Source organism: Leptolyngbya sp. 7M (genome assembly GCF_018128485.1).
Map to the genome: position 1 here is coordinate 1,208,157 of NZ_CP070897.1, position 115,343 is coordinate 1,323,499.

At 48.8% G+C, this 115,343-nt stretch carries 92 protein-coding genes, 1 tRNA gene and 2 pseudogenes (1 of these 95 only partly in view); 55 read left to right on the forward strand and 40 right to left on the reverse strand.

What is annotated here, in order from left to right; genetic code table 11:
• The first annotated feature begins 105 nt into the window (after positions 1 to 105).
• The 7 genes from JVX88_RS05765 to JVX88_RS05795 all read left to right on the forward strand — a co-directional run bounded on the left by JVX88_RS05765 (position 106) and on the right by JVX88_RS05795 (position 11,075).
• Positions 106 to 804, forward strand: coding sequence for a hypothetical protein (locus JVX88_RS05765; RefSeq protein ID WP_211626380.1), 699 nt, complete (start codon positions 106 to 108; stop codon positions 802 to 804).
• A 121-nt stretch (positions 805 to 925) separates the two neighbouring features.
• A complete protein-coding gene (gene glgP / locus JVX88_RS05770) occupies positions 926 to 3,490 on the forward strand; it encodes an alpha-glucan family phosphorylase (RefSeq protein ID WP_211626381.1) in 2,565 nt (854 codons plus the stop codon).
• A gap of 271 nt (positions 3,491 to 3,761) precedes the next feature.
• On the forward strand, positions 3,762 to 4,559 hold the full coding sequence (locus JVX88_RS05775) for a sulfotransferase domain-containing protein (protein WP_211626382.1): 798 nt from the start codon (positions 3,762 to 3,764) through the stop codon (positions 4,557 to 4,559).
• A gap of 132 nt (positions 4,560 to 4,691) precedes the next feature.
• Complete coding sequence (locus JVX88_RS05780) at positions 4,692 to 7,838, forward strand: tetratricopeptide repeat protein (protein ID WP_211626383.1); 3,147 nt, start codon at positions 4,692 to 4,694, stop codon at positions 7,836 to 7,838.
• A gap of 288 nt (positions 7,839 to 8,126) precedes the next feature.
• Complete coding sequence (locus tag JVX88_RS05785) at positions 8,127 to 9,158, forward strand: glycosyltransferase family 10 domain-containing protein (RefSeq protein WP_211626384.1); 1,032 nt, start codon at positions 8,127 to 8,129, stop codon at positions 9,156 to 9,158.
• 68 nt (positions 9,159 to 9,226) lie between these two features.
• Positions 9,227 to 10,066 carry a WcbI family polysaccharide biosynthesis putative acetyltransferase gene (locus tag JVX88_RS05790; protein ID WP_211626385.1) on the forward strand — a complete coding sequence of 280 codons (840 nt, stop codon included), beginning with the start codon at positions 9,227 to 9,229 and terminating at the stop codon, positions 10,064 to 10,066.
• Positions 10,067 to 10,124: 58 nt separating this feature from the next.
• Positions 10,125 to 11,075 carry a sulfotransferase family protein gene (locus JVX88_RS05795; protein WP_211626386.1) on the forward strand — a complete coding sequence of 317 codons (951 nt, stop codon included), beginning with the start codon at positions 10,125 to 10,127 and terminating at the stop codon, positions 11,073 to 11,075.
• A gap of 499 nt (positions 11,076 to 11,574) precedes the next feature.
• On the opposite strand, the gene JVX88_RS05800 is transcribed toward JVX88_RS05795, so the two are convergent.
• From JVX88_RS05800 to JVX88_RS40460, 9 genes are all read right to left on the reverse strand, one after another.
• On the reverse strand, positions 11,575 to 12,516 hold the full coding sequence (locus tag JVX88_RS05800; RefSeq protein ID WP_211626387.1) for a hypothetical protein: 942 nt from the start codon (positions 12,514 to 12,516) through the stop codon (positions 11,575 to 11,577).
• A gap of 13 nt (positions 12,517 to 12,529) precedes the next feature.
• Positions 12,530 to 13,225: a hypothetical protein gene (locus JVX88_RS05805; RefSeq protein ID WP_211626388.1), complete on the reverse strand. Its 696-nt coding sequence runs from the start codon at positions 13,223 to 13,225 to the stop codon at positions 12,530 to 12,532.
• A gap of 44 nt (positions 13,226 to 13,269) precedes the next feature.
• The gene (locus tag JVX88_RS05810; RefSeq protein ID WP_225931481.1) at positions 13,270 to 13,920 is read right to left on the reverse strand and encodes an RNA polymerase sigma factor; all 651 of its coding nucleotides are present in this window, start codon (positions 13,918 to 13,920) and stop codon (positions 13,270 to 13,272) included.
• Positions 13,921 to 14,095: 175 nt separating this feature from the next.
• Positions 14,096 to 15,196, reverse strand: coding sequence for a VWA domain-containing protein (locus JVX88_RS05815; protein WP_211626390.1), 1,101 nt, complete (start codon positions 15,194 to 15,196; stop codon positions 14,096 to 14,098).
• 39 nt (positions 15,197 to 15,235) lie between these two features.
• Positions 15,236 to 16,315, reverse strand: a complete 1,080-nt coding sequence (locus JVX88_RS05820; protein ID WP_211626391.1) for an SDR family oxidoreductase — start codon at positions 16,313 to 16,315, stop codon at positions 15,236 to 15,238.
• 9 nt (positions 16,316 to 16,324) lie between these two features.
• The gene (locus tag JVX88_RS05825; RefSeq protein ID WP_211626392.1) at positions 16,325 to 17,332 is read right to left on the reverse strand and encodes an NAD(P)H-quinone oxidoreductase; all 1,008 of its coding nucleotides are present in this window, start codon (positions 17,330 to 17,332) and stop codon (positions 16,325 to 16,327) included.
• Positions 17,333 to 17,371: 39 nt separating this feature from the next.
• Positions 17,372 to 19,123, reverse strand: a complete 1,752-nt coding sequence (locus tag JVX88_RS05830; protein WP_211626393.1) for a TolC family protein — start codon at positions 19,121 to 19,123, stop codon at positions 17,372 to 17,374.
• A 33-nt stretch (positions 19,124 to 19,156) separates the two neighbouring features.
• Positions 19,157 to 20,449, reverse strand: coding sequence for an efflux RND transporter permease subunit (locus tag JVX88_RS40455; protein WP_263975569.1), 1,293 nt, complete (start codon positions 20,447 to 20,449; stop codon positions 19,157 to 19,159).
• Positions 20,446 to 21,363, reverse strand: a complete 918-nt coding sequence (locus JVX88_RS40460; RefSeq protein ID WP_211626395.1) for an efflux RND transporter permease subunit — start codon at positions 21,361 to 21,363, stop codon at positions 20,446 to 20,448. Before JVX88_RS40460 ends, JVX88_RS40455 begins: the two co-directional genes overlap by 4 nt.
• On the opposite strand from JVX88_RS40460, the gene JVX88_RS05845 reads away from it, so the two are divergent.
• From JVX88_RS05845 to JVX88_RS05865, 5 genes are all read left to right on the forward strand, one after another.
• Positions 21,266 to 22,024: an HAD family hydrolase gene (locus tag JVX88_RS05845; protein ID WP_315875323.1), complete on the forward strand. Its 759-nt coding sequence runs from the start codon at positions 21,266 to 21,268 to the stop codon at positions 22,022 to 22,024. The two genes, JVX88_RS40460 and JVX88_RS05845, sit on opposite strands and share 98 nt — an antisense overlap.
• On the forward strand, positions 22,025 to 22,519 hold the full coding sequence (locus JVX88_RS05850; RefSeq protein WP_211626397.1) for a peptidylprolyl isomerase: 495 nt from the start codon (positions 22,025 to 22,027) through the stop codon (positions 22,517 to 22,519).
• Positions 22,519 to 22,968, forward strand: coding sequence for a D-aminoacyl-tRNA deacylase (gene dtd / locus JVX88_RS05855; RefSeq protein WP_211626398.1), 450 nt, complete (start codon positions 22,519 to 22,521; stop codon positions 22,966 to 22,968). Before JVX88_RS05850 ends, dtd begins: the two co-directional genes overlap by 1 nt.
• 8 nt (positions 22,969 to 22,976) lie before the next feature.
• On the forward strand, positions 22,977 to 23,612 hold the full coding sequence (locus JVX88_RS05860; protein ID WP_211626399.1) for a peptidylprolyl isomerase: 636 nt from the start codon (positions 22,977 to 22,979) through the stop codon (positions 23,610 to 23,612).
• A gap of 25 nt (positions 23,613 to 23,637) precedes the next feature.
• Positions 23,638 to 23,713 (forward strand) — tRNA-Arg (locus JVX88_RS05865).
• A gap of 53 nt (positions 23,714 to 23,766) precedes the next feature.
• On the opposite strand, the gene JVX88_RS05870 is transcribed toward JVX88_RS05865, so the two are convergent.
• Together JVX88_RS05870 and JVX88_RS05875 are read right to left on the reverse strand one after the other, a co-directional pair.
• The gene (locus JVX88_RS05870) at positions 23,767 to 26,232 is read right to left on the reverse strand and encodes a C25 family cysteine peptidase (protein ID WP_211626400.1); all 2,466 of its coding nucleotides are present in this window, start codon (positions 26,230 to 26,232) and stop codon (positions 23,767 to 23,769) included.
• 371 nt (positions 26,233 to 26,603) lie between these two features.
• Positions 26,604 to 29,498, reverse strand: a complete 2,895-nt coding sequence (locus JVX88_RS05875; RefSeq protein ID WP_211626401.1) for an aconitate hydratase — start codon at positions 29,496 to 29,498, stop codon at positions 26,604 to 26,606.
• 226 nt (positions 29,499 to 29,724) lie between these two features.
• Between JVX88_RS05875 and JVX88_RS05880 the strand changes: the two genes are divergently transcribed.
• From JVX88_RS05880 to JVX88_RS05945, 14 genes are all read left to right on the forward strand, one after another.
• On the forward strand, positions 29,725 to 30,096 hold the full coding sequence (locus JVX88_RS05880) for a hypothetical protein (RefSeq protein ID WP_211626402.1): 372 nt from the start codon (positions 29,725 to 29,727) through the stop codon (positions 30,094 to 30,096).
• Between the two features lie 56 nt (positions 30,097 to 30,152).
• The gene (locus JVX88_RS05885) at positions 30,153 to 30,626 is read left to right on the forward strand and encodes a hypothetical protein (protein WP_211626403.1); all 474 of its coding nucleotides are present in this window, start codon (positions 30,153 to 30,155) and stop codon (positions 30,624 to 30,626) included.
• Positions 30,627 to 30,798: 172 nt separating this feature from the next.
• Positions 30,799 to 31,161, forward strand: coding sequence for a hypothetical protein (locus JVX88_RS05890; protein WP_211626404.1), 363 nt, complete (start codon positions 30,799 to 30,801; stop codon positions 31,159 to 31,161).
• Between the two features lie 928 nt (positions 31,162 to 32,089).
• A complete protein-coding gene (locus tag JVX88_RS05895; RefSeq protein WP_211626405.1) occupies positions 32,090 to 33,565 on the forward strand; it encodes an oligosaccharide flippase family protein in 1,476 nt (491 codons plus the stop codon).
• Between the two features lie 33 nt (positions 33,566 to 33,598).
• Entirely contained in the window at positions 33,599 to 34,354 is a 756-nt protein-coding gene (locus JVX88_RS05900) for a TylF/MycF/NovP-related O-methyltransferase (protein ID WP_211626406.1), read from the forward strand.
• An 8-nt stretch (positions 34,355 to 34,362) separates the two neighbouring features.
• Positions 34,363 to 35,115, forward strand: a complete 753-nt coding sequence (locus JVX88_RS05905) for a methyltransferase domain-containing protein (RefSeq protein ID WP_211626407.1) — start codon at positions 34,363 to 34,365, stop codon at positions 35,113 to 35,115.
• Positions 35,115 to 36,311, forward strand: coding sequence for a glycosyltransferase family 4 protein (locus JVX88_RS05910; RefSeq protein ID WP_225931485.1), 1,197 nt, complete (start codon positions 35,115 to 35,117; stop codon positions 36,309 to 36,311). The genes JVX88_RS05905 and JVX88_RS05910 overlap by 1 nt, the downstream gene beginning before the upstream one ends.
• A complete protein-coding gene (locus JVX88_RS05915; RefSeq protein WP_211626409.1) occupies positions 36,308 to 37,288 on the forward strand; it encodes a glycosyltransferase family 2 protein in 981 nt (326 codons plus the stop codon). Before JVX88_RS05910 ends, JVX88_RS05915 begins: the two co-directional genes overlap by 4 nt.
• 18 nt (positions 37,289 to 37,306) lie before the next feature.
• Positions 37,307 to 38,428 carry a glycosyltransferase gene (locus JVX88_RS05920; RefSeq protein WP_211626410.1) on the forward strand — a complete coding sequence of 374 codons (1,122 nt, stop codon included), beginning with the start codon at positions 37,307 to 37,309 and terminating at the stop codon, positions 38,426 to 38,428.
• A complete protein-coding gene (locus JVX88_RS05925; RefSeq protein ID WP_211626411.1) occupies positions 38,425 to 39,300 on the forward strand; it encodes a class I SAM-dependent methyltransferase in 876 nt (291 codons plus the stop codon). Before JVX88_RS05920 ends, JVX88_RS05925 begins: the two co-directional genes overlap by 4 nt.
• A 286-nt stretch (positions 39,301 to 39,586) precedes the next feature.
• On the forward strand, positions 39,587 to 40,189 hold the full coding sequence (locus JVX88_RS05930; RefSeq protein WP_211626412.1) for an FkbM family methyltransferase: 603 nt from the start codon (positions 39,587 to 39,589) through the stop codon (positions 40,187 to 40,189).
• Entirely contained in the window at positions 40,155 to 40,736 is a 582-nt protein-coding gene (locus JVX88_RS05935) for a glycosyltransferase family 2 protein (protein ID WP_211626413.1), read from the forward strand. Before JVX88_RS05930 ends, JVX88_RS05935 begins: the two co-directional genes overlap by 35 nt.
• A 23-nt stretch (positions 40,737 to 40,759) precedes the next feature.
• Positions 40,760 to 41,083: a hypothetical protein gene (locus JVX88_RS05940; RefSeq protein ID WP_211626414.1), complete on the forward strand. Its 324-nt coding sequence runs from the start codon at positions 40,760 to 40,762 to the stop codon at positions 41,081 to 41,083.
• Positions 41,084 to 41,301: 218 nt separating this feature from the next.
• On the forward strand, positions 41,302 to 45,084 hold the full coding sequence (locus JVX88_RS05945) for a TonB-dependent receptor (protein ID WP_211626415.1): 3,783 nt from the start codon (positions 41,302 to 41,304) through the stop codon (positions 45,082 to 45,084).
• Positions 45,085 to 45,230: 146 nt separating this feature from the next.
• On the opposite strand, the gene JVX88_RS05950 is transcribed toward JVX88_RS05945, so the two are convergent.
• Entirely contained in the window at positions 45,231 to 45,806 is a 576-nt protein-coding gene (locus tag JVX88_RS05950; RefSeq protein ID WP_211626416.1) for a Spy/CpxP family protein refolding chaperone, read from the reverse strand.
• A gap of 208 nt (positions 45,807 to 46,014) precedes the next feature.
• On the opposite strand from JVX88_RS05950, the gene dxs reads away from it, so the two are divergent.
• From dxs to JVX88_RS05975, 6 genes are all read left to right on the forward strand, one after another.
• Positions 46,015 to 47,940 (forward strand): 1-deoxy-D-xylulose-5-phosphate synthase, encoded by a 1,926-nt coding sequence (dxs, locus tag JVX88_RS05955; RefSeq protein ID WP_211626417.1) that lies wholly within the window; start codon positions 46,015 to 46,017, stop codon positions 47,938 to 47,940.
• 10 nt (positions 47,941 to 47,950) lie between these two features.
• Positions 47,951 to 48,742 carry a DsbA family protein gene (locus JVX88_RS05960; protein ID WP_211626418.1) on the forward strand — a complete coding sequence of 264 codons (792 nt, stop codon included), beginning with the start codon at positions 47,951 to 47,953 and terminating at the stop codon, positions 48,740 to 48,742.
• Positions 48,743 to 48,744: 2 nt separating this feature from the next.
• On the forward strand, positions 48,745 to 49,224 hold the full coding sequence (locus JVX88_RS05965) for a vitamin K epoxide reductase family protein (RefSeq protein WP_211626419.1): 480 nt from the start codon (positions 48,745 to 48,747) through the stop codon (positions 49,222 to 49,224).
• A gap of 170 nt (positions 49,225 to 49,394) precedes the next feature.
• Entirely contained in the window at positions 49,395 to 49,976 is a 582-nt protein-coding gene (locus tag JVX88_RS05970; RefSeq protein WP_211626420.1) for an RNA polymerase sigma factor, read from the forward strand.
• Positions 49,973 to 50,326, forward strand: a complete 354-nt coding sequence (locus JVX88_RS38095) for a hypothetical protein (RefSeq protein ID WP_225931347.1) — start codon at positions 49,973 to 49,975, stop codon at positions 50,324 to 50,326. Before JVX88_RS05970 ends, JVX88_RS38095 begins: the two co-directional genes overlap by 4 nt.
• Positions 50,257 to 51,033, forward strand: coding sequence for a 4-alpha-glucanotransferase (locus tag JVX88_RS05975; protein ID WP_225931348.1), 777 nt, complete (start codon positions 50,257 to 50,259; stop codon positions 51,031 to 51,033). The genes JVX88_RS38095 and JVX88_RS05975 overlap by 70 nt, the downstream gene beginning before the upstream one ends.
• A 5-nt stretch (positions 51,034 to 51,038) precedes the next feature.
• Here the strand turns inward: JVX88_RS05975 and JVX88_RS05980 are convergent, their stop codons facing one another.
• A complete protein-coding gene (locus tag JVX88_RS05980; RefSeq protein ID WP_211626421.1) occupies positions 51,039 to 54,032 on the reverse strand; it encodes a S8 family serine peptidase in 2,994 nt (997 codons plus the stop codon).
• Positions 54,033 to 54,627: 595 nt separating this feature from the next.
• On the opposite strand from JVX88_RS05980, the gene JVX88_RS05985 reads away from it, so the two are divergent.
• Both JVX88_RS05985 and JVX88_RS05990 read left to right on the forward strand, forming a co-directional pair.
• Positions 54,628 to 55,281 carry a hypothetical protein gene (locus JVX88_RS05985; RefSeq protein ID WP_211626422.1) on the forward strand — a complete coding sequence of 218 codons (654 nt, stop codon included), beginning with the start codon at positions 54,628 to 54,630 and terminating at the stop codon, positions 55,279 to 55,281.
• A gap of 48 nt (positions 55,282 to 55,329) precedes the next feature.
• Positions 55,330 to 58,608 carry a tetratricopeptide repeat protein gene (locus JVX88_RS05990; protein WP_211626423.1) on the forward strand — a complete coding sequence of 1,093 codons (3,279 nt, stop codon included), beginning with the start codon at positions 55,330 to 55,332 and terminating at the stop codon, positions 58,606 to 58,608.
• A gap of 645 nt (positions 58,609 to 59,253) precedes the next feature.
• On the opposite strand, the gene JVX88_RS05995 is transcribed toward JVX88_RS05990, so the two are convergent.
• On the reverse strand, positions 59,254 to 59,670 hold the full coding sequence (locus tag JVX88_RS05995; protein WP_211626424.1) for a hypothetical protein: 417 nt from the start codon (positions 59,668 to 59,670) through the stop codon (positions 59,254 to 59,256).
• A gap of 51 nt (positions 59,671 to 59,721) precedes the next feature.
• On the opposite strand from JVX88_RS05995, the gene hflX reads away from it, so the two are divergent.
• Both hflX and JVX88_RS06005 read left to right on the forward strand, forming a co-directional pair.
• Positions 59,722 to 60,897 carry a GTPase HflX gene (gene hflX, locus JVX88_RS06000; protein WP_211626425.1) on the forward strand — a complete coding sequence of 392 codons (1,176 nt, stop codon included), beginning with the start codon at positions 59,722 to 59,724 and terminating at the stop codon, positions 60,895 to 60,897.
• On the forward strand, positions 60,894 to 63,338 hold the full coding sequence (locus JVX88_RS06005) for an HD family phosphohydrolase (protein ID WP_211626426.1): 2,445 nt from the start codon (positions 60,894 to 60,896) through the stop codon (positions 63,336 to 63,338). Before hflX ends, JVX88_RS06005 begins: the two co-directional genes overlap by 4 nt.
• Positions 63,339 to 63,361: 23 nt before the next feature.
• Here JVX88_RS06005 and JVX88_RS06010 read toward each other — a convergent pair whose 3' ends face one another.
• The 3 genes from JVX88_RS06010 to JVX88_RS06020 all read right to left on the reverse strand — a co-directional run bounded on the left by JVX88_RS06010 (position 63,362) and on the right by JVX88_RS06020 (position 67,481).
• Entirely contained in the window at positions 63,362 to 63,649 is a 288-nt protein-coding gene (locus JVX88_RS06010) for an HU family DNA-binding protein (RefSeq protein WP_211626427.1), read from the reverse strand.
• 51 nt (positions 63,650 to 63,700) lie between these two features.
• The gene (locus tag JVX88_RS06015; protein WP_211626428.1) at positions 63,701 to 65,938 is read right to left on the reverse strand and encodes a 30S ribosomal protein S1; all 2,238 of its coding nucleotides are present in this window, start codon (positions 65,936 to 65,938) and stop codon (positions 63,701 to 63,703) included.
• A gap of 388 nt (positions 65,939 to 66,326) precedes the next feature.
• Positions 66,327 to 67,481 carry a type IV pilus twitching motility protein PilT gene (locus tag JVX88_RS06020; RefSeq protein ID WP_211626429.1) on the reverse strand — a complete coding sequence of 385 codons (1,155 nt, stop codon included), beginning with the start codon at positions 67,479 to 67,481 and terminating at the stop codon, positions 66,327 to 66,329.
• Positions 67,482 to 67,705: 224 nt separating this feature from the next.
• On the opposite strand from JVX88_RS06020, the gene JVX88_RS06025 reads away from it, so the two are divergent.
• From JVX88_RS06025 to JVX88_RS06040, 5 genes and pseudogenes are all read left to right on the forward strand, one after another.
• Entirely contained in the window at positions 67,706 to 68,737 is a 1,032-nt protein-coding gene (locus JVX88_RS06025) for a hypothetical protein (RefSeq protein ID WP_211626430.1), read from the forward strand.
• 81 nt (positions 68,738 to 68,818) lie between these two features.
• Positions 68,819 to 69,166: pseudogene (locus JVX88_RS43890) on the forward strand (serine hydrolase); the annotation flags it as partial.
• Between the two features lie 71 nt (positions 69,167 to 69,237).
• A pseudogene (thiC, locus tag JVX88_RS06030) lies at positions 69,238 to 70,086 on the forward strand (phosphomethylpyrimidine synthase); the annotation flags it as partial.
• A 123-nt stretch (positions 70,087 to 70,209) separates the two neighbouring features.
• Complete coding sequence (locus JVX88_RS06035; RefSeq protein ID WP_211626431.1) at positions 70,210 to 70,593, forward strand: helix-turn-helix domain-containing protein; 384 nt, start codon at positions 70,210 to 70,212, stop codon at positions 70,591 to 70,593.
• Positions 70,594 to 70,659: 66 nt separating this feature from the next.
• A complete protein-coding gene (locus JVX88_RS06040) occupies positions 70,660 to 71,055 on the forward strand; it encodes a VOC family protein (RefSeq protein WP_211626432.1) in 396 nt (131 codons plus the stop codon).
• A 266-nt stretch (positions 71,056 to 71,321) separates the two neighbouring features.
• Here JVX88_RS06040 and JVX88_RS06045 read toward each other — a convergent pair whose 3' ends face one another.
• Together JVX88_RS06045 and JVX88_RS06050 are read right to left on the reverse strand one after the other, a co-directional pair.
• The gene (locus JVX88_RS06045; RefSeq protein WP_211626433.1) at positions 71,322 to 73,715 is read right to left on the reverse strand and encodes a serine hydrolase; all 2,394 of its coding nucleotides are present in this window, start codon (positions 73,713 to 73,715) and stop codon (positions 71,322 to 71,324) included.
• 78 nt (positions 73,716 to 73,793) lie between these two features.
• Positions 73,794 to 75,347 carry an O-antigen ligase family protein gene (locus JVX88_RS06050; protein WP_211626434.1) on the reverse strand — a complete coding sequence of 518 codons (1,554 nt, stop codon included), beginning with the start codon at positions 75,345 to 75,347 and terminating at the stop codon, positions 73,794 to 73,796.
• A gap of 61 nt (positions 75,348 to 75,408) precedes the next feature.
• Between JVX88_RS06050 and JVX88_RS06055 the strand changes: the two genes are divergently transcribed.
• Complete coding sequence (locus JVX88_RS06055; protein ID WP_211626435.1) at positions 75,409 to 76,086, forward strand: alpha/beta hydrolase; 678 nt, start codon at positions 75,409 to 75,411, stop codon at positions 76,084 to 76,086.
• Here the strand turns inward: JVX88_RS06055 and JVX88_RS06060 are convergent.
• The 5 genes from JVX88_RS06060 to JVX88_RS06080 form a co-directional block, all read right to left on the reverse strand.
• Positions 76,083 to 76,928 carry a YbbR-like domain-containing protein gene (locus JVX88_RS06060; RefSeq protein WP_211626436.1) on the reverse strand — a complete coding sequence of 282 codons (846 nt, stop codon included), beginning with the start codon at positions 76,926 to 76,928 and terminating at the stop codon, positions 76,083 to 76,085. The two genes, JVX88_RS06055 and JVX88_RS06060, sit on opposite strands and share 4 nt — an antisense overlap.
• A gap of 105 nt (positions 76,929 to 77,033) precedes the next feature.
• Positions 77,034 to 77,867, reverse strand: coding sequence for a diadenylate cyclase CdaA (gene cdaA / locus JVX88_RS06065; RefSeq protein WP_211626437.1), 834 nt, complete (start codon positions 77,865 to 77,867; stop codon positions 77,034 to 77,036).
• Between the two features lie 95 nt (positions 77,868 to 77,962).
• Positions 77,963 to 80,275: an FtsW/RodA/SpoVE family cell cycle protein gene (locus JVX88_RS06070; RefSeq protein WP_211626438.1), complete on the reverse strand. Its 2,313-nt coding sequence runs from the start codon at positions 80,273 to 80,275 to the stop codon at positions 77,963 to 77,965.
• Entirely contained in the window at positions 80,272 to 82,182 is a 1,911-nt protein-coding gene (locus tag JVX88_RS06075; protein ID WP_211626439.1) for a penicillin-binding transpeptidase domain-containing protein, read from the reverse strand. The genes JVX88_RS06070 and JVX88_RS06075 overlap by 4 nt, the downstream gene beginning before the upstream one ends.
• Entirely contained in the window at positions 82,179 to 83,087 is a 909-nt protein-coding gene (locus tag JVX88_RS06080) for an FHA domain-containing protein (RefSeq protein WP_211626440.1), read from the reverse strand. The genes JVX88_RS06075 and JVX88_RS06080 overlap by 4 nt, the downstream gene beginning before the upstream one ends.
• Positions 83,088 to 83,429: 342 nt before the next feature.
• On the opposite strand from JVX88_RS06080, the gene JVX88_RS06085 reads away from it, so the two are divergent.
• Both JVX88_RS06085 and JVX88_RS06090 read left to right on the forward strand, forming a co-directional pair.
• Positions 83,430 to 84,563 (forward strand): D-alanine--D-alanine ligase family protein, encoded by a 1,134-nt coding sequence (locus JVX88_RS06085; protein WP_211626441.1) that lies wholly within the window; start codon positions 83,430 to 83,432, stop codon positions 84,561 to 84,563.
• A 23-nt stretch (positions 84,564 to 84,586) separates the two neighbouring features.
• Positions 84,587 to 84,796, forward strand: a complete 210-nt coding sequence (locus JVX88_RS06090; protein ID WP_211626442.1) for a dodecin family protein — start codon at positions 84,587 to 84,589, stop codon at positions 84,794 to 84,796.
• Positions 84,797 to 84,798: 2 nt separating this feature from the next.
• On the opposite strand, the gene JVX88_RS06095 is transcribed toward JVX88_RS06090, so the two are convergent.
• The 7 genes from JVX88_RS06095 to JVX88_RS06125 all read right to left on the reverse strand — a co-directional run bounded on the left by JVX88_RS06095 (position 84,799) and on the right by JVX88_RS06125 (position 90,270).
• Positions 84,799 to 85,725 carry a VWA domain-containing protein gene (locus tag JVX88_RS06095; RefSeq protein ID WP_211626443.1) on the reverse strand — a complete coding sequence of 309 codons (927 nt, stop codon included), beginning with the start codon at positions 85,723 to 85,725 and terminating at the stop codon, positions 84,799 to 84,801.
• Complete coding sequence (locus JVX88_RS06100; RefSeq protein WP_211626444.1) at positions 85,722 to 86,276, reverse strand: hypothetical protein; 555 nt, start codon at positions 86,274 to 86,276, stop codon at positions 85,722 to 85,724. The genes JVX88_RS06095 and JVX88_RS06100 overlap by 4 nt, the downstream gene beginning before the upstream one ends.
• A gap of 4 nt (positions 86,277 to 86,280) precedes the next feature.
• Positions 86,281 to 86,904: a hypothetical protein gene (locus tag JVX88_RS06105; RefSeq protein ID WP_211626445.1), complete on the reverse strand. Its 624-nt coding sequence runs from the start codon at positions 86,902 to 86,904 to the stop codon at positions 86,281 to 86,283.
• 93 nt (positions 86,905 to 86,997) lie between these two features.
• Entirely contained in the window at positions 86,998 to 87,771 is a 774-nt protein-coding gene (locus JVX88_RS06110) for a glycosyltransferase family 2 protein (protein WP_211626446.1), read from the reverse strand.
• A gap of 92 nt (positions 87,772 to 87,863) precedes the next feature.
• Complete coding sequence (locus JVX88_RS06115) at positions 87,864 to 88,121, reverse strand: TolC family protein (protein WP_211626447.1); 258 nt, start codon at positions 88,119 to 88,121, stop codon at positions 87,864 to 87,866.
• Positions 88,122 to 88,421: 300 nt separating this feature from the next.
• Positions 88,422 to 89,207 carry a WecB/TagA/CpsF family glycosyltransferase gene (locus JVX88_RS06120; protein WP_211626448.1) on the reverse strand — a complete coding sequence of 262 codons (786 nt, stop codon included), beginning with the start codon at positions 89,205 to 89,207 and terminating at the stop codon, positions 88,422 to 88,424.
• The gene (locus JVX88_RS06125; protein WP_211626449.1) at positions 89,200 to 90,270 is read right to left on the reverse strand and encodes a glycosyltransferase family 4 protein; all 1,071 of its coding nucleotides are present in this window, start codon (positions 90,268 to 90,270) and stop codon (positions 89,200 to 89,202) included. The genes JVX88_RS06120 and JVX88_RS06125 overlap by 8 nt, the downstream gene beginning before the upstream one ends.
• An 84-nt stretch (positions 90,271 to 90,354) precedes the next feature.
• On the opposite strand from JVX88_RS06125, the gene JVX88_RS06130 reads away from it, so the two are divergent.
• From JVX88_RS06130 to JVX88_RS06170, 9 genes are all read left to right on the forward strand, one after another.
• Positions 90,355 to 91,884 (forward strand): sugar transferase, encoded by a 1,530-nt coding sequence (locus JVX88_RS06130; protein ID WP_211626450.1) that lies wholly within the window; start codon positions 90,355 to 90,357, stop codon positions 91,882 to 91,884.
• Positions 91,881 to 92,732 (forward strand): peptide chain release factor N(5)-glutamine methyltransferase, encoded by an 852-nt coding sequence (prmC, locus tag JVX88_RS06135; RefSeq protein ID WP_211626451.1) that lies wholly within the window; start codon positions 91,881 to 91,883, stop codon positions 92,730 to 92,732. Before JVX88_RS06130 ends, prmC begins: the two co-directional genes overlap by 4 nt.
• Before the next feature lie 211 nt (positions 92,733 to 92,943).
• The gene (locus JVX88_RS06140) at positions 92,944 to 93,135 is read left to right on the forward strand and encodes a hypothetical protein (protein WP_211626452.1); all 192 of its coding nucleotides are present in this window, start codon (positions 92,944 to 92,946) and stop codon (positions 93,133 to 93,135) included.
• A gap of 138 nt (positions 93,136 to 93,273) precedes the next feature.
• Entirely contained in the window at positions 93,274 to 93,846 is a 573-nt protein-coding gene (locus tag JVX88_RS06145; RefSeq protein ID WP_225931349.1) for a NifU family protein, read from the forward strand.
• A gap of 204 nt (positions 93,847 to 94,050) precedes the next feature.
• Positions 94,051 to 95,769 (forward strand): hypothetical protein, encoded by a 1,719-nt coding sequence (locus JVX88_RS06150; protein WP_211626453.1) that lies wholly within the window; start codon positions 94,051 to 94,053, stop codon positions 95,767 to 95,769.
• Positions 95,770 to 96,096: 327 nt separating this feature from the next.
• Entirely contained in the window at positions 96,097 to 97,551 is a 1,455-nt protein-coding gene (locus JVX88_RS06155) for a DUF6600 domain-containing protein (RefSeq protein WP_211626454.1), read from the forward strand.
• Between the two features lie 829 nt (positions 97,552 to 98,380).
• A complete protein-coding gene (locus JVX88_RS06160) occupies positions 98,381 to 100,630 on the forward strand; it encodes a VIT and vWA domain-containing protein (protein WP_211626455.1) in 2,250 nt (749 codons plus the stop codon).
• Positions 100,631 to 100,745: 115 nt separating this feature from the next.
• Positions 100,746 to 101,726 (forward strand): YCF48-related protein, encoded by a 981-nt coding sequence (locus JVX88_RS06165; RefSeq protein WP_211626456.1) that lies wholly within the window; start codon positions 100,746 to 100,748, stop codon positions 101,724 to 101,726.
• Positions 101,727 to 101,851: 125 nt separating this feature from the next.
• A complete protein-coding gene (locus JVX88_RS06170; protein ID WP_211626457.1) occupies positions 101,852 to 105,637 on the forward strand; it encodes a carboxypeptidase regulatory-like domain-containing protein in 3,786 nt (1,261 codons plus the stop codon).
• 164 nt (positions 105,638 to 105,801) lie between these two features.
• On the opposite strand, the gene JVX88_RS41755 is transcribed toward JVX88_RS06170, so the two are convergent.
• Complete coding sequence (locus JVX88_RS41755; protein WP_211626458.1) at positions 105,802 to 106,590, reverse strand: S41 family peptidase; 789 nt, start codon at positions 106,588 to 106,590, stop codon at positions 105,802 to 105,804.
• Between the two features lie 4 nt (positions 106,591 to 106,594).
• Positions 106,595 to 107,164: a hypothetical protein gene (locus JVX88_RS06180; RefSeq protein ID WP_211626459.1), complete on the reverse strand. Its 570-nt coding sequence runs from the start codon at positions 107,162 to 107,164 to the stop codon at positions 106,595 to 106,597.
• A 279-nt stretch (positions 107,165 to 107,443) separates the two neighbouring features.
• Between JVX88_RS06180 and JVX88_RS06185 the strand changes: the two genes are divergently transcribed.
• Positions 107,444 to 109,621 carry a transglycosylase SLT domain-containing protein gene (locus JVX88_RS06185; RefSeq protein ID WP_211626460.1) on the forward strand — a complete coding sequence of 726 codons (2,178 nt, stop codon included), beginning with the start codon at positions 107,444 to 107,446 and terminating at the stop codon, positions 109,619 to 109,621.
• A 6-nt stretch (positions 109,622 to 109,627) separates the two neighbouring features.
• Here JVX88_RS06185 and xerC read toward each other — a convergent pair whose 3' ends face one another.
• The 3 genes from xerC to JVX88_RS06200 are packed head-to-tail and all read right to left on the reverse strand — an operon-like array spanning position 109,628 to position 112,045.
• Positions 109,628 to 110,545 carry a tyrosine recombinase XerC gene (xerC, locus tag JVX88_RS06190; RefSeq protein WP_211626461.1) on the reverse strand — a complete coding sequence of 306 codons (918 nt, stop codon included), beginning with the start codon at positions 110,543 to 110,545 and terminating at the stop codon, positions 109,628 to 109,630.
• A complete protein-coding gene (locus JVX88_RS06195) occupies positions 110,542 to 111,612 on the reverse strand; it encodes a VWA domain-containing protein (RefSeq protein WP_211626462.1) in 1,071 nt (356 codons plus the stop codon). Before JVX88_RS06195 ends, xerC begins: the two co-directional genes overlap by 4 nt.
• Position 111,613: 1 nt before the next feature.
• Complete coding sequence (locus tag JVX88_RS06200) at positions 111,614 to 112,045, reverse strand: hypothetical protein (protein WP_211626463.1); 432 nt, start codon at positions 112,043 to 112,045, stop codon at positions 111,614 to 111,616.
• Between the two features lie 230 nt (positions 112,046 to 112,275).
• On the opposite strand from JVX88_RS06200, the gene JVX88_RS06205 reads away from it, so the two are divergent.
• On the forward strand, positions 112,276 to 112,893 hold the full coding sequence (locus JVX88_RS06205) for a peptidylprolyl isomerase (RefSeq protein WP_211626464.1): 618 nt from the start codon (positions 112,276 to 112,278) through the stop codon (positions 112,891 to 112,893).
• A 26-nt stretch (positions 112,894 to 112,919) separates the two neighbouring features.
• Here JVX88_RS06205 and JVX88_RS06210 read toward each other — a convergent pair whose 3' ends face one another.
• From JVX88_RS06210 to JVX88_RS06225, 4 genes are all read right to left on the reverse strand, one after another.
• On the reverse strand, positions 112,920 to 113,237 hold the full coding sequence (locus JVX88_RS06210) for a tetratricopeptide repeat protein (protein ID WP_211626465.1): 318 nt from the start codon (positions 113,235 to 113,237) through the stop codon (positions 112,920 to 112,922).
• 3 nt (positions 113,238 to 113,240) lie between these two features.
• Positions 113,241 to 114,260, reverse strand: coding sequence for a radical SAM protein (locus tag JVX88_RS06215; RefSeq protein WP_211626466.1), 1,020 nt, complete (start codon positions 114,258 to 114,260; stop codon positions 113,241 to 113,243).
• 158 nt (positions 114,261 to 114,418) lie between these two features.
• Complete coding sequence (locus tag JVX88_RS06220; protein WP_211626467.1) at positions 114,419 to 114,961, reverse strand: GNAT family N-acetyltransferase; 543 nt, start codon at positions 114,959 to 114,961, stop codon at positions 114,419 to 114,421.
• A protein-coding gene (locus JVX88_RS06225) for an acyl-CoA dehydrogenase family protein (protein WP_211626468.1) crosses the window boundary here: on the reverse strand, positions 114,962 to 115,343 show its 3' end. It continues 422 nt past the right edge of the window; 382 of the gene's 804 nt are visible here — the last part of the coding sequence; the start codon falls outside the window, past its right edge — the gene reads right to left on this strand; it ends in the stop codon at positions 114,962 to 114,964. It abuts the gene before it with no gap.

A 115,343-nucleotide genomic window follows, 5' to 3' on the forward strand; every position in this document is an offset into this window, starting at 1 on the left:
CTTGCAGCCAAAGCCTGAACTCTAAACCAATTTCAACGCAGTCTCAAGAAAGCTGAAACTTTTTTCCTCTAAGTTAACGTTACTACATCGTAAGTAAAGTTTAAGATGTTCGACCTTTTCAAGTTGGAAAACTTCCTGGACAGTGTGCATTCATCGGTCGTTACCAGGCGATGGGCGCAGCTTTTTACTGCATTTGTCAGGGTTCTTTTGGGTGTTTCCTTTATTCCGCCGAGCATTCCAAAAATAATGCACAGGCCGTTCACACTTATTCCCGACACCCATCCTGTCGGAGCGTACTTCAGCGCACTTTACAACACGGGGTATTACTACGATTTCCTCGGATGGACACAATTGACCGCAGCGATCTTTTTGATCATACCGCGCACTGCTCATGTCGGAACTCTTTTATTCTTTCCGATCATAGTGAATATAGCGGTCTTAACAAATTCTGTTGGCTTCAAAGGCACCTGGCTCGTAACGCTGCTAATGGCACTCGCGGCTCTTTATCTGGTCTGCTGGGAATATGACCGGCTGAAGCCATTCTTTTTTAGTAACCGAGATCTCCGAACTGTTCCTCTACCGTATCAATTCATCACGATACCGCTCTTTTTCGCGGCGGGCGGCTTCGCCTTAAATCTTGTTTTTCGGATGCTATTGATCGGGAACCTGAAAGATTATCTGTGGGCAGGAGGTATTCTGTCAGCAATAGGTTTCGGATTCGGCATCATCGTTGCTTTTCATTTTCACTACATGGCAGTTGGCAAAGTTAACTCTAATACCAACAAAACCACCAATAGCGAGTAGCTCTATTCGAATCAGAAGTTGCCTCTACCATCTGTCACGCGGTTTATGGTTTGAAACTCTTCGGCGGTTGCTTTATAGTTCTGAAATACTTTGCTCTCGAACCTCAATTCCGCAATAAATAATGCAGCAAGCAGCAGCCGAACGAATGGACCTGACTTTTCGCTCTTTTTCCCCTTTTTCCCGACAGCTTCCGTCGCCGATACAAGACCTGGACCGGATCTCGATGAATTTCTATTGGTGCTGGCAACCTGAGGGAGCCGCTCTTTTCCGGGACATCGATCCGGAGCTCTGGGAACGATGCGAACAACATCCGCGACGTCTTTTGGCAGAGACTGGCGAGCTAAGGCTTTGGCAGATCGCTGCAGATCCCGGCTATCTCTCACGTCTTAAGGAGTTCGCTGCCGGATTTGACGAATACATAAATTCTGCCCCGAAGGACGATCATACGATTACCGCCACCGCTGAGCGGCCGGTGGCATATCTTTGTGCTGAATATGGCGTCCATAATTCGCTGCCCAACTATTCGGGCGGACTTGGGATCCTTGCCGGCGATCATCTGAAATCGGCTAGCGATATGAGACTTCCGCTTGTTGCCGTCGGCCTCCTTTATCGATACGGCTATTTTCGGCAAGATATTGCACACGATGGCTGGCAGGAAGAGCACTATTCCAACATCTTCGATCAAGGCCTGGCAATCACGCCTGTTGTAGATGAGAGCGGCCAACCGGTCCGTGTAATGGTTCATATCCGGGGTCGTGAGGTTCAGATCCAGGCCTGGCTTGCCCAGGTAGGGCGCATAAACCTGTATCTCCTGGATACGAATCTTCCTGAGAATTCTGAAGTTGATCGAATGATCACGGGGCATCTTTACGGAGGAGATTCCGAAACACGTATTGTGCAGGAAAAGGTCTTAGGGATCGGCGGAGTCAGGTTTCTACGCAAATTGGGCGTAAAACCTTCGGTCTTTCATCTGAACGAGGGACATGCGGCATTTTCCACGTTGGAACTGGCTCAAGAATATCTTGCCGAATATCCTGATTCCAACTTTGCCCAAGCTCAAAAGGCGGTTCGGGAGCAATGCGTATTCACGACACAGGCCTTGGCTGGTCATGAGGTGATTCCAATTGCAGGGACGCTGGACTGGTCCCTCACACCAGTGAATTGCACGGCTGAGGCTGTGTTTCAACTAGTGGCTGCGGCGCATCCCGATCTGGTGGTGGTAGGTAATCTGCACAACATGGAACAGCCGCTGGATGTGTTGGAACTGTTGGCCAGCCATTTCTATACGGTTTTCATCATGCATGACCAGTGGTTGCTGACTGGACGCTGTGGCTATGTGGGAACCTGCGAAAAATACATGGTGACCTGTGATGCTGCCTGCCCGACCAGTAACGAATATCCTCGCCTAGCGCCGGACAAAATCAAGGATGCTTTTGAACGCAAACATACTTTAGTGCGTAACTGCGATCGGCTTTTGGTGTTGGGTGATAGTCATTGGACTACCAATTGGGCTAGGTATGCGTTTTTCAATTACCAACCTCGACAAGCTGTAGTTGAGCTAGATCATAAGTTTCAAACCATTCACTATGGGCTTGATCTGAAAACTTTCTATCCGCGGGATCGCCAAGAGTGTCGTCGGCAATTGGGTTTACCGGAAGACAAGTTCATTATTTTAACGGGTAGTCAGTCGATTGAAGATGAGCGCAAAGGGTTCAGATTCTTAGTGGAAGCGCTTAAGATTGCTGCACTCGATAATGTAATGGTGGTCAGCTTTGGTTATGGGGCTTCGATTGTGGAAGGTGTAGAAGTTCACAGTGCTGGCTATGTTAGCCATCCCCTGTTGTTAGCTTGCTATTACAGTGCGGCGGATCTGTTTGTTGGCCCTTCCCAGGAGGAGGCGTTTGGCCAAACCTTTATTGAGGCGGCGGCTTGCGGTACGCCTGCAGTGGGCTATGCATTAGGCGGTATCAAAGAGGCGATTACAGACGGAATCACGGGTCGAGTGGTTATCAAACGGACGCCTGAAGCGCTAGCAGCGGTGATTGCAGAACTTTATACTGATGAGAGACAACGCCAACTCCTGAGTACTTTAGCACCCATTTATATTGCCAATACTTTTTCGTTCCAGTCGAGCTATCACAGCTTTATGGTGGCGCTGGATCAGAGCGGTTGGCTGAATCTACTCCAGCTCAATCCGGCAAGTAAGTTTGCGGCCCATCTGCCAGATCTGACCCAACCGACAGTTGTGATGGGTGAGAATGGGCAGACTCTGCATAGTGTAATTTCGGGTTCAGGTGTTACGGGTCACGCGCTGACAGGGTTTAGTGGTATGGAACCGCCTTATCCTCAGCTTGAGCTAGAAAGTCCTAGTCAGTGGTTGCTGTGGCCTGAAGGGGAATTTGTAGTGATCTCTTCTAAGTCTCAACAGGGGAGTCTTGTGATCAATTGCCGCAATATTTCTCCGGATCAGCATCTGGAAATTTGGAGAAATGGACAGATATGTCTGCAGGAGCAAGTTCCTTGTTCTGATATCAAGCGAAGAAATGTGTTGTCGTTGACAGTCTTGCTTGAACAAGGAGTGAATAGGTTTACGTTGAAGGTAAGCGATTATCAAATAGATGAAAGTCAACGAAAGTTAGGTCTGTTGATTGAAAAGATTGAGTTTGAAGTTTGCTCGAATTCGTAGTTTTTGTAATATTGTCATGTGTTTATTAGTGTAATTGTGAGTCATGTCACTGCTACATTTATAAGATCTAATGTCTAATTGTATTTAAGGGATTGGTGTAGACGAATGTTTATTCTTAGATCAGCGAAATTTACATGTAAACGAATAAGCAAATAAATGAGCAAAGCTCATGAAATAAATATGATTGGATAGCTTGCTTCTGTTCGGTTAATGTTCAGTTAATGTTCAGTTAAGGTTTCAAAAATCAATGTTCTGTAGATAGGTTGAGATAATGCAAAGGGTGATTTATACACAGGATCAACAGGAGATTAAGCTGGAAATGGCTTCTCCAGCTAATGTGGCTAGCTTTTTTGTCTTTGCTATTCCCAAATCTGGCAGTGTGTTGCAAGACAATGTGATGGAGGATATCTGCCAGTATCTTGAAATTCCCGCTATTAGCATTGCTAAAACTGCTTTTAAGGAAGGAATTGAGGAAGGTAGGTTTAGTGAGGATATCTGCGAACTGTTTGTTGAACAAGGATACTGCTACTACGGATTTCGCTATTTTCCACCCTATCTGAATAATTTTGACATCAAGGGTTTTAAGAAAATTCTGCTAGTTCGGGATCCGAGGGATATTCTGGTGTCTCATTATTTCTCAATGAAGAAGAGCCATCCTTTGCCTCAGGGTGCAATGGGCGATCAGCTAGCGCAGTTGCGACAAAAGTTATCGGAAGTAGATATCGATAGCTATGTATTAGAGAATGCTGAGCGATTCGCTGATATCTTCAGGGCTTATGCTCGAATTGAGGATGAGAATCTTAAGCTTTTCCGTTATGAGGATATTATTTTCGCCAAACACCAGTGGATTAGCGAGATTTTGACTTTTCTGGATTTAGAAATTGAAGATTTCGACATCGCAGAAATTGCAAAACGGCATGATATTTTCCCGGATCAGGAGAACTTTGACTCGCATATACGTAAAGTGACTCCTGGTGATTACAAAGAGAAATTAAAGCCAGCGACGATAAAGATTTTGAACGAATTGCTGGAAGATGTGCTGATTAAGTATCGATACGAGTTGACTTAATCAAGAACAATTAATAAAAGACTCAACTCACTTTTAATAAGAGTAATTCAATCAGGTTTTAACAAATAATTCTCAGCTCTAGAGTTTGTCGAAATTTAGAAATCCTGCTCACGTCTTGCTAAATCCTGAACTATGAATTACTTAGCTGAAGCTTACGCTGCGTATAGCCAAGGAAATTTGGACGAGGCATATCTTCTGTCTCAACAAGCTACTACAGCAGAACCTGGCAGTGCAGAAGCCTATGCCCTATGGGCAAAGGTTTGTCAAGCGCGATTGAACTACGAGGAAGCACTCAAGCACTATCAAAAAGCTGCTGAGTTAGAGCCTGAGAAAGCGATATACCGCTACCAAATGGCGAATGTTTTTATGCTGCAAGGCAATTATAAACAGGCTGAAGCCTTCTATCGTCAAGTGCTTGATAGTGAGATTGATGACCCTTGGTTGTTCTGCAATTTAGGAAAAGCGCTCCTGTATCAAGACAGTATTAAGGAAGCGGCTGATTTCTTGCAGAGGGCTGTTGATTTAGCTCCCCAATTAGCAGAAGCGCATAGTTGTCTTGGACGAGTTTTGTCCAGACAAAAACGCTTTGAAGCAGCAGATCTGCACTATCAGAAAGCTATTGAGCTAGAGCCTAATCAGTTTATCTACTACCATGACTGCGGAGATAATTTCCTGCTGCAAGGCAACTATCAGGCGGCAGTGGCTGCTTATCACAAAGCGATTGAACTCAACTCATCGTATGTATGGTCTTACAGGAATTTGGCTAAAGCCTTACTACAGTTGGAAGAATGGAACAATGCGGCTACTGCACTTGAGGAAGCCATTTGCCTAGGTTCTAATTCTGCTGAAACCTATATTGAGTTGGGCTATGCTTTCTCAAAACAACAGAAATTTGACAGTGCAATTGCAACTTATCAAGCGGCAGTTGAAAAGCATCCTAACGATACTGTCTTGTATTGTGAGCTAGGAGCAGCGCAGGAGAAAGCTGGTGATAATACAGGATGTATCTTGAGCTTACGTCAAGCGATTGAGTTGGATCCTCAGCAGCCAATGTGGGTCTATGAAACATTGCTGAAGTTGGTCCACCAGCAGGGGAATTTGGATGAAGCAATTGCGATCGGTCAGCAAGGGGTTAAACTGTATCCACAAGCATCTCTAGAGCAACATTTGAATTGCTTACAGCAAGAAATCCAGGCAAAAACCACGTCACAATCGAAAAATCAGGAATTGGCCATTAATGGAGATGGCAAGCATCCATCTCAGCCTAAACCTACCTCAGTAACTTTGTCCAATGATGCACCTTGCACCAAGATATTTATAGTCACTCCTACCTGTAATGTCGTTGATACAATTGACCGAACGATTGCCAGTGTAGTTTTACAGGCTGGAGATTTCTCGATCCGTTACCATGTTCAGGATGGTGGCTCCACCGACGGGACGATTGAAGTACTGGAACGTTGGGCTGAGCGAATCAGAACAGGCGCTATTCCTCTCTTGTGTAAACAAATAGAGTTTACCTATGCAAGTGCTGAAGATGAAGGTATATACGATGCCTTATTTAAGGGTTTTAGTAGCCTAAGTATGCAACCTAACGATTGGATGACATGGATCAATGTGGATGACATACTTATACCCGGTGCTTGCGCTTTTATAGCAGAGCTTGATAAACAGCTTGATAAAAAAACGGTTCGTTGGGTAACTGGTACTACATTCGTTGCCAGTAGCAATGTACCAGTTGCAACTATCGAAATACCAGTAAATCAAGAGGTGATCAAGCACGGGCTATGTGATGGACGGCACTGGGATTCTATTCAACAGGAAGGCACGTTTTTCAGGAATAGTTTGTGGCGTTCGGTAGACACTGATCAAGGATTTAGAAGATATAAATTTGCAGGAGATTGGAATTTATGGCGTCTATTTGCAGAAAAAAAAGCAAATATTTTCCAGGTTGACTTTTCACTAGCGCAAAGCTCGAAAGCTATAAGCGAAAAGTCGCAGAATAAAATAGATAAATACTATCTAGAGATCGATAAAACTGTTCCAGAAGAGTTACGTTTTCAAAATCTACAGGCAATAGATCTGTATTCTTTAAAGCGGTGCTTAATTAAGAGTAGTATCGATGGGAAGATCTCGCTTAAGAAGGAGCCTTTTGATATCTATAACAAGGCTTCCTTGAGTAAGAAGTCACAATTTGACTTTGCTATCAAAAGTCAACATAGCAAGTTGTTGGATGCTAAATTAGCCGCAAAGCGCGTCACTTGTAATAAAACGGTGATAGGTTTTGACAGCGATTGGCAGTTTCCTGCAATTACTGAGAAGCAAGCATTTCTGAAAGCTTGCGAGATGCTGTCGGAGACTCAAGGTGCAGTCTATTTCGCATTCCCTTGGGCAACGCTAATTGACCAATTGAACACTGGAGTTATTAAAGGAAATGAACTTAAAGCGATACTGGATAGCTTCCAGGCAGAGCTTAAGAATTATCAATATGTGATCACGGTTTGTCAACATATCCTAATGCTGAAATACCAACATCTGTTTATTGATTCGGGTATAACTCACATTTACTGGAGCCATGCCGTCAAGGGGCAGACCACATTGCCCCAAAATGAGTGTGTTCAGATATTGCCTTTTCCCCTGTTTCCAGTACAGGTATCAGAAGCAGAAGTTAAGCAGGTAAATCAAAGAAAATATCTATACTCTTTCATTGGTGCAAGAGCTAATCAGTGGTACCTAACTAATGCACGAGATTTGATTATAGATAACCTCAGCAAAGATCATAGAGGCTTGGTTGTTGGCCGAGATAATTGGCACTTTCAAAAAGTTGTCTATGATCATCAAATTTTTCAGAAGCAAAAGTCTAAGCAGGAGTTGGTCAATACTCAAGCTACAGAAGAATTCAAGACTGTATTATCTGAAAGCCTGTTTAGTCTTTGCCCTTCAGGTACTGGGCCGAACTCGATCAGGTTATGGGAATCGATTGGGTATGGAGCTATTCCAGTGGTTCTAGCTGATACCTATCAACCTCCAGCCAACAAGTCTTTATGGGAAGAAGCAACGGTTGCATGCGGAGAAAATCTTGAAGAGATATTAGCTCTTCCAAATCGCCTAGCAGAAATGGCCAAGGATGAACAACTTATTCAAAGAAAGCAGGCCGCGCTGAAACAATTATGGATGTTGTATGGACCTGACTGTTTTATCCACGATATTGTGAATCTGTTTTTGGAGCTGCAACAAAAACAGGTAACAGAAGCAAGAAAGGTGGAGCAGTTAGCTGTATAAGAGCCTGCTTTAAAGTTGCTGATTTTGCCCTTACTCCACTAACCTCTCTTTCTGATGTTAGTAGAGTTATATTTCGAGGGAAATTGGTTATTTACTAGCCCGAGTGGCTGTGCCAATGTATATGCAAGCGGACGGAAGCCCCAAAGTATACCCTTGTGAACACGAAGGCGAGCGAAAAGCAAGGAGAAGTATAGTTTTGAGCGTCTCAGAATGCAGGATATTCAATAATTTCTGGATGGTTTTTAAGGTAGCGCACATTGTGTATTCTAAAGGAGATTTTTAGGTTAAATGGCTAAATTGACGTTGTATTTATTCGGTAAGCACTCTAAGAGAACCCCCTTTGCCTATCAAAGTTACCGCTCTATTTTCGAAAAAAAGTTTGATTATTCTACTGATCCTTTCAAGGCCGATGTGATTCTTACTGGCTTTATCAAAGACTTTAATGATGATAAAGAACTTATTCACCAAATTAAGTCTAAGAACCCATCAAGTAAACTAGTGGTGATTTCTGAAGAACCAGTTTGGGACACAATTTGGACACCAAATTTTACCCGTAGAATAGTTGAAATCACCTGTTTTGACAAAAGTTATACTGTTCACCAAATTAACCATTATAATAGTAATGTTTTTGAATTTTCTAGCTATCCTTACTATCTCACAACCCATAACCGTTTCTTTACGCGCTACTGTTCTATTTTCAAGACTGCAAGCAAATACTCTGAACAGGATATTTTAACTGTTTGGAACTCTGCACCGTACAAAATATCTTTTATTGCAGAAAAGAGACTGAGTGACAATTATGCCAAAAGCTATCCGGAGCAAAATACGTGGGGATTGAGTAAATTCCGTACAGACTTGGCGCTTAATTTTACTGGACAAAACAATTTGGTCGAAGGAAAAGGTTGGCATTCTAAGCAACCTCGGCAGGATCTACCAGATTGGCATCTTGATAAGCTTGTAAAGCTCAATAAAGCCAGCACATTTATTTCTGCTATTGAAAATACTTATTACAAGACGTATGTTACTGAGAAATTATTTGATGCTTATGCCTGTTTAGGAATTCCTGTGTATGTAGGTGGTGTGGAGCATGGAATCAGAAAGATTATTAAGCATAAATCCTGGATTGATCTATATGGCCTCAATCCTAAAGAAGCATTTGATAAGATCGATAGCTTTGTGCCAAATTCTGAGTTTGTGCAAGCATATATTCAAGAGTTGCAAAGTTTGGCTACACATTTTTCGGACTCATTTGCGTATATCTCAGAGAGAGAGCAATTTTCAGAGCGATTCAGTCAATTACTACACTGCCTTGAGGGCTAACAATTTGTGAATCTTTCAGCTTAGTCAGAGTTTTTCTCTGGATTCATGAAGTTACTAGGAGATGCCAAATGCGAAATATCCTGATTTTTGCAAACTGTCATGGTGCGATTTATAAAAACGCTTTAGTAAAAGCAGGAGTTGATCATCAATTTAATATTGAACATATTTTATCTTATGAGAATATAGAAAATTATAATGAGCTAAAAGGAAAGTTCTCTCAATGTGATGCGTTGATCATACAACCCATCCAATCCTACGAAGAATTTAAGCTTGAAAACCTTAAGACAATTCTTAAACCTGATTGTTGTATTATCAGAGTTCCCTTTGTTCGATTTAATGGCTTTTGGCCTCCAAATGATGTTCGTGAACTTGAGCGAATTAACAGTGCTGCTGTTATGTTTTTCCCAAAAATTTATGAAGAAAGGCAGGTTGCCCCTTATCTTCGTGGAGCCGATCTGGATGAAGATGTTATCCGATCCACATTCAATGATGCCATGTATCGTTTCTCAGAACTTGAGAAGTTAGGTGATGTTAAATTCATAGACTTTTTTAAGGAAAGATACAGAGATATACCATTTTTTAGGGACCCGTATCATCCCACTACGCCTTTTTATGAGTACCTGGCTTTACAAATAACTGAGATGATAAAAGAGTACTTTTTCTTATCGAAGGCAGCCTGTCAAAGTACCTCGAATTTAGCATGGAGTAAGGAATTTGGACATTTTAAGCCCATAACCGATCGCTTTGCTCAAGTTCTAGGGCTGAGGTACGATCTGAATTCCTATTTTGTATATTCAAGACATGATTTTTTAACTGGGGTACTAAGATATGAAAATCAAGGCATGAATACGATTGATAATTTAAGTGAGCTGAAGAATTACTTTGATACGGTGTATAAAGTGAAATAGATATGTTTAATATTCTAAGGTTAATAACAATCAGGGCAACGGAGGCAAAGTAGTAACTGTGAGTATAGGACTGGAAGGCCAAAACCTAATTTTCCTAATATCTCAGCCTCGAGCTGGTTCTACGTTGACCCAGAAGATTTTAGGAAGCCATCCCCAAATCCACACAATATCAGAACCTTGGATAATGCTACCACTTCTGTATCCCTTATGTTATGACGATCTTCAAGCCGAATACAATACCAAGCTGGCTAGAATTGGCTGGGATAACTTTTTTCAACAACTACCAAACAGTAAAGCTGCATATTATGAACATCTAGGTTTCATGTATGCTGATCTTTATAGTCAAGTATTAAAACCTACTGGAAAGAAGTATTTTTTAGACAAAACCCCACGGTATTATTACATTATTTCAGAAATTTACAAAGTCTTTCCACAAGCTCAGTTTATTATTTTGCTTAGGAATCCCTTGGCAGTTCTTTGTTCAATTATTGCTACTTGGGTTAAAAGTGATTGGTTGCATTTAGACCAATTAAAAAATGACATTGTTAAAGCACCTGGTTTATTGTTAGAAGGAATCAGAGAATTGGGCGATGATTGTCTGGTTCTGCATTATGAAAAGTTAATTGCCAAACCAGAGATTGAATTTAAAAGAGTTTGTCAAGCAATGAAACTGAAATTTGCTCCGAAAATGATTGAGTATGGTGCTACTAATTCAACAGTCTGGCGATTCGGAGACCAAAAATTGGTTTATCAGAAGTCTCGGCCAGATCCACAAAATTCAGATAAGTGGATTTCATTGCTCAAGGATCCTCAAACTTGGCAAATTGCTAATGACTATTTGGAATTTCTGGGGCATGAAACCTTGTTTCAGATGGGATACTCTTACCAAGAATTGCGAAAGACACTTGATACCCATCGCCCTCAGGAGCTTGATTCTGCTGATGTGATTCGCGTGGAATGGTTGCAGAGAAAATCTAACCAGAACATAGAGGTTGCTTCGATGAATTAATGCATGTTCATAATTTACAGTAGTTTATTTACAGCCTTTTTCAGGCTAGTGAAGTATGAAAAACGGGGTGCAGGGGCAGTGCCCCTGCGTGGGGGCGAAGCCCCCACACCTCCCATACCTCACATGAGTGAAAAACGCTGTATCGTTACTAAGGTTAATAAGACTACATTTTTCGATCGATTTCCGATACGCTAGCAATAATGTCGGTTAGTCGCTGAACGAGTCGTTTAACCACGAAATTTAATGGCACAGCGAGTTTGAGGATTTGGTGGGAGTGGAACTATGGAAACATTAGACACAGCATTGACCTATTTGATCGACATAGTGATGGCGTTGGGCGGCGGCTATATTGGCACCTCGTTAGTGCTTTATTTGGCCGATCGCTGGAATGAGCTAGAACCCAGACCCAAACTCCAGGAATCCCAAAAGGTGAATATTCCCCTGACGCTCAAGGCGACCAATGCTGTGCCGTTAGAACTAGAGCAGGAATTAGCCGTGGCTATGCCGGTAGAACCGTTGGTAGCTCCAGCGCCTGAGCGTCAAGAAATCCGGACTGTTGTATCTGACCAACCCGATTTACGGCTCCCTTTTCAGGTGCGATCTTGTATCCGCTCGGAAGCGAGAACAATGATGGATCAGGTTCGGCCCGGATAAGATCTTTTATCGTATATGTTTGCTCGCCGAAGCGAGGGTCGTAATGCTTTGAATATAGTGTGAGCTGCAGCTCAGGCGAATACCATCGTTCAAAAACTATCTCTATCGGCCGTTCATTTCCTATCGCACCGGTGGGAATGGTCGTAATAGTTCTGACACCTTCGGCCTCCACACCTTCGAATATCTGTTTACCAAGCTGTTCGGTCTTTGATTCGAACGGAGTGCGAGCAGTAAAAAAGCCTGGAGCCTGAGCGGCCCCAGCGATTTCCCTCGAGGCAGCCGCTAATTCTGCGGCTCTTCTTGCGGGTTGAATGCTCACTTGGCTTTCTTGTACTTTGACTGGGGACTCTTTTTGGCCGGGTTCAGCCGATTTGCCTTGGTTTGTGGTGATCGTTCGTGTCACGAGCCGATCGGCAATGTTTAGCTCAACAGCGGTGGCAACCTTTTGGCCTTCGTCAAGTATAAGCCTTCGTCCTGCGACGGGATCAAGTATGGTGATGCCCGGCCCTGTCGAGAAATAGGCACCGTAAAGGCCGCCAATACTGTCCGTAGTCTCTCGCCGAAAACGCCCCTCGCTGTTACGGAACATTTTCGTGGTCGATGTACGCACTATCCGGTTTCCGTCTGGGAGTACCTGAACACTTTCACTGACAGCGATAGCCGAGAACGGGGCATTCTTCACTATTCTGTCGGTCGATGCCCCCAGTTCCGCGATTACGCGTGCCTGCTGGGAATATCCGACAGTCACAAATAGCGCGAAGAGCGCTGATCCAAATACTACTTTCATCTGAGCTTGACCTCTATCTGACCAATCTAATACCTCTTGCCACTCCGTCAGGGCCGATCAGTAGATCGGCCTTCACCATTTCCGAAGCATTTTCTAGCGAATGCCGCAGGCCCATCGCAAAAAGCGTGGTTGCAGGTACATCAACACGCACGACCCGCCCACCGCGAGCCGTTTCATATGGATCACCGGCAAATGTAATGGGATAAAACTCCTCGACCGCAGATTCGCGCATATCAAGCGTTTGCGGACGAACGGCCTGACGTCTCGGTGCTGCCTGGGTCTTTACCAAGGTACGTGCCGGCCGAATGGATCTTTCGGGTTCGCTGTCCGCTGGCAGTAAATCATACATAATTACTGACCCAGGAGGATTATTGGACAGCGAACCCACCGGCTTTTCAGCCGGCATCGACGGCCGATCTTCGCTCACTTCAGCCGCACGATCTTTAACTAAATAAACTGAAACGCTCGCTACGGCCGCGATCATGAAAACCGCGGCGGAAGCAGCACCTTTGAAAACGGTTAAGTCTAAAAGGAACACTCGCTTCGGACGGTCATCAGGAACGCGCTGAAAAGCTTCGGCTTTTTTCAGCACAGAAGCAAACAGGTGAGATCTTTCGGCGATACGGTCAGCTTCCGGCGGCTCTAACCGCGACAAGCGAAGCAGCTTCTCGCCCAATAGATCCAGTTCCTTTTTACCTAATTTCCCCATTAGAGTGCCTGTCAGCAATAAAGACGTAACATCCGTGTGGCCGGTTACACGTACTTAGAAAGTATCTTTCTAAGCGAACGTCGCGCACGCCACGCACGTATCTTGACCTTTGATGCTGACCAGCCGAGCATTTCTGCTATCTCCGCAACGCTTAGTTCTTCAACATATAACATCTGCATAACGACCCGGTCTTCCGGCTCCAGATGCCCGAGCAATTTGATGGCAAGATCGCGGTCGACTAGAGCATTCTCTTCGGAACGCGGGTCATGATTTGCGGCCTCGGCAAGATCTGCTATATCGCCTTCGGTAATATCTGAACAGATGTCCTCAGGCCGCCGCTTCTTGCTTCGCAAAATGTCGATAGACGCATTAACCGTTATCTGCCGCAGCCAACCGGTCAGGGAGAATTCGTGATCCCCTCGAAACCGCGGCAATTCAACAAATACCTTTGCAAAGACGATCTGGATCATCTCCTCGATCTCTTCCGGGCGGGTAAGGTAACGCCCGGCGAGCCGCGCTACGTAACGTTTGTGGCGCTCGAAAAGCTCCTCAAACGCGGTTGCGTGCCCGGCTTGGACCAGCTCGATCAACTGAAGATCGGTCCTTTCTGAAATTACAGGCGCACCTAGGTCGTCGCGCTCCTCCAAACGCGGAATTACGGCTTCATTTTCCAGAACGGACGGCAAAGTTTGCATCACTTGATCGAATGTAAAGATCGGCTGCCGTCTTTAAAGACGCAAAACCGAAGCAAAAGTTTCCACTATCATCGAGAACTCATTAAACTCGTCCCGACCAAACATACGTAGGCGATCGGGCCAATGTTTAAATAAAAACACCGCGAGTGCGGTGTATATGACGCGGTTGGCTTTCCTATGGTTTTTCAGGTCGCAAAAATCGGCGCTTTGCTTGGACGACAAGGCCCTCTCGCTTTGAGGTTACGAGGATCGTTCGTTCGGCTGGCCCTTCGGCGACCGGTACCTTTGGAATATAGGTAATCACATATGAGGCGTTGATGAACGCCGAAATGCGGGCGGCGCGGGCGACCATCTCTTCGCGGTCGAGCGGTACCAATATCGTTCCGTTCGTATTCTCGACAAGCTGCAGCAGATGAGATTCGCTTTCATCCAAGTCGCGCTTTCTGTTTCGCATCCGCTCAAGATGCTTGCGGTCCATATTTATGGTCGGGCCGATCTTCGGAGCCCGTGCAGCATCTCTGTTGCCGTTTGGCAGCGTTGCCGCTATCTCATCCGGCATCGCACGCGGCGGCGGTGAATTGGAGATAGCTTTTGTTCGCGGGTCAATATCGTTAGATTCCATTCGGGTATAGCTGATAACGTGTACGCTGATGTCGGTTGACAACAGCCGCCTCATCGCCCTTAGGCGTTCCGCTGGCCCGTAAAAACTGTCGGTTCCGTCGGTGATCAGAACAAGATGTCTATTGTCCCGCGGCTGCGAAAGCAGGGTTTCTATCGCTAGATCGATAGCCTCAACAAAAGCGGACCTAAGTCCAAACTTTGTTTTCCTAAGTACGCCCAAAGCCTCATTCTTGTCGTCCGTCCAATCGCCTACAAGTTCTGCCTTGTCGCTATATTGAAGTATTGCCACATTATTGCCCGGGGCAAGAGCCTCGATGACAGCCGCGGCAGCCCTTCGGGTATGGTCGAGGTTCTTGACCCATCTGAGCTCGCCGCCGGTGTCCAATACGATCAAAACATTGGCCGGGATACGGCGAACCGTCTCGGGTTGATGCAGGATGTTATTATCTGTAATTACAATATCATTACCGGTAACGTCCTTCACGTATTTGCCGTCCTCATCCAGTGCTAGAATGCTCAGCTTTATTTCTTCCGTCTCGATCTTTACGGCTTCATCCGGCGTTGGGGTCGGCGTCGGTTGAATGCGGCCACTTTGGGCGGCCGTAGTCCCCGATAAAGTAATTACAATGTAAACGATGAAGTAGATATACCGCATATTTCCGATTACCGATCTGTATAGATTCCGATGTTCGGTCTATAGATCGGGATGCTTCTTAACGAAATCAACTATATTCGGGACGTAGTCTGCGAATGAAGGACATGTTATGCCGTGACGTGCTAAAAAGCCGCTCGCCAGGGCAGTATCGTACTCCTGTTCAATAAAGAAATCCGGAACAGCGGAATGGGGCAAGCCGGTCAATGAAGGTGAGGGCGGCGAACGCAAGAAAGCATACACCAAGGAAGCCAGGGGCGAGACGATCGACCGTTTTCCGCACAATGCCTCCGTTATGACATCAAACAATAAACTTGTGGTTAGCGGCGAAGGGTCGGCGATCGCGAATGTCTTACCGATGGAATCTGGATCACGGGATAGCGAGGTAATGGCTTCAACAACATGGTCCACCGGCACCAGATTCAGCTTAACATGCTTATTTCCCACATTTACAAGCCGCAGCACGCGCGGAGCCCGTGCAAGATACCGTATCAGATAGTAAATTCCATCATATTTTGCGGTCTCACCGGTCCGCGAATCACCGACCACAACGGACGGTCGAAATACGGTTACAGGCAGATCGCGCTTGAGTTTCTCTACTTCCAACTCTGCCAAATACTTGGTTTCCTCATAAAAATTTCGAAAGCCGGCTGTGTGTTCAAGTTCGGTCTCAAGAATACGGCCGATCCGTTTACCCGCAACATAACAAGTAGATACATAGTTATAACCGGAAAGCCGTTTTAACGTTCGGACAAAGCCATTTACGTTCTTCGTGCCTTCCACGTTAACCGAAAAAGCAGGCTCTCGGGCGACCGCAAGATCATAGATCGCAGCCAAATGGTGAACTTCCGTGACGGTTTCTACCAGTTCGGCAGTATCTTCAGGATCGATTCCCAAGCCGGCCAACGTAATGTTGCCGGGAATGATCGCAAACTTCTCGATCGGAACATCGGTGCGGAGCGCGATGCTCTCAACTTCCATTTTGGCCTTTTCGATGAACGGCGGCTGGACCAAAAGGTAGAATTGCTCACAATTGGCGGCCAGTCGCTCTACGAGCCTGGTAGCGATAAATCCGGGAAATCCGGTCAAAAATATAGTTCGTGGAGGAGTGTTTTCAGCCATTATCTCAAACTAGAGTTTCAATAGCACCTTTCCAATATTATGGTCACCCTCAATATATCTATGTGCTTCGGCGACATCTTCCAAAGCAAAGACCTTGTCGATGAACGGCCTTAGCTGCGGCGGATCGGAAGAGAACTTTTGAAGCATCTGGTGGCGAAAAGAATCTAGGGCTAGAGCCTTCTCCTCGATACTTCGTGAACGCAGCACTGTTCCGCGGATCGTAAGCCGTTTTGAAAGGGCGATCCCCATATCAAACTCTGCGCGGCGGCCCGCCGTCAACCCGATCAGCATTATTCGCCCTTTTGATGCAGCTGAGAGCAGATCATCGGGAAAATAATCGCCGCCGACAAGATCGATGACGACGTCCGCGCCGCGTCCGTTCGTCATCTCATGCAAACGATCGGAAAAAGCCGGCCCATCCTTTAGAACAAGTATCCCTACTCCTTTTTCATAGAAAGGCCCGCCGACGCCGGTCAATGCCTCGGCCTTTTGTTCGCTGCGTGTGGTTCCGATCACCTGGCACCCAACGGATAGAGCAAGTTCGGCAGCCGCCAGCCCAACACCTGACGCGATCGCGTGGATCAGTATAAAGTCTCCGACAACTGCTTTTGCTTGGGTTATTAAAGCGTCATGGGCGGTTATGTATGCTTCCGGGATAGCGGCCGCAGCCTCTTGGGTTAGTTCTGCCGCATTTATTGCCAAACGTTCATCGATGGCGATGAATTCAGACTGTGCCTCTCCGGATGTGATGCCGCAAACAAAGTCGCCGGGCCGAAATGACGTTACGTTCCCGCCGCATTCGACCACCGACCCCGCGAACTCTAATCCCGGACGCCTCGGATCGAAGCCCGCGGGAGGAGGGTAAAGTCCTTTTCGCTGCAATACATCGGCTCGATTGATGCCGGCGTAAGCAACCTGCACAAGGATCTCTCGACCTTGCGGCGGATACGGTTCGGGAACATTGCGGACCGCCAGATTCTCCGGTCCGCCAAATTCATTGATGTAAACCGTTCTCATCGGTGTCCGAATATCTGGTGCGACTGCAGGATCTTGCTTTTAGCGTGCCTCAACGTTATTTGCCGTGAGCGTCCTGCCCATCGCGCGGTTTAGCTCAGCGATAGCCTTGTTCAATTCGGTCCGCGCACGAAGTTCATTCGATCGAGCGGCGGTAAGAGCGGTCTGTCTTTCCAATACTCGATAGATATCTGATTGGCCTGAGTCTAGCTTTCGCTGCTCAGATTCGTATTGCCGCTGTGTATTCTCACGTGCTATCGATGCGGTCCGAAGCCTGGCTTCCGCGGTGCGGATGTTCTGAATGGCATTTCTAACCTCAACCTGTATAGCCTGTTCAATGGCCTCGCGTTGAACTTCGAGCCGTTCCGCATCGACACGCGCCTTTCCAAGATTCGCGCGGGAAGCCTTATCACCAAGCAGCGGAAGATTGAACTGTACGCCTATGCGGTATGTTGGATACTTATTTGAAAAAATGTCCGGCACAACCGAACCGGGGCCGCCGATGGTTTGAAGAAAATTCTGAAGCTGTGCCTGCTGCGCTGCCTCGCACTTTGCCGGCTCCGGACTATTTGCACAGAACGGGCTGGAAAAATTCGGATTGATCCCGCCGCCGACTCCGGCCGATGAATATCCTGCAACGAAGTCTATCTGTGGACGTGTTTGGTCTTTATAGAATTTCTGCTCGACCTCGTTGATCGCCTTTTGACCTTTGTTTATCTCAAGTTCGGGACGAAGCTTAAGGGCATTCTCCATTGCCTCAGAAAGCGTTACGTCCGGCAGCGGCCGCTCAACAGCTTCTATCGGGATCAATACTTCAGACCAGATCTCAGCATCACGATCAGGTGCGATCAGATTCTTAAGTAGATTCTCGGCGATGTTCACAGCGTTCAGAGCCTCATAGACCGCCTGTTCGTAATTGGCGACTTGCGTTTCAGCGGCTACGATGTCGATCGGTGCGAGCTGACCTTCTTCCACCAACCGGCGGTTGTGCTCCAGCTGCTGTTTTGCATCGCGGACGCCATCGCGCTGGACCTGAAGATTTCGTAGTGAATATGTGAGGTCCCAATATGCTTTTTCTACTGCGGCGACAGCGTCGATCGATCGCTGGCGGAATTGCGTATCCGTGATCTCAAGATTTCGTTTTGCGATCTCTATTATTCGTCGCGGCTGATCCATTCCGCGTCCACGGAAAAGCGGCTGAGTGAACGTGAATCCTAGGCTCGAATTATACTGCGGGCTAAGGATCGCGATCGGATTGTTCGTTGTTAGCCTTTGATTATTTATGTCTGCCCTTATCACCGAGCCAAAACGTGGGATGTATCCGGTTATTCCCGCATTTCCGACAAAGCTGCCCTGCGTAGTGGTCTCATTCGTCGAGAAAATGCTGAGGTTCGGCACGGTTGAGCGCTCGTACAACGCCTGGCCGGTCAGTCTTGGCTCGTAGAACCAGCGTGCCGCCTTTAGTTCAAAACCGGCAATTGAGCGTCCCTTTCTGGCAACCTCGATATCTCGGTTATTGTCTAAGGCCATCTCGATGGCTTCAGCCAGAGTCAATGCACGCTGATCGGCGGCATCGACCCCGACCCGTTCAAGATATGGCAAGCTGCGGTCCAAGGACACATAGTCCGCGGCGACGTTCGGTGCCCCCGGAGCATTCTCCGGGAAAATGCCTTTTGGGTCAGCAACAAACGGCGTTGGCGAAGGTATCGGCGCGGGCGGTTCTGCCTGTCCGTGTGCCGCGTTCACAAGCAAAAGGCACGCAAGTAAGATGATTATGTATGATCGCGAACCCATAAATATAAAAGCGCTCGTAAATATCTGAATGATTCAATCTCTTCCAAAGACCGATCCCGTTGCCGCCGCAAAAGTGCGTCGGATACCGCCAAAAAGCCAGTCAGAGAATCGGCTTACGTACTGGAATAGCCGCATTTCCGCAAGGTCATCAAAAATGGAATAAAAGACCGGGACGGCGAGCAGCGTCAGAAGCAAACAAAGCGATTGGCCGCCAACGACAAGAACGCCGATCGAACGGTTCGTTCCCGAACCGGCGCCTGTCGAAAGAACCAGCGGGATCATACCTGCTACAAGAGCAAGCGTCGTCATAAGGATCGGCCGCAAACGGTCGCGATTCGATTGAATTATCGCGTCGTAACGGCTCATTCCCTTTGCGCGAAGATTATTCGTGTGATCGATCTGAAGAATGGCGTTCTTTTTGACAACACCAAAAAGCAGCAACAGACCGAGCCCCGAAAAGATGTTTACCGTTTGCCCCGCAACAAGCAGGCTGAAGATACCAAACGGCACTGAAAGAGGCAGCGTAAGTAAAATAGTTACCGGATGAATGAATGATTCAAACTGCGCCGCCAGTACGATATACATAAAGACGAACGAAAGAGCGAAAGCCAATAGAAAATAGAAGCCCGCACGGCCCATTTCCTTTGATTGGCCCACGTAGCCGGTCTTGTAGCCGCTCGGAAGATTCAGTTGACGAACAAAATTATCTATCTCCGACGTAATGCTTGCTGCTGATCCGCCGGGTCGCGTGTTGGCAAGAAGCGTAACCTGACGCTGTCGGTTCGTACGTTCGATCGAGCTAGGTCCGGTGCCCGGTTCCGTCGTAACCAGACGGTCAAGCGAGACCCAGCCAAGCTTTGATGACGGCACGATCAGGCGGCTAAGCCCTTCGACATCAGTGCGGTAGTCGTTTATCGCACGAACGCGAACTTTGTACTGATTCGATCCTTGATTGAACGTGGTCGCTTCCTGCCCGGCAACGAGTGTATTCAACGCTGCGGAAATGTCGCCGACGCGAACGCCAAGATCGGCGGCGACAGCACGGTTTATCTCAAGCTGGATCTCCGGCTTGCCAGCTATAAGAGTTGAATCGACATCAACTGCGTCCGGGATCGTCTTCATCTTTTGGAGTATCTGTTCGGAATATTCTTCCAACTTGCTGAGATCGGGCCCGGTGATCAGGAACTGTACATTCGCGTTTCGAAAGCCGCCGCCAGAAAAGGCCTGCACGATGCCGACACTTGTTCGAAGCTCATCCGCATAGGGCACGAGCATCTCGCGCGTCTCGGCCATCAGCTCCTCCTGCGACTTTGAGCGCTCCTTTATGTTGTTAGCTTTACATAGATCGTCCCGGCATTGACCACCTGCTGCGTGCCGCCGCCGATGGTCGTAAGCGTATCGGTAACGCCTGGCATCTTCCTTATCTCCGCAGCTATACGTTCCATGCGAAGGGCAGTCTCGCCTAGGCTCGAACCCTCCGGAGCACGGATCGTTACCTCGAACTGTGATTGGTCATCGACCGGCAGAAAGTTCTTGCCGACGAACATAAAGAGCGGAATGATCGACAGGAACATCAGGATGCAGAGCGTTACGATCACCCATCGATGAGCCATCGAAAAACGGAGCATCGAGGTGTACCTATCGAGTATGAAACGGAACCACCCGCGCTCTTTCGAAAGGGTTTCTGCATCGGACCGCTCGCGATTCGTTCCCAGCGTTCCCTCAACGTTAACGTCGCTTTCAAATGCCTCGTCTTTTGGAGCTGCTGCATGCTTCTGCTTGATGAGTCTTGCAGCAAGCATCGGCGTTAATGTGAAAGAAACGATCAGTGAAACGCCGACCGCAAAGGAAGCTGTAAGGCCAAAGCTGGACATAAACCGCCCAACGATACCCTGCATAAAACCGATCGGAACGAACACTGCCATCAGCGATAGCGTTGTTGCAAGCACTGCCAAACCGATCTCGCGTGTGCCCTCGATCGCCGCTTGAAAAGGATTCATCCCTTTTTCCTCGACAAATCGGTAGATGTTTTCAAGTACCACGATCGCGTCGTCGATAACGATCCCGACCATCAGCGTCAAAGCGAGCATCGTGATCGAATTCAACGTGTAGCCCATCGCGTACATCAATGCGAAGGTCGAGATGATAGAGGTCGGGATCGCGAGTGCGGCGATGAAGGTCGAGCGGCCGCTCCAAAGGAATAGGAAGACGACGATCGAGGCAAAGATCGAACCCAGCACCAAATGTTCTTCCAGCGCTACGGTAGCCGCATCGCTGCTCAACCTCGAAACTACCCGCGAAATAGTGCGGGCCGGTAAACGTCATGGCGGCGACGCTCTCGTGAGCACCGATCCGCATGGCAAGGGCACGATGATTTATGACCGCATCTCCGCGGATAATCTCCCGCTTCAAAAGTATCTTCTTTGGTCCGAACGTTTGCACGGCTGCGACGCAGAAGATTCGGTTCGGCACGTCAGCGATCTTCACGAGGCCTTGCCCGATCACGAAGTGATCCATATTTCTTTTTCAGGCGGCTGCGAGCCGATGGCGAGATTGACCGAATTGCTCAGGCACGAACTGAATGACACAGTTACGATCCTGCCAACGATATATCCGCATTTGGACTTTACACTTATCGATATCTTGCCGCCCGATGCTTCGAAAGGCACCGGCGTCGAAAAGCTCTCGGTCTTGAATGGACTTACGCCGGAGAATGTGATGGTGATCGGCGACAATTTTAACGATCTTGAAATGCTCGAATTCGCCGGAACTCCGGTCGTGATGGGAAACGCAGACCCTAGTTTGCTTGAACGCGATGGATTTTATACAACATTAAGTAACGACGAAAGCGGCGTTGCGGCGGCGATCGAACGATTTATATTAAACGGAGAAAAGACATAAGTGGCTAATAGGACAGCAGTTATCGAAACGAACAAAGGTACTATCAGGTTTGAATTATTGGAGCAGGACGCTCCAAAGACAACAGAGAATTTCCGGCTTCTAGCCGGGAAGAATTATTACGACGGCGTGATCTTCCATCGCGTTATTCCAAATTTTATGATCCAGGGAGGAGATCCGCTCGGCGAAGGCTACGGCGGAGAATCGGCTTGGGGCGGAAGATTTGACGATGAGATAGATCGCGGCTCGGATCTCTACGCGGGCGCCTATGAAAAAGGAACCGTTGCGATGGCAAATTCTGGTCCTAACACTAATGGCTCGCAATTTTTTATTATGCACGTAGATTATCCGCTTCCGCCTAGCTACACAAAATTTGGCCGCGTCTTGGATGGACACGACGTTGTGGATGCGATCGCAAACGTAGAACGAAATGCAAAAGACAAGCCGCTCGAACCGGTCGTGATGAATCGGGTATATATTGAAGAAGCGGCGAACTGATGCGTGCAGTCGTTCAGCGAGTATCAAGAGCGAGTGTTTCCGTCGATGGTGAGATAGTCGGAGCTATCCGGAACGGACTTCTTGTGTTGTTAGGAGTTCGGTCCACTGATGATCGGGAAAGCGCCGACTATCTTGCCGATAAGATCGTAAACCTGCGGATATTTGAGGATGCAGACGGCAGGATGAACAAATCGCTTTTGGAGAGTAATGGCGAATTGTTGGTAGTTTCACAATTCACTCTATATGGCGACGCGCGAAAGGGACGCCGTCCCTCCTTCATCGATGCAGCTCCGCCGGAGCGAGCAAATGAACTTTACGAGCATTTCGTTTCGAAATGCAAGAAGTTAGTTGAAACGGTCAAGACCGGCCGTTTTCAGGCAATGATGGATGTTGAGCTTGTAAATAATGGCCCGGTCACAATACTTCTTGATAGTGAAAAACAGATATGAATGGGAAAATGATCGATCGAATTCGGATCTTTGCATTGATCTTTGCTGGTGTCGCAACATTTTCTTGTAGTAGCGGCACAAGTGTGTCAAATTCGAACGGTGCTGTTAAAACAGGCACCACACCTGTTGCAGACAGTGAGATCGCCGTCATCGAGATGGAAAAATCGGAAGCATTCGGGACAATGAAGATCGAGCTTTATTCAAACATTGCGCCGAAAATGGTCGAGCGCTTCAAGCAACTTGCCGCTGAGGGATATTTTGACGGGATCGAATTTCACCGCGTAAATCAAACCGTAATTCAAGCCGGCAATGCTGATACGAAACCTGGACGAACCCCGAATCCAATGAAGGAAGGCGATTCGGGAAAACCGAATGTGCCTGCCGAATTTTCGGATGTTCCATATGATGTTGGTATCGTCGGAGCTGCAAGGCTTGGGAATGATATAAATTCGGCGAATTCTCAATTCTTTATCACGCTTCGGAGGACACCGGATTTTGACAAGAAATATACTGTCTTCGGACGTGTGTTCGAGGGTATGAATCATGCCCGAACCATTTCCGGTGTAACACCCAAAAATGGAGAGCGTCCCGCAGAGCCAGTACGCATTAAGACGATCCGGATCGTACCTAGAGATAGTCAATGATATGGTAGAATCATAGAAGTTTTTCGCTCGCGTAGCTCAGTGGATAGAGCGCTTCCCTCCGGAGGAAGAAGTCGCAGGTTCGACTCCTGCCGCGAGTACCATAAGAAAAGGCGGCTGAGCACTCAGCCGCCTTTACATTTCTGACAAATGGTGTCTAACGTTTTTCGAACTTTTCGCTCATCTCTTTAAGATCACCGCCTCCCGGCTGCCGAATCTTTAGCATGGGATCACCCAGCAACGCCCATGACAACCTTACATCGCTTCCACCGGGTATTACCGACTTTGCATCCCGGATAAGATCACCGATGCGTTGGATCTGACTAGCAGAGATCTGCTGATAGAATCTGACCGCCATAAGCTGCTGAATATCCGGCGTTGTAAGTCCAGTGGAGGACCAAGCAGCAACAGCTCCCCCGTTGTTATGGTGAACAATGCTCTCAGCAAGGCTGTTCGAATTCGGAAGAATGAAATAACCGTTCAAACAGGTCAACATCGTAAAGATGGCTTCATTATTGTGATTAGTGAGCAGCGGTACGGTCGAATTCGCAAAAAAGTTGCTTGCAGCCCACGCCCCGGCGGTCCCGTGCCCGGAATAATTGATAATATACTTGCCGGAGTTCATAGCCGCGATGAGGTTGGCTTGAGCGTTCGGCTCATCTCGGTGAACCATCGTTATGGGCGTTCCTGTAGGGAGTTGATTCCTGAGTAGGTTGTTCATACCCTCAAAATCCCAGCCATCCGGTCTGTCGTGCGCAAACAATGCTCCGCGGTCAAGAGAATTGACAAAGTTGTTCTCCCAATAAACTGTTTTGTTGAAGACTAGTGTTATTACCTCACCGGTCCTCGCCGCAACGCGGCCGATCGCCATTTCAGCCAGACCGTCACCATTAAAATCCGCAAGGAATTCGTCGCTGCCAGTTTCAGTAAAGATCGTATCGATCATACGGGTCGGAACAAAGTTAGCGAAACCGAAACCTCTGTAATCTCTAGGATCGCTCGTGGCATCTCCGAGTAAGAGAACGTATGCCGGGGGGGTTGCCCACGTAGTCGAGGTCATCTGTAGAAACGCTTTTATTGAATCGGCGCTCATTACGCCATAGTTGAATTCATCATAGATCTCCTGGACATTAACTATCTTCACGGAGAAACCCTGATCCTGTCGATACTGTGCCCAATTATTTGCCTGGGACAAGAAATTTTTATGGGTAATTATCAGAAGGTTAGCATTTACTGACGGATCTGTAAGCAAAGCAGGGTCAATTGGGGAGATCGAGGATGCAGTCAGCATTGCAGAATCTGCAACGGCATAATACCTTCGGCTCCTTGCTGCAGGGATCTCCGCACCAAACGATTGGCCATTCGATGCGAAATTCAGGTTGAGAACTTCCAGCGGTTCTGCTTCGACCGTAGTGTCAAAAACCCTTACGTTTGCTGACGAAAACCCCGACAGTGATGCCCTTTTGTTCAACTCCGTGTGAAATTTAATGCGGTCGTTCACAGCCAGATATCGCCGCCCAAAGTCGATCTCGATCCTGTCAAAAAAGCTGAAATCGGCGGGTGGGCCTGGTGCAACGGAGATCATCTCCAAAGCATTAGCTCCTTCGACCAATTGGCTGACAGGCAAGGTAAACGAGGCTCCGAATGGTGTCAGCGCATAGCCTGTTGCCGAACCTAAAGGCGTTCCATTCAAGGTCAGGTTAACTTGATGTGCGCCGGCGGAAAAGCCCTGGAACCAGACGCGGACAACAGCATTGCCCGCGGCCGGATCGAGACCTGAAAGCTGAAAGTTAAGCGTCGTGGATGGCGATGGGCCAACAACACGGCCCCAGAAGTTTTCCGCATCGCCGTTCAGAATGTTCTGGTTATAATTGGTTCGCTCTTTCAACTTGAATGTCTGGGCATACCGCGGTGATACAACTGTGCTGGTATTGGGCCTGGCCAATCTCTGTTGTATGCGCTTACCTCCGGAAGGTCCAATTATCAGAAAATATGACTGAGTGTCGCTTTCAAGCCGATCGATTCCCTTACCATAGAACTCAATATACGATCCGCCCGGACCTATCTTGATCGCTTGCTGATTGCCCTCAAGGTACAGTTGCCAATTCGCAGGATTTGACCCTGTATCGAAACCCGCTGCGGCAAGTTCTGCAGCCGTAACCCTGACCATACCTTCTCCCTTGACACCGATGCGAACACCTGGCTGGGTGATCACCCAGCGGTGGGTGTTTAAGTCTGGTGCCAATTCCGAGGCTTCGATCTCTTGTTGTAGACTCTTTGAAACAGAAAGATCATTATCTCCAATGAGACCGTTCGTTCGCTTCCGTTCGGACTGCTCCCTAAACAAGGAAAGATCCTTAGCAACCCTGTTGGAGGCAAACACAGAGGTTTTCTCTCCCCTAAAGCCTATGGATTCGATCTCGTAAACATCATCTGCTCCGCCTTCTGCGTCAAAGAACTCATAAGTCTGGTCGTAAGCAACCTGGCCAGCGAATAGAAAATATGATCCCTGCACGATATCTTCGTTTACTAGAATCTTGCCATTGACGCCGGTCCGATAGATATAAAACCCGACGTTATTTGTTTCGGAGGCCGTCGCCCACTCCAAGCGAACACCCTCCAAACCATCAGAATATGCAAAAGCGTGAGCGAAAACTGTTTTAGAAGATATGACTGACTTATTTGGCGTTTCAGAAGCTCTCTGTCTTAAACCGGTTCGTTGCGAAAAATTCGGAACTACAAAAGAGAGAGTTAGAATAATTACTAGCAAAGGGGGAAAACACTTCTTCATCTTTGAACTCCTGATAATAATGCCGCTATAAACGGCCAATACAGGCCGGATTTCGGGAAAAATAATGCAATTCCCCGATCTTGGGCCAGAAAATAAAGGATAGGTCAAATCCCGATCCTTCCGTATGACATAAGATCAGCGGAACTCCGCCGATCAAATTCCTAGAATAGACGATTTTCCTCTCCAAAAGCTAGATTTTTTTGTCAGGATTTAGCTCCCATATTGTTTTCGGACAGAAGCTGCCGCAGCACAAACGGAAGGATCCCACCATTTTTATAGTATTCCACCTCGATCGGGGTATCGATTCTAAGTGTTACTTTGACGCTCTTCTCCGGCTCTCCATCCTTCAGAATCCTGACTTCTACATCCTGCCTAGGCAAGATATCGGTACCTGAAAGTCCAATTATGTCAAATGTTTCCGAGCCATCAAGACCAAGGCTTTGGGCAGATGCCCCGTCCTTGAATTGAAGCGGCAACACACCCATTCCGACAAGATTCGAACGGTGTATGCGTTCGAACGATTCCGCAATGACGGCCTTTACTCCCATAAGCCTGGTTCCCTTTGCGGCCCAATCACGGGAACTGCCCGTGCCATATTCTTTGCCGGCAAATATGACCAGGGGAATACCTTCGTCCTTGTAACGCATTGCTGCGTCGAAAATTGTCAATTCCTCGCCGTCAGGCTGGTGCTTCGTAATTCCGCCCTCGATCGGCGCCACCATTAGGTTTTTTATACGCACATTCGCAAAGGTTCCGCGAAGCATCACCCGGTCATTACCGCGACGCGAACCATAGGAATTAAAGTCACGAATATCTACTCCCTTTTCTTGCAGATAAACACCTGCAGGCGAATTAGCCTTGATCGCTCCCGCCGGCGATATATGGTCTGTCGTAACGGAATCCCCAAAAATAGCTAAAGCCCGCGCGTTTCGGACATCTTCAAATTTGCCCGCATCCATACCAAAATCCTCAAAATACGGAGGTTCCTGAATATAGGTCGAATCCGGATCCCATTCATATATCTTTCCTACTGAGGATTCGATCGAATTCCACAGCGGGTTCTGTTCGGCAAATTCTGAATACAGCCGCCGATATGTCTCGGGATCCATTGATGTCTGCATTACATCTCTTACTTCGTCAAGGGATGCCCATATCTCTTTCAAAAAAACATCATTACCATCTTTGTCCTTCCCGATAGGATCAAGATAGACATCTTTCAGGACGGTTCCGGCAAGTGCATAGGCAACAACTAACGGTGGCGACATCAAGAAATTGGCCTTTATATTCTGATGAACACGAGCCTCAAAATTCCTGTTGCCAGAAAGCACCGACGCGGCGATGATATCGTTCTCAATAATCTCCTCTTCAATACTTGCATCCAGTGGGCCAGAATTTCCGATACAGGTCGTACAACCATAACCGACCAGGTTGAATCCGACTTGGTCCAGATATTTCTGTAAACCGGCCTTTTCAAGATAATCCGTTACAACGCGCGATCCCGGTGCAAGCGAGGTTTTGACGTAATCCGGCACCTTCATTCCCCTTTCTACCGCCTTTTTCGCCACTAATCCTGCAGCTATCATCACGGAAGGATTGGATGTATTGGTACATGAAGTGATTGCCGCAATAAGGACATCACCATTTCCGATAGTAGTTTGGACCGGAGCGGCCTCATCACCTTCAATATCGACACGATCCGGCGTCGGGCGATTATTGATCATCTCGATCTCGGTAGTGACATTTGTACCCTTTTCGGATGTATCACCGTAAACTGGTAAGGGTATAGATCGTGAGCTTTGTTCACCGCCGCCTGTTATCTCCCCGTTTGAAACTCCACTGAGCGTTACCGGAAATCGTTTTTCAAGATCATCCTGTTGTTTGCCGTAGCCGCCATCTGAGGCAGAGAGTGTGAACAATTCTTTGAATCGATCATCCAGGTTCGAAAGATCGATCCTATCCTGTGGTCGCTTTGGCCCAGCAACTGATGGGTTGATCGTTTCAAGATCAAGGTCGATCACGATCGTGTAATCGATCTCTCCGGATTTCGGGATACCAAACATCTCCTGAGCGGTAAAATAATTACGGATCGTCCCGATCTGTTCTTCGCTGCGACCAGTGGCTGCGAAGTATTCGAGTGTTTTCTCATCTACGGGGAAAAATCCCATCGTGGCGCCATATTCCGGTGCCATGTTGGCTATGGTTGCCCGATCGGTAGCGCTTAGCGCCGCTGTTCCTTCACCGAAAAACTCGACAAATTTGCCTACGACGTTCGCTTTTCGCAGCATCTCCGTGATCCGTAGTACGAGATCCGTTGCCGTCGCGCCTTGCGGAAGCGAATTCGTGAGGTTCACTCCGACCACATCCGGCGTGAGAAAATAGACCGGTTGGCCAAGCATTCCGGCCTCTGCTTCGATGCCGCCGACGCCCCACCCAACAATACCGAGTCCGTTTATCATTGTGGTGTGCGAGTCGGTACCTACAAGCGAGTCAAAAAAGTAAACGCCATCGCGTTCGAACACCCCCTTTGCCAAATATTCCAGGTTCACCTGATGAACGATGCCGATGCCGGGCGGAATAACGCTGAATCCGCTAAATGCCTGGGTTCCCCATTTCAAGAATCTATAGCGTTGTTCATTGCGGCGGAACTCCATTTCCATATTTCGCTGGTACGCCGCTTCGCTACCCGCAAAGTCCACTTGTACGGAATGGTCGATAACCAGATCTACCGGAACGAGCGGTTCGATCATCGACGGATCTTTTCCAAGTCGCTGAACCGCAGACCGCATTGCCGCAAGGTCAACGAGGAGCGGAACACCCGTGAAATCCTGCAGTATTACGCGCGCAACAACAAACGGTATCTCGGCCGTCCGTTCTTCATCAGGCTGCCATGCCGCAAGTGAACGGACCGCCTCTTCGCTTACTTTCTTACCGTTATCAAAATTCCTAAGCACGGATTCGAGCACGATCCTGATGGAATGAGGCAATCGCGAGATATTCCCAATACCTTCAGTCTCAAGTCGAGGAAGTGAATAGTAAACGGCGGACTCGCCGCGTCCATTGATGAATGAACTTCTGCTATTGAATAGATTGTGGGTCATATGATCCTTGAATTAGGTGTATCGCCAGGACCGCGAGCATCTCCAAACTGCCAAGATGGTATCGCAATCGTCAGGCTAATCGTTTATTTTGTATATTAACACATCAAGAAGTCCGCTTGCCGCATTGACGCGATCGAAGAACACGGCAAACCTTACATCTCTATATTGAATCTTTTGCAAGGGTTAGCTCTTCCCCAAAAATATTATGATTGGACGGAGCAAAAAAATGAAACGACATACGAAATACTTTGTGCTTGGCTTGGTCATCGCAGCATCAGCATTTACTATTGCCTGCCCAAAACGGGTCAGTATAGCGGAGATCGAGGCAAACCCAAGCCGCTATCAGAACAAGGATATCGCTATAGCAGGTACCGTACAGGACAGCTTTGGTGTCAATATTCCCGGCACTCCGATCCGCGGCGGCGCCTACAAGATCAGCGATGGTACCGGCTCCATCTGGGTTTTGACCGAAAATACAGTTCCCGGAAAAGGTACCCAACTTGGCGTCAAAGGACGGGTTGGAAGCGGTGTTAATTGGAAAGGTCGAAATTACGGCCTCGGGATGTTTGAAAAGGACAGGCGTTTCGCAAAGAGATAGTTGAGAAGTAGAATATTCTTAATGGGCGGGTGCAAGTATGGCCCGTCCATTTTGTTATGCAAACGATACTCCATTCGTTAGAACGACGTTTTGATGATCTCCACGAGCGTTCCGTTAGGTTACTTTCGTCGATCCCGGAAGAACAGTTATTTGATGCCGGCATTCGAGCAAATGATCGGCTTCAAGAGGTTACCTTTGCATATTTCCTTATCCGTTCGGCGGCAGAGGTTGAGCGCGTTTTTGGCGGGATCACCACACGGCTATGGGATGATCCATTTGAGTGGACTCTCCCCGAAGAATTGTCTTCCAAGAAGAGGATCCACGATTACCTAAATGAAGTCGAGCTGGCAAGAAAAAAGGGGGTTGCAACCCTCGGCAACGATGAAACACTCCTAAGATCGATTCCGGCCCCTGTTGAGCTAAAGACGGTCATCGAAATCCTATTGGAATCATTATGTAAGGCTGAAGAAAGCCTTGGTCAGGCACAAGCGGTAGCTCGTTCGTTTTACCTGCGTGGCAAGATGCGTTAACGTTATCTGACGTTCTCTTGATGGAGCTGGTTCTTTTTGTGTACCGAACCTTTTCCTGTGAGAATTCGTTTTTGTTGATAGGTAAGCCTAGGAGATAAGAATGCATTGTCCTCGCTGTGGTCAGCAACAGATATCCGATCAGACCAAATTTTGTTCGCGTTGCGGTTTTTCAATGGGTCTGGTAACGGAGCTCTTACTCAATGACGGTACTTTGCCTCAACTTTCCAGCCTTGTGGAAAAACCAAACCTTATCAACAAAAAGAATGGTGCCCTTTTCTCGCTGCTGTGGTTTCTGCTTCTGGTCATGATCATCACACCGATCACGGCTGTATTAGAACTAGACGCGATAGTAGCTATTTTTGCGATACTTGGCGTGTTTGGCTCTCTTTTCATTCTGATATTTTCGCTCCTGTTCCTTCCGTCATCTAAGAGGTCAAATATTGCTTCTTTTCCGGCAAGGCGAATGAAAAAGGTAGGCCGCGTAGAGATACCGCAAGAGGCTTTCCTTGCCGTGCTGAAGGTCAACGAGGGATAAAGACCGACAGCATTCCGGTTAATTGTCGAGATGAGAGCTTTACGCCCGCAGTCTTTTAACGGGATCTCGTTGCTCTCGGCTCCGCATTAATACCTTAGCTGCATTTGTCGATCTTGGTTCATCTTACGCCCCGGCCGCGCTTGCTTCCTACTTTCCGCGAAACTTACCCTGCTGAACGGCCCGGATAAGAAAACCGATCAGCATATTTATTGCAGCGGCAGGAAAAATTTAGCGTATTTCTTCCTAACTCTGCTCTATTTTTAGCTAACTTTGGCTTAAAGTTAGCTAAAAAGACATCAAAGTTCGTAATATCTAGCCCGCATTTTTCCAATATTCATAAACCAAGCTTATTCTTCGGGCCCCGTATTTAACATGTTTGTGTCTGCACCAGAAGGTCTAAACCCATTTTCTGCAAAAAAACTATCGCTGCGAAAGACTGAGACCTTAAAAAGGTGATCGAGAAAGACGGGCTGTTTAACGCCTCTCCAGCGCACCTTCGGGCCCAGCAATGTTTTCCACAACCGGAAATGCTTCAGGGCAAACCCTGAATGAACCCGGCAAGCCGCTACCACTCCGACACGAACCCTGCCAAAGAACCCGCCGACAAAGGGAACGCGATCGGCCCGCGGCGGCTACCCTATCTGCACAATGCTTCTCGCAAAATAACAACGACAATTACCCGTTACCGAAACTTGATCTTTTCGGTTCACTTTTCAGATCAGTAAGCCTAAACATCAACTTCAAATCACCCAACCCAAGATGCTAAACTCACCTTCGCAATAGACGTTTTTGAAATGGTAATACAGACTAGGAACAGTATCCCTAAACCGTAGGCAAGAAAAACACTTGCAATCAAGCCTTGTTTAATATTCTGGACAAATTACTATCTCGTGGATTCTCTGCGAGGGCACGAGCCGCATCAAACCTGATGACAAATGTCTATACGGTAATGGTCGGCATTGTATTCGTCCCTATATACATAAATTATCTCGGTGTAGAGGCGTATGGGATCATCGGAGCATTTACGGGATTGACGGCGTTCGTCTGGCTTTTCGATCTAGGCATCGCCACAAACATAAACCGAGAGATGTCGGGTTTTGCTGAATCTCGTGACAAATCCAGACTACTAGACCTAAAGAAAACATTGGAGGTTTCAATCTATGGCATTTCCTTTCTGATCTTTGTGGGTTTGTTAGGGTTCATTTACCTAATTGCCCACTATTGGTTCAATACCGAGCGTTTTACGCCGGCCTTTATGGTATCGGTAATGGTCATTCTGGCATTCTCGCTCGTTCTTCAGTTCCCTACAAACTTTTATGCCAACGGATTGATGGGTTTGCGGCAGCAGGTTGCGCTCAATGTAGTCAACATCGCGTATAATACCTTCAGATGCATTGGTGCGATCGTAGCGATCTTGGTCTTTGAAGACAAGATAAGGGCATTTTTGATCTTTCAGGCTTTGGCCGCTGTCTGTAATCTATTGTTAATTAAACTTCTGTTTGATCGCGCGGCGGAATTTCAGGGATATTCAGGAAGAACCGATTTCTCGCTGCTCAAAAGTATCCGGAGATTTGCATCAGAGCTTTTTGCAAACAATCTGGTTACGATCTTGTTGGCAAATGCAGACAAAGTCATATTGAGCCGGATGCTTTCACTGGAACAATTTGGCTACTATGTACTAGCCTTTAATATTGTAACGATGACGATAAACACATTCTCGAATTCTGTGAATAATGTGTTATTTCCAAATCTTGTACGGCACGTTAACTCCGGTGATACAGAAGAGCTGATCCGCACGTTCCATCTCGGCACACGTGTAATGGCTTGGGGAGCGGTCTCGATAGGGACCATTCTCGTGTTTTTGCCAGCTCCTGTACTTCAAATATGGACGCAGAATCCAGAGGTCGTTCGCACCACGGCACCGCTGCTGGCTCTATTAGCCGCTGCATTTGCGGTAAACGTCATTATGCTCGTGCCATACTACTTGCAACATGCTTTTGGACGCTCGCACATAAGCTTCTTGTTTAATTTATTGTTTTTGTTTATCTATATTCCGTCTTTAATTTTTTCAGTAAGTGGATATGGGGCTGTCGGAGCTGCTAGTGTTTGGTTGGCACTTCAGGTCGTTTACCTGGCCATATTCGTCCCTGTGATCAAGATAAAATTTCTCCAATTCGATCTTGTTCGGTTTTTCTTTGTCGATATTATCAGACTTGCTCTGGTTGGCGGAGCGATTGGATTCTTGTTTTTTTTAGTAGCGCCATATATAGAAAATCGCCTGTACATATTAGGGTTGGTGGGAGGATGTTTTGTTTTGGTGGCCGCAGGCACTTTTTGGGTCGCCGAGCTGCAAAGATCAGCTCGGATTTATCCACTTCTCCGACACGTTTTTACGCGCTCATAACAAGTAGTCCAGTCATCACACAGACCGTTCCTGATGTTAAAAGATTTAATTCGACAAACATTAAGATCTACGGGATACGAAATTGTTCGTTATCAACGCCCGGAGAGTAGATCGATGCCTTCAGACGTCTCAGCGATCGACCGAGCGATAATCGAGGCGGTCCGTCCATTTACCTTAACAAGCAATGAAAGACTGATATCACTAATAAACGCCGTACGGTTCATTACCAGAAATCGTATTCCAGGAGCGATCGCCGAATGTGGTGTTTGGAAAGGAGGAAGTATTATGGCTGCTGCTCTTACTCTGCTTGACGAGGGTGATGGCGAGCGCGAACTGTATCTTTACGATACGTTTGACGGGATGACTAAACCAACTGAAGAAGATATTAGTTATGATGGTGTTTCTGCCGAGGAACAACTAAAAAACACCCCGGTTGGGGAGGGAGTGTGGTGTGTCTCAAAGCTTGAGGAAGTAGAGGCCAATATAAAACGAACTGAATACCCTTGGGATAAGATCCATTTTATCACGGGAAAGATTGAAGATACGATCCCTAAACAAAATCCACCACAACTCGCCATATTAAGGTTGGATACTGATTGGTATAGTTCAACCAAACACGAACTAGAACACCTATTTCCGCTTTTAAATCAAGGGGGTTTTCTAATTATTGATGATTATGGGCATTGGGAAGGGGCAAGAAAAGCGGTCGATGAATTTTTAGACACTTTGCCAGTTAAATATTTCCTTCATAGGATCGACGATACGGGTCGATTGTTGATCAAACAATAGAGAAGTAGATGGATACACACATCGGGATACAAGATAAAGAATATTTGAGGATGCGACTTGATCCGAGACGTGGTGACCCAGAGTACTTACATCTCTCTGACCTTGTAACAGCTCTAAGGTCATATGGGACGGAAGAAGCCCTCACTATATTGGACTATGGCTCTGGTGGAGCACCTTACCAATCGTTATTCCCGAAAGCAAATTATAAAAAAGCCGATGTTGGAGAGGTCTCTAATATTGATTATGTGATTGGGTATGATGGTCGGATCGACGAAGAAGATGAAACATTTGACCTAATACTTTCAACTCAAGTAGCAGAGCACGTACACTATCCGCGTGAATATTTTGATGAATGCTACCGACTGTTGAGGCTTGGCGGCCTATTATTATGTACCACGCATGGCAACTACCCCGAACACGGTTGCCCTTATGATTTTCAGCGATGGACTGCCGAGGGGCTTGCTCGCGACCTAGTGAGATCAGGATTTGAGATCGACCAAGTTTTAAAGTTGACCACAAACGGCCGGGCAGTTATGTACCTTATACAACGATTCAGCGGCTGGTTCGAAACACCTTCGAGTATCATTTCCCCGTTCTTCAGAATCATCCGCAGTTTTATGCACCGATTTCCGAGGGTATGGCATAGACTAGCGGATAATGCATTTCAATCTCAACGGATCGTAGAAACAAGCGAAGCCGGCAATGAGTTCTATATTGGACTTTTGGTCGCGGCTAGGAAACGTCATGCAAAAGCAAATTGATGAAGCCCAAAATACTACTCTTTAGTACTTTATCGCCATATCCGTTTTGGGCTGGGTCGGAAAAGTATTGGTTTGATCTAGTTACTGACCCTCGCACCTGCAAACGCTTCGAGTTCCACATTCGACTTGCTTACAGCCCCGTTACGCAACATAAAGCCACAGAGCTTGAAGCAGCAGGAGCTAAGGTGCAGTTTTATAGGCATCATAATATCCATTTTGTGCGACGGAATCTAGCAAAGTTAAGAGATCGATTAACTGGAAGTGCAGTTCGTAGGCTCCCGTGGTATGACGAGATCATTCGCGGCGACTGGGATCTGGTTTGGTTAAATGTTGATGGTTTTGCGAACTTCCGAGAACTTGAGTATCCAGTAAGGATCTGTGAGAGTAAAAAGATCCCATACTGGCTAATGCTGCAGCATGCGAATGAGGATTTTTATCTCGACTCTCATGAGTGCCTGCAAACCTATACCTATATTGCCGAAACTGCGAAACGTTTTGTTTTTGTTGCTGAAAGAAACAGAACATCATTTGAGCGTGCGATTTGTAGGAAACTGACAAACTATTTGCTCACACGGAACGGCCTCACTTCTGAGGCGTTAGAAGAAGCAAAAAATATTTCTATCTCATTTCCAGTTAAAAGTGAAAGAAAGGTAAGGTTTCTTAATCTTGGCAGATTCTCCCCTCTAGACAAAGGGCAGCATTTGATACTAGAAAGCTTATCCAGTGAAAAATGGAAAGGCCGGGATTGGCAATTAAGTTTTGTTGGGTTGTCGGAATTTGGCAGAGAGTATCTGAAGAACCTTTCTAGTTATTTTGGTCTCGAATCCAAGCGGATTGACGTAGTGCCTTTTTTGCATAATGTATTCGAGATAATAGCTAATAATGACATTCTCTTAATGCCTTCGCTGTCTGAGGGGACACCATTCGCTATGATCGAGGCGATGGCGTGCGGGAGACCTGCGGTTGGCACTCCTGTTGGGGGGATACCTGAGTTAATAATTGACGGTAAGACTGGTTGGCTTGCTAAGACTACTCATGTTTCCGATATATCGGAAGCAATGGAACGAATGTGGCAAGACCGTAAAAGCTGGGCGGCTATAGGGAAAAACGCGTCAGATCATGTAGCCTCGGAAAACAATTACGATACTTTGTTTACGACCATCCTTGATAACTTGGAGGCCGACACTGAGAGATGACCTTGAGATTTGACCTCACCATTTCGATCTCCTCTTTCAATCGGGATGACAAGATAGGGCAGACGCTTGAACACTTATTTCGGTCGGATATTTCGCGGTTTGAACGGATAGAGGTCTTGGTTATCGATGATGGTTCGCCGCGACCTGTCAGAAATGTGATCGATCGGATGGGGCCGCCGCCGGAAAAGATGCATCTTCGTTTGATCGAGCAGGAAAATGCCGGAATTGGCGCAACGCGGAATAGAGGTTTTTGTGAGGCAAGATCCGATCTTGTCTTATTCCTGGACGATGATATTCTGGTCAAACCCACAACGCTAAACGAATTTGTGGATGCCCAGAGGAGGCATGCCGGCAGTGTAGTATTCGGAAGCTATCCTTTCGTCTCGCACGAAACCAGGGCATTGGAAAGATTCGCCTCCCGTTTGTATGGGTATGATCGGATAACTGAAGAGCCGAGATATGAGAAGGTTGATGCGATAACAAGCGGCCTTTTATGCGTTGATAGAACTAAGTTCGGTGGCTGGGAAAAGCTGTACCGCGACGACCTGACGATCCCGGCGGCCGAGGAGCATGAGGTGATCTTTCGATTCGACAAACTTAAAATTCCTATTGTTCACGCTCGGCATATCTTTGCTACGCACAATCACCACCTTGAACTCAAATGGATCGCGTCCCAGCAGTTTAAGTATGGTGAGGCGACTGCTGAAGTATTTGCAAAAGTTCCTGACATCATTGAGATGGAAAGATTTGCCCGGCTAAGAGTAACGTTGGATAGGTTAAAAGGCAAAGGAATAAAAAACTTTATGAGGCGCTTCTTGGCATCGTCTGCCGGCCGCACATTTCTCATAGGAGTATCGACACTGGCACAGACAATGTCACCCAATGGCGATCACCGCAAACTTTTCGGGTACTTGACAACAGCCTATTTCTGGGGAGGTTTTTTGAATTATAACAAGGCTCGTGCGAGACAGGAATAATAGTCTGTGAAAATCTCGATGAACAAACTGATCCGCTTTTGCCACCTTATAGATCCGGCCACAGAGAACCCACTGTTGTTCAATTCGGTAAAATTTTCCGATCGAAGCAGATTTGATTATGTGGTGATAAGCCTTGCGCCCGAAGGCGATCTCCAGGAGCAGATGCGAAGCATATCCGTAAAGAGCCTTTCTATCAATTGCTCCGCGCGAAGGGGCTATCCCACAGCATTGATGAAATTGGTCAGATATTTTCGCTCGGAACGATTCGATGTCGTACAGGTTCATGGATTCGAAGCGAGTTTCGTCGGACTTATTGCCGCCATTATCGCGCGGATCCCGGTACGCATATTTTCGGGGCATCATTCACACGAGGTTCCGCTTTATGGCAACGCACGCTTGATGGCGGTGGATAGTTTTCTAGCTCGGCATTTGGCGACTCAAGTTATCGCACCCTCACGAAATATGAGGGATATTTTCGTGAATAAACATCGTGTGCCCGCAGCGAAGATCGAAGTCATCGAACACGGAATGTATCTGGATGATTGGCGTAGGCAGGCACAACAGGCATCGAATATTCGCCGGGAGTTCGGCTTTGAAAAAAAAATGCTTTTTGGCTCCGTCGGGAGGCTGTTTTGGGTAAAGGGTTTTGATACCCTGATCAGGGCATTTTCGGTGGTTGCGCGAGCTAGGGACGACATTGCCTTGGCAATTGCCGGCGACGGCGGGGACAGGCCGCAACTGGAAGGTTTGATCTCAGAACTCGGAATGGGTGAGAGGATCAAATTGATAGGCAAACGCACCGATATTGCCGCCGTGATGAATGAGTTCGATGTGCTTATACATCCATCGATCGCAGAATCATTTGGCTTGATATATCCGGAGGCCCTTGCGCTCGGCAAACCCGTCATCGCTACGCGCGGAGGCATTGCGGAAGACATCGTCCGCAATGGCGAAAATGGCTACTTGATAAACCCGGGAAGTTTATCCGAAATGACCGATGCGATAGAAAAGATGATCGGAGCCCGGGCTTCATGGGCCGCGATGGGTGAGAACGCCAGAACTGTGTCAGAGCGCTTTTCGGTAACGAAAACTCAGCGTGTGTGTGATAAATTCATCGCATCGCTAGTTAAATATCAATGACCCATCAACAATGTCCGTTGTGCACCTCTTCAGAGCTGCGGAGTTCGTGGCTAGAAGTAGAGTTCAACGCCAAGATCTTCCAATTCAAGGAATGCATGGGCTGCAGATCGCTCATTTGTGATCCGATGCCGGATGCAGATGATCTTGCTCGGATGTATGACGATTCCTACTGCGACGATGCGGGCGAACCGCAGTTTGAAGACCTGGGGAAATTTGGCGAGGTGTTAGACTTCTTGCAAAACGAACAACCAGGGAGGTTCATCGATTACGGCTGCGGCGACGGACGGCTGTTGCGTGCCGTTAAGGAGATGGGCTGGGACGTTCTTGGAATTGATTTCAATCCCTCTTTCGCCGCCTCATTGGCCGAAGAAGGAATCCGGGTGATCGGGCACAACGAACCAGTCAGCGAACCGGCAGATGTTGTGCACCTCGGCGATGTGCTCGAACATCTGACCGACATCGATGCAGAATTCCGGCGGGTACTCGCCCTGCTAAAGCCGGGTGGTACGATGGTTGCACACGGTCCTCTTGAGGCGAACCCAAACCTTTTTTTTCGAATGATCCGGTTTCGACGGAAATTTTCCCGTGAACCGAACCAGACGCCACCTTTTCATGTGCTGCTTTCGACAACCCGCGGCCAACGTGCCTTGTTTGAAAGGTATGGGTTAGTCGAAGAAGATTTTCGGGTTCGCGAGATCGCCTTTCCTGCACCTGAACAACTGGATCGAGCTGTCATCAGAAACCTTCGATCGCTCGGTCTTTTTTCGCTTCGAAAGATTTCACAGGCCGCGTCGCGAGCTAATTTAGAGAGCTTCGGGAATCGCTATTTTTACCTGGGTCGTAAAATGGCTCCTCAGCTGAACGACGGATAATGGCCGATTTCGCTACCTTGAACTGTATTGCGATCCGAAACTCTTCCCGAAAAGGACAATAAAATTTTCATCTTCTGGTTTTTTGGGCAATATTACATTGACGCTAATGAATACGAGTAGGCTTTTTAGAATACCAAAGCGAATTGCAGACGATCTTCGCATACTTTTTCTTGTTAAGAATTGGAAGGAGATTTTTAGAGCTAAGCTTAGTGACAGACCACTCACTAAGATCATTTTCCGGAATGGTGTTGTCATCAATTCACCTAAACAAGTTGACCTTAATTTCTTGTTCCATGAGATTTGGATCGATCAGTTGTATTCACCAGCCGGATATGAGATCAAAGATGATTACAGTGTAGTTGATATCGGTGCAAATATTGGGGTTTTCTCTTTGTATGCTGCGTCGGCCGCACGAAATGTGCGTGTCCGTGCGTTTGAACCATTTCCGACGAATAGTGAATATTTCTCCAGAAACCGCGATGAAAGTGGTGCGGAGAATGTTGAGTTGATTACCGCCGCTGTAGCCGATTCAGAGGGGACGAGGATTCTCCAAGTGGAAGACTCCTGGATTCTTCACTCTTTAGCCGAAAAAGGCTCGTCCGTTGGGGGGATCGAAGTTGCTTGTGTATCACTGGCAGAGGCCCTCAATGGGATCGAACGTTGCCATCTACTGAAGATCGACTGTGAAGGTGGTGAATATGAGATTTTGTACTCTGCTGCCCCTGAAACACTCGCTAAGATCGATCGAATTGTGTGCGAATTCAATATCGGGCAGTCGGATGGCGAAAATGGAGAACAACTAGCCCACTTTTTGGTTTCCCATGGATTCCATATTGAGTCGGTAAGGACGCTCGATGAGTCAGCAGGATTTATTTGCGCAAAAAGATAGCTGTCGAATTTCGGTTGTGATACCAACCTACAACTACGGGCGGTATATTGCCGAGGCGATCGGCTCAGCTCTGGGGCAAAGCTTGGCTCCGGCGGAGATCATTGTTGTTGATGATGGTTCGGCCGATGATACGGCTGCGGTGGTCGCCGGGTTTGGCGATGCGGTGAAGTATATCCGGCAAGAGAATGCCGGAGTCTCAGCGGCGAGGAATCGGGGCGTTGCGGGATCTAGCGGCGAGCTTATCGCGTTTCTTGATGCAGACGATATCTGGGAACCGACAAAGCTGGAAAAGCAGGCAGCCCTCTTCAGGGCAGACAGCGATATAGGTCTTGTGCATTGCGGAATGCGGGAGTTTGACTCGCACACCGGCGACACCATCGCACTGCACATTGAGGGGCTGGAGGGGGAAGTTTCCGACGAACTTTTGCTCTGGGAGAGATCGGTGATAGTCGGTCCGGGCGGAACGATTATGGTCAGCCGCGAGGCATTTGACGGACGCTGCTTTCCGGCTCAGAGCGAATTTCGCGCTGGCATTCGGCAGCGATAGGAGCTTTCGGCCGGCGAAGAGCCTTGCCCGCGAAGAACGCAGCGGCGGCGGGAGATGCAGCAGCTTTTATCGACCCGTTTACCGGGAGCGGAATGCTGATGGCATTAGAGTCTGCACGGCTTTTTTCAGATCGCGTCGCAACATCAGTTTCGGCAGAGGACGCCGTTAAGGCATATTTGGCCGCGCATCGGCAGTATTTTCGGCGGCGGTTGATCACGAGTGCCCTTTTGCGTCGGGCTGCGTTTGATGTGCGTTGGGCGATGTTGGCGGTCAGAGCACTTTCGGCAAGTGAGGGGCTCCGGCGCTGCATCGCCCGGTTGACGAGGCCATTGTTCGATGAAGCCTGATGGTGAATAACTTACCTAAAGTGCTAATTTTACTTGCCTATTTATCGTATTTGTAATAAAAACTTTACAGCAATTCTTGTCGGCAGTTCTTTCGCGATCCGAGCGCACAGAAACTTTCTAACAACTGCGCTAAGTTCGATAGAGCTTTCCCTTTGTGCCGATATGCAGATCCCAGCGGCCGATCCGAAATTGTGGCCGTACTATCAAGGAGAAAAAAAATGAGATCCGTGCTGAATGTTATTTCGGACACCGCTAAACAAAGTGTCCTTTTTGTAGTTTCGATCTTTATACTTGCGTCGCTCGTCCAGGGACAGGCACAGTCTGCAGCGGCTGACCTTGCAGGAACAGTCGTCGATCCAAACGGGGCCGTCGTCCAGGGTGCGACCGTTACTGCGAGAAACATAGCCACAAATATATCGCGAACGACCACCTCGGGGTCTGATGGGACGTACCGTTTTATTGCATTACCTCCGGGCGAATATGAGATAAATGCCGAGGCAGCCTCGTTCAAAAAGGTCTCCATTTCGCCAGTCCGTCTGACGGTCGGGCAGAGTGCTGAACTGCGGATCAGCCTTGAGATCGGAACCCCAGATGCCGTCGTTACCGTTACCGGCGATGATGTTGACCTGATCGAAACGACACGGACGACCGTCGCCGCTACTATCGACCAACGGCGGATCGAGAATCTCCCGATAAATGAACGCAGCGCAACCGGATTTGCATTGACACTCTCGACCGTAGGCCGCGACAATGGTCGCCCGATCGGACCAGCCCCAACATCGGGCCTTAACATTGGCGGCCAGCGCGGACGCTCAACGCTCGTGCAGGTTGACGGTGCCGACTTCACCGATAACTCCGTGAACGCGGCACGAACTACAGTTTCTATGGAAGCCGTCCAGGAATATCAGGTCGCGACAAATTCCTATGCCCCGGAATTCGGACGCGCCACCGGCGGTATCGTGAACGTGGTAACCAAACGCGGCACAAATGATTGGAGCGGCAATGTGTTCGGATTTCTTCGTGACAAGAATATTCAGGCGCGGAACGCGTTTGCCCCTGTAGCGAAGCCCGATTTCAGGCGGACGCAATGGGGTGGAACGCTTGGCGGGCCGATAGTAAAGGACAGGACATTCTTCTTTGCCTCATATGAAAGGCGCCAGCGGGATGAATCCGGATTCTTTACGAGCAATCCCTCGGCGGGACTTGGTTCTACGATAACGGTCGGCCAGCCGATCCTTCCGTTCACGCAAGTATTCAGCGGCTTAACCTCGGCACAGGCAGCTTGGGCAAATCAGCTCTTGGGGTCAGGAAATCCGGCGTTCATTCAGGCGGCAGTCGGGTATCTTTATCTGGCATCCAGTGGTTCTCAAACTGCTCTTACCGGCACGAACCAATTGATAAGCCCCGGAGCACCGTCTTCGCCGATACCCGCCGGCCAACCGGTCGGAGCAAGATTTTTCTTATCTTCGGCACCTGTGCCCTCCGGAACGATCGGATCGAATGGACTTCCGATAGCATTCCGACCATTGAACGATCTGCAACGCATTTTCCCAGTTACGGAGCGCACAAACTTTTTCTCTATCCGCGGGGACCACAGTATAAACGCAAACAATCAGCTCTCGCTCCGATTCGGATATAACCCAGGAACCGTAACGGGTATTCAGGTCGAATCACAGAATCAATCGCTTGGGCAAAACGATTTCTCGCGAACCGGTATTCAGGAACTGACGGATACTTCATTCTCAGCAACGCTTAATACGAGCATTGGTGCAAGCAAGGCGAATGAATTCAAATTCTCATTCGGCCATCGCGACACATCGTTCAGATCACAGAACGGTGAAGCGGTCGCGTTTAATATCTCAGGCACTGCTTTCATCGGCCGCGAACTCTTCTCGCCGGTTGACAGAACCGAGCGGCGGATCCAATTTGCTGATAATTTCACCTGGGTTTGGCGAAACCATACCTTCAAATTCGGCGGCGATGTGAATTTCGTTGATATCCCGCGTGCGGTGTTTGAACTCAATTTCGCCGGACTTTTTAATTTTGGGCCGTTCGCTGCCGGTAACCTTAATGCTGCATTTGGCCAACTTGGCGCTCCGGATCTTACACCGGTACAGGCATACGGACTCGGTCTGCCCTCGACGTATATTCAGGGATTTGGCGACCCCGTCAGCAAGATCAAAAACAGGCCACTGGCATTCTTTGCACAGGATTCATGGAAGGTACATCCGCGTTTGACGTTGAATTATGGTATACGATACGACGTTGAGCTCACCGAAACCATCCAGCCGGTTGCTTTCAGCGATCCACTTTCAGGTATCAACCTCACCTCCCAAGATCTGCTAGCGGCTCAGGACGCGGTCGGCGTTCAACAGGGTATCCCACGAGACACTAATAACTGGGCTCCTCGTTTCGGTTTTGCCTGGGATACGCGAGGCGATGGGAAAACGGTTATTCGCGGTGCTGCCGGGTTGTTCTACGATCATCCGTTGCTCGCCGTGGCATTCAACTCCGATATTGCAGATGCTGCACAGCAACAGCAAGCGGTTCTGACTGCGGGAAGCCCGGTCCCTGTCGGCTCCTCCGGCCCGACATTGCTGAACGCTGCCTTGGTCTTCCACGGGACGGTTTGCGGGAATCAAGGATCAAATGCTGCTCTTTGTGCGGCGTTTGGCAATCCGGTCACGCCGGGTGTGGCAACTTCGGCGCAGTATCAATTCGGGCGGCAGCGTTTCAATGACCAGACATTCTCCGGCTTCGGGGCTGTACTTCCCTTCATCCTGCCGGTGGCAAAAGACTTCCAATATGCTTATGCCACGCAGGCAAACCTTACCATCGAGCAGCAGCTTACTCGGGATATGTCGCTCTCGGTCGGCTATATCTTCGTGGGTGCTCGGCACCTGCCACATCCGACTGATCTGAACACACCGGACACGGCAAAGCAGATACAGAATTTTGTCCGCTGTTTTGGAACTCTGCCTACAAGCACACAGGCGGTCGCAACCGTCAATCCTGCGGCTTGTACAGCTCCTGGCACGTGGGTGAACGTAATACCGGGAATGATCTCGATAAACACCACGACGGGACAGGGCGTCATCGCCCCGGCGGTGGCGAACTTCTTCCGGCCCAATGCTCCGAATTATTTCTTAGCTAGGGCTCTATCTGGCGGTGCGGTTACAAAAGCTGTGCTTGATAATGCACTCGCAAATGCGAACACCCTACGCACACCTGGCGTTATCTCACCGTTCGGTGCTGTGAATGCACAGATCTCAGACGGTAATTCAAGCTACAATGCGATGAACGTTGAGCTTAACCGAAGGTTCGCACGCAATTTCGCTTTCCGTGCCTCATACACCTGGTCTCACTCGATCGATGATTCATCGGACCTTCAAACGCTGCTTATCGCACAGGATGTGAAGCGGTTCAATCTGGAAAAGGCAGATTCGCTCTTTGATCAGCGGCATCGTTTCGTCTTTAGCGGACTACTTTCGTCGCCGGACGGATGGCGAAATTCGGATTCAGGTTGGCGGCGCGTCTTTGCGGATTTCACGATCGCTCCTATCATCGAGATATCCTCCGGACGTCCCTTCAACATCATCACGAACACTGATACGAACAACGATCAATCATCGCAAACCGACCGCCCGAGTGTTGCGGCAGACGGTTCGCTTTGTGTTCCCGGCCGTCCGGGATGTACGCCGTTGATAACCGACGGACGTTTTTCGATCGGTAATCTTGGACGCAATCGCGGCATCACGCATTCGTTCGCCTCCTTTGACCTCAGGCTTTCAAGGGCCTTCCGGTGGAGCGAACGTTATCGGATCGACGTGATCGCTGAGGGGTTCAACCTATTCAACAGGTTCAATGAGGCATCTGCTTCACCTTTCGTTGAAGACGTCAACGCTTTCGGGCAGAGTCCGGGAGGCGGCAAGTACTACAGCCGTCCGACCGCTGCTTTCGATTCGCGTCAATTCCAGCTAGGCGTAAGGTTCAGTTTCTGATCCTTGCGGTATGGTATAACGAGAAGACTGCGAGAGAATGACTCGCAGTCTTTTTGTTTGGCATATTATCTGGCATCTCTGGTATCTGAAGAATGAAAAAAGCCGGCAGAGCATCCACCGGCTTTCTATTGGATCGATCAAGGTTATCAGTTATTTGGCTTCTCTTTAGATTCCCTCTGCTTTTGCCACTGTTGCCGTCGCTCAACCATCTGTTGACGGCGAAGCTCCATTCGCTCACGCATTTGTCGGCGGTTCATCTCGATCTGTTCTTTCTGTTCCGGCGTCAAAATGGCTTCTATCTGGGCCCTCATCGCCTGCATTTGTTTCGCTTGGTTCTCGCGGATCGCCTTTACACGAGCCTTCTGATCATCGGTAAGCGAACCTGCCCTGCGAGCCTCCGCAATGGACTTAAGTTCCTGTCGGGTACCTTCATCCATTTTGAAAGATTCACGGATGGCGCGGATCGTGGTCTTCTGCTCTTCGCTCAACTGCACTCCCCGAAATCCTGACATACCAGCCCTTCCGAAACGACCAAATTTACCGAATCGGCCGCCTTTGCCCATACCTTCTCCGTCCTTAAAGCCACGGCGCTCTAGCTTTTCGGCCTTGTTTGCCTCGCCCTTGCCTTTTTCAGGAGCGGTTTGGGCCATTCCAGCAAAAGTGAACGTTCCGGCAGCGATCAAAGCGGCCGCACCGATACGAAATGTTCTTCTGTATGACATAGTTTTACCTCTTTTTATGAATCGATTTGGCTTTCGCCGTCGTATTCTTTGACGCTTGAACTCCGCGAATGGCCGATTTTTGATGTAAAGAAGTGTAAGGAAGCATTCCGGATAATGGTGTATCTTGGCACTTCAGGAATTGAACTATATGGTTACAAAAGGCTAAAATGCGAAATTCCGGCTAGACTTTTGATAGTGCCGATATTTTATGAGATTTCTTTCTGAGATCAGTTCGCCGGCAGACCTAAGGCAATTGAGGATCGATGATCTTCAGGAGGTCGCGGATGAGGTCCGACAGTTCATCATCGATACGTGTTCTCGCGTCGGCGGTCACACAGGGGCTTCGCTTGGGGCGGTCGAACTTGCGGTCGCGATGCATTACGTTTTCGATACGCCGAATGATCGATTGGTGTGGGACGTAGGACACCAGGCGTATGCTCACAAGATACTCACTGGCCGACGTGATCAGCTGCATACGATAAAACAGCTCGGCGGGCTGTCGGGCTTTTTGCGCAGGGATGAATCCGAGTATGACACCTTCGGTGCGGGGCACGCATCAACTTCGCTTTCCGCCGCATTGGGAATGGCCGTCGCGCGAGACCGCAAAGGCGAGGATTTTCACGTATGTGCTTTGATCGGCGATTCATCGCTTGCCGGCGGGATGGCAATGGAGGCAATAAATCAGGCCGGCCATTTGAAATCGCGTTTGATCGTTATCCTAAATGACAACGGAATGTCCATTGCACCTGCGGTAGGCTCTTTGAGCGGGTACTTGAATCGGATAAAGGAAGCCCAAAGCTATCAGCACCTAAAAGAAGAGATAGGCGACGCATTGGAAAGCGTCCCTGGCATCGGCGGATCGCTTCGAAGAGCAGCAAAGTCCTTTAAGGATGCCATCGCGGCCGCGGTGCTTCCCGGGGCCCTTGTCAATGAGTTGGGCTTCAAGTACATCGGGTATGTTGACGGACACAATGTGCCCCAGCTTGTTCGCGCGCTCGAAGAGGCTAAGAAGGTCGATGATGGGCCAGTCATTGTTCACGCATTGACCACGAAAGGAAAGGGCTTTCCGAATCCTGAAAAGAATTATTACGCATATCACGCGACAGGCCCATTCGATCCAAAGACCGGGCTGCCATACAAATCATCCAAGCCGGCGCCGCCTACCTATACTCAGGTATTTGGCGAAACGATATGTGAATTGATGGAAGCTGACCCGGCTATCGTTGCTTTGACGGCCGCGATGCCGGATGGAACCGGCATTGACAAGGTCTTGGAACGATTTCCTGACCGTGCCTTTGATGTTGGGATCGCAGAGCAGCATGCGGTTACTTTCTGCGCCGGTATGGCGTGTGAAGGCCTTAAGCCTGTTGCGGCGATCTATTCGACATTCTTGCAGCGCGGATTTGACCAGGTCATTCACGATGTCTGTTTGCAAGACCTGAATGTAACGTTTGCAATGGACCGCGCCGGCATCGTTGGTGCCGACGGCCCAACGCATCATGGGCTTCTCGATATCGCTTATCTCCGCGGCTATCCAAACATTATTTTGATGGCACCGAAGGATGAGGGCGAAATGCGGGATATGCTGCTCACGGCGATCGAGCATCCGGGCCCTGCGGCCCTGCGGTACCCTCGAGGCAATGGCGTCGGTGCTGATATTTCGGCTCCTCCGAAGAAATTGCAGGTCGGGCGGGCTGAAGTGATGCGAGAAGGTGAGGGTGTTGCGATCCTAGCACTCGGTTCAATGGTCGGGCCTTCGATCGAGGCTGCCGAAAGACTTGCAGAAAAGGCTATAAATGCAACTGTAATTAATGCTCGCTTCGTCAAACCATTGGACGAGCAGTTGATCACATCGCTTTTGGAAACCCACGGCCTTATCGTTACCGTTGAAGAAGCATATCTCGCGGGCGGATTTGGTTCAGCTGTTATTGAGCTGCTTGAAAGCAACGGTATTCAGAACGCGGCCAAGGTGATCAGGCTGGGCGTTCCGGATCAGATCGTAACACACGGTGACCCAAAAGTTCTCTTAGCAGAATTCGGTCTGAACGCTGAAGGTATTGCGAAACGCACCGCCGATGCTTATTCGGAACTTGGAGAGGCGGTTCTGCCGAAAAGAAGATTGAGAGTGGCATAATTTTGCTTAAATGAAGAAACAGGAAAAGAAAAGTAATAGTGCAACCCCGTTCATAATAATGGGGGGCGTGTTGGCGGTAGTCATCGGGGCTATCGCTTATGGAACTGGTATGTTCGGCTCGGGTTCAAAGAACACGACAATTACACCAGCAAACAGTTCCGCAGCAAATGCAGCCGCCAATCGCGCGGCTCAGGCAGCAGCAAATGCTCCGCTCGGCGCTCCGCTTGGCGTGAATATGATCGGGAATGCTTCGGCCGCAGTTACAGTAGAAGAGTTTGCTGATTTTCAATGCGGCGGCTGCGCGGCCTCGCATCCAGTTTTGAAGGAGCTTCAGGCGGCATACGCTGGCAACCGCAATTTCCGATTTATCTTCAGACACTTTCCCCTCTCGATTCCTGCACATGATAAAGCCTATAGCGCCGCTCTCGCGACTGAGGCTGCGGGACTTCAGGGTAAGTTCTGGCAGATGCAGGATATTCTTTTCCGAAATCAGGCAGAATGGAGCGGCGCTCCGAACTTTTCAGAGCTTTGGGAGGGTTATGCCCGCTCCATCGGAATGGACGTAGAGCGATTCAAAGCGGATATGAAGAGCAGTGCCCTTAGTTCGCGCGTTGATGCAGATATGATGCGTGGCCGTGGATTAGGCGTTACTTCGACACCGACGATCTTAGTGAACGGTCAAATGGTGCCAGCAAACATTACTGCTCTTAGGGCGGCGGTGGATGCGGCAATGCAGCAGGTATCGCAAGCCAGTTCGCAGGCAACGGCCAATACCGGGGCTTCTTCTAACTCTGCAAAATAGAGATGGTGGATGTTCCTGCCGAAATTGAGGACCATACACGGCCTCTCTGGCCTTCAGTTGCGGCCATCGTGGTATCAATGATCGGTCTTGCCGATGCGGTTTATCTAACGATCAAACATTTTGATGATGAAATAGTCCCCTGCAGCCTGATCGAAGGCTGCGAGGTGGTGCTATCAAGCACGTACGCCGAATTCGCCGGCATCCCTCTCGCCGCTCTTGGTGCCGTTGCTTATTTTGCAGCATTCTCGTTCGCGCTTTTGACCTTATTTGGCAACCACGGAGCATGGAGAGCATTTGGCGCACTTGCGGGCGCAATGGCAGTTTTCTCCCTTTGGCTAATTTATCTTCAGGCTTACGTTATCGGAGCATTTTGCCAATTCTGTCTAGTTTCGGCTGCATCCTCATTGACTTTATTTGTCATATTTGTTGCCTCAAGATTCTTTATTCCCAACCCTGCTCGGCCTGAAACCGATAAGCCATAGAAAACGAAATCTGTTATGTCGGTCATCGTTACCGACCAGACCCAAGGAAATTGATCCGCCTGCGGTCTGAATGCAGCCGATCCGGAGGCGTTTCTGTAAATGACCCTTAGGAGCGTTTGGTCGGAAACGATAGCCTCCGGGTTTGGCTGTTTGAAAGTTTTGGGTTAATTTTGAGTTATCATCTCGACGAGATCTTGATGGCCCAAAATATACTCAAGCGAATTGCTAATGGCGACCAGAGTGCCGTTCAAGACTGCCTTAAGGCATATGGCGGACTGGTTTGGTCGCTCGCTCGACGTATGCTTCGGAATTCTGATGATGCCGAGGATGCAGTACAAGAGGTATTTGTAGATGTGTGGAAAAATGCGGGCCGGTTCGACGAATCGCAGTCATCGGAAACAACTTTTATCGCAATGATAGCGAGGAGGCGCCTTATAGATAAGATCAGGTTCACCCAGCGTCGTATCTCGGCTGATTCGATCGAAGATCTGCTTTCGGAGCCTGCTCGATCAGATGATGCTGACCTCCAAATGCTTGTCGAAGGCCGGGAGGCTTTTCGGGCGTTGAAAGAATTGCGTCCGGAGCAGCAACAGGTACTCCAATTGTCTATAGTCCACGGCTTGTCGCATCAAGAGATATCGGATGCGACAGGGATGCCGCTTGGCACTGTGAAAACGCATGCCCGTAGAGGTTTGATACAGGCTCGCGAATTGTTAGGGATAAAAAATTCGAGCAAGGAGGCTTCCATATGAAAGAGCTGGACGAGAAGAAAATGGAACTCCTGTGCGACAGCGTGCTCTTCGGACTTACCGAGGACGAGCTTGGCGAACTCGAAGATATTGATAGAAGCGCTATGAGCAGTTTGGATGCGCAAGAACTGGAATTAACCGCGGCAAGATTGAGCCTTATCGGCATTGATAAGGATGCTCAATTGCCGCAGCATTTATTTGATAGGATCGCAGCCGATGCGATAAAGCACATAGCAAGAAGTTCAAGCTCAACTCGGATGGCTCACCGAAGGTTGTCGCGGGGGTGCCGCCGGATTATTTCTCAAATACAGGACAGCTTTGGGGAAATCCGATCTACGATCACGAAAAGATGAGACATAATGATTTCCATTGGTGGGTCGCGCGCATAGCCTTTGCCTTAAAGTTGTACGATATAGTCCGCATCGATCATTTCCGTGGTTTTTGCGGCGTTTGGGAGGTGCCCGGCGGTGATAAGACCGCAGAGAACGGCGAATGGGCTACGGTTCCGGGCAACGAGATATTTACGGCCGTGCAGAAAAGCCTCGGCAAGCTTCCGGTAATTGCTGAAGACCTCGGCGACATCACTCAAGATGTTCGCGAACTCCGCGACCGGTTCGGATTTCCGGGGATGAAAATACTTCAATATGCGTTCGGCGGAGATGCCGCGAACGAATTTCTTCCCCACAATTTAACTCAGAATACGGTGGTATATACCGGTACGCACGATAATGAAACTGCCGTTGGCTGGTGGCGTTCGCGCTCGGGAAACGCGTTCGCGAATGAAAGACGATTCTGCCGGAACTATCTGGGCACGGATATGCGCGAGCCGAATTGGGCATTGATCCGAGCGGCTATTTCGTCAGTTTCTGATCTCGCGATCATCCCGATGCAAGATGCCCTCGGCCTTGGCAATGAAGCACGTATGAATACACCCGCGACGGACTCAGGTAACTGGACCTGGCGAATGAACGAGAGAGCTTTTACACCGGACATTGAGCGACGCCTTCGTAACTTGACAGCCACCTACGGCCGCCTTCATCTGATTCACAATTTAGGATGAGAGCTTTAAGGAGGAAGTGAGTTAACAGCTTCCGCGAGCTCCAGACGCGTTATCGGACGATTTGGATTGAAACGATTTCCGTCGAGCTTTATAAGTCCCCGATTTAGAGCAACTGCCACATGGCCGCGCCATTGCAAAGGTATAGATAGCCTGTCCGTTATTGTTAGCGGCAGTATGGCGAGCGTGGTTGAATTTTCAAGCCGTGCAGCTTTAACGTAAGCGATTGCCGCGGCGAGCTTTGTCATTCCTTCAAACGGTCGGAACTGTCCCCCGGGTGAAGTATCAAAGAAAAGACTTCCACCTGGACGAAAATGAGCGCTTTCGGCAAAGTTTCGCTCACTGAGCGTTAGCACATCGGGAAATACAGGTGAGCTGGCCAGATACTGTGGTACAAATCCAGCTCTAACAAATGTTTCTGCAAATTCACTACGCGATGCGGCATGCCCAGGACCGAAGACCTCACCCTTCGGGAGCATGATCCCCATTCTAAGCACTTTCTTGACAGTATTCTGAGATGAGGTGTTCAGATCTCCGAGATCCGTGACCCCAGAGTAATCAACGCGGGTTATCTCGGCTGCTCCAAACACATTCTGAGCAGAACCAAGACCAAGAGTGTGCCGAATACGAGCTTGGTATGTGCCTGCTGTCGGTTCAGTAAGAAGCACTTTCTCTCGTCGGCCGCCGATCAGGGGAAGATTTACAATATTCGATTCCTCCGCAAGAGAGCCATTTGGACGGTAAACCCCAAGTCCGAAATCATTCAAACTAAATCCCCAATAAACGCTTACAGTGGCTTGTAGGGTGTTCTGCGGCAGGGAGATCGGGATGCTTGACGTACTTCCTGGCTGTACAGGTATAGTGAATGGGCTTGAAGTGGATGTTATGAATCGGATGCCTGGTCTTGTCGTGATCGAGCGAAATGATCCCATCTTGCGCTGAGGGAAAGAGGCCTCAAGCACCGCAGCATGTGTATTTAACATCCCTGCACCTACTTCGTGCTTATAATAACCCGGCATCGGGGTTGCGCTACGTAGAAGAATATCCTTTACCTCGGCAGGTGTCAGATTTGGATCAGCCTCCAGCATTAGCGCGATTGCTCCCGCTACCTGTGGAGCGGAGAAAGAGGTGCCACTCGCTGTTGTGTAGAAGGGCAATTCTAAAAGAGAGAGCCTTGAAAGGTCAGCATCCAGTACACCAAGGGAACCAGTCAAAGTAACGAGACTTCGTATCGAAGCAACGCTAACACCGGGAGCAACCAACGACGGAGCATTCAATTCGCCACCAAAGCTACCGCGAGAAGAGAATTTAGCGAGTTTGCCATCCCGGTCGCTAGCCCCGACGCCGATTACCCAAGGAGCTCGAGCATATGGGTTCAAAGTGCCAGTGCCCGGACCGTTATTCCCTGCTGAAAATACTACATTTATTCCAACATCGACAAGCATCTTCGTTCCAATATTAACCGGATCGTTTAGGTCAAATGGAACATCCGCCGAGAAACTGCAATTGACTATTCTGATATTATGCTCCTGGCGTTTCTCAAGAATGTAGTCAAATCCAGAGAGAACATGTGTCAAATTCAAAAGACCTGAAGAAAGTCCAATAAGTTTGGCTCCAGGTGCCACACCAGCAAACTTTCCGTTTGAAAGTGTGCCGTTCCCGGCAATGATCCCGCCGACAAACGTGCCGTGACCGCTTAGAAGATCGGTATTTGGCAGGCCTTCGATGTCTATCGGATATGAAAATCCCAAAGGGACGCTTTGAAGATCAAGAAGCTTAACATTTGCCGCCACCTTTCCGGCTAGATCAACATTCAATGCGTTAATTCCGGTATCGAGAACAGCGACCCCTACATCACGACCCGTAACGCTTAGGCCTCCATTTGCCGAGCGGATCTCTGCATCACCGGGTACCCGATTGATCTGCGTTCTTTCAAAGTAAGGATCGACTGTTAATTGAAGGGTGCGGTTGCCATATACAGATCGAACCTGCGGAAGCCTAGAAATGGCAAGTATTTGCTGTTTGGTGGCAAGGACGTAAACCATCGGTAATTGCCGGAATCGGGTGCCGCCAATGATTCCTATTGAACGTAATGCGTTCAGATCGGCCTCAGTTACGGGACCGTGAAAGGTAATGATGGCGTTTATGTTGCTATCGTCAGTAATGCGATCCAGCAGCTGAGCCAGATCTGCATCAAGGCCCTCCAAACCACTTACTACCTCGTTGCCGAATAACCCGTGCCCATCGATCCCGGTTAGTGTTATCCCCTCAACACCGGTAAGAGCAATTCCATCAACACTGGTGAGCCGAATGTCGTCAGCACCGGTAAGAACGATACCCGCTGGATTCGCGAAGTTTAATATTTGGCCATTGAGGGTTATCCCGGTCAAGGAATCTGCCCCGGTGAATGCTATACCGTCCGCCCCGGTCAAGGTAATGCCATTTGCGCCTGTTAGAGCGATGCCGTCTGCGCCTGTAAGTGTTATTCCATTTATCCCTTTCTTTGCTATACCATCTGCGCCTGTCAAGGTGATACCGTTGACGCCGGTAAGAGTTATTCCATCAGCCCCCGTAAGAGTTATGCCATTCGGACGTCTTAGCAAAACGGAATCGAGCGTATAACTTATACCATTTGGACCAATTAGCGTTATCCCGTCTGCTCCGCTCAGGCTAATACCATCGGCACCGGTAAGAGTGATGCCGTCGGCACCGGTTAGCGTGATCCCGTTGGGGCCGGTAAGTGTAGTCCCATCAGCTCCCGTGAGTGTGATGCCATCTGCGCCGGTAAGCGTGATCCCGTTCGTGTCGAAGATCGAAAATCCGTTTGAGGTGAATCCAAGAAAGCCATCAGTCCCTTGTGTTGAAAGTCCGGGAAGACCGACGAATTGTATGCCGTCAACACCGGTAAGAGTGATGCCGTTCGAACGCGATACGAGCAATCCGGCAAATAGAGATTCTGAGAATAGTGCGAGTACGAAAAGTGATGAGAGAAGCCTTTTCATTACACAACCTTCACCGATCTTGGTAAACGGTAGTTTTAATCGAGACGAGATTCCAAAAAGCACTCAGCGTATGCCATATTTCGTTAGTTTCGATGAAAATTGGGGGTATGGGGGATAATACACCCCAACCGTCTGGAAATGCAATCACGCAATTTTCGTGCCTTCAGCGTTTTCTTGGGGAAAATATCTGTCGTTAGCCCTAAAAGACCAAACCTTCTCCCAAATAAGTTATCAATTTGAGATAGCACCTCCTCTGCAATAATGTCATTTTGACCGAATCAATATCATGAGACTGTTTTCTAAACTCTAAACCTAGATTTCAGCCCAGTAAAAGAGAAAATTGGCATAACCATTACTCAAGAAACTCTCAACCTGAGATAAATAATCTGTAATTCGTATGGATTTTTCCCAACACATTCTTGAGAACTTTCTGGAAACCACTCTTATTCAAAGCTCATTCTCAAAAATTGGTTCTATCACTAGTTGGTTCGGGAGCTTGATCGACCTCAGCAGATCATCAGTTCCCGCGACAGAAGGTTTATTGGAGCGCAAAAGGATTCAGGAGGCACTTCAGCGGTCAAGCTCAGCTTATGCAGTGACTTTTATAATAGGGCGTCATGGCACTGGAAAATCTATTGCTGCTGCTTTCTTCTGCAAAGACCACACGATCTCCGCTTGGCATAGCGTTACAAGCGCAGACAGGGACTGGGGAATATTCGCCAGCCATCTCGAAGCCGCTGTTTCCTGCGAGAGGGCGGCAAAATCTCAAAGAATTCCAGAGTGTAGGTCTGCGGATCCTGAGCCTGATGAGATAGATGCATTTATTAGTGAACTGTTTAAGTCGAAGGACGTGGCTTCGCTCATCGTTATTGATGACCTCCACTATCTATTTGATGAGCAGTGGTTTGAGTCTTTGATTGCGGCTCTTATCGCACATCTGCCATATAGCACTCATCTGTTCCTGATCGCAAGAAGCTTACCCAATTCTCCTATATGGCGATTTCGTTCAAAGCAGGTAATGAATGTTATTGATGAAGAAATACTGTATTTTCTTTCAGACGAAACGATAGAATTCTACCGCTCCCAGAATTTAAGTGAGGCAGAGGCTTTAACTGATCATCTTGTTAGTTTCGGCCATCCAGGGAAGCTGGGCGAGCTTGTAATACAAAGATCAAATCGGTCCCGACCCATAAATCATTCATCCATTAATAGCATGGTATCGGAAGCCGTACATTTCACAAATGGATAATTGAAATATGGCATAATATACGCGATAAGGCTGCTGATGCGGTGCGCGATGCGAACTCCTAGTCTGTTTTTAAGATCGAAACTCCTTCCTCCCAGACAGGTGCCAGATACCGTTTTTCGCCCTAGGCTTATAGAGCGTCTGAGGTCAACTCTTTCTGAACCGGTAACTATAATCACAGCCGAGGCGGGTTGCGGCAAAACAACCCTAGTCGCCGAATTTGGTCGTTCGACAGATCGTCCGCTGATTTGGTATCAACTTGACCACACAGATGCCGATCCGGTCGTTTTTTTGGGGTATCTTGTGACAGGAATTGCGAACGCCATCCCGGATTTCAAAGATACTTTTGCCAATTACCTTAGCTCTGCGGGTGAGGAACTTTCATTCATTCCTGAGCGCTCTGCCGATCTTCTTCTCAACGAGATAGAAAATGCTGCGGAGACGCCTTTCATCATTGTACTAGATGACTATCACTACATTGGGCGCGAAACAAATATTCATAAGATCGTAGATCGTCTTATACAGTACTCATCTGATCTTTTTCACCTGATCATCACTTCGCGGGATGTTCCGCCACTTTCCGTCGCGAAACGACGAACACAACATAAAGGCATACACATAAAACGTGAGGAGCTTCTTTTCACGGAGGATGAATTACGACAACTTTTCCGGTCCACATTACAGATCGAAATGGATGACGGCCAGGTAAGTGAATACCGTACACGTACTCATGGTTGGGTTACCGCTCTTCAGTTGATACGTCAAACAGCTGAACGCCAGCTTGCTTCAAATATGTCGGTACCCGAACTAGATCTTGGCGAGGTATTTAAGAGATCCGAACTAGATATCTTTGATTATTTTGCGGAGGAAGTTATCGCATACGAATTGCCGCAAACAAATGATCTGTTAATGAGATTATCGGTTTTAGAAAGCATGCCTATTACACTTTGCGGGCGACTTTTTCCGAACAGTGATACAACCGCCATCTTGCCGGAATTAGCACGTCGTAATTTATTTATAACTTCAGTGGGTAACGGCCATGATGCAGAAGAATACCGATTTCACCCTTTATTCAAAGATTTTTTGATGCGACGCTTCAGGATCCAAGCAGGGCCAGATTCGGTTGCTCGCGAACGAGTCCGCATAGCCAAGGAGCTACTGAAGACCGGAAATTGGGAGGCGGCCCTTTCACTTTTCATTGAGGCTGAAGATTTTCACTCTGCGGCTGAGGTTATAGAAAACCATGGCTCACAGTGGATAGCCTCTGGAGCTTTTACTCTTCTCAGTTCTTTTGCCGAAAGGGTGCCGATGGCCATCCTGGAACTTCATCCGGCCTCATTGCTTCCACTTGCGGAAGCGGCACGTTTACGCGGAGATCTTGACAAAGCAAGCTTACTGGCAAATCGAGCTGCAAGGTGTTTAGAAAAGAACAATGACCATTTTGGCGAGGCAGAGGCACTCCATCTTCAGGCGAGCGTTCTGCGGCGTAAGAATGAGTATGCGGCAGCGCTCGACCTTCTTAACCGAGCGACGGAACTTGCTGAACCTCTATCAGAAACCCTTCTTAAATGTGCCAACACTCGCGGATTATGTCTGATCGCAGCAGGTAATTTGAGTGAGGCTGAACAACAATTTCGCATTGCTATGGAAATAGCTGAGTATCAGGCAAATGATAAATATATCCGCCTGGTTGCACACAATCTGGCACTAGTGCCGGGCTTTCGTGGTGATTTTTCAGAGGCTCTTAAGTGGTTTCGAAGGATATTTAGTGACAGAGATGATGAGTCCAAATTGCCTCAAGAAGCTATCGGGCATTTGAATATGGGCCGATTGCTGACCTACCGAGGTGAAATGGAAAAAGCCGAGCAACATCTGGAGAAAGCTCTCGAGCTTTGCCAGCTGTTTAATCTTCGGGGGCTAAAAGGGGAGATATTTGAAGCATTGGCTAATCTTTATAGAGATCAGTTCAAGCTAGAAAAGGCGAACGAATATTACGAACGATCCCTTAACTCGTATGAAGAGGCAGAGATAGATTCAGAGGAGCGCGAATTCATCGAAGAGCGGGCAAAATATTATCGCCTGGCAGGCGATGGCTCACGAGCAAGAGAATTGCTCGAGCGCGCTATCGAGAAAAGAGCGTTGACTGGCAGTGTGTCTGGTGTAAGGACGGCAGAGACCTGGCTATGCCGTCTAGATCTTGAAGAGTCCAGGACCGAAGGCTTGTCGGAGAAGATCTCTGGACTCGTCGAATTCTTCCGTGCGAAAGGCAACTGTTACGATGAGGCGATCGCAGTTATGCTGTTTGCCGAATGCTGCTTTAACGATAATGATTTTGAAAAAATGGTATCGGCAATTCATCGTGTTTTAGACCTTTCATCAAGATATGACTATGAGTTTTGGCTTAAGGGAGAAATGACCCGGATACCAGAGGTATTTCGGCATGAGGGGGTATATGCGCGGTTGCCGCGCGATCTCAAACTCTTCCTTGACGGCGTGCGAGGATCTTCAGAAAAGATCAGAGCAGTTCCTGAACAAACAAGACCTGGAATTTTGATATCATCCAGCGGATATGCAGAACTCACTCTAAAATTTCTCGGTAAAGTTGAAATATTTAGATCACAGGACAGTCCATTTGCAGCAGATGCTTGGACTACCAAGCGAGCCCGGGATATCTTTTGTTTTATCGTCACGAGCACACATCGAAGGACATCAAGAGACGCTATCATTGATAATTTTTGGCGCGATGAAGAGCTCGCAACGATCGAGAAAAATTTTCACCCTACCATCTCTCATATACGAAAGGCTCTGAATAGTGGCCAGCTATTAAAGCAGAATTTCCTTCTTTTCCGCGAAGGCTTCTATTTTCTAAACCCAGATCTTACATATTCAATTGACACAGAAGAATTTGATATTGCGATAGCATCGGCTGAGAAAGCAAAGCGTGACAAGGAACATGACAAGCTTCGGGAAGAACTTCAAACAGCTTATTCTCTTTACCGCGGTGATTTCATGGAAGGGAGTTATGATGATTGGGTGGATGAGCGGCGCCAGTACTACCAAGAACAGTTCACCAGGGTTCTGGCGGCACTTGCCAAGCAGGCATTCTCCGGTCGGATGTGGAATCAGACGCTGAAGTATTGTGATGAATTATTCGCGATCGATCCATATCGAGAGGATATCCATCGCCTTTTTATGAAAACTTTGGCTGCACAAGGCAAGCGCGCTGCTGTCAAGCTACATTTTGATAAAATGGCAATAACGATGCGGAACGAACTCGGTATTACACCATCTGCTGAAACACGAAAAGTGTTAGCTGAGCTTGCGAAATAACTCTTAACATACCGCATATCTAAGGATAAAGTCCTTATTATCAACAACTCAAGTCTCCATTATTGCTTAAGCAGCCATTCTCAAGAATTTCTCAACTTGGCAGATTTAATCTTGGTCTAATGAATGTGGGGGTGCTGACGGTTCGGATGATCTCCCACAATCTCCTACAAGCCCCGAGCCGTTAGCATCTCTACCCTGATAGGAATGTTAGGTCTGTCGAGAACGGGGCGGGTAAACAAGATTTAACTTCCATTGACCGTTGAATGAACGCTCGATCTTTCCTGTTTCTAGCGGGGGCATGAAACAGGAACAAATGCGGGGTCTTGGGATCTCCAAAGGCCCCGCTCTTTTTAGTCGAAGTATGAATGGGAAATGAGCAGAAAGGACAGGACTCGAGAAGAAACTCATTCATCGCTTTAAAAATTACGAATCGGGCTGATCTCAAGAAAAACCCACACCGCAGGCTTAAAGTTGGGGACAATAATAAAAGCGTCCCTCTTCCACAACCCTCTAAATGGATGAGATCAGGATTTTTCCTCACCCTCGTGAATGGGGCGGCTGCCGAGCAGCCGCCCCGTTTGTTGCGCTTAGTCAATAACTGGCTCTATGACATCTGATCCTTTGTCATGATTATGCTCAGCAGACTCAATCGCGAATGAAAAGTTCTTCCACATTCCACATCGAATAGGGCAAGATAGCGCTTGGCATTAGATTTCCGACGCGCTTGTTTGCTGCCGAGACGATGTGCCGCGTTACGACTGGTATTATCGGAGATTCCTCGGCAATTATCCGCTGTATCTCATAAACTATCTGCTGCCTGCGTTCGGGGTTAAGTTCGCCTGATTGTTCTGCGAACAACTTGTCAATGCGAGCTTCCCATTCGGTTGCCGGCGACGCCTGCTTCGGATGCCACTGATGAACCGAAGCGCTGCTGAGGAGAAACGATGCAAAACCGGAGGGTTCAAGCCCTGTAACGTTCAGCCCGGTAAATATCGCGTCATAATCAAAGCTTTCATTGGCACGCTTCGCTATTCCGGCGGTATCCAGAGGGGCGATCTGCATTTTGATGCCTAGTTTTGCAAGGTCCTGCTGTATCACTGCCGCCGCCAGCTTTTGATCATTTCTCTTGAAAGTGAGATGGCGCGCGTCCGAAGCACTTCTCGCGCGGAAAGCGGTAAGCGGGACAGGGCGATACTGGTTAATGTAACGAACGGATTTGCCGACGATGCGGCAGAATCAATGGCAGAGTTTGAAGAGCTTGCTGTATCTGCAGACGTTGTCGTTTTGGACAAGATAATCCAACGCAGGAAACAGATCGATCCTCGTTCTGTGCTCGGTCGCGGGAAACTGGAAGAGCTTTTGATCCGCTCTATGCGTTTGGGGGCGGATATGATCATCTTCGATACAGAACTTACTCCGGCGCAAGTGCGGATCCTTTCAGAAGCCACAGACCTGAAGGTTTTAGACCGCCCGCAGCTTATTCTTGATATCTTTGCTCAAAGAGCTAGCTCTCGCGAAGGTAAGGTTCAAGTTGAACTGGCCCAATTGAAGTATCTGTTACCCCGACTGGTCATAGGTCAAAACTCCGCATTCTCTCGGCTTGCCGGCGGCATCGGAGGACGCGGGCCCGGCGAAACAAAACTTGAGACCGACAGACGACGTGTCCGCGATCGCATCGCACAATTGGAGAAGCAGGTTGACGCTCTTGGCAGGCAACGAAATGAGCGGCGGAAGAAGCGTGCCCAACGGGAACTTCCTATGATATCGCTTGTTGGCTACACCAACGCCGGAAAATCCACGCTGCTCAATGCGCTGACGCAATCGGAGGTTTATGCCGAAAAGAAGATGTTTGCGACGCTCGATCCGACATCACGCCGACTAAGGCTCCCGATCGATCAGGAAGTGATAATCAATGATACAGTTGGCTTTATTCGTGACCTTCCTGAAACGTTGGTCGCGGCATTTCGGGCTACGCTTGAAGAGATATCGGACAGCGATCTTCTTGTCCATGTTGTGGACGCTTCCAACCCGCGTGCGATCCAGCAGATCAATTCGGTAGATGCTATATTGAAGGAACTTGACCTTAATTCGATACCTCAATTGGTCGCTTTGAACAAGGCGGACGTTGCATCAGGAGATGTGATCGAACAAATAAGGCGAGAAGTAATGCTTGACAAAAATACCGAGTGCGTGGCAATTTCAGCTATTCGACGCGAAACACTACGTCCACTTGCTGAACGCATTGGAGATAGGGTCGCGCTAGTAGAAAGATCGGCCGTCGTAATATGAAGGGAAAGCTTCAGAACGTAAGGTCGCCGCTTGCAAAGCGGCTTTCCGAGATCGGCGAGATGGTGATGCGGCCGATCAAGGCCTTATCATCAAATCAGCGATTCTGGCTGGGCTTCGCGGTACTCTGTGTTGTAACTACCCTTCTTATTCATAATCCTTGGTGGCGTGCCGGTGATCCCGGCTATCGTGTCGATGATATCGCCCGTGAGACGATCGTCGCACCAGCAGATATAAATTACGTTGATGAGGAAGCAACTGAACGCGAACGCGAGGCTCTCCGGGAATCGGTCATTCCAGTATTTGCCATTGAGCAGGGACGTGCAGAGGAAGCTGTTCAGAATTTCAGGTCCGCTTGGGAATTGCTTCAGCGTTCGCAGGAGAACGGTAGCTCGGCAAACAGGGCGAACTCAAACGCAGGCTCTTCAAATAAATGGCCTGGTGCTGGCGGCGAGGATATCGGCAATATTTTTGCGGCAAGAAAATTCAGCACGAATGAACTTGATGCGGTTACGCGGGTTCTTCGTGAGAGCGCGAGCGGTGATATCTATGGGGATCAGGATGCCGTTTATCTTCAATCAGAGATCGAGGTTATCGATCGCCGCCGCCCAACCGATTCACGTCGTGTACAGAATCCGGCCGCGACGATGACCTCCGTAACAGAGGCACGAGAACGGCTTGTTAGTGGACTCTCTCAGATAAGAAGTTTATCGCCGAAAGAGGTAGATGCTTTCAAGGCTGCGATGTCTCCGCTAATCCAACCGAGCATTATCTATGATGCTTCTGCGACCGGCATGGCTCGGAACAATGCCGCAAAGAACGTCCCGCCGGTAACCGTTTCCCTCAAACGAGGTGAGACCGTAGTTTCGGCCGGGTATCGGATAACTCCGGAAATTATGTCTAAATTGACCGCGATCCGAAATTACACCTCGGAGACGCGGCAGCTAAACAGATTTATTGGGCTATTGATGCTGATCAGCTCGCTTTTTTGGGCGGCCTGGAAATACATTGAGCACCGCGGGATAGTACCGCGCCTAGCCCTTTCCGAGCAGAAAACTTTCGCGCTGTTTGGTTTTATAGTACTGGTTCAGGCGATGTTGCTGGCTGTATTTTTCAGGCTTGCTGAGTTTACCGCATCGCAAAATATAAGGCCCCCGCTGAATGACCCCACCCTATGGTCGTTTGCGGTGCCATTTGCGTTCGGAAGTCTTCTGATGACGCTTCTAGCAGACAGACGAACAGCCCTTTTTACCGGGTTGTTCATTGCCTTGCTCGCAGGTTTCATGGCGCCGAAAGGGCTGGAATTCGCGGTTTATACCGCTATAGCGTCATCTGTAGCGGTCTATGGCATAGGGCGCTATAGAAACCGTCAGACGATCACGATCGCCGGGGCTTTGATTGGGTTGACCTGTGCGATGGCAGCGATCGCTCTAATAGCGTATACACAACAGCCTTTTATTCTGAATACGATAATGCTCGCGGTTGCATGTGGGCTTGCGTCCGGCATAATTACAGCGGCATTTACTGCTGTTTTCATGCCGATCTGTGAATCGATGTTCGGCATACTGACCGACGTAAAGTTGCTTGAGCTTTCGAACGCCGATCTGCCTGTGTTGGGGCAGCTTGCGATGCGCGCTCCGGGTACTAATCAGCATTCTCACGCGGTTGGCCAATTGGCAGAAGAAGCATGTCGGGTAGTTGGCGGGAATGCATTACTTGCCCGCATAGGAGCGCTATATCATGATATAGGAAAATCAGCCGCCCCGGAACATTTCGTAGAGAATCAGTTAGGTAAGAATCCCCACGATAAGCTCAAGCCAGTGCAGAGCGCGAAGATAATCATCAGCCACGTTACATACGGAATGAAATTGGCTCGAGAGATGGGTCTGCCCCAGAGGATAATCGATTTCATTCCGCAGCATCACGGTACACGGACGCTGCACTACTTCTTGAAAAAAGCCCAGGCTGAGGCCCGCGATGCTGATGAGATCTCCGAAAACGATTTTCGCTATCCTGGTCCCAAACCTCAGTTTCGCGAAGCCGCGATAATGATGATAGCGGATAGCTGCGAGGCCGCGGCCCGTTCGCTTGCCGAGCCGACGCCGGAGAACATCAGATTTATCGTAACGAAAATAATAGATGCAATTGTAAGCGATGACCAGCTAGATGAATGCGACCTTACATTGCGTGAGTTAACTCAGATCCGCGAGGCAATGATCAGGTCGCTGGTTGCCATTTACCATACGCGGGTTGATTATCCTGGCTATAACCCACCGACCACCGGTTCATTTAGGGTTTCAGATATTGAGATAGATTCCGAAGAGCGGGGGATGAAGTATAAGAATCCTGCAGATGTTCCGGTTTCACCCGGCGGGGAAATAGAAGATGAGGCGTTCGAACAGAAGATCCGGGCAAAGCAGCAAACCGCAGTTTCGGGAGACTAGAGACCGTTCGTAAATTGAAAGGATTACGAAGCTTGATCGCTATTGATCAATTCCTTTAATTCTTTGCCAGGCTTAAAGTAGGCGACCCGTTTAGCCGGAATATCTACTGCTTCTCCTGTTTTTGGGTTGCGACCTTTGCGCGAGTTCCGCTCGCGTACGCGGAAGCTCCCAAATCCACGCAACTCGATCTTCTCTCCAGCATTAAGAGTGTTAATGATGCTGTCGAAAACTATCTCGACAAGTTGTTCAGCATCTTTCTTGGTAAGGTCGGCTTCAACTGCAACTTTTTCTACGAGGTCAGCTTTCGTCATTTTAGTTATCCTCAAAAATCGTGAAGCATTGCCGGCCGTGGGAGCGAAAGCTTAGGCTGGCGAACCTTCCGTCTTCTCAGCCGATTCCTGATCTTCGGCCATGTTTGTGTTTTCCGATGAAACCGTTGCGACTGGATCGGTTTGCTTCGCTGAAACATCTGATACGGGTGCTTGGTCGTTAGCCGAAGATTCAGAAGTCTCGCCTTTAGTCTCAGATGCTTCGGGCAAAGGCTGTGCTGCGTCCGCCTCAGTATCTGCACCGCTCTCGTTCGCCGAGTCCGTTTCAGAAGCAACCTCAGTGCCGCCACTAGAAGGATCTTGTGCCTCGCCAGAGATAGCTGGTTCTGATGTGGATCCGGCTGCTTCGGCGGCAGCCTCGCGAGCTGCCGCTTCCTCATATTCTTTCCGGGCCTGTTCCTTTTTTCGGCGCTTTGCCTCTTCCTTTTCTTCCTTGGTCATTTCCACCGCAGGTGCGGCTTCTTCGTTCTTAAGAAGATTCGCAAGTTCACCGAGAGATGCCATTCCGCTCTTCGCTTCGGAGGAAAACTGTCGGGTGTCAATTATAGGCTCGTCGTCTTTGCCGACCGCACGATATGAAAGCCCGATCTTTTGATCTTCGTTCTCGATCCTGAGGATCTTGAAATCAAGCTCCTGTCCGATCTGAACAACATCTTCCGGACGTTCCACACGCTCTTCGGACAGCTCAGAAATGTGGCAAAGCCCTTCAAGCCCTTCCCCTAGTTCGACAAAAACACCGAAATTCGTAAATCGTGATACTTTCCCTCGAATGGTGTCGCCGGGTTTGTGGGTCGCGGTGAAGCCTTCCCACGCACTCGGTGTCAGGTCCTTCATCGAAAGCGATAGTCGCTGACCTGCAGAATCGATGTGGGTAACGATCGCATCTACTTCCTGATCTTTCTTCAGGAGTTCTTTCGGATGCTTTAACTTCTTAGCCCAAGTTATATCCGAAACATGCACCAAGCCATCGATTCCGTCTTCTATCTCAACGAAGGCCCCAAAGTCGGTCAGATTCCGAACCTTTCCGCGGATCTTGGAGCCGACAGGGAAGCGTTCGTGTATGGTGTCCCACGGATTTTCCTGAAGCTGTTTCATCCCGAGGCTTATGCGTTTTTCCTCGGTATCAACGCCGAGAACCTGTACTTCAACTTCTTCACCCTTCTGGAACTGCCGTTTCGGGCTCGACGAGCGCTTTGCCCATGAGATCTCAGAGACGTGTACAAGGCCCTCAACGCCGGGTTCAAGTTCAACAAAAATACCGTAATCCGTAACCGAGGATACTTTTCCTTTCACGCGCGAATTAGGCGGATAAACCTCGGCTACGGTTGACCACGGGTCCGGTAGAAGCTGTTTGTAACCGAGAGATATCTTTTCTTTTTCCCGGTCAAGCTTGAGTATTTTTACCTGGACATGGTCTCCAGACTTGAACATTTCTGATGGGTTCCCGATTCTTCCCCAAGACATATCCGTCACGTGGAGAAGACCGTCGATACCGCCGATATCAACAAATGCACCGTAGTCGGTAAGGTTCTTGATCGTTCCTTCAACAATGTATCCGGTATCGATGTTGGCCATCGTCTTTTCCTTTTCTTCGTTGAGCACCTCGTCGGTGATCACTTTTCTGGAAAGAACGATATTGTTACGCTTGCGGCTGAATTTTATGATCTTTGCTTCGATCTCTTCGCCGATGTAGCTGTCAAGCCCGCGGATCGGTCGTGAATCGATCTGCGACCCCGGAAGAAACGCTTCCACACCATAAAGATCGACCTTTAATCCACCTTTTGTCTTGTCAACGATCTTCCCTCGGACCACTGCGTCATTCTTATAAGCTTCTTCGATCTCATTCCAGATCTTTCGGCCCATTGCATCGGCGAGGGAAAGGGTCGGTGGGGCATCACCGGAATGAATACTCTTGATAACGACCTCTACAGAGTCGCCCTCTTTCAGAGTAGTTTCCGGATCGGTACTAAGCTCATCTGCTGGAATGACGCCCTCACTCTTATATCCAAAATCGACAAGCGCACCGCGATCGGAAACCCCTACCACCTTTCCTTCGACAAGGTCTCCGGGGTGGAAAACAGTTTGATCCTGTTCGAATTCCTTTAGGATCTCTCCAAAATCTATCTCACCCGAGGACATAATATCCTTTGCGGGTCCATTCGCGGTTTGAGTCGGTTGAGGGGCCGCCGCATCACTCTTAGCGGGTTCCATGGGAGCCGAAGCTTCGCCGCTTTTCGTTTCTTCGGTCTCGTTGTTAACGTCTGTTGTCATCTAAATCTACGTGTTCTTCCTTAAAAAAGTGTAATTCTAATTCGTGTCTAAAAACGTCTCGAAATGGAGAAGGGTGATCTTAAAAGACCGCTCTCTATTCATCCAGTCTTTCGGGGGTGCAAACAACCACTGCGGCGTGCAATAAACTGCAGGAAGACCCTTAGTAAGACTACGCTTTCGGTTCAATACACGGGACCGGATAAAACTAAAATCTACACGTGAAAGCCCTTTAATGTCAAGACTTCGCTGTCGATAATCGTTGATTTTACACTATTTCGAGGCACGCCCTACTCACAGGCATACGAATGAGTTGATGTCGAAAATCAAAATGCGGGCTCAGCTTCAGCGCCCGTAGCATTGTTGTGGCTAAATTCTTGGGCCTCTTATCCTAAATTCTTGTGATTAGGCTGCTTATGTTTCCTACGCCGCTGATCTTCTCCATTTCTTCTTTCGCGATCGCGGTCGTATTTTGGATACCTGCCAGACGAAGACGGAATTCGTCGGGATTCGTGGATCCGCGAAGAGCCTCTTCAAGAGAAATAAGTCCTGATTGGTAAAGATAAAATAGAGATTGGTCGAAGGTCTGCATTCCATATTGTGAAGTTCCCGCGGCAATGGCGTCGCGGATTGATGCAGTTTTTTCTTCGTGAAGAATGTAATCGCGTATCAGAGGAGTTGAGATAAGAACTTCAACGGCGGGGACACGGCCTTTTCCGTTGCTGGATTTCATCAAACGTTGTGAGATAACCGATTTCAAAAGGCCGGCAAGCTGGATCCTTATGGACTTCTGTTGGTAAGGCGGAAATGCCGAGATTATCCGTGTTAGCGTCTCCTGGGCATCTAGGGTATGAAGGGTCGAAAGAACGAGATGCCCTGTTTCTGCTGCTACCAGGGCAGTTTCAATGGTCTCAAGATCGCGCATTTCGCCGACAAGTATCACGTCCGGATCCTGTCGCAGCGACCCGCGAAGAGCCTCGGCAAAGCTGCGTGTGTCTACATCAACCTCACGTTGGGTGATAAATGAATGCTTATCTTTATGAAGAAACTCTATCGGGTCTTCGATTGTTACAATATGGCAATTTCGGCTTTGATTTATGTGATCGACAATGGCCGAAAGCGTTGTAGATTTACCCGAACCAGTGGTTCCTGTGACCAGAATAAGTCCGCGCATTTCCTCGGCCACTTTGTTTAAGATCGGTGGGAGACCTAGCTCGGAGAAATTTTTTATCGTATCAGATATTACGCGGGCCACTATCCCGATCGAATTTCTCTGCTGGAAGATATTAACGCGGAATCGGCCAAGCCCTGAGACACCGTAACCAATATCGACCTCGAAGACCTCCTTGAAATGTTGCTTTTGGCGATTCGACATCATCGAAAATGCCATTTCCAGCGTTTCTTCTTGATTCAATCTGTTTGCGCCGGCGAGCGGCCTAAGTTCTCCGTTAACACGGATCACAGGTATAGCTCCGGCTCTGAGGTGAAGGTCGGATGCACCGAAGCTCATTGCCATGCGCAATAGATCATCAATTCTGGTTAGCATAATTCAGGAAAGGCTTTTCGATTCTGATCGACGGCGGGCTGGAAAAGTGAATAAGAAGAGTAAAAACACCGTCAAACAAAGTTTATCGCGAACTATCTATACCGTCAATCACTTTTTGTCACTATCGGTCATATTGACCGACTTGGGCCAGGAAAGACGAAATCGTCGCCTCTGGTCGGTTGCATTCGACACACTTGGGAATACGGCGTATCATCAAGTTTTCGATGTCCGAAATATCAAAGAATATCAGTGTTTTACCCGAATACGCTCTTCCCGGAGCGGAGGTCGAGGTCGTTTTTGGCGGTTTGAGATACGAGCTCCCTGGTGAGCTAAAATGTATCCTTGATTCGACTTACATGCCATGGATAGCTTCGTCTTCCCGCCGGATGATCGTCAGAGTCAGATACGATCAGTCCTCAGTTGAGAGAGGTGAACTCTTCGTCGAATCGAGCACCGGGAGCATCGGACCTGCATTTCTAACGATCCCTCAATGGCTTGTCGGAGATATGCATATTGTGGCTAATCCGACCATAGACCCGAAGAATAATTCTATCGTCCTTACACGCTCTGGTGGACGTGGGCAACAGCTTCCGGCGACTCTTTTTAGGCTTGAGGAGGATGGATTTCTAGATGAATTGCCGGTGGATATCCCGAATCCGACGGGAATGGCATTTGATGCGGACGGACGTCTTTATGTAACCAATCGTAAAGATGGTGTTGTTTGCAGAATAGATGGTGATCTTGAGGCAGTTCCGGTCGCCACAGGTCTAGGTATTGCGACAGGCATCGCCTTTGATTCGAACGGGATAATGTTCGTAGGCGATCGTACAGGAACTATCTATCGCATTCTTGCTGACGGGACGCCGGACGAATTCGCTAGGCTTGAACCCTCGGTCGCGGCTTATCATATGGCGTTCGGACCAGATAGAAGGCTTTATGTTTCTGCTCCCGGCCTTGCAAGCTATGAGCCGATCTATGCCATTGATACGAACGGTGAAGTCAGCGTTTACTTTAAAGGGTTTGGCCGTCCTCAGGGAATAGCGTTCGATACTGAAGGAACGCTTTATATTGCGGGCTGTTACAAGGGGCGACGGGGTATCTTCTCGGTAGAATTCGGAGCAACCGAGGCAAGACACTTAATTGCCGGGAATATGATCGTTGGGCTATGCATTGACCGCGAAGGTAATATGATCGTTGCCACCGGAGATACGGTATATTCATTTGCTTTAGGCATCAAAGGAACCCTTTTAAATTAGTTAAAATAGTCTTGAATTGATATCCCCTTAATGCAATTTCGCGTAGTTAGCTGATAAATATTTTAGATCGAATAAATTACCATGAAACTCACCATCCTGCTTTTAAGTGTTCTTATCTTATCCTGCGGTCCGGCCACGGATGCTAACAATTTCCGCCGCGCAGACAATTCAAAGGAGTCCCGATCTGATATAGGATCGACGAGCAATGAGGGTGCCCCCGAACTCGCCAAAGTAATAGAAGAGATCGCAAAAGAAGCGAAAGGTCGTGTAGGTGTTTATGCGGAGGTGATCGACGGCGAAGGCAGTGTGTCTCTAAATGCTGACGAGCGTTTCGCAATGCAGAGCGTGGTAAAGGTGCCGATCGCCATGGCCGTACTGAATCAGGGAAAACACAAGCTAGATGAAAAGATCCTCGTTACAAAGGATGAGCTTGTGCCGGACCGAATGCATTCGCCCTTTCGCGACAAGAATCCGAACGGCGGTGAGTGTATAGAGACAGCTATTTCACGATTCACGCCGGCGTTCGCCTGCAATACATACCGCTTACCGCAAAACGCACTACCGGCATCGTCAGCCGCGGCGGTTCGATCATGGCGAAATGGTGCCTCGCTCATCACGAAGAAAGTTTTCTTTACACACATTTTCGCGAGATCTGCGAGATCATGCGGACGTACGACGTCAGCTTTTCATTGGGCGACGGATTGCGGCCGGGATCGATCGCAGATGCGAATGACGAAGCCCAATTTGCCGAACTCGAAACACTCGGCGAACTGACGAAGATCGCCTGGGAAATGGATTGCCAGACGATGATCGAAGGGCCTGGCCACGTGCCAATGCACCTGATCAAAGAGAATATGGATAAGCAGCTCGAGACTTGCGGTGAAGCACCTTTTTACACGCTCGGGCCGCTGACGACAGATATCGCTCCGGGCTACGACCACATCACGAGCGGGATCGGCGCCGCGATGATCGGTTGGTTCGGCACCGCGATGCTCTGCTACGTAACGCCGAAAGAACACCTCGGCCTGCCAAACAAGCAGGACGTAAAAGAAGGCGTCATCACATACAAACTCGCCGCTCACGCCGCCGACCTCGCAAAAGGCCATCCGAGCGCGCAGTATCGCGACAACGCTCTCTCAAAGGCACGCTTTGAGTTCCGTTGGGAAGACCAATTCAACTTGGGGCTAGACCCCGAAAAAGCCAAAGAATTCCACGACGAAACGCTCCCCGCCGAAGGTGCGAAACTCGCCCACTTCTGCTCAATGTGCGGACCGCATTTCTGCTCGATGAAGATAACGCAGGACGTCCGCGAATACGCCGAAAAGCAAGGCGTCGAAGCCGAAAAGGCCCTCGCCGTCGGCATGAGCGAAAAGGCAAAGGAGTTTGTGAAAAGTGGAAGTGAGATTTATCAGGGTAATTTGCCTGAGGGTGCGAAAGAGCATCATTGAAATCGCCGATCGGAGATCATATCTATGACGTATTTTCGACGTGAGATAGAGCGTATCAGGGCTGATCTTTACGGGAACAATTGGCAGATAGCTAATGTTATCAAGACCCGGCGTTTCCTGTGCGAGAATTTCGATAGGCCAGTCTCGCTGGACGAACTTTCTCGTGCTCGGTTTACCTCTAAATTTCATTTGTTGCGACTTTTCAAAAGATATTATGGGCAGACGCCGGGTCAGTATCTGACGGAATTGCGTATTGCAAAAGCAAAAGAATTATTGCAGAGCGGCAAGTCCGTAACTGAGACATGTTTTGAAGTTGGATTCGAGAGCCCGGCCTCATTCAGCAATCTGTTTCGCGAGAGAGTTGGGCTTGCACCAAAGCAGTTTCAGAAAATGAGCAATATTCGATAAGCCGGTCGAACTTCTTTTTGATAGCCTTTGATCATTCGGTCAATTTCTGGCCAAGAAGGAGAAAAAATGAAAGTTAGGATCGTAAGTATTCCCGTTCTCGATCAAGAGCATGCGCTAAAGTTTTACACCGAAAAGCTAGGATTCATTAAAAAGGTTGATATCCCGTTAGGGGGCGAGAACCGTTGGCTCACGGTTGTTAGCCCCGAGCAACAGGACGGGGCCGAAATACTACTAGAGCCGGGACCGCTACATTTTGAACCGGCAAAGATCTATCAGAAAGCGCTCTATGATGCCGGAATGCCATACACGCAGTTCGATTCAAGTAATGTGCAGGCCGATTTTGAAAGGCTAAGGAATCTCGGTGTCGAATTCAGCGTCGAACCCACGGTAATGGGAACGGTAAAGATCGCCGTCTTTGATGATACCTGCGGAAACAATATACAGATAGTAGAGATGCTTTGAATGAAGGGGGTCAGGCATGGCAATATTCTCGTGCCGCTGAGAAGTGCAGGTCTGGCCCAGATCTGTAGAATTGCCGTTCATCAAAGCTTGGTTTCAGTAATGGTGATTATAATTCGTGATCGGTGAATGGCGATTCGTTGATCGGGCATCGGCCCAGGCAACCGGGTGGACGAAAAGAAGATGGCCGTTTGGTCAGCTTTGCTATGAGGAAAAAGAGGGGCCCGGTACGGAGCCCCTTATCTATAGCGGCAAATTAGGTCAAAAGGCTATTTCGGGATTCGCGGGGCGAAGAGCTTGTCGTCAATCTCAATATTATGTTTGACGCTCCTTAGTATTGTGACGACGTCGCCGTTACCGGTGGTGTTGTTTATGCTCTTGAAAGCGATCTTGATACCGTCAACCTCGCGATAGTCTTCGAAGCGGGTGGAGAATGGTAGCTGCATCGCATTTGTGCTTGAGGGGATCGTGCCGTCCCGTCGTTTTAGCAGGAAAGTTTTTGTTGAATATTGGTCTGTAAACTTTGACCCCGCCTTCGGTTCAAATTCAACTACATAACACTCTTCATCGCCGCATTTTGCCTTTCGCAGGACCTCGACTTTTTTGAAATGTTTTTTCCAATCGAGCATTGCTGAAATATCAGAACTCAAGCGGACGTCATCGAGCCTTTTGCCCGTGTACTTTGAGACGGGTGTAAAGCTTGTTGCCTGTTCGCCCGCTTCGCCGTCAAAGTATTCCCAGATGCTTCCGATCTCGATATCAAGCGCCGTTAATTTCGTCTCGGTCGCGAACTTGTTCGGAGCTTTTGACCAAGATGTGGCGACGCCTTTTACGCCTTGCTGCTCCATATCGACATCGGCAATCGTTAGGCGGCTTGTGATGCGGCGAAGGGCCTCAGCACCACCAAGAGCATCTATTGCCTTTGCCATTAGCTCATCCGCAGAAATATCAATTTTGACCGTTCCAGCTCGGACAAAAGTTACATTCCCTTGCGGCTGGTGTGATGTAAAGCTCGTTATCTTTCCGTCTTCGCCGCGTTTTACGGCGACCCAAAACGTATCTGGCAGCGGGCTAAGATTAAAACTATCCTTTTCGCGGGTTGTAAGCGTATATGGCGGCTGGCCTTCGATATTCAGCGTTACATTTCCGTTGGCCTCTTTTACCTCGATTGCGGGCCCGCCTTTCTCAGGCGTCCATTTACCGACCAGTTCTTTTGCTTCTGGAGCAGAACCCAGCCCGGCATCGGAGCCTTGTTTTGGCAATGTGAAATTTCCCTGCGGCTGCTCCAGATAAAGCTCTTTATCCCTAAAGGTGATGAAGAACCCGTCCGGTGCGCCCAGAAGCTTATACTTGCGTCCGCTCACTTTCTCCAACGTATAGGCGGGCTGGCCGGGAACATTTGCCAACAGCTTTTCGTCTTTCCATTCGATGTCGATGTCGAACCCGGCGGCCTCGAATCTATACTTTCCGGCTTCATTCTGGGGCGGAACGTCATCGCCTTTTGTTGTTTCGGCCGCGCCGGGCTTTCCGAGAAACGCTTCCCAAACGATAGGCATAAGTTCGTTGCCGAGCGGCGAGCCTGAAACATTTGTAAGCATCACGAAACCGAGCTTCTTTTCCGGTATCATCGCGACCATTGCGTTAAAACCGTCAATGTTTCCGCCGTGCTGAACAACGGTCAGGTCATTCCATTTCTGAATGAACCAGCCGAGAGAATAATTAACGCTTCCGGCAGGGTCGACCTTCATCTGCGGTTTCAGCCATTCCTTAAAGCTCGCTTCCGAGACAAGGCGTTTCCCATCATACACGCCGCCCGCAAGAACGAACCTTAACCATTTCGCCATATCGTTCGCAGAGGAATTTATCGAACCCGCCGGCGCGACATGGTCGATGTTTCTATAGGGAAGTTTTTCGGTTTCCTTCGTGTCGAAATTATAGTTGTAGCCGAACGAACGATCCTTTGCCTTTTCCATCTCGGTGATGGACATATTGCTGTTCGCCATGCCGAGCGGCTTAAAGATGCGTTCCGGGACGAACTTCTCCCACGGCTGGCCCTGTGCAACCGCCACCACTTCGCCGGCAGCCGCATACATTAGATTTTGGTAACCAAATCGTTCGCGAAGTTTACCAATGGGCTTTGCATCACCGGCAACACGGATCAATTGCTGGCGGTTAAGCCTTCCGGTTATCATCGCGATATCCGTGCGATTGAGGCCGGACGAATGCGTCAGCAGATCGCGGATAGTGATGTTCTTATCAGTTTCCGTATCGGCCATTTTGAAGTAACTAAGCACCTTCTTGGGCGAATCATCTAATGAGAATTTTGCTTCATCGACCGACATCAACACGCTTAGTCCGGTAAATGCTTTTGTGGCGGAGCCGATAGCGAACTGCGTATCGGCTGTCGCGGCGATCTGTTTCTCAAAGTCCTTAAAGCCAAGCCCTTTAGAGTAAATGACCTTGTCGTCTTTCACGATCGCGAGCGACATTCCGGGAATGCCGAGCTCCTTCCGCCGTGCTGCTACTTTTGATTCGATCGTGGCAAGCTGTTCGGAATAGCTTTGTGCAGCATTGGCCTCGCGGGTTTGCGCAAGGGAAGCCGTCGGAGCAGAAGAAATGATCGCTAATGCAAGGATCAGGACAAGAAATTTTCGTAAGGTCATAGAGTATCTCATTTTGTTATCCTTCAGGGCTGGTCGGTCAGTAAAGATAATTTACGGCCGCGGCTTGTAAAAAGTTCGTTAAATCGGTTCCCGGCTCGAAGAGACTTGGACGAGACGAGCTGTGACAATTGATAAAGCCATTATCAAATAAAATACCATTACAACCTCTTGGTCCCCGAAATTGTAATGAACAAGACTGCTGACCACGAATCCCGCCAGTCCGCCAAGAGCTCCAAAAACGATCCCACGCTCGCCCCAATGCAATACTGCATTTGAGCGCAGAAGGCGTATGAGCGTACCGGAATAGGCATAGAGCATTATGAGCCAAATAAGTATCGCCGGTAGGCCTCGTTCAACGACGAGCTGAATCGGCGTCGAATGAAAATGTCCGAGCGGCAGCTTGCCGCCTTCGAACATTCCCCATTCTTGCCAGTTTTTCTTGACCGAATCCATTCCGACGCCAAAGAGAAAGTTTCGCGGGCTCTCGGTCCATATTCGAATTCCATCTTTAAGCATCACCGTTCGATATCTGGTCGATTCGTCTTTACTGTCCAAAAAACCCACTTGACGCGATTGCTGTAGAAACAGAAGGCCGCCAATTACGAAAGGGGCGATCATCAGCGCGGAAATGTATAGCCATTTTCCTCGGAGGCCGAAAAGTGCGATCACGGCACCGGAGACCAGAAGGCCGAGCTGCGGTGCCCGCGTAACGGTAAAAAGAAGTGCAAGAAGCAACAGAGCGAAGGAGACGATCATCAACCCCGGCAACCATAAAGAATATTTGGTCTGCTCGGCTTCAGATGCAGATCTCCGCCATTGCGAAAGACCTGCGACCAAGAACCCGAGCAACAGCGACCCGATCAGCTGCAGCACCTCGGCATAGGTTGTGTAATGTCCGTAGAATCCCGCTGAGCGCCAATTGCGACTTTTCTTCCACGAACCGATGCCGAGGCGTTCCATCGCGGTCTCACCAGAAAGCTGAGCAGAGGCGTTCACTTTCACCGTAAACTCGAAATCAGGTCGATAAAATCTGACGTCAACAGTCTCACTTTGCTGTAGCTCAGCAGCAAGATCTTCCGGAGTTCGGATCGGTTTCTTATTTGCCGTCAAAAGAGTGTCGCCATCATAGAGCAGAGCGCCCCCAAGCGGGCCTTTTGGGTCGGTCTGATGTATCTCAACACCTCTGCCTATCATTCGCTCGATCGGCACCCAAACAACATTTACCATGCAAGAGCCGATCAGCAATGCGGCGATAAAGAGAACGGAGCGGGTTGTTCGCAAGTTAAATACGGCGAAATAGAAGATTACAAAAACGGCCGCACCGCGGAGTTTATCAAGCGATGTCGCCGGATCATATGAAGTGAACGAAGTAACGACCGACCAGGCAAACAGGCCAATCATCGCCGAATCAAGCAGACCGAACTTCCATTCGACACGTCTGGCACGAATTATCCAAATTGCTGTGAAAAGAGCACCGACCAGCCAAGATGTTTGAGTCGCCGCTATCGAATGCGGGGCAGAAAGCGCGGTCAAACAAAGGAAGATATATGCAGCACGTTCGAAAAATGGTGTTCGAGCGGCACTGCTTTTTATTCCCACGATCTCATCCAAACGCTCGAAGAACGTCTTCATAAATGCGATTATTGTAACAAGGAACGGATCGGCCGTTTTGCCCGGTCTTTAATCGTCAGAAATGGAAAACCTTCGATCAGATCTTACACTGACCGCCGAAATAAAGCTCTACTATGACATTTACGTACCCGATGGCATAATTGGCCGGGCTCCGCTGCTGATAGCAGTTCATGGCTACGGTGCCCATAAACGCTATATGATGCGCGAGGCGCGTTATGTTGCACCAGAGAATTGGGTCATTGCATCAATACAAGCGCCGCACCAGCATTTTCGTAAAACTGAAGATGGTTATCGGGTCGGATTCGGATGGCTGACGGATCATCGGCCCGAAGAATATGTACAACTACATCATCGTTTTATAGATCAAGTGATCGAAAAGCTTGCTGATGAGGATCTGATCGACCGCACACAGGTTTATCTGTATGGCTTTTCCCAAGCCTGCGCACTGAATTTCCGCTATGCCTTCACATTTCCTGAGACGCTTGCGGGCATCATCGGCATTTGCGGGGGCATCCCTGGCGACCTTGATTCCAATTCCGATTATCGCCCATTCGATGGCCGAGCATTCTATCTCTACGGCGATGACGATGAATTCTACACCCAGGAGAGATTCGCCGCATTCGACCGAAGGCTTCAGGAGATACTCCCGAATTACGAATCAAAACAATATGCGGCTAAGCACGAGATCACGGACCAGATGCGTGCAGACGTAAAGGAATTCTTGCTAAAGGGAGCTTAGGGGCGGAGACGCACCTGTTTTATCTCCACGGAGCTCTGTGCCTCTGATGGCAGCGAGATGGTCGCGATATCTTCACCGTTGGTGTCCTTTGCAGCAACTGCCTTTATCTGGTCTGCCTTCAATCCATTGATAACCGAGCGCGGCCCGAAAAGCAAAACTGTAGCCTTTCGATCAAAAAGCCCTTCGACCGGTACCAGGAAAACCCGTTCAGCACGCACTTCGCGGATCTGGAATCTGACGTCGACCGCCGTTTCTAGTAAACTGACCCGTGAGTTTCCGCCTGCGGTTAGCGAGATCCCGCGTTCCGTAAAATCTGACTTCTTGTCGGAGATATCAATGATCTCGGTCGATACCTCCGTTAGCTTTTCAATAACGCTCGCCGGTCCACGAACGCGAACCTTTTCCGGTGATGCGATCGGTTCTGAGGCCATTTCATAACCGTCCTCAAGTTGGCCCCGGGTTCGAACCTTTATCGGAACTTCTTTTGCGGCAACGGATTCTAGTTTTACATTGATCCGGTTCGGCTGTATATCTTCCAAGCGTACGCCTGTCGGAAGGTCATATGCCGTAACATTCGATGGCGAGAGATTTACAACATGGTCGCCCGCGGCCAGGTCGGTCAGGTCAATAGAGATTCTTAAGTCGCGCTCACGGATCTGTCCAAGTCGGCGTTTATCTCCTACCACACGTATCTCTACCTGAGGATACGGGTCATTCGTTATCTCGATATTCTCTCCAACGCGGATAGCAAGCGGAACCGAGTAGCGATCACTTCCGACCTCACTCAGTCCGGTGACCCCGATCCAAAGAGCGAGCGTTATCGCGAGAGCTATCAGTTTCATCGCCCAATCCTCAAGAAATATCTTCTTTAGGATGTGGGTTAGAAACAATTTTGCGGGACGCTGCCCGGGTTCAGTTTCACTCTTGTAACCCATAGTGAGTCGCTGTTAAATGATCTTGCTTTCTGCTTCCGCCATCTGCTGGGTCTTTTCAGGCTTCTTTTCGATCATCGGGACGTTCATCGCCTTAAGAAGTTTTCGGCGAAGCTGGGTGGTATCGATGTTTCGTTTGACGTTTCCGCCTTCGACCCACGTTATCAATCCCGTTTCTTCCGACACGACGATCGAGATCGCGTCGGTACCTTCCGTAATTCCTATGGCCGCGCGGTGCCGCGTTCCAAGGTCACGCGAGATGCTGGGATTCTTTGTCAGTGGGAGAAACACCGAAGCAGCCGCAACGCGCTCATTCTGAATAATGACGGCACCGTCGTGCAAAGGCGTTGAGGGATTGAAGATCGTTACCAAAAGGTCATAGCTTATTGCAGCATCAATCTGAACACCGGCATCGACGAAGTTCCTTAGCCCAACGTTCCTTTCAATGACGATCAACGCTCCTGTTTTTTCGGTGGAAAGGGTTGTAACAGCAAGCACTATCTCGTCATAAATGCTAACGCCGAACTGACCGCGTTGACGTTTCATTATCGGGAACCGAAGTCGATTCGCAAAGTAGATCAGAGCCTGTCTGATCTCCGATTGAAATAGAACGATTATCGCAAAACCGACGTAGAGAACGGCTGAGCGAAGAACGAACTCAAGCGTCGCAAGGTCTTGGGCCACGGCGAGCCAGTAGAGTAACGCTAATAGAACAATGCCTACCATCGTCGGCACGGCCCGCGTTCCCCGCAGAAGTCTAAGTATTACATAAACAATTACGAATACAATGGAGATATCCAGCACATTGCGCACTGTGTTCCATGTCGGGATGTATTCGCTTATTTCCATCTGAAATATAAAATAGGTCTAATGATCTTCAGTTAAACCTATACGCGAACGGCCAGACGCCGCCGCTTCCTAGCATATCATACCGGGTCCGGGCATCACCGCCGGCTGCTATAGATCACCCCAACAAGCTCGCCCTCGCGGCTGATGACTCCAACTATGCCGATGCTGTTGGTTCGGGCAAGTTCTCGCGCCTCCGGAAGCGGTGTGCCAACCTCAACAAAATGATCGCCTTCTACCGGACGCATAACAGTGCCGACCGAAACGCTTCGCCATTCCGTACGCTCGACAGACTTCACATCTTCAAGCAATAGCATTCCATGGAGCCGCTTTGCGGCGGCAACAGGAAAAATTGCCTGCGGATTCATTGGGAGAATAGTTTCAACAAACTGATGTATGGTCGTTTCTGGCGATACGGAGATCGGGAGCATCATCGCATCTTCAACAAGTATTCTTGCCGATGAGCGCACTTCCAATATTATCTTCTTGGCCGAATCAAAAAGAAATATGCCTGCGAGCACAGCCCAAAATCCGGTAAAGAACTCGAGCCGAAAGATCGCAATGATGAGACCGAAGAAGATGAGAGCTACGGCGATCACTTGTCCGAATCGGCCTGTCAGGATCGTTGCTTCATCGAGATCACGGCCGGAACGCCAGAGATACGCACGAAGCACCCTTCCTCCGTCGAGAGGATAGCCGGGGAGCATATTAAAAACAGCGATCAGAAAATTCAAAAGCGCAAGGGCGTATCCAATGATCACCAAGATCGGCATATTAGCAGATGTGTGCGAGAATGCCATAAGCATTCCCAGCATTGCAAAGCTTGTGATCAACGAAAACCCGCCATGACTTACAAATGGCAGTGTTATTCCCGTCATCGGCAAAGCTCGAGTGATCCCGCCAATATTAACCAGTGCTTGAAATCCGATGAACGCCGCAAGCCCGATCGAACAAAGCTTCGTGAACATATCTCTGGAATCCAAAGCCGTTCTAACGCCGGCACTTACAAGCACGATCAGCGCAAAGGTTACCAACAAACCCCCGAAAAGTCCAAGTTCTTCAGCGAGTGCGGCGAAGATGTAATCGGAATCAGCCACAGGTATCAACTCGGGATGCCCGAGACCAAGTCCACGTCCGGTCATCCCGCCGGAAGCAAGTCCATATGTTGCCTGCGCAGGCTGGAATGCGAGAACGTCGAACCATGCATCGATATTTATGGTCCGCATTAAATTTGGGTCGCGCTCGATCAACTGCGGAAGGGATGGGTCTTTTTCGACCAATTTCCTATAGTAGCCGTTGAAATCATCTTTCCACCAACTTGTTTCAGTATCTGGTGGGTTAAAACCGTCGAGCCATAAATGAAATCTCTGCTGAATGCGGTCCGGAAGTACCGACTTGATCGGCTTGGCAACAGTCGGTAACAGCGGGATCCTTTCTTGGGTAGAAACTGGGAGAGCCCCGACCACCAGGACGCTCGCAAGAAATAAAACGCTGCCGATCAGAATGAATCTTTGGGAAAATCGTCTTACAGCGATGAGGTAGAGGGTTATATAAACCCCACTGAATACCATCATTTGGCCGAAATCTTTTAGGACAAAGAATGGGAAGAAAGGAAGGGCCGCCATAAAGATGAGCGGCACAACATCTCTTGCACGCGGCAGGCCCCAATAGGTTTTTGCGAGATTTTTATACAGAACGGCGAGTACTGCCGCGAAACCTATCAAAAAAGGGATCTTGGCAAGTTCCCAGGGGGTCATATTGCCGATCGATTTTCCTGCTCGGGACGTGATGGCCGCAAGTATCAGTGGGCCTAACGTTAAAAGTACGATGAGGAATCCGTTCTTTTGGAGCATCTCAAGGACGCGTTCCTGTCTAATGATAAAGAACGCAGCGACTAGGGCAATCAATCCTAGGACTGGATTAATTGTCTTTCCGGAGAGGAGCACGGAGCCCATAGCCTCCTCGGATGGACGCGGAGTTTCTTTTGATAGATCGACAGGTGATGGGGGCGTTGCAGGAAGTCCCATCAGTTGTTTTTTCTCAGCAGAGTAATTCTCCTGAATGTAATGCATCTGCGCGGTCTTTATCTTTGCTTGCCGCGCCTCGGCCTTATCCCGCCGGGAAATATATTCAGGATCGCTAAAGAGCCTATACTGAACGGTCAGGCCGATAGAGAACAAAAGCACTGCAGAAGTGTACAACGTCCAACTTCCGGAATATTTCCCGATCTTTTTCAGGAAGATCGGGACGATCGCCAGAAGAGCCACCAGAGCCACATTTCTATAGCCGGTGATCCAAGATGCCTCATAACCACGTATAAGGCCTCCGTAATATACGGAATAGTGTGAGATCGCCGTTACAAGCACGATCAACAGCAGTATGAAGAAATGGGATGAAGTGCGATTCTTCAATTGGATTTTCTCCTTGCCGGAGCCGGTCTCTTAGGAGCTTGTCGCGGCCTATATTGCTCTCCTAACAAACCCAGTTCGCGTGCTTTCAAGATGACATTCGCCGCGATCGGTGCTGCGGTACGCGAGCCATAGCCGCCGCCCTCAACGACTACAGCTATGGCAAATCTTGGACGCTCTATCGGTGCCAGACTGATGAACCAGCTATCTGAACGTTTTACCATTATTGGGACCTGATATTCTTCCCAATCGCCGGCTTCGTTTCGACGTCTTCGTTTTTCGGTCTTCAGTTCCCCGGTCTTCTCATCGAACAGCGGCACTTGTTTTTCAGCAGTTCCGGTCTTTCCTCCGGTTCGAATACCAGTGCCGGCGAGTTTTCCGGCGATGACGGTTCCGGTACCTCCGGGTTCTTCGGTAACCGTGGACATCACCTCGCGAACAACAGCGGCTTGTTGAGGTGTCAATATCTGGGAGAATGCTTCCGGTTGTCGATCCAGCTCTATCCTCGGCTTCATCAATTTTCCTTCCATATTTCCCGCAGCAGCTGTTATTAAGGCCATTTGAAAAGGTGTCATCTGGCCTGCATATCCCTGGCCGATACCTTCCAGTCCAATATCAAAAAGGGAAATATCTTTCCCCGTAACGATGGTCGATTGCTGGGGGGCGATCGAATTGGCGATGGCCGGTGTGCTTGCATTCAGCACTTGAGGAAAAAATTTTGACATTACCGCTTCTTCGGGAGTTTCGACCGGGAGTATCCCAAGAGCGATCGCGGTTTCTCGAATTCGTTCACGTCCAAGTGCGATCGCCAATTGCGCAAAATACTGATTGCTTGAAACCTTGAACGCGGTCCGAATGTCCTTTTCCTGACAGCCGCCGGCACAAGCTCCGCTAACGTTCATACCGTCGCGACTCTGACTGGCATCCACAATAGGTATCGAACCACGAGTTGGTTTGAAGCCTTCGGCATAGCTCGGAAAGGTCAGGTTCTGTTTTCCTGCGCGAAATGCGGAGATCATGGTGAAGAGCTTAAAAGTCGATCCGGGAACGTAGAATTCACGCATGGCTCGATTGAGCAGAGGTTTATTGCGTTTGTCGGCCTCGAGTTTTAGATACTCGTCCAGATCGTTCGCTTGAGCGAGGTTGTAGGAGGGGTTTGAGAACGAAGCAAGAATATCGCCCGTCTGAGGATCAAGGACGACTATAGCCCCGTTCCGGCCATCAAGTTGCTGTGCGATAAACGCCTGAAGATCGCGGTGTATCGTAACTCTTACGTCTTTATTCTCGGGTTCTGGCCTTCGGTATTTCCAAAGCACTTCCCAGGCTTCCGGCATCGGATTCTCTGTTCGCTGATATAAAGTCCGTTCAAGTCCGGGAGTGCCACGTTCGGTGCCGAGGAAGTGGGCCATTTCCTTTTCAAGTGAGTATGAACGCACGATCTCGCCCTTAGCGTCCAATTTGTAATACGCAAGCGCAGATGCCAGGTCACCATTCCGGTCAAGCATCCATCCGCGGAGATTTGCCGCCGTCGTTCGACGATTTCGAAGATCTTTGTATGCAAGTGCCTGGAACTGCTCGTTCACATCTCCTGCGAAATAGGTCCAATAGACTTGAAATCCGAAGACCGTAAGGGCAAGGATTATGAATACACATTGCCAGATCCGAATGCTTCGATTCGCAATGGTTTGCGTAAGGCGATTTTTTACTTCACGCGGCAGATCAAGTTCAAATAGAAATTTTGGACGTCGAAAATTGTCAAAGAAGGTGATAACCAGGAAACCGATGAGTATTCCGAGAGCAATGATATAGACGATGCTCAAGCCGGCAGGTGTCCGCTCGAGTACCTGTCCTCCGAACCAATATTCCGGACGGAGATAGTCCGTGATCACTTGTAAAAGCAATAATATCATTGCAGTTTATCTTTTTCTCCCTCCTTTTCATCAGAAGCAGTGATCAACTGAGAAGGCTGTAAGGCATTTTCCGACTGCAGCTCTTGTGGATTTGAAAAAGAGGGGGACTGGCCCTCAGGACTTAACCACTCTATTCTCTTTGAAGCGAAGAAAAGATCACCGGCCCTAAGAGCTTCTGTCGTCTCCCGGCTCATGGTATGAGAGGCCTTCGAATCAGGATGTTCTGTTAGCTGTTCAATATCGATCGTTATGGTAACCACTCCAAAAGTTATTGTCTGACCTGAGACCAACTCTACGGCTTTGCCGTATTCTAATTTTTTACCTTCAATAAAAGTTCCATTCGTTGAACCAGTATCAGCTACAACTATCCGTCCGTTCGAGTTTAAGACGATGGCGGCGTGGTACTTAGAAATACTTCTATCGTTGATGGCGATATCGTTTTCTTTCGTGCGTCCAATGCTGATCCTCTTGTTTGCGATCAGCTGGATTATTCTTTCAAAAGCTTTTCCTTCGATCGAATAGCGGACACGTATTTTCCGATAAAGCGGGGCAGATGGTTTCGAATCATTAACTCGCTCCGTTTCTATTTTGCTTTCTGAGTTATCATCGGGAACAGATACATGGATCTCCCTTTCTTCCTCGTTTCCTGTCAATTCCTCAAAACTGACAAGCAACTTCACGCCTTCTGTAAAATAGTCCGTTTTTACCGAGATCCTGATCGGTGCATAACTGTAATAATGTCGGTCATTTATATGATCGATCACCGCGATCAGCATCTCATTCTCCAGTGCTTTGATGGCATTATCCGCATCGGTCGAGAATTTGTCCCACTGCATTTTTAACTGAATGTTATGTGGCGCAAATTTGCGACCAGAGGCATCTTCGCGGATCTCGGCGTCCAGCAAAGCTTTTATCCGCTCGATCAGCTCGCTGGTTGCAAGGGTGCTTCCGGGTTTCCATCCCCGTCCCGTTAGCCGGTCGAAAAGATCGCCGATCTTTGTCAAGACGCCTTGAACTAACCAATCCGGTGAGATCGTTCTCTTGTTTGTCGGCTGCCCGGTATGCATCAATAATAAAACGAAATTATCTGTAAAATTGTTGCCATTCTAACTGAGCTTATAAAGAATCAGAAACCAAATTAAGAATTGATCGGCTGAAGCCCTTTATTTAGTCCGTTTATTGAAATTAAAGCGATTGTAAACATTCGGATTCGATAGTAATATCCTTGTAGCTTTTACCGTAATGATATGAAAACAAGAGTCGGCATCATATTTGGCGGCCGCTCCGGAGAGCATGAGATCTCGGTGAGGTCGGCTTTGTCCGTCATCAACGCGATCGATCGCAGGAAGTATTCGCTTGTTCCGATCGCTATCGATAAAGAAGGACACTGGCTGAATCCGTTTCGATCGGCCGAATTGTTCCCGGATGACGTAAGGGTTGATCTTCTAAACGGAATACAGGGGGCAGACGGAGCATTCGGCCTATTGCCGGATCGCGGTTTCAATGGAATGACCTCCCTTGCAGGTGCCGAAATGCCAAGTATAGGATTGGACGTTATTTTCCCGGTCCTGCATGGAACCTATGGTGAGGATGGGACTGTCCAAGGATTATTCGAGCTCGCTGATATTCCATACGTTGGCTGCGGGGTACTGGCCTCCGCGTGCGGTATGGACAAGTCCACGATGAAGGCATTGTTTCGGGAAGCCGGACTGCCGATTTGCAAATACGCATCTTTTCTTAGAAGCGAATGGGAATCTGACCCAGATCGGATCGTCGGGGAGATGGAACGTTCGTTGGGTTATCCGATGTTCGTTAAGCCGGCAAATCTTGGATCCTCTGTTGGGGTTTCGCGTGCTGGTGATTCGGTCGAGCTCCGGAGAGCGGTTGCTCTTGCAGCCGAATATGACCGCAAGATAATCGTTGAGGAAGCACTTACAATGCGTGAGATCGAGTGCGCAGTGCTCGGGAATGAATATCCACAAGCAAGTCTTCCAGGCGAATACATTATAAGAGACAAAGCGAAATCATTTCTCGACTACACAGAAAAATATGCCGGAACGGGCAACAACGAGTTCATTGTCCCGGCACCGATCTCTGAGGAATTAACTGAAAAGGTTCGTGAAATGGCACTTGCCGCATTCAAGGCTATCGATGGCAGCGGACTCGCGAGGGTCGATTTCTTTCTCCGTAGCGACAACGGTATGCTCCTTGTCAATGAGATCAACACGATGCCGGGATTGACCGATGCTTCAGGTTTTCCAAAAATGTGGGAAGGCAGCGGGCGTTCTTTTACAGATGTGCTTGATACACTTATTTCACTTGCGATCGAGAAACATGCAGACCGAGCACGAAACAAGACCACTTTTAACTCTAACCACTAAAACGAAAATAGGGAGGATGAATAATGTCAGTTGCCAAGAATATAGAAATCACATCTACCTCAAAGGTAGGTTTTGAGGATGCTATCAAGAAGGGAATTGAGCGTGCGGCACGCACGATCGATAACCTGCGGGGAGCTTGGATAAAGGAACAAAAAGTAAATATCGAGAACGGTCAGGTTAGCGAATATGTCGTGATGATGATCTTGACGTTCGTTCTTTCGGAAGACGAGTAGTTCTACCTCGCTTTTTCGGCGTGGTAGCCTTTTCGGGTTCTAATCGTCAAACCGGGACGGGAAATGCGGAGTTCCAAAGAGCGCCACTTCCCGTCCCTATTATTGTTCTTGGGTGAAAATCCGAGAGTGTATTGAGTTCCGAGTTCATTTACAATTCTCTCGAATGCCTCGCGCAATCTTGCACCGCCGGGGCTTTCAATGAATGTGCCGCCACTTCGTTCAGCAAATCGGCGCAACGACGCGGCAGCAGACATCCTGTCCTTGGCGGAAAGATTAGGTGATGCCATATCGACAGTGTAAATGACCGCATTGACAGCCAAAGCAGCTTTTAGAGCCGCATCCGCGGAACGTCCGCTCATGGTATCAGCACCATCGGAAAGAACAATTATTGCCTTCCTCGGTTCCGGCCGGTCTTGGAGTGCTTCGGCGGCTTTGAAAATGGCATCATTCAAAACTGTCATCCCATACGATCTAAGGTCAAAGATCGTTTCCATTACGTCACGGCTATTTGAGAAATCCTGGACGAGAGCAACCTTTGAATCAAAACGATAAATAGCGGCTTGATCGTCGGTCCGCAAGCCGTCGAGAAAACGTATCGCTGCTGCACGCGCAACAGATATTTGCTGGCCCATGCTGCCGGACGTGTCCAAAAGAATGACCGCGGCAAAAGGCGTTTCTTCAGCGGCGAAAAATTCTATCTCCTGCTTTACGCCGTTCTCAAATATAGAGAATTCTTCCTTCTTCAAACCACTTACGTGTCGGCCTTCTCGATCAAGTATCGAAGCATTCATTATCACGATAGACGAATCAACGACTAAGATGTCATCGTCATTTTGGGCGAATGCGTGTTGAGCCGTGAACACAATAATGCAGATAAATGGCAGGATTGCTGAAAGAAAGCGATAAGAAGTGGCAAAATGCAGATTCATTTCCTCAATCGGAGAAATCTGGCAACGGTGATAATGGCGTTAGAAGTTTGAATAGCAGCTGCCGAGATCGTGAAGCGGGTAGATTTCTGAAGTTCTTCGACTAAGGTTACCGTTGATTGCTTCAAAAACTGAAAGGCATGTTTAACATCAGGTTTTTGCCCGATCTCCTCTTCGACGCGTTGTTCTGCTTCCTTATCCGAACCTCCGCCGAGATCTTTTCGTATTCTGGAGACAAGCTTTTCTAATTCTTCCAGATCCTTAATGTCCTCTTGGGAGAATTGATTATTCTCATTTAGCGATCTTTCCAATTTTTCCGAGAGCTCAAGTGCATCAGAGCCGCGCCTTATCATTGCCAAATGCTCTTTCCGTTCGCGTTCTATACGCTGTTTAATAAGCTGTTCGCGGATCGTTCTCGGCTGATCTTCGCGACTTCGCCAACGATCCGCCATCGGCTCCGGCGGTTCTGTTGTTGGTGTCTGACCCATAACGGCAAAACCTGTGGCGAGCACGAATGCCGTTAACACCGATGCGGTTTTGATAAGCCTTATCATTTGGCTATGGCTGGTCGATCGTTTGAGGCGGGTCCAATAGCTTCCCGGTCATCGACTCGACCAATTTTACCAGAAATTCCTCTTCTGCGAGCCCGGAACTTGGGACTGTTCTCCATTCGGTGAAAAGTCCCGCACCGGCCCGTCCTTCGATCTTTGCCACTACGGACACATTATTTCTTATACCGTCGATCGGCTGTATCGTTACGGTTAATGTGTATTGTCCGCGCGTCCAAGCGGTGTCATCAAACTGCAAGACGGCATATCGCTTCATTTCATTGGTGGCGATCACCTGTCCGCGGCCGAACACAAATGGTTGTGAGACGATGACGCCTTCTGACAATCTGGATGAGGCCTCATCCAATATGATCTTTTTTTCTTTGAAGATCTCTTGAACAATGTCGATAAGTGCGTCACGGCGCCCATTCAGTTGATAGGGGTTCGGCAACCTGTCGCGCACCTGGGTCTTACCCTTTCCCCAATCGAACGAGCGGTTAACATCTGATGGGCGAGACGTCGCCTTATTTGTGTCGTCTTTTATCTTCTGGGTTTGAGAATCGACACCCTTTTGTCCGTGAGCTATGGACAGACAAAAGAAAGAAACAAAAATGCCGGAGATCAATAAACGCATAGGATCTTTCGGATAGAACTCAGATTACAATATACCTTATCTCAAGGAATGCTAAAAGATTCGATGTTGCTAGTTCTCGATTGGTTGTAATTTCTACCTTCTATTGCGGTTTTCACTGGATCTCTCTAATTCCCAAAGGAGAAGATTTTTCAGGAAAGAGTTATGTGCGGCGAACCAAGCAATGACAAAGCCAGGCAGGCCGTCAAGAAATCCACATTTAAGGATATAGCTTCTAAAGAATGCGGCGGGGCCTGACATGATGATCTTCCTTAAGGATGACGGCTTTCCGTCTTTGAACATTTGCTCAGCCGCAAGGGGAGCATAGCGCTCACCGATCATTTTATGATGTTCGGCTACGTTCCTAACGGTGTAATGCAAGATATCACCATTTAAGGTGTCTGTCACCGCATTGGTGTCCATTTGAAAACTCTCGTGTACTAGAACATCCTTCCAATGTCCCTTGGTTCTATTGAAAAGACGCAATTGCCGATCTGGATACCAGCCCGAATGTCTGATAGGTCTATCCATATAGAATGACAGGCGGGGAATTTTGTAGCCTTGAGCCTTTGATCCTTTTTGCCTTAGATCTTCGATCTCCGCTTTTAGTTGTGGTGATACCCGCTCGTCAGCATCTATGCTCAATATCCAATCGTTTTCCGCGGAATCGGTCGCAAATTGCTTCTGATCCGAGAAGCCACCCCATTCGCGGATGATAGTGCGAGACCCTAATTCCTTAGCTATATCTACCGTTCGGTCTGTGCTATTTGAATCGACAATTAGGATTTCATCGGCCCAATCAACTGAAGCGATTGCATCGGCAATGTTTGCCTCTTCGTTGAAGGTAATGATCACCGCAGAGATCTTCACGCAGATGATTTTCGCAGAGTAGATCTAAATAACAAAGCAAAGCCCGCAAAATTCACGGGCTAAACAACAACATATTAAAGAGAAGGTCAGCGTCAATTACCGCGAATGGGTGATTCGAGAACGATGTTATTGCGTTCAAGAGTTGTGGCCGTAACTCGCTGAAGATCAGCTATCGCCTTGCGGTAATCGGTCTCGGCCCGGATCTCAGAATTCCGTGCGTTGGTCAGGGCATTCTCGCGCTGGAACAGCAAAAAGGTCGTTGAACGTCCAGCGTCAAAAAGCCGACGTTCGCCTTCAAGCTGAACGCGCTCTGCGCCACTGCTATAAAAAACACCGCCGACCCCAGCCAAAGAGCCAGCAAAAGCAGTCTGATATTTGACACGAACTTCATCGTCTATGCTATGTCCGGAAACGATATTATGCTGGTTTTCAAAAAAAAGGGCAAAAGTATTGCAGTATTCGAACGTAGGCCCGATGTTAGAGATTTTTTATGATAAGCATCATTGTATAAATGAGGAACAAAAAAACTCCAAAATAGCTTGAAGACAATACTCTCATTATAGTCAATCGTATTGGAAGTACATTGATCTGAGGCGTAAGCGTTGGTGGGCCGCTTGGCCTGGCACCTTGGGTAAAACAGCAAGGTAGCTTCAGGGTTGCTTTTTAGCTCCGACTATTTGTAAGAAAGCTTGGAAAACAAACCTAGGGTTTTGAATTAAATAGCGACGCCAAAGTCGTTTTGGCTCCTTCCACAATCTAAATAGCCATTCGAGTCCAATGCGGCTTAACCATCGTGGGGCTTCTTTGACATTACCTGCGAAAAAATCGAAGGAAGCCCCAACCCCGAACATAACGCATGAAAGTCGTTGAGCGTTTCTGGACATCCAACGCTCCTGCTTTGGACACCCAAGTCCAACAAATAAAAGAGCAGGTCTTGCTGACTCTATTTCTTGAATGATCTTAGCTTCTTCGTTAGACGTTGGTGGTCGAAATGGAGGCGAAAATGCATAACTAACGGTAAGGGAGGGAAATTCTGTAGAGAGCCGATCAAGTATCCCAGATATGACGTCCTCGGAGGCGCCGTAAAATCCTACCGACCAGCCTTTTGAGGCAGCGACCTCGCACAAGCGGGTCATCATATCGTTAGCTCTTGTCCTTTCAGCCTGTTTGTGTCCGAGCAACTTCTGCATCCAAACAAGCGGCATCCCATCAGGGATCACTAGGTTTGCTGAGTTTACTAATATTGCGAATTCAGGATCATCAAAACCCTCCATAACCATATGGACCGTAGAAAAACAGATATATCCTCCCTGTCTTTCTAACACCATTTTTTCAACCTTGTCGGCTATGGACGTCGCGCTACAAAGATCCACGTCAAGACTCACGATCCTGACACGCCCTTGAGTTGTGAGCCCGGTTTTCTCAGTTTCATCCATTGATCGTATTCGCGTATATACGGCTAAGCCGCTGGACGTATTGACCTATCTCAAAATGTTTACGAACAGTTTCTATTGCTTGTAGGCCAATATCTTCAAGGTTGACCTCTCCTCGTATGGTCTGCTTTAGTTTCTGAACAAGCTCAGCTTCCGAGAAAGGTTCCACCAAGAAGCCATTTTTCGCGTTTTCAATAACCGTTCTTACTGAGGCAACATTGCCGACAATTACGACACAGCCAGTCGCCATTGCCTCAAGCATGGCCATCGGCAGTCCTTCACCATAACGTGATGGCAGTACAAAGATATCTGCCTCCCGTATGATATTCCATTTCTCATTTCCGCGAATCACGCCTCCATACACGAAACGATCGTCCAAGAGAGAAGCCATCTCAGTGACGAAGTATTCTCGAAGAGGCCCTTCGCCGTAAGCTCTAACATCAAAATCGAGCCCCTCTTTCCTAAGAATTCGCACGGCATTGGTCAATTCGTGCAAGCCTTTCGATTCATGCATCCTTCCAAAATAAAGTATGCTTGGCCGATCGTTACTGCGTTGAGCTTTTTCTATGAATCGACCTGGGATCGCATTTGGAAGAATGAAGATATTCTTCGGTGCCCATCTTTCTTCGATCAAACCTTTTTCGTGATCGCTGTAAACAACTATAGAGTCTGCCATACTAAGCAATCTCTTCGTCGTGAATCTCATTGCCTTTGAGGGAATGTCCTCTATGAGGTACTTTCCTCCATGTATTGCCAGAATCACAGGAGTGCGGGTTAAACGAGCGATTGCCAACAGTACCGCATCACGAGTTATCGAACGATCAGTCAGGGCGGTATTAATGTGAAATACATCAGGCCTGAATCGGAGTATTTGAGCGATAAAGCGAAAGGGTAAAATCAATTGGCGTATGGCCCAAAATACCCCGGAACTTTCTCTGTCTTCGCGGCCTGCTACAAAATGAAGGAATTGGTCCGGACAATATTCGATTATCTGGCGAACGATAGTCGAGATACCACTTACATTGCGGCTTTCATCGAGGCTCGGAGCGGTTATGAGTATTTTCATCAGTTATGCGCAAACAATAGGCAAAATTCGAATTCTATCCGTTTGCAACGACCTGATTATTAACATACAAACAAAGAGATGCATATGGAAGCAATGCGATCCGTAACGAAGAGTCAGAGGCCAGAGGCATTGCCGAACCGCGTGCCGGAATGGGTAATGCCGTTCATAAAATTCGGTGTTGCGGTTGTCGATATATTCATCGCGGCTGTAAGTTTTTTGCTTGCGTTCAGGTTGCGAGAGGGGGCGGCGATCTTTTCGGGTGACAATTCTCTGTGGTCGCGAGAGTTTTCGCCGTACTCAGGAATTCTGATCGCGGCTATTATCGTCCGTTTTGCGATGCTTCTTTATCAGCGAGTCTATCGATTTCACGGTGTGTTCTCATACGTTCAGGAAGGAATACGTATTTTCAAAGCAATAGCAGTTGGATCGCTCATCATCGTTTCTTGGGCATTTCTTTTTCGCGGGGGGTTTGCATACAGAGATTTTTCATATTCAAGGGCTGTTTTTGTTCTCGATTTTCTTATCGCACTTGTGCTCTATCTTTTATTTCACTTGGTCATCAGGGCGATCCAGACAAGGTTCCGGAAACGAGGAATAAATTTGGTCCCGACACTAGTTGTGGGCACGAATGCTGAAGCTCTTCAAACGGTACGGGAACTCGAACGCCGCCCGGATCTGGGATTCAAGATAGTTGGGGTTGTAAGAAACGGGAACGATCCCGGGCCTGAAACTGGCGAGCTGGGAGGCGTTTCTGTTGTCGGTGCGGCTGGCGAACTTGCTGATCTGATACGTGAGCTCCGGATCCAGGAAGTGATCATCACCGATGATTCCGTTCGTGGCGAATCACTATTTGATGTGATGATGCAGACAGGACGTTCCCGTCGAGTTGAGTTCAGATTTGCTCCCAGTTTTTTTGACCTGTTGCCGCAGAAGACGAGCGTAGAACAAATAGGTGTTCTTCCGATGGTCAGGCTTTTTCGTGAGCCGCTTTCGGATACGGATCGTCTGATCAAGCGACTTTCTGACATCGTGATCGCATCATTCGCTTTGCTGATCACATTTCCGGTTTGGCTTATTACCATGCTGCTGGTTCGTTTTAGCTCGCGCGGTAATATTTTCTTTCGTCAAAATCGTGTTGGCATGGATGGCCGTATCTTTCAATGCTATAAATTCCGTACAATGTTCGCCGATGCAGATGATACCGTGCATCGCGAAGCATATAAACGGAATATTGAAGGTGAGAGCGGCGAGGGCGGTCTGCACGGAAAAGTAAAAGACGATCCAAGGGTTACTCCAGTCGGGCGCTTTTTGCGTCGCTGGAGCATCGATGAACTTCCGCAGTTACTTAATGTTCTTAAAGGCGATATGAGCATCGTCGGCCCGCGTCCTCCGATACCGTACGAAGTTGAAGAATATAACATTGAGCACCGCAAAAGGCTGGATATGAAGCCGGGAATCACTGGTCTGTGGCAGGTATCAGGACGCAGTACGATCTCTTTCGAGGAGATGGTTCGATTGGATCTTTTTTATATTGAGAATTGGTCGCTGCTGCTGGATATAAAGATCATATTGCTGACCATACCGGCGATCTTCCGAGGCGAGGGTGCAGAATGATGATAGCCGATGCTCTACGTTTCGGAGCCCAATTGCTTGCCGAGGCGGCGATCCCGGAACATTCAAAGGAGGCAGCGTCGCTACTTGGTTTTGTGATAGGACGTGACCGGGCATACTTGATCGCGCACGATGACCTTCAACTTGGAGCCAAAGAAATTGAACGATTCGAAGCCGTTCTGCGGCGACGTGCTTCACATGAACCATTTCAGTACATAGTCGGAAAACAGGAATTCTTCGGACTTGAGTTCAAGGTAACGCCAGACGTTCTTATTCCTAGGCCTGAGACCGAGATACTAGTTGAGCATGCGATCGATTGGTTGAATAGACGGGAGGCTCGACGATTTTGTGAGATCGGTATCGGTTCAGGTTGTATCTCACTGGCAATTCTTGCGAATGTTCCGGATTCGACATGTATTGCCGGAGACGTCTCGGAAAATGCCCTCTTGGTTGCTGTAGAGAATGCCTTGCGACTCGGCCTTCAGCAACGTATCAAGATCGTCCTTTCAGATATATTTGCATCGATGGACGAAAGGGGTCTTGATCTTATAGTCACAAACCCGCCTTACGTCGCTTTGAAAGATATTGGCGGGCTGCAAATAGAGGTTCGCGAGCACGAACCCCTTGTTGCATTGACTGATCGTGGAAATGGATTAGGTATAATTCGCCGGATCATTCACGATTCAGCAGAGCGGCTGGCGCCGGGCGGGCGGCTATTGATGGAGATAGGCTGGGATCAATCTGAACCTGTCCAGGCCATGCTTCTGCCTGAGGTCTGGCAAAGAATAGATCTTATTCCTGATCTTCAAGGCATTCCGCGGGTCGTGTCGGCAATAAAAACAAGTGATTGATCACTGTATAGTCAAAACGCATCACATTTTCCAGACACGAAATGCTTGATTTTTATCCGATTTTGGGTTTACTATAAGGGCGTTCCATCAAGGCAGTTTGAAAAGTAATCGATGACGTGGATTGGCCAAATACCGTTTCGGCTTGGCCCAGGTCTTCCCCTAGAGCTTCAACAAGAGGCCAGTTCCGTTTTCAGGTTCGGAGGTGTCAATTATGCTCTACGCGTTGCTAGCCCTCGTTTCCCTCCTGTTGACCGCAGGTTCGTACTATATGTACACCAACAGCGGTGGGAACACGCTTTATCTCGTCAGCCTTATCGTATTTCTGATCGCAACGATCGGGTTGGGCGGTATGTTTCTTTCAGGACGTGTAAACCAAAAGGAAGATATCCATATCACTGAATAGCTGCGATCTATAGGTTTTTGTTCCTTGCTTTTAGCGGGCCTCTGCTACGGCATTGGCTCGTTTTTATTTCACCCACTCAGGTTTTCAAAAACTTGACATTTATGTAAGGATTTAGCAATCTTTAATTTTAGATCGACAATGCCAAAGATAGCCGATATCCAGGAAACGCCGAACCCGAACGCGGTAAAGTTCATCTTGAAGGAGCCGATGTCATATGGCACTTCGCACTCCTTCAAGTCTGCTGAGGAGGCCGGGACAGACGAGTTTGCCAAGTCGATATTTGACGTTGGCGAAGTTGTCTCAGTCTTTTACATGGATAAGATGGTTACCGTCGAGAAGACGGATGAGGCCGAGTGGGACGAGATACTTCCGGAACTCGCTGTTCCCATTAGGGCCGCAGAACCTGTTCGTTCAATAAATGGAAACGGCAACGGTAATGCCGCAAAAGCAATAGGCGGCACCCTGGGAGCCATCCTTGATGATGACCCTGTTGTTCGTGAGATAAATGCACTTTTAGACGAACGCATTCGCCCTTATCTTGCTGGAGACGGCGGTTGGCTGGAGGTCGTTGGTTTTGAGGACAAAACCCTCCGCATCCGATACGAAGGCGCGTGCGGAAGCTGTCCGAGTTCACTGACCGGAACACTGATGGCAATCGAGAATATGATCCGCGATGAGATAGACCCTGAAATAACGGTAATTGCCATCTGAACCGAACACGCCAACCCATCTCTAAATCGAATCACTGCAAGATTTTCTTGACATAGTATGCCGAATTTCGCCATAATCCTTATGGCAGCATCTTATGTTTGCTGACCGCGTCGCCGGCACATCCGCCCCGCCAATTTAGACCCCACCTATGAAACGCAGCAAGTATCACTGCCGTCATCGTCGGTATTTGGAGGAGAAACAATAGTGAATAGCGAAGAACTCGAGATTAGTTTGAAAGCTGAATTCGAGGGTTACCTTAACGATCTTTATTCTGAAATGCGGCAGCGAACCGCCGAGTTTCAGCGTAATTTTGAGGCCGAGTTCGAAAAGCACAAAGCGCAAATGGATGAAGCGATCCGTTTGCTGACGGAAAGATTCGAACAGGCCCCGAAACTTGAACCCGCGATAGCTCAATCCATTACAGAACATCTGCGCTTGGCTAAAGATGCCGGTGCGGAACTTGCCGCGACCGCATTTGACGAAGCTGAGAAACTGGTTTCTGGTTCTGCAGTATCTGTTAAATATGATGTGCTTCGTGATGCCATTGCAGAGATCTCCTCAAAGACGTCGCAATCTACAATCCTCACCTCTCTGATCTCTCATGCGCGAGAATTTGCCCCGCGCGGAGTTTTCTTTATCGTTAAGCACGGGGCTTTCGTGCCATGGAAGCGGTTCGATAGCAGCAGCACACAGGTTGTCCCCGTCGGGGACGGGCGATTCGAATCGTCAGATTCCGTTCTTGACCGAGCGGTAAACGAACTTAAGATTGCGGAGGCGTCCTATTTTGATGGATGCCTGGAAGAAGGATTTCTCGGTCCGCTCGGGCTTGGCCGTCCGGACAGGATGTATGCTCTGCCTTTGATCGCACGCGGCAGAGGAGTGGCGGTTCTGTATGTCGATTATGGCGACGGGACCACAGTAAATCTTGAAGCATTGGAAACCTTGGTTCGTGTGGCTGGTCTAACCGTGGAGCTTCTTGCTGCAAGTTCAGTTGTGAATGATCGTCAGCCGGTTGCTGAAAATACGCGACCTGAAATAACCTCATATGCGGTTCAGGAGGCCGTTTCTCCAGTTGCGAATGAGTTTCCTGCCGAGGTGCCCGAGTATTCGGGTTCTATCGAACACGTTGAACCCGACGCTGAAATACACTATACAGCCGAAGTGGTTAACGAAGCCGTGGTCGGGGAAGCCTCGGAATGGACGATGCCGGCCGAACCAATTGGGGAGCCAATTGAAGATTCCGAAACCGGATTCTCGTTCACTACCTCTCATCCCGAAGCTGAAGCCCCTGAAGAGGTCGCTTACGAATTCGTACCTGAAACTGCAGAGGAAACATCGTTTGAGATCTCCAAACCCGAACCAGAGTTTGAAGAAACGGCAGGCTCAGTTTCCAACTTAGGGTCGGCGTCCGAGCCTCATACCGATTTTGCCTTCAGCAGTAACTCAGACTTTGGGGCTTCAGCCGAGGATGTCGTTGGATCAACGGATGGGGTAGCTGAAGAGCAGGCATTTGATTCAGCTGAAGTTGCTCAAAACGGTTATCAGACCGAAGGTTCACCTGCGGTTTCTGAGACCATCCAGGCAGAGCGGCCGACCGGCAGGCTCAGCTCGCGCAATCTGGATCTTCCTATTGCTGTTTCTGAAGATGAAAGACCGCTTCATACAAAGGCTCGGCGATTTGCCCGTCTGCTTGTCGAAGAGATAAAGCTCTACAATCAGCAGAAGGTCGAAGAGGGCCGGAATTCCTCAAATCTTTATGACCAACTCCGGGAGGCGATCGATCGTTCGCGGGAAATGTATGACAAACGCGTTGAACCTATGGTAGCGTCAAAATTCGACTATTTCGATTACGAGCTTGTGAATAACCTTGCTCAAGGGGAAGCAGAAAAGCTTGGCCCTAACTATCACGCTGTCGCAGTATAGACAGTACAAAGGTCCGATTCTTCAATGGCGGCCCGTTCTGGGCCGCCATTAAAGTTTGTTCAGTGATAAGAAAACCAGGGCGGGTTCCTATGAGATTTCAAAAAGCGCACTATTTCGTCAGGCAGCTTCGACTGGCTGCACGATTTCGGTAGTCAGGACCCTTTTTCCGTAACTGGGAACCAATGAAAATCGTACATTTTTGTATTTGGCAACCTATCTCGAAACGGAACGTAAATTGCTGAAATTTTCTAAAAGCTCTGCTATGCAGAACTTGGAGCGAATACCAGGAGCTTTGTCCAGAACGACGATCAAACCAAGGAGATGCCCATGTACGGATCAAGATCTCGTAAAAGTTTTTTATTCGCGGCGGTGATGCTATCGCTATTCTCGTATTCCGCCAGCGGTTATGTTCTTATTGATGATGAGCCGGAGATAACCGATCGCGTCGCTCGCATCAGCTTTATTGAAGGTGATGTTCAGATCAGGCGGTCCGAAAACGTTGATTGGGAAAAGGCGGCCCTTAATCTTCCTATAGTCGAAGGTGACATTATTGCTACTGGGCCTCGAGCACGAGTCGAGATCCAGCTTAATTCGAGGAATTATCTGCGGTTGGGGGAGGACTCGCTCCTGTCGCTGACGACGCTCCAGGATGCCGGTATTGCCGTAAGTCTTCAGCAAGGCAAGTTGCTCCTCCGTGTAAATGATATTTCAATCGACCGTGAGTATCTTGAGATCGATGCCCCGCGAAGCACTATCGCGATCCAGCGATCTGGCGAGTATTTCATCGATGCTGCATTGAATTCCGACGAGGTGCTGATCTCTGTCTTTGATGATGGCGAAGCTCGGATCTATTCTGAAACATCAGGGTTCACCCTTCGCGATGGGCGAAGCGCTCGCCTTCTCATTTCGGGTCGCAACGCGGGTGAATGGGATCTTTCAGGCTCTTCTTACCTAGCAGACCCGATCTTTGCATGGGCAAGAACGCGCGATAATGAAATAGCCCAACGCCTCAAACGCTCACATTACGACCAATACTACGATCGCGATATTTACGGTGCAGATGAATTAACGGATTACGGTGATTGGACATTTGATCGTGATTATGGCTACATTTGGTCGCCACATCAACGTTCAATAAGCTACTACAGCAACTGGTCGCCATATAGATACGGACATTGGCGCTGGTTGCCGTCTTTCGGTTGGACTTGGGTCAATGATGAGCCTTGGGGTTGGGCCACTTATCACTATGGTCGCTGGATCTGGGTAAAAGGCCGCTGGTACTGGACGCCGTATGCATACTATAGATATTCGCGTAGCTGGTGGCGTCCGGCGATCGTTTACATAACGGTCGTAAATAACAATGTTTGCTGGTATCCGCTTTCGTATCATCAGCGCTGGTACAATTACAATCGCAATTACAACAGACGGCATCGACAAGGCAACCCCAATCCAGGGCCTGTTGCTACAAATCCAACACCGCTGCCGAGTCCTGTCCCGGTCGATAATGAAGGCCCACGTGGTCCGCGACGGTTTCCCAATTCCCAAGATCTGCCAGATACAGGCGTGATCACGGTCTCGAAAGAAGACTTTGGAAAATGGAATGTACGGTGGACGCATCCGTTCCTCCGCGTTCCCTACAAAAAACAGGGATCTGGTGAGAAATGTTTCAATAAAACGTTGCTGAAGAGCCGGTTGCGGCAACATTCCATCCGGCAAACTAGAACCGTATTGCATACGGTCTGCTCCCATGATGCGAGTTGCCGCAAACGGATACGCCGATAGAAACAACAGCCGGCGGGGCGTTTCATTTCTGTACCGTTGTAGCAGTTCCATATATAGCGAGCCAGCAAATGCATCATTCTTTCCAGCGACCACATTCAGCCCAAAATACCAGTGATAATCCAACGGATACGCCATTACCTGGCGGAAAAGCATTATGGCAAGTTCCGGATTCGTTTCAACAGAATCCTGAGCTACGGACATCAACGAGTGGATCTCACGAAATTCATCGATCGGTCTTCTATTCTTGGCTGACCTCTCGTACTCCGCCATTAGCTCTTCGGACAACCGACGAGCCCAGGCAGGGTCGTGTTTTGCGATCGCACGCAAAACTTCGAACCGAAGATCGGGTAATTGTGTGAACAAAGACCGGGGATCATCAGAAAGCTGTCTTGTCTCAAATCCTTTTTCTTTGAAGTTCTCAACCGAGGCCCGATAGGCTTCGGTTAGGTAATCTCGAGCGCGCGCCTCATCCAGTTCCCAGGTGAAATCTCCGAGACGGATGAGACTCTTTACCTTTTTGTGAGTGTCGCTTTCGGCCCGTGCGTCAGCTGCAAGCTGCGCCGCCAGCGAGCGGGCAAAGTCCTGATCGCAAATGTGGTGCTCGTCACTGCTTACCTGAGAAAAAGAAGCGTTCACGAAAACCGAAATCACCAGAGCAAATACAAGAATGCGGGAAATCACCATTATAGGTCAGACTCCTGTTCAGAAAATACACCTAGAACACGCAACGGACCGAGAAAAGATGCAAGAAAAAGAACTTGCTGACGTTCTGTATAAGACGATTCTAATCAGCTTTCCCCGAACCAACAAGTTTTTTGGAGAATACTATATGACTATTACCAAATTCGCGGCCCTTTTTACCGTATTTTTCGCGGTCATTCTGACCGGGCCTAACGTGTTAGCACAGGGAGTGATCGTCCCGATAGTTTGTAATGTTAGGCCATGCCGCCCGCCGCGTCCGATACCTCGGCCGATCCCCTTGCCAAACGTGCTTCCTGTAAAGTCGATAAACATCCAAACCAAGATCGTCGGCCAGGTGGCAACGACCCACATTGAGCAGATCTTTCGTAACGATACACAATTCACACTAGAGGGTACGTACTTCTTCCCGTTGCCCGAATCGGCGGCGATCAGTGAGTTCTCCATATGGGAAGACGGTAAAAAGCTCGTCGGAGAGGTCAGAACTCGCGAAGAAGCGCGAAGAATTTACGACCAGATAGTTCGCAGTCAGCGAGATCCAGGACTTTTGGAATATGCCGGCAAAGATCTATTTCAGGCATCAATCTTTCCTATCCCGCCACATTCGGATAAAAAGCTCGAACTTATCTATTCACAGGTCTTGAAGGCAGATTCCGGCACCATTGCTTATAGATATCCGCTCGGAACAGGACACAACCTTTGGCGAAACCAAGATCCTTCAATAGAAAACATTAAGCGCGATATGCCCCCTCAGAAATTTGGCACGATCTCTGGAAAGATCGAGATCTCTAGTGATCGCGCTCTACGAAATATCTATTCACCATCGCACAGTATTGATATCAGTCGTAGCGGGGAAAAAATGGCGACCATCACGTTCGAGACAAAAGAGAATGACAATGATCTTGAGCTATTCTTTAATCATTCGAATGATGATCTGGGAATGTCGCTCCTTACATACCGCGAACCTGGAAAAGACGGTTATTTTCTGCTTATGCTCTCGCCCCGTGACAAAGTTTCCGAAAAGGAGATCGTAAACAAAGATATCGTTTTTGTGCTGGACACGAGTGGCTCGATGGCCGATGCAGGGAAAATGGATAAAGCTCGTGCCGCGATGCTGTTTGGTATTCGCACGCTGAATGAGAATGATCGCTTTAGCATCGTTAGCTTTGCCGGTGAGGAGAAATTGATGGAGCCGAATCTTATTCGGGCGGATAATGGCGGACGTTCTCGTGGCGAGGAATTCATCAACTCCCTAAAACCGGGTGGCGGGACAAACATTAATGATTCGCTGATAGCATCACTTAAGATGTTTGACCGCTCAGAGCGTCCCAAGATGATCATCTTTATGACGGACGGTCTGCCAACCGTCGGGGAGAGAAATACCGAGCGCATAATCGAGAATCTTGCGAAAGCAAAGAAGGTTGATGTTCGCATCTTTCCGTTCGGTTTTGGGTATGACGTAAATACAACGCTGCTCGACAAGATAGGGACTGAGAATGGCGGTATCTCAGACTATGTTCAGCCAAAGGAGGACCTTGAGGTCAAGGTCTCGAATTTCTTTTCGCGCGTAAGTTCTCCGGTCCTATCCGGGTTGGAGCTTGACCTCGCCGGGATTTCCGCCGAAGCCGTTTATCCAAGAAAGCTCGGAGATCTTTTCCGTGGGATGCAGCTTGCCGTGATCGGACGATATCGCAATTCATCAGATCTTCGGAATATCGAAATTACGCTTCGCGGAAAGAGCGGCAATGCTCAGCGTAGCTTCAAATTCAATGGTTTGAACCTTCCTTTACGAAACACTGAGAATGAATTTCTGCCGCGATTGTGGGCTATTCGCCGAGTCGGTTGGCTCATTGAGGAGATCCGCATCAACGGCGAGACCAAAGAGCTAAAGGACGAGGTCGTGGAACTTGGCACGCGGTACGGAATAGTTACACCATACACATCTTATCTTGCCGCTGATGGCCGAATGATAGCTACAAGCCGCGACACTCGCGGGCGTGCGATGATGGCACCGGGGGCAGCGGAACGCGTAGCGGCCGTAAGCGGAGAAGAGGCCGTAAGAATGAGCGTCCAGCAGAACAGACAGAAGATGAGTTCAAGCGTTTCGTTCAATGAAAAAGGATCAGCCGAAGATCAGGTATTGGTGCGAAGCACCGCAACAAATAGGTTCATTGGAAGCCGAAACTTCTTTCTAGAGAATAATGTTTGGGTCGATTCCGAGTTTACGGCAGATCGGAAACTGCCGGAAACGCGAGTGGTTTTTATGAGCGATGACTACTTTAAGTTGATAGAGAACGAAACAGAGCTTGCACGATATTTTTCGCTTGGCGAACAGGTCGTGGTTGTACTACGGAGTCGCGTTTATCGAGTGGTGAAGTAGTTCCGCCGCAAAAGCTGAGTTGTCGTTTCGTCAAAAAGGTGACCTTTGCGGAAAAACCGTTTATGCTATTTCGGTAAAGGTTCCCTTTTTTCATTCTTCTTTTGGAGGTTTCCGAGTGGTATCTTCGGTTAGGTTCTATCCATTTTTATTGATCTTATTGATCGTTGTTTCCAGTATTAACGGACAAGGTCCCTGGCGGGCGTCTAAATGCGAGACAGACGGCGACCTTGTTGCCGTTTATTTCACTTCGGCCACCAAAGGCTTTATTGCGGGAGACGCGGGGTATCTGGCTTCGACCTCCGACGGGGGGAAAACCTGGGAAAAATACGAGCTGAATACTACAGAAGATATCAATGAGATCTATTTCCGAAACAGTGATAATGGGTATCTTGTCGCAGGGCGGAAGATGTTCATCACATCAGACGGAGGACGTTCCTGGAAGGAGACGCAGCTTATTGGCCCCGGCGAGATCAAAAACGGAACACCGGAATTTTTGAGCATCCGTTTTTCAGACCGTCGCCGCGGTTTAGCGGTCGGTTCAATATGGAGAAAGGTCCGAGATAGAGAAGTTGTCGTAGATTCGCTAGTGATGCGAACAGAAGACGGCGGCGAAACCTGGCAAAGGACGATCGTTCCTGCAAAGGGAGAGCTTTATCATTTGGATTTTAACGGAAGCTCGCGTGCCTGGATAGTAGGAGACGGCGGGGTGATCCTGGCAACGACCGACAGCGGACGCACATGGCAAAAGCAAGTGTCAGGAACTACCGAACCGTTATTCAATATCGATTTTCGTGATGATAAAGAAGGGTATGCGGTCGGTAAGAATGGCATTATCCTTCGCACCGAGAATGGTGGCAATACTTGGGAAAAGGTACCTACGCCTTTCAAAGGGACATTCATGCGTGTGGACTTTGCCGACGATAAGAACGGCTGGATCGTCGGGCATAAGGGGATTATTCTCCGTTCATCAGATAAAGGGAGAACTTGGGTCCGTCAGGAGAGCGGGACAGAGTCTAATCTTTATGGACTCTTCATTATGAAACGATTTGGATGGGCGGTGGGAGAATCCGGACTTTTGTTAGAATACATTCGATAAAAATTCGTTAATTTCAATTTAACACCTAGAGTTAGTTGTGCTATCTTACATCAATATTCCTGCACGCAATCCTTAATATCATAAGGATAAGTTATATAGTAAAACAAAAACTTTGGAGGAGTGAGATGGGCAATCAAACTTTGAAGAAAGCGGTGGCCGCTTTTGGTGTGATGGTCTGCGCATGCATCTTTGCGATCGGACAGGGGACAACATCACGCGTTACCGGCACGGTCACAGATAGTGCCGGAGCCGCCATTGCCGGTGCGACAGTTACACTGACCAACGAAGGCACCAACGTAAGCCTTACAACGACGACCAGCAACACGGGCCAGTATGTATTTGATCTTGTTCAGGCCGGAACCTACTCAGTATCCGTTGAAAAGGATGGGTTCAAACGATTTGTTTCGTCTAGAAACACGGTGCTGATCAATCAGCCCGCAACCGTGAATGTTTCGCTTGAGATCGGTGAAGTAACTGCTGTTATTGAGGTCGGTGCGGTCGCGGAACAAGTGCAAACAAGCAGCTCAGGAAACATTGGTGGAACGGTAGAACAAAGGACCATTGAAAGTCTTCCGATCGTCGGTACTCGTGGCAGGAACCCGCTGGATATCCTGAATTTCCAGCCGGGAATCTCGACCGGTGCGAATACAGGCGGCGGCGTCCACATACACGGCTCGCGTGACCGTGCCTTCAATTTTACGCTTGACGGGATCGATATAAATGAATCCACCGCCGGTGGGTCGAATTTCACCCCCTTAAGACCCAATCCGGATTCTATCCAGGAATTTCAGGTCGTAACGTCAGCGTTCACCGCTGAACTTGGACGCAGCAGCGGCGCGCAGGTAACGCTTGTTACCCGCTCTGGGACGAATCAGTTTCGCGGCAGCCTTTTTGAGTACTATCAAACAAAGGGCTTCATGGCGCGAAGTTATCCCGCGAATGTGAATGGGACAGACAAGGAAAATTTTATCCAGCATATTTTTGGCGGAAGCTTTGGGGGGCCGCTTTTTAATCCCGGCTTTGGTGAGGGAACGAAACCTTTTTCGCTGCTTCGTGATCGCGCGTTCTTTTTCGTAAACCTCCAAATGCTGCGTGCGTCGGATGCTCTACTTCAAACCAGGACAGTCTATACCCAGGCTGTAAGACAAGGAGTTTTCAGGTGGCTTCGCGGTGGAGTTAACGGGCCGGGAACTGTTGATGCGAACGGGAATCCGATCGCTCCTCCGTGCAGCTCTACCGTAACGACGAACTGCATCGATTCCTATAATATCCCGACCGGAACCGGTATTTCGCTCGATCCGACCCTGATGGCATACATTAACCGTATGCCTTTGCCGAACAGCTTTAGCGCGACCGGTGACGGATTGAATATTGCAGGGTATCTTTTCAATTCCCCGCAGCGTGAAGAGCAGTATGATTTTGTTGCCAAGTTCGACTTCAAGTTGAATAACTCTAACAATTTCTACATTCGATGGGCACAGGGTGAGCAGAATACGATCGGTGATGCCGCAAACGCCGGCCGGCCAAGGTTCCCAGGCGGCGACAGCTATCGGGTTGACACGTTCAGAAAACCGAAGAATGTTGCATTCAACTGGCGTTCGTCGCCGACTGCAACGTTTACAAATGAATTTCTGTTCGGGTATAGCGATTTCAGCTTTTCCTTTACGAATCCTAATGCTGACCCGAACCATGCTTTCGTGTTCAATCTTCCTACCGACTATAACTCAAACTTCACTTACAATGCTCGCTCCTTCAGAACGCTTCAATTCGTTGATAACATGACGTTCGACCTTTCGCCGCACGTTCTTAAGGCAGGAACGAATATCCGTCTCGGACGAAGCAACGACGACCGTTCGTCGGTTGCAGGTGGTGCGATAGAGGGTGCCTTTAACTTTAGCCGAACCGTCAACAGTACTTTTCCCGCTGCATGGAATTTGCCGACCGGGGCCGCGGTCATCAACTCTGCAGACCGGACGCGGTTGGAGAACGTTATCAACGATGTTTTGGGACGCGTCGGTACGATCTCACAGGCATTCGTTAACGATCCGAGCAATCCTTCAACCTTTGCTCCGGGCGGCACACGGTGGATCTTTGATGCGGATCATCCTGAGGTCGATTTCTACGTACAGGATACTTGGAAATGGCGGCCCAATTTCACGGTCGATTTTGGTGTTCGCTGGGAGATAAGGCTCGCTCCGCGTGCGGCAGGCGGACGCCCGATCCTGGTTCCGGATCGCCCTGTCGTGCTCGGATCTGCCCCATCGAATGCGATCCGCTGGACGGAAGGTAAGCTCTTTGATGACGATTACGGCATGTTCTTGCCGACGCTTGGGTTCGCATGGGATCCGTTCAAGGATGGCAAAACATCTGTCCGAATGAATTACCGCAAGGCATCGGATAGATTCTCGACGTTCCTTTTTAGTTCGTTCATATTCCAAAGCACGCCCGGGAACAATGCGCTTGGATCAAATACCGCATTCGGCCAGGGTGGCGGACTGTTGAGAAACGGTCTTCCATCAGTGGTTCCGACACAGTCTCCTGATCAGTTAAGGACGCCGGTAGCGTTCAGCACTGCTTCGACCACAGTGATCGATCCGGATATCAAATTCCCGAGCGTTCATAACTGGACGGCAAGTTTCCAAAGAGAACTTTGGGGAGCGAATGTGTTCGAGTTCAACTATATCGGCAAGAAGGCAACTAACCTTTTTGGTACTTACAATGTAAATCAGGTAAATCTCAACGGAACGCTTCCGGGAACGGGTGAGACCTTCCTACAGGCGTTCAACAGTATTCGGGGCAGTTCGACATATAATAGCCCGCTGATCAATCTCCTGTTCACGGGCAATGCGAACAATAATGCGGGAACCACGCTTTTCCGCTCGTTGAATGCTACGGCCATTACACAGGGCAGCATCGCTACGCTCGCACTGGCAGCATCCCAGCGGCTTTGCCTTGCGGCTGACGTTACGGCCGGCAGATGTACCAACGCGAATTTGAACCAGCAGCTTATCGGTGTCCATGGTTTTAGTTCGTTCTTCCAGCCTTTTTCGCAATTCACTGGCGGCCTCAATGTCGTTGACAGCAACGATTTTTCGTTCTACAACGGGCTTGAGTTCATTATGAAGCGAAGGATGCGGCAAGGCATCAGCTATCAGGTTGGCTACACGTATGCGATCTCAAAGGATACACGTTCGTTCGATCCAGTGTTTACCACGCTTGGCACCGGTACAACGCAGACCGCCGCAAATACGCCACTTGATAACAACAACCGAAAATTACTTTATGCATGGTCAGATTTCGATCGCCGGCATTCGCTTTTGGGCACTTATGTTGTTGAACTTCCGTTCGGCAGCGGAAAAGCTCTAAGGGCTGAGAACTCGGTTCTGAATTACATCATCAGCGGCTGGCAATTGGCGGGTACGGTGCGAATGACGTCCGGCAGACCCTTCTCGGTCTTCTCCGGTCTGAACACGATCAGCCAGACGAGTGGATCGTTCGCAAATTGCAATGGCTGTCCGCGTGACCTCGGCAAATTGGTTCAGGGTAACTTCGACAACCCCTCTAGCCCGCTTTTGCGGAACTGGTGGTTCGACCAGGCAGCACGAGGCCTTTTCTCGCAGCCGGGACCCGGTGAGGTGGGAAATACGGGACGAAATTACTTTATCGGACCTAAGTATTGGGAAACCGATATGTCGCTCTCGCGAAATTTCCGTTTCACAGAAACTGTGAGCTTTGATGTTCGTGTGGATGCAAGGAATCTCACGAACACGCCAAACTTCTCGTTCCCGTCGGCAGTGCTTCCAGCCGGATTTTCGCAAACTGGATACGGTTCAAGTATCTTTGGCCGCATCAATGCTGACGTAACAAACAGTGCCCGAAGAGTACAGATATCGGGCAAGTTAAACTTCTAATTTCATTAGATTTTCTGTTTAACAGCATCCGCGGGATCAAAAAGGTCCCGCGGATCTTTTTTGTAAAGCAACCGAACCGCTTTCAAGCACATCTTCTCTAATGGAACCGAAAGCGAGACGCCGATTGCCACAGCATCATTCTTTCCAGTTCCTCCTGTTTCTGATCATCTAAGCCCGTTAGGAGACGTGATCCGGCGGGCATTTTTTCTGTTGAGGATGATAGATGCTTCTTTATAAAGAGCCGCCGATTCGGGCAGAAGATTGATCGCAGTTGTTACTAGCGGATCGGACTCGATCAATGTCTTTGATGCCGCCTCCTGTCCAAATAGAGCGAGCGAAAAAAAATAGCGAGTTCTTCGGCGGAATTCATTCTCGATAAGGGCATGGTTTGCTTCAGCTGTAGTAAACCGTGATACAAGCTCGGCAACTTTCTCCGAATTAGGGGTATCTTCGCCGAAGATGATCTTGCGGCGAAGTTCCTGCAATTCTTGCGAATCTGAACCTCTTAACCCATTGGACGGTGCCAAAACTGCTCGCCTTACCTGAGCGAAGGCAGTCTTTTCTATCTGGAATCTTATCGCGTTCGCAAGATCGTTGTTTGACTCAAACCTTACATCAGGCGAAACACCGTTACCGCCATGAACCTTTCTGTTTGTGATAGTTAGGTAAATATTCGAGGTCGTATCTATCAGTTCGCCTTTCTCTGCGTGGGTAAAATAGTCATAGAGCCCTCTATCTGAGTAATTTCGCTGTATAGATCGGCCTGATGGTGTGTAATACCGAGCACCGGTCAGCGTCATTCCGCCTTCAGGCAGTTGGATAACATTTTGTACTAAGCCTTTTCCAAATGTTGTCTCACCGACGATCAGGGCTCGGTCGTTGTCCTGAAGCGCGGCGGCGAGTATCTCGGCGGCAGACGCAGTATCGCCATCGACAATTACGACCAACGGCATCTGCTCAGGTCGTGATCAGCAAAATGTCGCCGAACTCTGTCCGGACGGCTTTGATCACCTGGTGATCCCATGACGGTGAGATCTTGATCTTGATCCTTTTGTATCCGGCTTCGAGCTCCACCCTGATCTTGTCCAGTAATTGAGGTATCGTATCTTGAATCCCTATCGAGACACCGCATTCGATGATCTGGTTAGCTCCACCAAGATGTCGCCACAGCGGGACACCGAGCTTCTTTGCCTCAAGGTCCCAACAAGCGGTTTCTATCCCGGATTTTGCCATACGGTGGCCGCGAGCCCATTTCATAAGATCCCAGATCGATGAAGCACTCTCAGCCGCTTTTCCAATGACCATAGGGGCAAGGATCTTCTCTGTGGTCACCCAAGCGGAGTCGGTCCATTCATCAGAATACCCCGGCAATTCCCCGCAAGTTATCTCTCCCCAGCCTTCGGCTCCGTCTGTGTCTTCCACACGGACGAGAATGATCCGGCGTTCGTAGGTTCTGCCAAAACTTGTCTCAAAAAAATGTACAAGCGGCAGGTGTATTTCTATCAATTCGATGGATTTAATGATCATAACAATTGCAAATACAACAGGTTAAAATCTTCAAAGACGGTTTGCAATCTGACTGATCACAGAAGACAGGGGTGGTCTCCACAGGTTTGGTATAATATCATCCGTGCATTTTTTCAATGGACATAGTAAGGATGACCTAAGCGCATCAAATCTTTGGCGCAGATTGACGAAAAAATGGTAGTAAATCTTCTTGTATCATTCTCATTGATTTTCACCATATTCTCCATTTCCTGTAGTGCGCAGCCAACCGGGTCAGATCCGTTGTCCTCGCTCCGAGAAATGACCAAAGGCGGACGCCTCCCGGCCGAATCGGTTGTCGAAGGCATTGAAAGACGTTTTGCAGGAACGCAGACCGGAGCACTAGCACGGCTTCTGCGCGCACGCATTCGTTTCGAGAATAAAGATTTTAAGGGTGCAGCGATAGTTCTCAACTCAGATGACTTCGAACGCCTCACCAAGCTCGCTGATTATGCCATCTGGCTACGCGGACGAGCACTTCAATCCGATGGTGACCATGCAGGTGCAATGCAGCAGTTTGAGCGCGTTGTTAAGGAATTCCCGGATTCACTAAGACTGGAGGAAGCAAAGCTGCGGTGGGCTGAATCTGCAATGATAACAGGCAGGACAAGCGAAGTGCCGCAGTTCTTGGATCAACTTAACAATAAAAAAGTACCCGAATCTCTCCTCATCACAGCGAAAGCATATGAAACACTCGGCGATCAGCCGCAGGCGATTGTTTTTTTCCGCAAGGCTTATTTATATGGCGGCACGCGCGATGTGGGCAAAGAAGCCGAAGCAAGACTAAAGAACTTATCGGTAGATCCACTAATGAATGCGACGGCAGAAGAAATGAAGGTTCGAGCTGATAGGTTACTGTCGATGGGAACGGCCTCGCTCGCGTTCGATGCCTATACTCGTCTGATCGAACGCTTTCCTGCTGAGATCACGCCGCAGGTTCATTTGGATCGTATCAACGCTGCTTCAAGGGCCGGTAATGCAGTTCTGGCTCAAGCTGCATTCGATTCAATGCCGTCAAATATGCCGGGGCGAGATCAGGCTTATCGTGATCTTCTCAATGCCTACGCAAAGGCAAAGCTTTGGCCGCGCGCTCGAATGGTTGCGGACGAGATGCGCTCAAATCATCCACAAAGTCCGCTCACAGTAAAGGCCTGGGTCGAGGCCGGATATTTGGCTCGGGATTCCAAGAACAAGGCAGAGGAGATCCATTTCCTCCGAACCGCACTGGTAAATTATCCGCAAGCGGTTGAGGTGGCGGGAGCGCAATTTGAACTCGCTTGGCTTGAACATGAAGCTGGGAATTCCGCAAGGGCAGCAGATATGCTGATTGAGCATCTGGCCCGATATGCAGATAAAGACAGTTCAAATCGCGGCCGGGCCGGATATTGGTCTGCCCGCAATGCAGAAAGATCCGGTCGGATCGGTGAGGCCTGTACTCTTTACGACGCCCTAGTATATAGATATTCCGCGAATTGGTATGGACACATCGGGCTTGAGCGACTTAATGCTCTGCGGGCTCGCGGCCAGTGCCAGGCTCCGAATCAATTCCCTGCCGGTTCGCTTGTATCCCAAGCTGCAGCAAACCTAAAAACCGTAACCGTAGCTCAGGAAACATCCGGCCCCCGCGAAGTAGAACGTGCAGAGAAAAGCGAACAGCTCTCTACCATCGGTCTTTTTGACTGGGCGATCGACGAACTCCGCGAAGCCCAAAAATCAGCACAGAATTCCCCGAGAATAAATCTTGCTTTGGCGAAACACTATCGAATGAAGTCGGACAATGTGAATGCTCTGCTCGCGCTTGCAAAAAGCTACCCGGATTATGCCCAGATGTTTCCCGAAGAAATGGGCCGCGACGAATGGGATATCTTCTATCCGCACATCGCCTGGGATCAGATATCAAGATGGTCAAAGGCTAGGAATCTAGACATTTATAAGGTCGCGGGGCTTATTCGGCAAGAATCGGTCTTCAACCCGACAGCACGCTCCTCCGCCAATGCCTATGGCCTTATGCAGCTCCTTCTTCCAACAGCCCAATTGATGGCTAGGAAATATGGATCTGCTTTTCCCGTCAGCTCGGCCGCTGATCTTTACAACACGGCCCTGAATATAGAGCTCGGAACCGCCTATATGCGTGAGAATCTGGATAAATACGGTCGAATAGAATATATGGCGGTTGCCTACAATGCAGGTCCCGGACGTGTAGTAACGTGGCGACGGACACTTCCGCTGGAGATGGATGAGTTCGTCGAGGCTATTCCATTTCGTGAGACCAAAGGTTACGTTCAGGGCATTATCCGTAATACGGCTCAATATCGGAGGCTTTATGATGAAAACGGCAATTTCAAGCCGAACGTAGGAACCCGTCCATTGCGTGGAGCGGTAGATTCTACGCCCCGCGAACAGTTTTTGGCCGAGAATCCTGACATAAGGATCGAATAGGGCTATTCACGCTTTCGGATGCGACCTATCGTATACCTCTATCATCTTCTCCATTGACACCTGTGTGTAGATCTGTGTGGTCGAGAGCCGCACGTGTCCAAGCAGCTCCTGAATATCCCGCAGGTCTGCGCCTTGATCCAATAAATGTGTCGCAAACGAATGCCTCAAACTGTGCGGCGATATATTATGTATATCCGCACATTGTTTAAGGTATTTATCGATCATTCGTCCAACACTTCGTGTTGTGATACGCCCGCCGCGTCGATGAAGAAAGACCGCGTCAATATCTCTTTCCGCAATTGGACATACATTCAAGAAGGTCGAGCGAGCAGTATCAAGATACAGTATCAACGCTTGCAGTGCATGTTCATGAAACGGAACTATCCGCTCCCGTCTTCTTTTGCCCATTATCCGAACCATACGTTCACGCATATCGATATCCTGTAGATCGATCCCGACAAGTTCACTCACACGGATACCAGTTGCATATAGAAACTCTAATATAGCCCGATCTCTGCGGCCGAGTGCGGTATTCAGGTCCGGCGTTTCGATCAGCCGGACTGCGTCCTCCATAGAAAGATGATTGGGTAGCTTCCTTTCTATCCTCGGGGTTGCTATGAGCTTCGCAGGGTTCACTTCAAGCCTGCCCTCGCGGATCAAAAACTGAAAGAATGTGCGTAAACTCGCAAGTTTTCTTGCTATCGAAGCCTTCGATAGTCCGGACGAATGAAGCTCAGCCATCCACTCGCGAATTGTAAGGCGGTCGATCTCCTCCGCAGTTACGCTCTCACGTCCTTCGATCTGTAATAAGAAGTCACGAAATTGCTCAATATCTGAAACATAATTCCGCAATGTATGCGGACTCATATTTCGTTCATATTTTAAATGCTGGAAGAATTCAGCGAGAGTTTCCTGAAATGTCATCGTCTCGGAACATAATAGCCTTTTCTGGTTCGCACCGTCAGGTCTGTCCGCCCTCTTATCTCAACAGATATCTCTCTAAACCGGCCCCGCATTTCCGATTCGTTTTCCGGATAATAGCTTAGGAGGTATTGGTCAGAAAGTTCTGCCGCGATCTCGCGGAAGGCGTCGCCAAGTTCACCTTCATCTATCGGCGAATACACTTTTCCGCCAGTCTGTCGAGTAAGTTCGGCCATCCGGCGTTCGGCAACAAGCTGTTGCAAATTCGCATTAGTTTTTCGAGAGCCGGTACGAATGAAATTTTCAAATTCGGTCGTCTTTACTACGAATACCTGACAATTCAACTGCTGCACCGTCCTAACCGCGTTCTCGAAGGTGGTATCGGTTTTTGTGTCCTCGCCATCTGAAACGATCACGATCACGCGGCGCCCTTCAACCTCCGATAAATATCTCCCCGCAAGCTCCACGGCATCCAGCAGCGCAGTTGCACCGTCAGGCGGTGGAAATGACTGTATCGTTCTAACTATCGACTCAACATCGTTCGTAAACCTATGTTCCAGACGACTTACGGTCCCAATGCTGAAAAGCGAAACCAGGTCGCGATCGGGCCTGACAATGCTCCGAAGAAATCTAACTGCCGCTCTGATCTCAAAATCGCGTGCAGTCAGAACGCTACCTGAATTGTCAAAAAGCAAAGCAAGGCGAACGGGGGTCTCTGCACGAAGTACTTCAGATATCTCAACCTCGACACCGTCGATCTTCAGTAGAAAATCTTTCAGGCGGAGATCTTTTATGGGGCGACCGGACAAATTTACTACTGAAACAGGGATCGGGATCAACGTAGATTCGACCTTGATCACTTCATTATCGTCATCTCCGGGTACGGGCATCGCGGTCGGTTTTTCGCCCCCCCTACGCTCTCGCTCATCAGTAGGAAGATAAACTCCGGCGGGTCTGGTGCCGGGAACAGGTGTCGGGGTCTCGGTCGGTTTTACGCGGCCCGATTGCGCAAAACTACCAAGGCTTAAGGCAAAGATCAAAACTAGTAACGAGGTCAAACGAAAGGGCACGCTATCTCCAATCTGGCATCTGTCCAGTTCTTGGTTGACCACCATGTTCGAAAAGTTGCTTGACCGATTCTCTAAGGAGAACAACCAGAGAGAAAATTCCAATGACAAGGCCTATTGGAGAGAACATAATATTCACCGCAGCCATTACAACACAGAAGATCCAATTCCTGTACTCGCCCAAATTACGGGCAGCAATTAAATTAAGAACCCCCAGTGTTGCAAACATCGCAATGATAACTAGGGCAATGCCGACAAACAAGTAACCTAAAAAGACTGGCGGCGGGTCATTCTCGCTTTCAAACATTCCCGCGACCATCGCGATCCCGACCCCAAGATGAATAACAGGAAAAAGCGCGATCAGGAAAAGCAAGCCGGCATTTATAAAATGTCCTATTCGCAGATATCGCAAATATTGAATATCGTTGCTGTTCACCACTCGCTCGTTTTAGGCTAATGCGTGTAAGGCAAATAATAGCAATTTACCCGCCGATTCCTTAATGCTACATCTTGGACCATTAGGTTTCCGGATCGATCGCTTTGAGGCATATCTAGTCGTTCGAGATCCTGATCACTTCGCTATTGATATTAAACGTTGCACAAGAAAGTAATTTGACAGAAAATTGTCGAATGAATCGCATTTGTCCACTATGGTTTCTTTTGACAATGTCTTTTCTATCCTTTTCTGTCTACCCACAGGACGATCAGCAAAAAGAGCCATCAAAAGCGAACCCACGGTCGGCAGGAAAGACCGTGAAAACAGAACCCTTCGATGATGCCGACGTTAAGACGATGGCGTCTAAGTGCGTTTCGCTTGAGACCGAACTGGGCGAGATCTCTTTTGAACTATTCCCAGAGCACGCGCCGGAATCAGTTCGCAGCTTTCTGAACATTGTTTCGCTTGGATACCTGGATACGACGACATTCAGCCGTGTGGTGCCGAACTTTGTTATTCAGGGCGGAAATTTCTGGACGAGGGAAGGCGGAGTGGGTTTTGAAATGGCCACACGGGCGAATCGCCGCCTGCCGGATGAACCCAACAGAATACTCCACGAACGCGGTATCGTTTCGATGGCTCGCGGTGAGGAGGCAAACACCGCGACCACGAATTTTTTCATTTTGGTGGGTGATGCACCACATCTCGACGGTACATTCGCCGCGTTCGGGCGTGTCACAAAAGGAATGGATGTGGTGGATGAGATAAATAAGGCGAAGGTTACCGATGAAAAACCTGAAAAGCCAGTAAGGATCAAAAGGGCATTAGTGGTTAACTGCGAAAGATAATTTTGGTTAAAGCTGATGTTTCTCAGCTAATCTGCAAGATCCAATTCTAGTATCGTCCGATACTCATTCGCCATCGAAGGATGTCCATTAGCCATAGAAGCTTCGATGCCTTTCTTATAAATTTCGACTGCCTTTTCCCTTTCGCCAACCGCGAGATAAGCCTGAGCAAGGGTGCCATAGGCATTGCCTTCGTCATCTGCCTTCGCAAGATAGGTCTCAAGCAGGTCGATCACCTTTTGGTGCTCGCCTGCTTTTTCATATTCTTTCGCAAGCCCGAACATCACCATCGTGTTGTTCGGATCTGCCGCCAACATCTGTTCAAAAACTTCTATCCGGTTCTGCATGGTCTAAAATAAGCTTTGCTGCGTTATATTAGGACCTACCGTAAGATCAGACACCTCAGGCCTATCGGGCTGGTTAAACCCAAGCCGCCGTGCATGAAATTCGAATAGGTTTCGGGTGATCTCCCATTGTTCGGTCTTACCCACTGAACGTTCTGCATAGCTGCTGTGACGCAGCTTACCGCCCCGCTCACGCTTTATTGTATTGGTTATCTTTGTTACACGCGTCGGTGGCAAACGTTCGCTCATCTTGGCTACAAAATACTCTTCTATCGAATCCGTATCAAGGTGGAGCAATGACATAAATGCCCGCTGTGCACCGGATTCTTTAGCTCGCTCTAATAGTCCGGGAATATCTGATTCATTATAACCAAGAATAACGGGGGCGATCCCGATGCCGGTTTTGATACCCTCATCCGAGAGCATTTTCATCGCCCGAAACCGTGCCTCCGGAATAGGCGTATAAGGTTCGAAAGGATTCGATCTTTCCTTTGTTAGAAATGGTAACGAAAAGAAAACTGATATTTTGTTGAACCGTTTAAGTATTTCAATATCGCGTGTAATAAGCGGTGATTTTGTTATTATCCCGACAGGTATCTGAAAGTCCGCGCACACCTCAAGGCATTGCCTGGTCAATCTGTACTCAGCTTCGAGCGGGAGATAAGGATCGGTCGCAAACGAAAAGTCCAGATGCGGCATCTTTTCACGGGTCTTTTTCAATTCTTCCCGCAGCAGTTGCGGGGCGTTTGGCTTTACTACGATCTTTGTCTCAAAATCCGTGCCCGCACCGTAGCCCAGATACTCGTGGTATTGCCGCGCAAAACAATACGTGCAGCCGTGAATACAGCCGCGATAGCAGTTCACGGTATAACGCCAACCACCCTCCCAGTCCGAGGCGAACGCCTTTGTAATGATCTTTTTTGTTGCGGTTTCCTCAAAAACTTCTAGCTTTACCGGCGGCGGCTCGCCGACATACTCCGCCGAAAAGCGGTCATAGGGATTGGGTGGGTTCTTAATTCGTCGCACAGATGCAACAATATCGCATCTGCAAAAGAAAAGCAATCTTCCTTCGCTACAGAGTACACAGGTGGAACGCTGAGCAGGCGATTATTTAGGATTCTCGGGTGAGTTTCAAGATAGAGAGAAGTGAGGTGATAGAAATAAAAAAGATATTACTCCGTGCTCTACGTGTCCTCTGTGGCTAGTATTTCCCGCTGCATCAGTAGGTCGGTTTGCGGGTCGGAGCCAAGCAGAAACACATGGCTGCCGACGACGCGGAAGCCATTCTTTTCGTAAAAGCGTTGTGCCCGAGGGTTAAATTCCCAGACCCCTAGCCACATTACATCGCATCCAAGCCCGCGGCCCCGGGCAAAACAGGCGTCCATCAAAGCCTGCCCAACCCCTTTGCCAAGAAATTTCTGGTGGGAATAAAGCCGGTTCAGCTCTATCGGCCGCTCGGCCGTTATGCCTTCCTCTGTTGCTCCAAAGATCAGCCTCGCATACCCCGCCGGTTCATCGTCGATCTCCGCGAGCAAAAAGATATTGTTCTCGTCGGCCAGTTCGCTTTCTATCTGCTCGCGGCTAAAAGCCTTCGCCATATAAGCCGCCAGATCATCCGGCGCATTCTTAGGATGCTCGTGAAATGCGTCCCAGAATGTCGTGTAGGCGAGTTGGGTAAGAACTTCTGCATCCTGTAAATGCGCTCGTCGAATAACAACTGTAGGCATTTACTTTCCGCTCATTATCAGCTTAGCGATCGTTTGGAGCTGCATGTTCGATGTGCCTTCGTAGATGGCGCCGATCTTGCTGTCGCGCCAGAATTTTTCGACCGGGTAATCCTTCACGTAACCGTAGCCGCCGTAGAGCTCGATCGCTTTGCTCGCAACCGCCTCGGCACATCGTGATGAATAGAGTTTTGCGATCGCCGCCTCTTTGATGAATGGCTTGCCCGCGTCCTTTAGCCGGGCGGCATTATAGACAAGCAGGCGGGTGGCCTCTATCTCAACCGCCATTTCAGCAAGCTGAAATTGCACCGCCTGAAAGTTGTTGATCGACTGCCCAAACTGCTCTCGTTCGGCGGTGTATTTTAGGGCGGCTTCGTATGCACCC

Bases quoted from the DNA above. Each gene is read 5' to 3' on its own strand.
- JVX88_RS05895 (WP_211626405.1), top strand. From the start codon at position 32,090: ATGACAAATGTCTATACGGTAATGGTCGGCATTGTATTCGTCCCTATA.
- JVX88_RS05980 (WP_211626421.1), bottom strand. From the start codon at position 54,032: ATGAAAAGGCTTCTCTCATCACTTTTCGTACTCGCACTATTCTCAGAA.
- JVX88_RS06170 (WP_211626457.1), top strand. From the start codon at position 101,852: ATGGGCAATCAAACTTTGAAGAAAGCGGTGGCCGCTTTTGGTGTGATG.
- JVX88_RS05945 (WP_211626415.1), top strand. From the start codon at position 41,302: ATGAGATCCGTGCTGAATGTTATTTCGGACACCGCTAAACAAAGTGTC.
- JVX88_RS06120 (WP_211626448.1), bottom strand. From the start codon at position 89,207: ATGGATGAAACTGAGAAAACCGGGCTCACAACTCAAGGGCGTGTCAGG.
- JVX88_RS06095 (WP_211626443.1), bottom strand. From the start codon at position 85,725: ATGAATCTGCATTTTGCCACTTCTTATCGCTTTCTTTCAGCAATCCTG.
- JVX88_RS05790 (WP_211626385.1), top strand. From the start codon at position 9,227: ATGCGAAATATCCTGATTTTTGCAAACTGTCATGGTGCGATTTATAAA.
- JVX88_RS05845 (WP_315875323.1), top strand. From the start codon at position 21,266: ATGATAGAGGTCGGGATCGCGAGTGCGGCGATGAAGGTCGAGCGGCCG.
- JVX88_RS06205 (WP_211626464.1), top strand. From the start codon at position 112,276: ATGTCTTTTCTATCCTTTTCTGTCTACCCACAGGACGATCAGCAAAAA.
- JVX88_RS06145 (WP_225931349.1), top strand. From the start codon at position 93,274: ATGCCAAAGATAGCCGATATCCAGGAAACGCCGAACCCGAACGCGGTA.
- JVX88_RS06185 (WP_211626460.1), top strand. From the start codon at position 107,444: ATGACCAAAGGCGGACGCCTCCCGGCCGAATCGGTTGTCGAAGGCATT.
- JVX88_RS05810 (WP_225931481.1), bottom strand. From the start codon at position 13,920: ATGCAAACTTTGCCGTCCGTTCTGGAAAATGAAGCCGTAATTCCGCGT.
- JVX88_RS06160 (WP_211626455.1), top strand. From the start codon at position 98,381: ATGACTATTACCAAATTCGCGGCCCTTTTTACCGTATTTTTCGCGGTC.
- JVX88_RS41755 (WP_211626458.1), bottom strand. From the start codon at position 106,590: ATGCCGTTGGTCGTAATTGTCGATGGCGATACTGCGTCTGCCGCCGAG.
- JVX88_RS06100 (WP_211626444.1), bottom strand. From the start codon at position 86,276: ATGATAAGGCTTATCAAAACCGCATCGGTGTTAACGGCATTCGTGCTC.
- dxs (WP_211626417.1), top strand. From the start codon at position 46,015: ATGAGATTTCTTTCTGAGATCAGTTCGCCGGCAGACCTAAGGCAATTG.
- JVX88_RS05875 (WP_211626401.1), bottom strand. From the start codon at position 29,498: ATGACCCACAATCTATTCAATAGCAGAAGTTCATTCATCAATGGACGC.
- JVX88_RS05925 (WP_211626411.1), top strand. From the start codon at position 38,425: ATGACCCATCAACAATGTCCGTTGTGCACCTCTTCAGAGCTGCGGAGT.
- JVX88_RS05910 (WP_225931485.1), top strand. From the start codon at position 35,115: ATGAAGCCCAAAATACTACTCTTTAGTACTTTATCGCCATATCCGTTT.
- JVX88_RS06050 (WP_211626434.1), bottom strand. From the start codon at position 75,347: ATGAAGACGTTCTTCGAGCGTTTGGATGAGATCGTGGGAATAAAAAGC.
- JVX88_RS05920 (WP_211626410.1), top strand. From the start codon at position 37,307: ATGAACAAACTGATCCGCTTTTGCCACCTTATAGATCCGGCCACAGAG.
- JVX88_RS06125 (WP_211626449.1), bottom strand. From the start codon at position 90,270: ATGAAAATACTCATAACCGCTCCGAGCCTCGATGAAAGCCGCAATGTA.
- JVX88_RS05990 (WP_211626423.1), top strand. From the start codon at position 55,330: ATGCGAACTCCTAGTCTGTTTTTAAGATCGAAACTCCTTCCTCCCAGA.
- JVX88_RS05860 (WP_211626399.1), top strand. From the start codon at position 22,977: ATGATCGATCGAATTCGGATCTTTGCATTGATCTTTGCTGGTGTCGCA.
- JVX88_RS05915 (WP_211626409.1), top strand. From the start codon at position 36,308: ATGACCTTGAGATTTGACCTCACCATTTCGATCTCCTCTTTCAATCGG.
- JVX88_RS06040 (WP_211626432.1), top strand. From the start codon at position 70,660: ATGAAAGTTAGGATCGTAAGTATTCCCGTTCTCGATCAAGAGCATGCG.
- JVX88_RS05805 (WP_211626388.1), bottom strand. From the start codon at position 13,225: ATGGGGAAATTAGGTAAAAAGGAACTGGATCTATTGGGCGAGAAGCTG.
- prmC (WP_211626451.1), top strand. From the start codon at position 91,881: ATGATGATAGCCGATGCTCTACGTTTCGGAGCCCAATTGCTTGCCGAG.
- JVX88_RS05995 (WP_211626424.1), bottom strand. From the start codon at position 59,670: ATGCAGATCGCCCCTCTGGATACCGCCGGAATAGCGAAGCGTGCCAAT.
- JVX88_RS38095 (WP_225931347.1), top strand. From the start codon at position 49,973: ATGAAAGAGCTGGACGAGAAGAAAATGGAACTCCTGTGCGACAGCGTG.
- JVX88_RS05880 (WP_211626402.1), top strand. From the start codon at position 29,725: ATGAAACGACATACGAAATACTTTGTGCTTGGCTTGGTCATCGCAGCA.
- JVX88_RS06085 (WP_211626441.1), top strand. From the start codon at position 83,430: ATGAAAACAAGAGTCGGCATCATATTTGGCGGCCGCTCCGGAGAGCAT.
- JVX88_RS05820 (WP_211626391.1), bottom strand. From the start codon at position 16,315: ATGGCTGAAAACACTCCTCCACGAACTATATTTTTGACCGGATTTCCC.
- JVX88_RS05900 (WP_211626406.1), top strand. From the start codon at position 33,599: ATGTTAAAAGATTTAATTCGACAAACATTAAGATCTACGGGATACGAA.
- JVX88_RS06045 (WP_211626433.1), bottom strand. From the start codon at position 73,715: ATGACCTTACGAAAATTTCTTGTCCTGATCCTTGCATTAGCGATCATT.
- JVX88_RS06090 (WP_211626442.1), top strand. From the start codon at position 84,587: ATGTCAGTTGCCAAGAATATAGAAATCACATCTACCTCAAAGGTAGGT.
- JVX88_RS06210 (WP_211626465.1), bottom strand. From the start codon at position 113,237: ATGCAGAACCGGATAGAAGTTTTTGAACAGATGTTGGCGGCAGATCCG.
- JVX88_RS06130 (WP_211626450.1), top strand. From the start codon at position 90,355: ATGGAAGCAATGCGATCCGTAACGAAGAGTCAGAGGCCAGAGGCATTG.
- JVX88_RS06075 (WP_211626439.1), bottom strand. From the start codon at position 82,182: ATGATATTATTGCTTTTACAAGTGATCACGGACTATCTCCGTCCGGAA.
- JVX88_RS05965 (WP_211626419.1), top strand. From the start codon at position 48,745: ATGGTGGATGTTCCTGCCGAAATTGAGGACCATACACGGCCTCTCTGG.
- JVX88_RS05780 (WP_211626383.1), top strand. From the start codon at position 4,692: ATGAATTACTTAGCTGAAGCTTACGCTGCGTATAGCCAAGGAAATTTG.
- JVX88_RS06025 (WP_211626430.1), top strand. From the start codon at position 67,706: ATGTCCGAAATATCAAAGAATATCAGTGTTTTACCCGAATACGCTCTT.
- xerC (WP_211626461.1), bottom strand. From the start codon at position 110,545: ATGACATTTCAGGAAACTCTCGCTGAATTCTTCCAGCATTTAAAATAT.
- JVX88_RS06055 (WP_211626435.1), top strand. From the start codon at position 75,409: ATGGAAAACCTTCGATCAGATCTTACACTGACCGCCGAAATAAAGCTC.
- JVX88_RS05905 (WP_211626407.1), top strand. From the start codon at position 34,363: ATGGATACACACATCGGGATACAAGATAAAGAATATTTGAGGATGCGA.
- JVX88_RS06105 (WP_211626445.1), bottom strand. From the start codon at position 86,904: ATGCGTTTATTGATCTCCGGCATTTTTGTTTCTTTCTTTTGTCTGTCC.
- JVX88_RS05890 (WP_211626404.1), top strand. From the start codon at position 30,799: ATGGGTCTGGTAACGGAGCTCTTACTCAATGACGGTACTTTGCCTCAA.
- dtd (WP_211626398.1), top strand. From the start codon at position 22,519: ATGCGTGCAGTCGTTCAGCGAGTATCAAGAGCGAGTGTTTCCGTCGAT.
- JVX88_RS05830 (WP_211626393.1), bottom strand. From the start codon at position 19,123: ATGGGTTCGCGATCATACATAATCATCTTACTTGCGTGCCTTTTGCTT.
- JVX88_RS05785 (WP_211626384.1), top strand. From the start codon at position 8,127: ATGGCTAAATTGACGTTGTATTTATTCGGTAAGCACTCTAAGAGAACC.
- JVX88_RS06010 (WP_211626427.1), bottom strand. From the start codon at position 63,649: ATGACGAAAGCTGACCTCGTAGAAAAAGTTGCAGTTGAAGCCGACCTT.
- JVX88_RS06060 (WP_211626436.1), bottom strand. From the start codon at position 76,928: ATGAAACTGATAGCTCTCGCGATAACGCTCGCTCTTTGGATCGGGGTC.
- JVX88_RS06015 (WP_211626428.1), bottom strand. From the start codon at position 65,938: ATGACAACAGACGTTAACAACGAGACCGAAGAAACGAAAAGCGGCGAA.
- JVX88_RS05960 (WP_211626418.1), top strand. From the start codon at position 47,951: ATGAAGAAACAGGAAAAGAAAAGTAATAGTGCAACCCCGTTCATAATA.
- JVX88_RS06035 (WP_211626431.1), top strand. From the start codon at position 70,210: ATGACGTATTTTCGACGTGAGATAGAGCGTATCAGGGCTGATCTTTAC.
- JVX88_RS06155 (WP_211626454.1), top strand. From the start codon at position 96,097: ATGTACGGATCAAGATCTCGTAAAAGTTTTTTATTCGCGGCGGTGATG.
- JVX88_RS05765 (WP_211626380.1), top strand. From the start codon at position 106: ATGTTCGACCTTTTCAAGTTGGAAAACTTCCTGGACAGTGTGCATTCA.
- JVX88_RS06005 (WP_211626426.1), top strand. From the start codon at position 60,894: ATGAAGGGAAAGCTTCAGAACGTAAGGTCGCCGCTTGCAAAGCGGCTT.
- JVX88_RS05815 (WP_211626390.1), bottom strand. From the start codon at position 15,196: ATGCGGTATATCTACTTCATCGTTTACATTGTAATTACTTTATCGGGG.
- JVX88_RS06180 (WP_211626459.1), bottom strand. From the start codon at position 107,164: ATGATCATTAAATCCATCGAATTGATAGAAATACACCTGCCGCTTGTA.
- glgP (WP_211626381.1), top strand. From the start codon at position 926: ATGCAGCAAGCAGCAGCCGAACGAATGGACCTGACTTTTCGCTCTTTT.
- JVX88_RS05800 (WP_211626387.1), bottom strand. From the start codon at position 12,516: ATGAAAGTAGTATTTGGATCAGCGCTCTTCGCGCTATTTGTGACTGTC.
- cdaA (WP_211626437.1), bottom strand. From the start codon at position 77,867: ATGGAAATAAGCGAATACATCCCGACATGGAACACAGTGCGCAATGTG.
- JVX88_RS05775 (WP_211626382.1), top strand. From the start codon at position 3,762: ATGCAAAGGGTGATTTATACACAGGATCAACAGGAGATTAAGCTGGAA.
- JVX88_RS06020 (WP_211626429.1), bottom strand. From the start codon at position 67,481: ATGCTAACCAGAATTGATGATCTATTGCGCATGGCAATGAGCTTCGGT.
- JVX88_RS05825 (WP_211626392.1), bottom strand. From the start codon at position 17,332: ATGAGAACGGTTTACATCAATGAATTTGGCGGACCGGAGAATCTGGCG.
- JVX88_RS06220 (WP_211626467.1), bottom strand. From the start codon at position 114,961: ATGCCTACAGTTGTTATTCGACGAGCGCATTTACAGGATGCAGAAGTT.
- JVX88_RS05885 (WP_211626403.1), top strand. From the start codon at position 30,153: ATGCAAACGATACTCCATTCGTTAGAACGACGTTTTGATGATCTCCAC.
- JVX88_RS06140 (WP_211626452.1), top strand. From the start codon at position 92,944: ATGCTCTACGCGTTGCTAGCCCTCGTTTCCCTCCTGTTGACCGCAGGT.
- JVX88_RS05935 (WP_211626413.1), top strand. From the start codon at position 40,155: ATGAGTCAGCAGGATTTATTTGCGCAAAAAGATAGCTGTCGAATTTCG.
- JVX88_RS05950 (WP_211626416.1), bottom strand. From the start codon at position 45,806: ATGTCATACAGAAGAACATTTCGTATCGGTGCGGCCGCTTTGATCGCT.